102 protein-coding genes, 1 pseudogene and 1 riboswitch are annotated in these 96279 nt (G+C 71.0%); of the genes and pseudogenes, 58 read left to right on the forward strand and 45 right to left on the reverse strand.

Annotated features, from left to right (window positions below; all coding sequences use genetic code 11):
• From CLV40_RS40630 to CLV40_RS31275, 5 genes are all read right to left on the reverse strand, one after another.
• On the reverse strand, window positions 1–172 hold a 172-nt coding region (locus tag CLV40_RS40630), incomplete at its 3' end, for a transposase domain-containing protein (RefSeq protein WP_342752298.1).
• A gap of 44 nt (window positions 173–216) precedes the next feature.
• A complete protein-coding gene (locus CLV40_RS31260) occupies window positions 217–759 on the reverse strand; it encodes a hypothetical protein (protein WP_146108313.1) in 543 nt (180 codons plus the stop codon).
• A gap of 63 nt (window positions 760–822) precedes the next feature.
• The gene (locus CLV40_RS31265) at window positions 823–1662 is read right to left on the reverse strand and encodes a metal ABC transporter permease (RefSeq protein ID WP_104482614.1); all 840 of its coding nucleotides are present in this window, start codon (window positions 1660–1662) and stop codon (window positions 823–825) included.
• Window positions 1662–2504, reverse strand: coding sequence for a metal ABC transporter ATP-binding protein (locus tag CLV40_RS31270; RefSeq protein WP_104482615.1), 843 nt, complete (start codon window positions 2502–2504; stop codon window positions 1662–1664). The genes CLV40_RS31265 and CLV40_RS31270 overlap by 1 nt, the downstream gene beginning before the upstream one ends.
• On the reverse strand, window positions 2501–3475 hold the full coding sequence (locus CLV40_RS31275) for a metal ABC transporter solute-binding protein, Zn/Mn family (RefSeq protein ID WP_104482701.1): 975 nt from the start codon (window positions 3473–3475) through the stop codon (window positions 2501–2503). The genes CLV40_RS31270 and CLV40_RS31275 overlap by 4 nt, the downstream gene beginning before the upstream one ends.
• Window positions 3476–3701: 226 nt before the next feature.
• On the opposite strand from CLV40_RS31275, the gene CLV40_RS31280 reads away from it, so the two are divergent.
• Window positions 3702–4802 (forward strand): LacI family DNA-binding transcriptional regulator, encoded by a 1101-nt coding sequence (locus CLV40_RS31280; protein WP_104482616.1) that lies wholly within the window; start codon window positions 3702–3704, stop codon window positions 4800–4802.
• Here the strand turns inward: CLV40_RS31280 and CLV40_RS31285 are convergent, their stop codons facing one another.
• Window positions 4803–5504, reverse strand: a complete 702-nt coding sequence (locus CLV40_RS31285; protein WP_104482617.1) for a hypothetical protein — start codon at window positions 5502–5504, stop codon at window positions 4803–4805.
• A gap of 189 nt (window positions 5505–5693) precedes the next feature.
• On the opposite strand from CLV40_RS31285, the gene CLV40_RS31290 reads away from it, so the two are divergent.
• The 5 genes from CLV40_RS31290 (at window position 5694) to CLV40_RS31310 (ending at window position 10124) form a co-directional block, all read left to right on the forward strand.
• A complete protein-coding gene (locus tag CLV40_RS31290) occupies window positions 5694–6185 on the forward strand; it encodes a beta-class carbonic anhydrase (protein ID WP_104482618.1) in 492 nt (163 codons plus the stop codon).
• Between the two features lie 106 nt (window positions 6186–6291).
• Complete coding sequence (locus tag CLV40_RS31295; protein ID WP_104482619.1) at window positions 6292–7158, forward strand: HhH-GPD family protein; 867 nt, start codon at window positions 6292–6294, stop codon at window positions 7156–7158.
• A 57-nt stretch (window positions 7159–7215) separates the two neighbouring features.
• Entirely contained in the window at window positions 7216–8214 is a 999-nt protein-coding gene (locus CLV40_RS31300; RefSeq protein WP_104482620.1) for a peptidoglycan recognition protein family protein, read from the forward strand.
• A gap of 10 nt (window positions 8215–8224) precedes the next feature.
• Window positions 8225–8731, forward strand: coding sequence for a 2'-5' RNA ligase family protein (locus tag CLV40_RS31305; RefSeq protein ID WP_104482621.1), 507 nt, complete (start codon window positions 8225–8227; stop codon window positions 8729–8731).
• A gap of 181 nt (window positions 8732–8912) precedes the next feature.
• Window positions 8913–10124: an MFS transporter gene (locus tag CLV40_RS31310; RefSeq protein WP_104482622.1), complete on the forward strand. Its 1212-nt coding sequence runs from the start codon at window positions 8913–8915 to the stop codon at window positions 10122–10124.
• A gap of 3 nt (window positions 10125–10127) precedes the next feature.
• On the opposite strand, the gene CLV40_RS31315 is transcribed toward CLV40_RS31310, so the two are convergent.
• From CLV40_RS31315 to CLV40_RS31325, 3 genes are read right to left on the reverse strand one after another with little or no spacing between them, the layout of a single operon-like run.
• Window positions 10128–10928, reverse strand: coding sequence for an SIR2 family NAD-dependent protein deacylase (locus CLV40_RS31315; RefSeq protein ID WP_245931681.1), 801 nt, complete (start codon window positions 10926–10928; stop codon window positions 10128–10130).
• Window positions 10925–11086 carry an antibiotic biosynthesis monooxygenase family protein gene (locus CLV40_RS31320; protein WP_425428249.1) on the reverse strand — a complete coding sequence of 54 codons (162 nt, stop codon included), beginning with the start codon at window positions 11084–11086 and terminating at the stop codon, window positions 10925–10927. The genes CLV40_RS31315 and CLV40_RS31320 overlap by 4 nt, the downstream gene beginning before the upstream one ends.
• 35 nt (window positions 11087–11121) lie before the next feature.
• On the reverse strand, window positions 11122–11445 hold the full coding sequence (locus CLV40_RS31325) for an antibiotic biosynthesis monooxygenase family protein (protein ID WP_104482623.1): 324 nt from the start codon (window positions 11443–11445) through the stop codon (window positions 11122–11124).
• 129 nt (window positions 11446–11574) lie between these two features.
• Here CLV40_RS31325 and CLV40_RS31330 point away from each other — a divergent pair, with 129 nt between their 5' ends.
• Complete coding sequence (locus tag CLV40_RS31330) at window positions 11575–12426, forward strand: phosphotransferase (protein WP_104482624.1); 852 nt, start codon at window positions 11575–11577, stop codon at window positions 12424–12426.
• Window positions 12427–12434: 8 nt separating this feature from the next.
• Here the strand turns inward: CLV40_RS31330 and CLV40_RS31335 are convergent, their stop codons facing one another.
• The 3 genes from CLV40_RS31335 to CLV40_RS37535 all read right to left on the reverse strand — a co-directional run bounded on the left by CLV40_RS31335 (window position 12435) and on the right by CLV40_RS37535 (window position 14295).
• Window positions 12435–13631, reverse strand: coding sequence for a JmjC domain-containing protein (locus CLV40_RS31335; RefSeq protein ID WP_104482703.1), 1197 nt, complete (start codon window positions 13629–13631; stop codon window positions 12435–12437).
• A gap of 72 nt (window positions 13632–13703) precedes the next feature.
• Window positions 13704–13853, reverse strand: coding sequence for a hypothetical protein (locus tag CLV40_RS38480; RefSeq protein WP_181043853.1), 150 nt, complete (start codon window positions 13851–13853; stop codon window positions 13704–13706).
• A 112-nt stretch (window positions 13854–13965) separates the two neighbouring features.
• Window positions 13966–14295, reverse strand: a complete 330-nt coding sequence (locus CLV40_RS37535; protein ID WP_146108314.1) for a hypothetical protein — start codon at window positions 14293–14295, stop codon at window positions 13966–13968.
• A 514-nt stretch (window positions 14296–14809) separates the two neighbouring features.
• Here CLV40_RS37535 and CLV40_RS31340 point away from each other — a divergent pair.
• Window positions 14810–16042: a helix-turn-helix domain-containing protein gene (locus CLV40_RS31340; protein WP_104482625.1), complete on the forward strand. Its 1233-nt coding sequence runs from the start codon at window positions 14810–14812 to the stop codon at window positions 16040–16042.
• Between the two features lie 93 nt (window positions 16043–16135).
• Here CLV40_RS31340 and CLV40_RS37540 read toward each other — a convergent pair whose 3' ends face one another.
• Together CLV40_RS37540 and CLV40_RS31345 are read right to left on the reverse strand one after the other, a co-directional pair.
• Window positions 16136–16444, reverse strand: coding sequence for a hypothetical protein (locus CLV40_RS37540; RefSeq protein ID WP_146108315.1), 309 nt, complete (start codon window positions 16442–16444; stop codon window positions 16136–16138).
• 163 nt (window positions 16445–16607) lie between these two features.
• Entirely contained in the window at window positions 16608–17045 is a 438-nt protein-coding gene (locus CLV40_RS31345) for a hypothetical protein (protein ID WP_146108316.1), read from the reverse strand.
• A 461-nt stretch (window positions 17046–17506) separates the two neighbouring features.
• Here CLV40_RS31345 and CLV40_RS31350 point away from each other — a divergent pair, with 461 nt between their 5' ends.
• From CLV40_RS31350 to CLV40_RS31425, 17 genes are all read left to right on the forward strand, one after another.
• Complete coding sequence (locus tag CLV40_RS31350) at window positions 17507–17848, forward strand: hypothetical protein (RefSeq protein ID WP_104482627.1); 342 nt, start codon at window positions 17507–17509, stop codon at window positions 17846–17848.
• On the forward strand, window positions 17845–18303 hold the full coding sequence (locus CLV40_RS31355) for a hypothetical protein (RefSeq protein ID WP_104482628.1): 459 nt from the start codon (window positions 17845–17847) through the stop codon (window positions 18301–18303). The genes CLV40_RS31350 and CLV40_RS31355 overlap by 4 nt, the downstream gene beginning before the upstream one ends.
• Window positions 18300–18548 carry a hypothetical protein gene (locus CLV40_RS31360; RefSeq protein WP_104482629.1) on the forward strand — a complete coding sequence of 83 codons (249 nt, stop codon included), beginning with the start codon at window positions 18300–18302 and terminating at the stop codon, window positions 18546–18548. The genes CLV40_RS31355 and CLV40_RS31360 overlap by 4 nt, the downstream gene beginning before the upstream one ends.
• Window positions 18538–19587, forward strand: coding sequence for a hypothetical protein (locus CLV40_RS31365; RefSeq protein WP_104482630.1), 1050 nt, complete (start codon window positions 18538–18540; stop codon window positions 19585–19587). The genes CLV40_RS31360 and CLV40_RS31365 overlap by 11 nt, the downstream gene beginning before the upstream one ends.
• Entirely contained in the window at window positions 19584–20129 is a 546-nt protein-coding gene (locus CLV40_RS31370) for a zinc finger domain-containing protein (RefSeq protein ID WP_104482631.1), read from the forward strand. Before CLV40_RS31365 ends, CLV40_RS31370 begins: the two co-directional genes overlap by 4 nt.
• The gene (locus tag CLV40_RS31375; protein WP_104482632.1) at window positions 20126–20998 is read left to right on the forward strand and encodes a hypothetical protein; all 873 of its coding nucleotides are present in this window, start codon (window positions 20126–20128) and stop codon (window positions 20996–20998) included. Before CLV40_RS31370 ends, CLV40_RS31375 begins: the two co-directional genes overlap by 4 nt.
• 252 nt (window positions 20999–21250) lie before the next feature.
• Window positions 21251–21643 carry a hypothetical protein gene (locus tag CLV40_RS31380; protein ID WP_146108317.1) on the forward strand — a complete coding sequence of 131 codons (393 nt, stop codon included), beginning with the start codon at window positions 21251–21253 and terminating at the stop codon, window positions 21641–21643.
• A gap of 172 nt (window positions 21644–21815) precedes the next feature.
• Window positions 21816–22637 (forward strand): DUF2786 domain-containing protein, encoded by an 822-nt coding sequence (locus CLV40_RS31385; protein WP_104482634.1) that lies wholly within the window; start codon window positions 21816–21818, stop codon window positions 22635–22637.
• Window positions 22638–22789: 152 nt separating this feature from the next.
• Entirely contained in the window at window positions 22790–23365 is a 576-nt protein-coding gene (locus tag CLV40_RS31390; RefSeq protein WP_104482635.1) for a hypothetical protein, read from the forward strand.
• A 164-nt stretch (window positions 23366–23529) separates the two neighbouring features.
• Window positions 23530–24084, forward strand: coding sequence for a hypothetical protein (locus CLV40_RS31395; protein ID WP_104482636.1), 555 nt, complete (start codon window positions 23530–23532; stop codon window positions 24082–24084).
• A gap of 177 nt (window positions 24085–24261) precedes the next feature.
• Window positions 24262–24912 carry a hypothetical protein gene (locus tag CLV40_RS31400; RefSeq protein WP_104482637.1) on the forward strand — a complete coding sequence of 217 codons (651 nt, stop codon included), beginning with the start codon at window positions 24262–24264 and terminating at the stop codon, window positions 24910–24912.
• Between the two features lie 91 nt (window positions 24913–25003).
• Window positions 25004–25633, forward strand: coding sequence for a hypothetical protein (locus tag CLV40_RS31405; RefSeq protein ID WP_104482638.1), 630 nt, complete (start codon window positions 25004–25006; stop codon window positions 25631–25633).
• 298 nt (window positions 25634–25931) lie between these two features.
• Window positions 25932–26162, forward strand: a complete 231-nt coding sequence (locus tag CLV40_RS31410; RefSeq protein WP_245931687.1) for an HNH endonuclease — start codon at window positions 25932–25934, stop codon at window positions 26160–26162.
• 339 nt (window positions 26163–26501) lie between these two features.
• A complete protein-coding gene (locus CLV40_RS31415; RefSeq protein WP_104482640.1) occupies window positions 26502–27137 on the forward strand; it encodes a Mom family adenine methylcarbamoylation protein in 636 nt (211 codons plus the stop codon).
• A complete protein-coding gene (locus CLV40_RS38485; RefSeq protein ID WP_181043854.1) occupies window positions 27130–27300 on the forward strand; it encodes a hypothetical protein in 171 nt (56 codons plus the stop codon). The genes CLV40_RS31415 and CLV40_RS38485 overlap by 8 nt, the downstream gene beginning before the upstream one ends.
• Window positions 27300–28448: a GNAT family N-acetyltransferase gene (locus CLV40_RS31420; protein ID WP_104482641.1), complete on the forward strand. Its 1149-nt coding sequence runs from the start codon at window positions 27300–27302 to the stop codon at window positions 28446–28448. The genes CLV40_RS38485 and CLV40_RS31420 overlap by 1 nt, the downstream gene beginning before the upstream one ends.
• Before the next feature lie 12 nt (window positions 28449–28460).
• On the forward strand, window positions 28461–29156 hold the full coding sequence (locus CLV40_RS31425; RefSeq protein WP_104482642.1) for a formyltransferase family protein: 696 nt from the start codon (window positions 28461–28463) through the stop codon (window positions 29154–29156).
• Here CLV40_RS31425 and CLV40_RS31430 read toward each other — a convergent pair.
• Complete coding sequence (locus tag CLV40_RS31430) at window positions 29153–29491, reverse strand: hypothetical protein (protein WP_104482643.1); 339 nt, start codon at window positions 29489–29491, stop codon at window positions 29153–29155. The two genes, CLV40_RS31425 and CLV40_RS31430, sit on opposite strands and share 4 nt — an antisense overlap.
• Before the next feature lie 80 nt (window positions 29492–29571).
• On the opposite strand from CLV40_RS31430, the gene CLV40_RS31435 reads away from it, so the two are divergent.
• From CLV40_RS31435 to CLV40_RS31540, 23 genes are all read left to right on the forward strand, one after another.
• Window positions 29572–30027 (forward strand): phage terminase small subunit, encoded by a 456-nt coding sequence (locus CLV40_RS31435; protein ID WP_181043855.1) that lies wholly within the window; start codon window positions 29572–29574, stop codon window positions 30025–30027.
• Window positions 30017–31693 (forward strand): Terminase, encoded by a 1677-nt coding sequence (locus CLV40_RS31440; protein WP_104482645.1) that lies wholly within the window; start codon window positions 30017–30019, stop codon window positions 31691–31693. Before CLV40_RS31435 ends, CLV40_RS31440 begins: the two co-directional genes overlap by 11 nt.
• A 21-nt stretch (window positions 31694–31714) precedes the next feature.
• A complete protein-coding gene (locus CLV40_RS31445; protein WP_104482646.1) occupies window positions 31715–33082 on the forward strand; it encodes a phage portal protein in 1368 nt (455 codons plus the stop codon).
• Window positions 33079–33771 carry a VG15 protein gene (locus CLV40_RS31450; protein WP_104482647.1) on the forward strand — a complete coding sequence of 231 codons (693 nt, stop codon included), beginning with the start codon at window positions 33079–33081 and terminating at the stop codon, window positions 33769–33771. Before CLV40_RS31445 ends, CLV40_RS31450 begins: the two co-directional genes overlap by 4 nt.
• A 73-nt stretch (window positions 33772–33844) precedes the next feature.
• Entirely contained in the window at window positions 33845–34375 is a 531-nt protein-coding gene (locus CLV40_RS31455) for a hypothetical protein (RefSeq protein ID WP_104482648.1), read from the forward strand.
• Between the two features lie 45 nt (window positions 34376–34420).
• Window positions 34421–35323: a phage major capsid protein gene (locus CLV40_RS31460; RefSeq protein ID WP_281261697.1), complete on the forward strand. Its 903-nt coding sequence runs from the start codon at window positions 34421–34423 to the stop codon at window positions 35321–35323.
• A 12-nt stretch (window positions 35324–35335) separates the two neighbouring features.
• The gene (locus CLV40_RS31465) at window positions 35336–36319 is read left to right on the forward strand and encodes a glycosyltransferase family 4 protein (protein ID WP_104482650.1); all 984 of its coding nucleotides are present in this window, start codon (window positions 35336–35338) and stop codon (window positions 36317–36319) included.
• 3 nt (window positions 36320–36322) lie between these two features.
• Window positions 36323–36478 carry a DUF7302 family protein gene (locus CLV40_RS38490; RefSeq protein WP_181043856.1) on the forward strand — a complete coding sequence of 52 codons (156 nt, stop codon included), beginning with the start codon at window positions 36323–36325 and terminating at the stop codon, window positions 36476–36478.
• Window positions 36475–36870 (forward strand): Gp19/Gp15/Gp42 family protein, encoded by a 396-nt coding sequence (locus tag CLV40_RS38495; protein ID WP_181043857.1) that lies wholly within the window; start codon window positions 36475–36477, stop codon window positions 36868–36870. Before CLV40_RS38490 ends, CLV40_RS38495 begins: the two co-directional genes overlap by 4 nt.
• Before the next feature lie 7 nt (window positions 36871–36877).
• Window positions 36878–37216, forward strand: coding sequence for a hypothetical protein (locus CLV40_RS31475; RefSeq protein ID WP_104482652.1), 339 nt, complete (start codon window positions 36878–36880; stop codon window positions 37214–37216).
• Window positions 37209–37490, forward strand: a complete 282-nt coding sequence (locus CLV40_RS31480; RefSeq protein ID WP_104482653.1) for a DUF5403 family protein — start codon at window positions 37209–37211, stop codon at window positions 37488–37490. The genes CLV40_RS31475 and CLV40_RS31480 overlap by 8 nt, the downstream gene beginning before the upstream one ends.
• Before the next feature lie 54 nt (window positions 37491–37544).
• The gene (locus tag CLV40_RS31485) at window positions 37545–38621 is read left to right on the forward strand and encodes a hypothetical protein (RefSeq protein ID WP_104482654.1); all 1077 of its coding nucleotides are present in this window, start codon (window positions 37545–37547) and stop codon (window positions 38619–38621) included.
• A gap of 33 nt (window positions 38622–38654) precedes the next feature.
• A complete protein-coding gene (locus tag CLV40_RS31490; protein ID WP_104482655.1) occupies window positions 38655–39053 on the forward strand; it encodes a hypothetical protein in 399 nt (132 codons plus the stop codon).
• 92 nt (window positions 39054–39145) lie between these two features.
• Window positions 39146–39691 carry a phage tail tube protein gene (locus tag CLV40_RS31495; protein WP_104482656.1) on the forward strand — a complete coding sequence of 182 codons (546 nt, stop codon included), beginning with the start codon at window positions 39146–39148 and terminating at the stop codon, window positions 39689–39691.
• A 32-nt stretch (window positions 39692–39723) separates the two neighbouring features.
• Window positions 39724–40086 (forward strand): phage tail assembly protein, encoded by a 363-nt coding sequence (locus CLV40_RS31500; RefSeq protein WP_104482657.1) that lies wholly within the window; start codon window positions 39724–39726, stop codon window positions 40084–40086.
• Window positions 40050–40460 (forward strand): hypothetical protein, encoded by a 411-nt coding sequence (locus CLV40_RS31505; protein ID WP_104482658.1) that lies wholly within the window; start codon window positions 40050–40052, stop codon window positions 40458–40460. Before CLV40_RS31500 ends, CLV40_RS31505 begins: the two co-directional genes overlap by 37 nt.
• A 21-nt stretch (window positions 40461–40481) precedes the next feature.
• The gene (locus CLV40_RS31510; protein WP_104482659.1) at window positions 40482–42740 is read left to right on the forward strand and encodes a phage tail protein; all 2259 of its coding nucleotides are present in this window, start codon (window positions 40482–40484) and stop codon (window positions 42738–42740) included.
• 34 nt (window positions 42741–42774) lie between these two features.
• The gene (locus CLV40_RS31515) at window positions 42775–43671 is read left to right on the forward strand and encodes a phage tail family protein (protein WP_104482660.1); all 897 of its coding nucleotides are present in this window, start codon (window positions 42775–42777) and stop codon (window positions 43669–43671) included.
• A 21-nt stretch (window positions 43672–43692) separates the two neighbouring features.
• Entirely contained in the window at window positions 43693–44733 is a 1041-nt protein-coding gene (locus CLV40_RS31520) for a carbohydrate-binding protein (protein ID WP_104482661.1), read from the forward strand.
• A gap of 327 nt (window positions 44734–45060) precedes the next feature.
• Window positions 45061–45876 carry a hypothetical protein gene (locus CLV40_RS31525; RefSeq protein ID WP_104482662.1) on the forward strand — a complete coding sequence of 272 codons (816 nt, stop codon included), beginning with the start codon at window positions 45061–45063 and terminating at the stop codon, window positions 45874–45876.
• Window positions 45877–45885: 9 nt separating this feature from the next.
• A complete protein-coding gene (locus CLV40_RS31530; protein ID WP_104482663.1) occupies window positions 45886–46629 on the forward strand; it encodes a hypothetical protein in 744 nt (247 codons plus the stop codon).
• Between the two features lie 74 nt (window positions 46630–46703).
• Complete coding sequence (locus CLV40_RS31535) at window positions 46704–47666, forward strand: LysM peptidoglycan-binding domain-containing protein (RefSeq protein ID WP_104482664.1); 963 nt, start codon at window positions 46704–46706, stop codon at window positions 47664–47666.
• Between the two features lie 15 nt (window positions 47667–47681).
• Entirely contained in the window at window positions 47682–47939 is a 258-nt protein-coding gene (locus tag CLV40_RS31540) for a hypothetical protein (RefSeq protein WP_104482665.1), read from the forward strand.
• Between the two features lie 200 nt (window positions 47940–48139).
• Here CLV40_RS31540 and CLV40_RS31545 read toward each other — a convergent pair whose 3' ends face one another.
• The 3 genes and pseudogenes from CLV40_RS31545 to CLV40_RS31555 form a co-directional block, all read right to left on the reverse strand.
• The gene (locus tag CLV40_RS31545) at window positions 48140–49702 is read right to left on the reverse strand and encodes a recombinase family protein (RefSeq protein WP_104482666.1); all 1563 of its coding nucleotides are present in this window, start codon (window positions 49700–49702) and stop codon (window positions 48140–48142) included.
• An 18-nt stretch (window positions 49703–49720) separates the two neighbouring features.
• Window positions 49721–49885: pseudogene (locus CLV40_RS31550) on the reverse strand (antibiotic biosynthesis monooxygenase family protein); the annotation flags it as partial.
• 9 nt (window positions 49886–49894) lie between these two features.
• Window positions 49895–51349 (reverse strand): M1 family metallopeptidase, encoded by a 1455-nt coding sequence (locus CLV40_RS31555; protein ID WP_104482668.1) that lies wholly within the window; start codon window positions 51347–51349, stop codon window positions 49895–49897.
• Window positions 51350–51436: 87 nt separating this feature from the next.
• On the opposite strand from CLV40_RS31555, the gene CLV40_RS31560 reads away from it, so the two are divergent.
• Window positions 51437–52189: an alpha/beta fold hydrolase gene (locus tag CLV40_RS31560; protein WP_104482669.1), complete on the forward strand. Its 753-nt coding sequence runs from the start codon at window positions 51437–51439 to the stop codon at window positions 52187–52189.
• Between the two features lie 178 nt (window positions 52190–52367).
• Here CLV40_RS31560 and CLV40_RS31565 read toward each other — a convergent pair whose 3' ends face one another.
• A complete protein-coding gene (locus CLV40_RS31565) occupies window positions 52368–53375 on the reverse strand; it encodes an endonuclease/exonuclease/phosphatase family protein (protein WP_181043858.1) in 1008 nt (335 codons plus the stop codon).
• Window positions 53376–53540: 165 nt separating this feature from the next.
• On the opposite strand from CLV40_RS31565, the gene CLV40_RS31570 reads away from it, so the two are divergent.
• Entirely contained in the window at window positions 53541–54500 is a 960-nt protein-coding gene (locus CLV40_RS31570) for an ATP-binding cassette domain-containing protein (RefSeq protein ID WP_104482671.1), read from the forward strand.
• The gene (locus CLV40_RS31575) at window positions 54497–55300 is read left to right on the forward strand and encodes an ABC transporter permease (RefSeq protein ID WP_104482672.1); all 804 of its coding nucleotides are present in this window, start codon (window positions 54497–54499) and stop codon (window positions 55298–55300) included. The genes CLV40_RS31570 and CLV40_RS31575 overlap by 4 nt, the downstream gene beginning before the upstream one ends.
• A gap of 64 nt (window positions 55301–55364) precedes the next feature.
• Here the strand turns inward: CLV40_RS31575 and CLV40_RS31580 are convergent, their stop codons facing one another.
• Together CLV40_RS31580 and CLV40_RS31585 are read right to left on the reverse strand one after the other, a co-directional pair.
• Window positions 55365–58538: an AfsR/SARP family transcriptional regulator gene (locus CLV40_RS31580; protein WP_146108319.1), complete on the reverse strand. Its 3174-nt coding sequence runs from the start codon at window positions 58536–58538 to the stop codon at window positions 55365–55367.
• Between the two features lie 164 nt (window positions 58539–58702).
• Window positions 58703–61267 (reverse strand): ATP-dependent Clp protease ATP-binding subunit, encoded by a 2565-nt coding sequence (locus CLV40_RS31585; RefSeq protein ID WP_104482674.1) that lies wholly within the window; start codon window positions 61265–61267, stop codon window positions 58703–58705.
• Window positions 61268–61652: 385 nt separating this feature from the next.
• Here CLV40_RS31585 and CLV40_RS31590 point away from each other — a divergent pair, with 385 nt between their 5' ends.
• Window positions 61653–62510: a (2Fe-2S)-binding protein gene (locus CLV40_RS31590; RefSeq protein ID WP_104482675.1), complete on the forward strand. Its 858-nt coding sequence runs from the start codon at window positions 61653–61655 to the stop codon at window positions 62508–62510.
• Window positions 62511–62833: 323 nt separating this feature from the next.
• On the opposite strand, the gene CLV40_RS31595 is transcribed toward CLV40_RS31590, so the two are convergent.
• On the reverse strand, window positions 62834–63181 hold the full coding sequence (locus CLV40_RS31595) for a histone-like nucleoid-structuring protein Lsr2 (protein WP_104482676.1): 348 nt from the start codon (window positions 63179–63181) through the stop codon (window positions 62834–62836).
• A gap of 382 nt (window positions 63182–63563) precedes the next feature.
• Between CLV40_RS31595 and CLV40_RS31600 the strand changes: the two genes are divergently transcribed.
• Window positions 63564–64331 (forward strand): class I SAM-dependent methyltransferase, encoded by a 768-nt coding sequence (locus CLV40_RS31600; RefSeq protein WP_104482677.1) that lies wholly within the window; start codon window positions 63564–63566, stop codon window positions 64329–64331.
• Window positions 64332–64412: 81 nt separating this feature from the next.
• On the opposite strand, the gene CLV40_RS31605 is transcribed toward CLV40_RS31600, so the two are convergent.
• The 16 genes from CLV40_RS31605 to dacB all read right to left on the reverse strand — a co-directional run bounded on the left by CLV40_RS31605 (window position 64413) and on the right by dacB (window position 80970).
• A complete protein-coding gene (locus CLV40_RS31605) occupies window positions 64413–65189 on the reverse strand; it encodes a type III pantothenate kinase (protein WP_104482678.1) in 777 nt (258 codons plus the stop codon).
• Between the two features lie 7 nt (window positions 65190–65196).
• Complete coding sequence (panD, locus tag CLV40_RS31610; protein WP_104482679.1) at window positions 65197–65676, reverse strand: aspartate 1-decarboxylase; 480 nt, start codon at window positions 65674–65676, stop codon at window positions 65197–65199.
• Window positions 65677–65686: 10 nt separating this feature from the next.
• Entirely contained in the window at window positions 65687–66574 is an 888-nt protein-coding gene (gene panC, locus CLV40_RS31615; protein ID WP_104482680.1) for a pantoate--beta-alanine ligase, read from the reverse strand.
• Window positions 66571–67464 carry a Rossmann-like and DUF2520 domain-containing protein gene (locus CLV40_RS31620; protein WP_104482681.1) on the reverse strand — a complete coding sequence of 298 codons (894 nt, stop codon included), beginning with the start codon at window positions 67462–67464 and terminating at the stop codon, window positions 66571–66573. The genes panC and CLV40_RS31620 overlap by 4 nt, the downstream gene beginning before the upstream one ends.
• 134 nt (window positions 67465–67598) lie before the next feature.
• Entirely contained in the window at window positions 67599–68708 is a 1110-nt protein-coding gene (locus tag CLV40_RS31625; protein ID WP_104482682.1) for a PrsW family intramembrane metalloprotease, read from the reverse strand.
• 213 nt (window positions 68709–68921) lie between these two features.
• On the reverse strand, window positions 68922–71129 hold the full coding sequence (locus tag CLV40_RS31630; RefSeq protein ID WP_104482683.1) for a DUF6779 domain-containing protein: 2208 nt from the start codon (window positions 71127–71129) through the stop codon (window positions 68922–68924).
• Window positions 71130–71184: 55 nt separating this feature from the next.
• Window positions 71185–71649 carry a DUF3180 domain-containing protein gene (locus tag CLV40_RS31635; protein ID WP_104482684.1) on the reverse strand — a complete coding sequence of 155 codons (465 nt, stop codon included), beginning with the start codon at window positions 71647–71649 and terminating at the stop codon, window positions 71185–71187.
• Window positions 71646–72131, reverse strand: a complete 486-nt coding sequence (gene folK, locus CLV40_RS31640; protein ID WP_104482685.1) for a 2-amino-4-hydroxy-6-hydroxymethyldihydropteridine diphosphokinase — start codon at window positions 72129–72131, stop codon at window positions 71646–71648. The genes CLV40_RS31635 and folK overlap by 4 nt, the downstream gene beginning before the upstream one ends.
• The gene (folB, locus tag CLV40_RS31645) at window positions 72128–72493 is read right to left on the reverse strand and encodes a dihydroneopterin aldolase (RefSeq protein ID WP_104482686.1); all 366 of its coding nucleotides are present in this window, start codon (window positions 72491–72493) and stop codon (window positions 72128–72130) included. The genes folK and folB overlap by 4 nt, the downstream gene beginning before the upstream one ends.
• The gene (gene folP / locus CLV40_RS31650) at window positions 72490–73332 is read right to left on the reverse strand and encodes a dihydropteroate synthase (protein WP_245931682.1); all 843 of its coding nucleotides are present in this window, start codon (window positions 73330–73332) and stop codon (window positions 72490–72492) included. Before folP ends, folB begins: the two co-directional genes overlap by 4 nt.
• The gene (gene folE, locus CLV40_RS31655; RefSeq protein ID WP_181043859.1) at window positions 73329–73949 is read right to left on the reverse strand and encodes a GTP cyclohydrolase I FolE; all 621 of its coding nucleotides are present in this window, start codon (window positions 73947–73949) and stop codon (window positions 73329–73331) included. The genes folP and folE overlap by 4 nt, the downstream gene beginning before the upstream one ends.
• Window positions 73950–73997: 48 nt before the next feature.
• The gene (ftsH, locus tag CLV40_RS31660; protein ID WP_104482688.1) at window positions 73998–76313 is read right to left on the reverse strand and encodes an ATP-dependent zinc metalloprotease FtsH; all 2316 of its coding nucleotides are present in this window, start codon (window positions 76311–76313) and stop codon (window positions 73998–74000) included.
• 199 nt (window positions 76314–76512) lie between these two features.
• Window positions 76513–77061 (reverse strand): hypoxanthine phosphoribosyltransferase, encoded by a 549-nt coding sequence (hpt, locus tag CLV40_RS31665; protein ID WP_104482689.1) that lies wholly within the window; start codon window positions 77059–77061, stop codon window positions 76513–76515.
• 10 nt (window positions 77062–77071) lie between these two features.
• Window positions 77072–78064 (reverse strand): tRNA lysidine(34) synthetase TilS, encoded by a 993-nt coding sequence (tilS, locus tag CLV40_RS31670; protein ID WP_245931683.1) that lies wholly within the window; start codon window positions 78062–78064, stop codon window positions 77072–77074.
• Window positions 78037–79128 carry a zinc-dependent metalloprotease gene (locus CLV40_RS31675; RefSeq protein WP_245931684.1) on the reverse strand — a complete coding sequence of 364 codons (1092 nt, stop codon included), beginning with the start codon at window positions 79126–79128 and terminating at the stop codon, window positions 78037–78039. Before CLV40_RS31675 ends, tilS begins: the two co-directional genes overlap by 28 nt.
• Window positions 79129–79344: 216 nt before the next feature.
• A complete protein-coding gene (dacB, locus tag CLV40_RS31680; RefSeq protein ID WP_181043860.1) occupies window positions 79345–80970 on the reverse strand; it encodes a D-alanyl-D-alanine carboxypeptidase/D-alanyl-D-alanine endopeptidase in 1626 nt (541 codons plus the stop codon).
• A gap of 2396 nt (window positions 80971–83366) precedes the next feature.
• On the opposite strand from dacB, the gene CLV40_RS31690 reads away from it, so the two are divergent.
• Complete coding sequence (locus tag CLV40_RS31690) at window positions 83367–83864, forward strand: inorganic diphosphatase (RefSeq protein WP_104482692.1); 498 nt, start codon at window positions 83367–83369, stop codon at window positions 83862–83864.
• Between the two features lie 48 nt (window positions 83865–83912).
• Here the strand turns inward: CLV40_RS31690 and CLV40_RS31695 are convergent, their stop codons facing one another.
• The 4 genes from CLV40_RS31695 to CLV40_RS31710 form a co-directional block, all read right to left on the reverse strand.
• On the reverse strand, window positions 83913–84587 hold the full coding sequence (locus CLV40_RS31695) for an SMI1/KNR4 family protein (RefSeq protein ID WP_104482693.1): 675 nt from the start codon (window positions 84585–84587) through the stop codon (window positions 83913–83915).
• Window positions 84588–85437: 850 nt separating this feature from the next.
• On the reverse strand, window positions 85438–87087 hold the full coding sequence (locus CLV40_RS31700; protein WP_104482694.1) for an MDR family MFS transporter: 1650 nt from the start codon (window positions 87085–87087) through the stop codon (window positions 85438–85440).
• On the reverse strand, window positions 87084–87665 hold the full coding sequence (locus CLV40_RS31705; protein ID WP_245931685.1) for a MarR family winged helix-turn-helix transcriptional regulator: 582 nt from the start codon (window positions 87663–87665) through the stop codon (window positions 87084–87086). Before CLV40_RS31705 ends, CLV40_RS31700 begins: the two co-directional genes overlap by 4 nt.
• Before the next feature lie 172 nt (window positions 87666–87837).
• Window positions 87838–89091: a serine hydroxymethyltransferase gene (locus tag CLV40_RS31710; protein WP_104482695.1), complete on the reverse strand. Its 1254-nt coding sequence runs from the start codon at window positions 89089–89091 to the stop codon at window positions 87838–87840.
• 30 nt (window positions 89092–89121) lie between these two features.
• A riboswitch (ZMP/ZTP riboswitch) is annotated at window positions 89122–89211 on the reverse strand.
• 47 nt (window positions 89212–89258) lie between these two features.
• On the opposite strand from CLV40_RS31710, the gene CLV40_RS31715 reads away from it, so the two are divergent.
• Complete coding sequence (locus CLV40_RS31715) at window positions 89259–89711, forward strand: DUF4442 domain-containing protein (RefSeq protein WP_104482696.1); 453 nt, start codon at window positions 89259–89261, stop codon at window positions 89709–89711.
• A gap of 1 nt (window position 89712) precedes the next feature.
• Here CLV40_RS31715 and CLV40_RS31720 read toward each other — a convergent pair whose 3' ends face one another.
• Complete coding sequence (locus CLV40_RS31720; protein WP_104482697.1) at window positions 89713–90714, reverse strand: LysR family transcriptional regulator; 1002 nt, start codon at window positions 90712–90714, stop codon at window positions 89713–89715.
• Window positions 90715–90900: 186 nt separating this feature from the next.
• Window positions 90901–91299 carry a gamma carbonic anhydrase family protein gene (locus CLV40_RS31725; RefSeq protein ID WP_104482698.1) on the reverse strand — a complete coding sequence of 133 codons (399 nt, stop codon included), beginning with the start codon at window positions 91297–91299 and terminating at the stop codon, window positions 90901–90903.
• Between CLV40_RS31725 and CLV40_RS31730 the strand changes: the two genes are divergently transcribed.
• Window positions 91284–92270 carry a TIGR03617 family F420-dependent LLM class oxidoreductase gene (locus CLV40_RS31730; RefSeq protein ID WP_104482699.1) on the forward strand — a complete coding sequence of 329 codons (987 nt, stop codon included), beginning with the start codon at window positions 91284–91286 and terminating at the stop codon, window positions 92268–92270. The two genes, CLV40_RS31725 and CLV40_RS31730, sit on opposite strands and share 16 nt — an antisense overlap.
• Here the strand turns inward: CLV40_RS31730 and CLV40_RS39955 are convergent.
• Complete coding sequence (locus tag CLV40_RS39955; RefSeq protein WP_245931686.1) at window positions 92253–93212, reverse strand: hypothetical protein; 960 nt, start codon at window positions 93210–93212, stop codon at window positions 92253–92255. The two genes, CLV40_RS31730 and CLV40_RS39955, sit on opposite strands and share 18 nt — an antisense overlap.
• A 169-nt stretch (window positions 93213–93381) precedes the next feature.
• On the opposite strand from CLV40_RS39955, the gene CLV40_RS31740 reads away from it, so the two are divergent.
• The gene (locus CLV40_RS31740) at window positions 93382–94362 is read left to right on the forward strand and encodes a GtrA domain-containing protein (protein WP_342752321.1); all 981 of its coding nucleotides are present in this window, start codon (window positions 93382–93384) and stop codon (window positions 94360–94362) included.
• Complete coding sequence (locus CLV40_RS31745) at window positions 94359–96098, forward strand: serine/threonine-protein kinase (RefSeq protein WP_104482700.1); 1740 nt, start codon at window positions 94359–94361, stop codon at window positions 96096–96098. The genes CLV40_RS31740 and CLV40_RS31745 overlap by 4 nt, the downstream gene beginning before the upstream one ends.
• Window positions 96099–96279 lie beyond the last annotated feature (181 nt).

Consider the following 96279-nt stretch of genomic DNA (forward strand, 5'->3'; position numbering starts at 1 on the left):
TGAAATAGAAGACCAACCGAGCAGGCAATGCGCGGGTCCGCTGTTCCCGACGCCAATACTGGTCAATGACCCGATCGACCAACTCCACCGGAAACATCCGAGTCAGCACACCAACCGCAGCTCGGTCGGCCAGACCGCCGCCCTCGCGCACACCCAACCCAAGATCCACCACCGCAGGCTACAGCCCCGCCATGACCTAACCGACCGGCATTGGGGCTAGGCAGCCGCGGCCACCCACTCGATCCGCGCCGGAACGGGCACCCGGTGCGACACGGCGAGCGGGGTGAGGTGGCGCAGCGCGACCCCCGGTCTGCCACGGGAGCGGAGGAACCACGAGCCCAGGGTCAGGGTCTGGTTGTCGACTGTGGCGACAACCAAACCGGTGATCGTGAAGCGGCCGTGCGGATATCGCTGAGAAGTCGCCTTCACCAGATCACCGTGCTCAAGTGGAACGCCAGTCGCGACCTCGTCCACTTCCTCGGCCAGCACGACACCCGGCTCCAGCGCCTGGACGGATCTGTCCGGCTTGCAACCGGACTCGATGAACAGCGAGCCGACCATGAACGCGCCGACCGCGGGCGAGCGGATCGCCCAGCCATCAAACAGAAAGGGCCCGTGCCGGGGTGTTCTGAACAGCACCGTGAGCGGGTCGCCCTCGCGCAGTTCGAGCAGGGTCTTCGTCATCCCCAACACATCACGACGAGCGGGGAACGCGGGCAGAGCAACCATGGCCGTCCTCTCAAAGTGGAGTACGGCCATGGTCGGCAGCGGAACCGACAGTTCCGGCGCGAACCAGCCCCAGGGCGCCGGAGCTTCACCCGATCAGGCGCGGACTCGCCCCCGTGAGCGGGAAACCACCCAGCACACCAGGTAGATCAGGAACGAGATCGCCGTGACGAACGCCGACACCGGTGCCCCCGGCGCCAGCGACAGCACGATCCCGCCGACCGCCGACACCTCCGCGAACACCACCGCCAGGACGGTCGCCTTCAGCGGGCTCGCCGTCACCCGGCACGCCGCCGCCGCCGGGGTGACCATCAACGCCAGCACCAGCAGCGACCCCACGGTCCGCACACCCAGCGCCGTCGCCGCGCCCACCATCACCGCGAACACCAGGGCCAACGCCGTGGTCGGGACGCCCCTGGCCCGCGCCACCTCCGGGTCGACGCTGGCGAACAGCAGCGGCCGGTACAGCAGGGCCAGCAGCACCAGGACGACCACCGCGCACCCGGACAGCAGCGCGATGCCCGCGAAGTCCTGCCCCACGATCTGCCCCGTCAGCAACCCGAACTTGTTCGACGCCCGCCCCTTGTAGAGCCACAGCATCAGCACGCCGAGGCCGAGCCCGAACGCGAGCACCACGCCGATCACCGAGTCGTAGTCCGAACTCCGCCGCGACAGCAGCCCCAGCACCAGCGCCGCGACGATCGCCCCGGCCAGCGCGCCCTGGCCGACGTCCCAGCCCAGCAGCAGCGCGGCCGCGCCGCCGGTGAGGGCGAGTTCGCTGGTGCCGTGCACCGAGAACGCCATGTTGCGGCTGACGATCAGCGGCCCGAGCACCCCCGCCAGCAGGCCCAGGATCGCGGCCGCGAGCAGTGCCGTCAGGACGAACGGCAACCCCAGCAGCTTGAGGGTCAGGTCGACGTCGAACAGCTTGTCCATCAGTGGTCCGCCAGGTGGTGGTGCGGATTGTCCTCGCACAGGTCGCTCAGGTGCCCGTGCGCGCCGACCACGTGGATCTGGCCGTGCACGCGGACCACCGCGATGTCCGTGCGGTACAGCGACGACAGGGTCTCCGAGGTCATGACCTCTTCCGGTGTGCCGACGCGGAACCGGCCGTCCACGAGGTACAGGATCCGGTCCACCAGGGGCAGCACCGGGTTGATCTCGTGCGTCACGAACAGCACCGCCGCGCCGGTGGCCCTGCGGCGCTCGTCGATCAACGTGCTGACCGCGCGCTGGTGGGCCAGGTCCAGGGACAGCAGCGGTTCGTCGCACAGCAGCACCCGCGGGTCGCCGACGAGCGCCTGGGCCACCCGCAGCCGCTGCTGCTCGCCGCCGGAGAGGAGTCCCACCGGCCGGTCCGCGTACGCCGTGGCGCCCACCGCCGCCAGCGCGGTGTCCACCCGGCGGCGGCGTTCCCGCATCCCGCCGAGGCCCAGGCCCCAGCGGTGGCCGTCGAAACCGAGCCCGACGAGGTCTCGACCGCGCACGGCCACGGTCGGGTCGAGGGCGCGCTGTTGCGGGATGTACCCGACCGCGCGGTTGCCCCGCCCCGGCGGCGACCCCGCGATCCGGACGGTGCCCGAGGTCAGCTTCTGGAGTCCGAGCAGGACGCGCATCAGGCTCGTCTTGCCGGAACCGTTGGGCCCCAGCACGGCGACGAACTCCCCCGGCGCCACGTCGAGGTCCAGTCCGTCCCACAGCACCCGGTCGCCGTAGGCGAGTCGGGCCGCGGACAGCGCGACGGCGCGCGCGCCGTCCGGGAGGTTCGGGTCGGTCATGCCGCCGCCACGGCCGCCGCGAGGGCGTCGACCTGCTTGGTCATCCAGTCAACGTATCCGGTCACGCCCTGTGGCAGCGTCTCGGTCACACCAACGATCGGGATCCCCGCCGCGGCGGCCTTCTCCTTGAGCCGCATGGTCACCGGGGTCTCGGTCTGGCTGTTGTAGACGACCGCCACGACCTGCTTGCCGTCGACCAGCGCCTCGGTCTCGGCGACCGCGGCGGCCGACGGGTCCGACTCCTCCTCGATGGCCTCGGTGAACTCGTGCGGTGTGGCGTCGGTCAGCCCGGCGGTGCTCAGCAGGTACGCCGCGACCGGTTCGGTGGCCAGCACCTTCGCCCCCGGCTTGGACCGGCCGATCGCCTCCGCGCGGGCGGCCAGGTCCTCGATGGCCTTGTCGAAGGTGGCGGCGTTGACGCGGAAGGACTCCGCGTGCTCCGGCGCGACCGCGCTCAGCTCGCCGGCCAGCTTGTCGGCGACCTTGTGGACGGTGTCCAAGTCGTACCAAACGTGCTCGTTGACCTCGCCGTGCGCGTGGCCGTGCGCGTCGGCGGGCGCCGGTTCCGCGCTCGCGCCGGGGTTCGGGCTCTGCACCAGCTCGTAGGCGACGACCTTGCGGGCGTCGACCCCCTCGGCGAGCCCGGTGATGAAGTCGTCGTAGCCGCCCCCGTTGGACACGACCACCTCGGCGCCCGCGAACGCGGTGGCGTCAGCCGGTTTCGCCTCGTAACCGTGCGGGTCCGCGCCCGGGTCGCTGAGGATCGCGTTGACCACCACCGCGTCGCCGCCGATCGCCTGGGCGACGCTCGCCCACACGTTCGTGGAGGCCACGACCGGGACCTTCCCGCCGGTCGCGGCGGTCCCGCCCGCCTGTGAGTCGCCACACGCCGTGCCGGTGACGAGGGTCAGCGCGGCGAGACCGGCCACGGTGGCGACCGACCGGTGTGGACGGGACGTGCGGGAGATCATCATGCGCTCCTGTGGGTCTTGGGGGGATCCGTTCGGGAGGTGGCGGCGCCATCGCCTGCGTCGCGAGGGGTCGCGAGCCGAGAATGGAAACCGTTGTCGGTTTCAGCTTACGACACGGACGGGGGTCTCTGTAACCCAACCGAGTGAGACTGGCCACCGCACCCGCCCCGGGCGAGCGCGGTCGTCCGGGCTTCTGCAATTGGTTCTGAACCGTTACGGTCAATCCATGGCGCGGTCTACACATGTGCGACGCCCGGCAACCCTCGCGTCGCTGGCAGCGGAACTGGGGGTCTCCCGGACCACGGTCTCCAACGCCTACAACCGGCCTGACCAGCTCTCCCCCGAGCTGCGCAGGCGGGTGCTGGAGACTGCCCGGCGGCTGGGCTACCCCGGCCCCGACCCGGTGGCGCGCTCGCTGCGGACCCGCAAGGCGGGCGCGGTCGGGCTGCTGCTCACCGAGAACCTGTCGTACGCCTTCCGGGACCCGGCCGCGCTCGGTTTCCTCGAGGGGTTGGCCCTGGCCTGCGAGGGCGCGGGCCAGGGGCTGCACCTGGTCCCGGTCAACCCCGAGCGCGAGGACGTCGCCTCCGTGCACCGCGCGGGCGTGGACGGCTTCGTGGTCTATTCCGTGCCTGACGACGACCCGCACCTGGCCGCCGTGCTGTCCCGACCGGTGCCGACCGTGGTGGCCGACCAGCCCCGCGTGGACGGCGTCGACCGGGTCGGCATCGACGACCGGGGTGCGATCACCGCGCTGGCGGGCAGGCTGATCGCCCTGGGCCACCGCCGCGTCGGGGTGATCTGCATGCGCCTCGCCCGCGACCGCAACGACGGGTTCGTCACCGTCGAGCGGGCCGACAGCGCGCACTTCCACGTGCAGCGCGCCCGGCTCGCCGGCCTGGCCGACGCGTTCGGCGGGGTCGGCGTGGACTGGTCGCGGGTGCCGGTGGTGGAGCGCTTCGACCACAGCGTGGCCAGCGGCGCGTCCGCCGCCGCGCAGCTGCTCGACGCCGACCCGCACGTCACCGCCCTCGTCTGCACCTCTGACATCCTCGCGCTCGGCGCGCTCGCCGAGGCCCGGCGCCGCGGCCTGCGGGTGCCGCAGGACCTGACCGTCACCGGGTTCGACGGCATCGCCGACGCCGAGCGGGTCGGGCTGACCACCGTGCGGCAGCCGGTGCTGGAGAAGGGCCGGGCCGCCGGGAAGTTGTTACTCGCCTCGCCCGACCCGACCCGGCCGCGCGAGATCACCCTGGACACGGAGTTCGTGCCCGGCGCGACCGCCGCGCCGCCGCGCACCGCCGAGGAGCGCTGGTTCGGCCCCTGATCACGGCCGGACCGCGAACGCCACCCCTGGACCGCTCAACCCGCCCAGCCGGGGGGTGAGCACGTAGTCGCCCGCCTGCACGGTGCTGCGCTGCGTGGGGCAGCCCGGCGCGGACGTGCGACCCGCCCAGCGCACGTCGAAGACCTGCCGCTGCCCCGGCACCAGGATCGTGGGCTCGCTGCCTTCGGTGCGCACGCAGTCGTTGCTCGACCACAGCCGCGCGCCACCGCCGCTGATCACCAACTCGCGCTGGGCGCGGCCGAGGTCCCGGGTGCACGGCACCGCGCCGGTGTTGACCACGACCAACCGCAGCTGCGGGCGGACCCCCGCGCGGAACTCGACCGGCTCCATCTCGGCGGTCACCGCGACCACCTGGTCCGGGCACGGCAGGTTCGGGTCCGGTGGCGGCGGGGGCGGCGGTGCGGGTGCGGGCGGGGGCGCGCTGGACGTCGGCACCGGGCTGGTCGGCTGCGTGGGCGGCGCGGTGGACGAACTCGACGCCGTCGGGCCGGTCGACGGCGTGGGTGGCGCGCTGGAGTGCACCTGCACCGCGGCATTGCGGCCGGGCAGTCCCTCGTCGTGCCCGAGCAGCCCGGTGATGACCCAGCTCAGCACCACCACGCCGCCCACGACGGCGAGCACCGCGACGATCCGTCGACGCAGGTAGACCCCTCGGGTCAGGGGCTCGTTGGGATCGATCATCCGAGAGACGGTAACCCCGCCGTGGCGCGGAACCGGCCGTAACACGTACCCCGATCGGGCGTTCTCCAACCGTCCGGGAGTACGACGAGTGAGGTTCGTTAAAGGGCTCTTGTCTGGCAACTGGGAAGCGGGGTCCAATGGGCGGCCAGGTATGTCCGATTCCGCCAGCACAACCCGCGGAGGCCCAGGGTGACCGCCATCGATGTACTCCTCCAGCGCCACGAGGACGGCCCCGACCACGGCGCACCGGAGGTCCCAACCCCGCTGCCCAGCCTGCACCTGACCGTGGTGACCTGCATGGACGCCCGGATCAAGGTGTTCGACGTGTTCGGCCTCGTGCACGGCGAGGTGCACATCCTGCGCAACGCGGGCGGCATCGTCACCGACGACGTGATCCGGTCGCTGGCGATCAGCCAGCGCAAGCTCGGCACCCGCGAGGTGATCGTCATGCAGCACACCTCCTGCGGCATGGCCACCTTCACCGACGACGAGTTCCGCGACGACCTGGCCAAGGACACGGGGTTGAAGCCGACCTGGGCCGTGGAGGCGTTCCGCGAGGTGAAGGACAGCGTCAAGCAGTCCTTGGAGCGCGTGCGGCGCAGCCCGTTCATCCCGTACACCGACAACGTGCGCGGCTTCGTCTACGACGTGCAGACCGCAGCGCTGACCGAGGTGCACTGAGACATTTCCGCCCCCTCATCCCCACCCGGCACCGTTCCCGACCTGGCATGCGGGCCACCGTGGCGGGGTCAGCCGCGTTGACGAGAGCCGCCGCTAGACTTCTCCGGTGATCGACTCCCTGCTCGACTGGTACGCCGACCACGCCAGGGACCTGCCGTGGCGGGAACCGGAGACCACCGGGTGGGGAGTCCTGGTCAGCGAGATCATGCTCCAGCAGACCCCGGTCGCCCGGGTCGAGCCGATCTGGCGCGAGTGGATGGACCGATGGCCCGTCCCGTCCGCACTGGCCGCGGAGACCCAGGGTGAGGTCGTGCGGGCCTGGGGGAAGCTCGGCTACCCGCGCCGCGCGCTGCGGTTGCACGCCGCGGCGGCGGCGATCGCCGAGCACCACGGGGACGTGGTGCCGTCGGACATCGACACCCTGCTGGGCCTGCCCGGTATCGGCGCCTACACCGCCCGCGCGGTCGCCGCGTTCGCCTACGGGCAGCGGTGCCCGGTCGTGGACACCAACGTCCGCCGGGTCGTGGCGCGAGCCGTGCACGGCGCGGGGGACGCAGGACCGCCGTCGACAACCCGCGACCTCAACGACACCGAGGCGCTGTTGCCGCAAGACCCGGCCACCGCCGCGACGGCCTCTGCGGCGCTCATGGAGCTGGGCGCGCTGATCTGCACCGCGCGCACCCCGCGCTGCGTGGACTGCCCGGTGTTCGCCGACTGCGCGTGGCAGCACGCCGGGCGGCCCGCCTACGCGGGCCCGGCCAAACCGGTCCAGAAGTTCGCGGGCACCGACCGGCAGGTGCGCGGGCTGCTGCTCGACGTGCTGCGCGGCACCAGCGAACCCGCCCGCAAGTCCACCCTGGACCTGGTGTGGTCGGACGCGGGCCAGCGCGACCGGTGCCTGCACTCGCTGCTGACCGACGGGTTGGTCGAGCAGACGGCGGACGGTCGATTCGCGTTGCCGGGCGAGCACTGATCACCCGATCGTTGATCTGGCGTTGCCGGTCCGGCGACGGGGTGCCTACCGTCGGCCATGACCGTCTCCCGTCGAGCCCTGCTGAGGACCGGACTCGCCGTCACCGCCCTGCCCGCCCTCGGCACACCGGCGGTCGCCGAAGCGGGCGACCCGGTGATCGCCACCTGTGACGAGTGGGGCGCGCGGCAACCGTCGGAGCCCACCACGATGCTCGACCGCAGGCCGTCGTTCATCGTCGTGCACCACACCGCGGGCCCGAACACCGACGACACCTCGCGCGAGCACGCCTTCGAGCTGGCCCGCTCGATCCAGAACTTCCACATGGACGCGCGCGGCTGGATCGACAGCGGGCAGCAGCTGACCAACACGCGCGGCGGGCACGCCGTGGAGGGCCGCAGGCGCAGCGTCGAGGCGCTGATCAACGGGCACCAGCACGTGCTCGGGGCGAACGTGGCCGACCACAACAGCGAGGTCATCGGGATCGAGAACGAGGGCACGTACACCGGTGTGGACGTGCCGGTGGCGCTGTGGGACTCGCTGGTCGGACTCGTGACCCACATCGCGCGGCGGTACGAGATCCCGGCGTCGGAGATCCGGGGGCACCGGGACTTCAACGCCACCGAGTGCCCGGGGACTGTCCTCTACGGACGGTTGCCCGAGCTGCGGGACGCCGTGGGCGCGCAGCTGAGCCAACCCGTCGTCCAACCGGAAGTCCTGCCCCTGCTGGCCCCGGGCGACTCCGGCCCACTCGTGGCGGCAGCTCAGCACCTGCTCCGCGACCGCGGCTACCCGGTCGCCCCCGACGGCGTGTTCGGCGACCGCACGGCCACCGCGGCCCGCGACTTCTCCGCCGCGCTCCCCCACGACCCGTGCTACGCCTGCCGCGCCGCCGACGAGCGGCACCTCATCGGCTCCAGCACCTGGCCCGCCCTGGTTCGCCCGACTGACCCCACCGACGGCAGCGAGGCGGCCAAAGCGGCGCAGCTGCTCTCCCCGGCCCGTTCCACCCCGGGCCGGCTGGAGATCTCCGACTGGCTCCGCCTGCTCAGCCGGTAGCCTCCACCGCATGGCACACGCCGTAGTGGTCCTCTTCGACGACAAGGCCGACACGGCAGTGCGCGGGTTGTGGTCCACCCTCGCCGAAGCAGGCCTGCCACCCGCAGACCGCTTCCCCCCGCACGTCACCTTCGCGGTGGCCTCGGACATCCCGCAGAAGACCCGCGCGGCGCTGAAGTCCGACCTCCGCGTGCTGTCCATCCCCGCGCTGTGGTTGCAGTCCCTCTCCACGTTCTCCACCAGCGAGAACGTGCTCATGCTGGCGGCGGTGACCGACGGCGAGCTGCTGGCCGTGCACTCCGCGGTGCACGACGTCTTGGCGGGGAAGGTCCGCAACCCCAACAGCTATTACGTGCCGGGCTCGTGGGTGCCGCACTGCACGCTGCTCCAGCGGGCCACCGACGCGCAGATCGTCAGCGGCTTCAGCACGCTGTTCCCGGTCCGCCCGATCCAGGCCCGCGCCCGCCAGGTCGCCATCCTCGACACCGCCACCGGCGAGCTGGACCTGCTGGTCTGAAACCCGGTTGATCCTGCCGTCGGGACCTGGGCAGGGTGGGACGGTGGCATCGAGGAGGCGCACCCCGCGAGATCGCGCCGGTCTCTGGACTGAGCGGTTCACTCGGCCCCTCGGGCCGAGGGAACCGGGAGGGAAGAGATCGGCTGAAAGGCGATCTCGCCGCCCCGGCGGAGCCGGGGCCATGGATACCGCGTTCACGGCCAAGGCGACCTACGGCCAAGTCTTTGCGATCACCCAGTTCCGCGCCATCTTCGCGGGTCGGTTGCTGGGCATCGGGTCGGACACGCTGCGGTCCGTCGCGCTCGCGGTGCTGGTGTTCGACCAGACCCGCTCGCCGCTGCTGGCGGCGCTGGCGATCACGATCGGCTTCCTGCCGCAGGCCGCGGGCGGGCTGTTCCTCGCCGCGATGGCCGACCGGTTCGCGCCACGCACCCTGATCGCCGCGGGCTACGCGTTCCAGTGCGCGGTCGGACTGGTGCTCGCGTTCGCGCACCTGCCGGTCGCGGTCAGCCTGCTCCTCGTCGCGGCCGTGGCCTGCCTGACGCCGATCACCTCCGGCGCCGCTGCCCGGGTCTTGGCGGACGTGCTCACCGGCGACGCGTACGTGCTCGGGCGTTCGCTGTCCTACCTGGTCGCGGTCGGGGCGCAGATGGCGGGCATGGCGGCGGGTGGCGCGCTGGTCGCTTGGCTGGGGGTCGAGTGGACGATGTTCGTCACCGCGGTGGCGCACCTGCTCGCCGCGGTGATCTGCTACCGATACCTGGCGCGCACCGAGGCTGTCCGCGCGGACGGGCCCGCCGGGTCGATCGTGCGCAAGACCCTGCGGGGCAACGCCGAACTCGTCGCCGCCCCGGGGGTGGCCAAGCTGATCCTGGCCCAGTGCCTGCCCGCCGCCTACCTCGCTGCGGCGGGGAGCCTGCTCATCCCGTACGCCGCGCGTCGCGCGTTCGACCCGGCGGAGACCAGCGTCCTGCTGGCGACCACCTCGGCGGGCATGCTCGTCGGCGACATCGTGATCGGTCGGGCGTTCCCACCCGCCACCCGGGAACGGCTGGTCCTACCGCTGCTGCTGGTGATGGGCGCGCCGCCGATCGCGATCCTGCTGAACCCACCGCACGCGGTGGTCGTCGCGGCGTACGCGATCACCGGCTTCGGGTCGGCGTACCTGCTCGGCCTCCAGCGGCGCTACCTGGAGGCGGTTCCGGCCGACCTCCAGGGACAGGGCTTCGCGCTGCTCAACACCGCCACCATGACCATCCAGGGCGTCGGACCACTGGTCTTCGGCGGGTTCGCGGAGTTCCTCCCGATCGAGGTGGCAATCGCCCTGACCGGGGTGAGCAGCGTGCTCACCACCTGGTTCCTGCGCGGCGCGATCCGCTCACGCACCGCCTAGGCGCTAGAGCCGCGACTGGAGTTCTTCCAACGCCGCCAGCGCCCCCATCGGCAGGGAGATCCCCCGTCCGTGCCGGACCTCCGCCTCCCGGGGGTTGATCCGGATCAGCCCGCCCGAGGCGGCGCTGGCGAGTTCGGCCTGCCTGCGGACCGTCGGGACCGCCTGGCCCGCACCGATTTCCACGACCACGAGGTTCTTCCCGGCCAGCCCGCGCCGCCAGGTCGTCAGCTCGTCCAGGGCCGCCTGGCTGCGGTCCGGGACCCAGGTCCGGTCGCCGAACATCAGGATGTTGGGCCGGGCCAGCGCGCCGCACCGCGCGCACTCGGGGAGGTCTCCCCTGGCCCGCATGGTCAGCGGGTCGACCTCGACCTCCACGTCCGCCGCCCACACCGCGCTGCCGCACGGGCCCGTGCACTGGAGGTGGTGGATGGAGCCGTGCACCTCGGCGGTGTGCTCGAACCCGGCCTCCTGGAACTGTCCATCCACATTGGACGTGAAGACCCGCGCGCCCCACGACCGCAGCACCGCGAACCCCGCGTGCGGCACCGTGTCCCGGTAGAGCCGCAGCCGGTGGCCGTAGAAACCCCAGGCCAGGTCCGGGTCCTCGGCGAAGTGGACCGGGTCGGCCAGCTCCTCGAACTCGATCCCCAACCTCTCGTACGGCGGGTACGCGCGCCAGAAGCCCTCGGTACCGCGGAAGTCCGGCAGCCCCGAGTCCACCCCCATGCCCGCGCCCGCGCAGACCAGGACCGCGTCGGCCGCGCGGAGCAGCTCGGCCGCGCGGTCCAGGTCCGCCTCCGTCACGCCTTCGGGCCGGTGGACTGGACGATCTCGAACTCGAGCAGGTCGGATCCGGTGCCGACGGGCTTGGCCCGCTCGCCGGAGTGCGCCTCCTTGGCGGAGCCCGTGAGCCACGCTTGGAAGTGCTCCTCGGTCTCCCAGCAGATGTGTCCTGTAGGCAATACCTGCTGACCTGGGAAAACGGTCTGACCTGTGCTCATCCGGAAGCTTCAGAGGTCGGAAGTGTGCTCTGCACCACATCGAACTCAAGCAGTGAGGACCCGGTAGCTACCGGCCTGGATCGCTCCCCGCCGTGCGCTTCTCTGGCGGGACCGTTGGCCCACGCCTGGAAGTCCGCCTCGCTGGCCCATCGTGTGTACACGTAGTAGCGCGTCTCACCAGCCGTCGGGCGTAGCAACTCGAAGCCGAGGAATCCGGGAGCCGACTCCACCGCCCCAAGACGCTGAGCGAAGCGCTGTTCGAGTTCAGGGCCCGCGCCCTCGGGCACTTCGATGGCGTTGATCTTCACCACGGCGGTCATACCGTGAGCGTAACTTGATTGCGCGAAGCGCACGACGACGGTTGCACGGACGTCGTACCCGTTGTGATCCTATGAACGCTGATAGTGCATGATGCAGGGCGGCGCCAGTCGACCTCGAAGGGTACTCCCGTGAGCCTCGCCCAACCGACCGCCTTTGAACCCAATCCCGTGTTTGACGTGCGAGTTAACCCCCATGGGGATGTCCTAGATCGAGTCGAGCGGACGCTCGATGTCGTCCTTGACCGATCGTCGGTCGTACACGGGATCTACGGTGCAACCGAGGGGTTCCGCACGGCCGGAGAGACCTGGGTCCGCATTGAACGCCGTGGGCGCCTTCGGATCAACAGCGCCGTGTGGGTGGGCCTCGAAGCCGCCGCGACGATCTGCGGTGTGAAGAAGCCCGAGTGGTTCCAGGGTGCCACCTGGGTTGATCAAGGTCGGGATGTGGTCTGGCGCGCCGACGAGGTGGAGTTGGTGACGGCGCCAGTGGTCGGCGCTATCGAAGAAGCACGCGCGCTGCCTGACTCTTGGTGGGAAGAGCTACGGGCGTCGTTGACAGCGCTCGGCAAGCACGCCACAGAACGAGTCGGGATGAGCCAGAAGCACCTCACGCGCCGGATTACAGAGGTGTTCGGCGACGTAGACACCCACGTCGACGAATGGGCGACTTCACACACAGATGTCCACTGGGGCAACCTCACGACTGACGGTCACCTACTCGACTGGGAGGACTGGGGCGCAGGTCCGAGGGGACTCGATGCGGCTTGCCTGTGGCAGGCGTCCCTAACGGACAAAGATCTGGCGGAGCGGGTGCGGCGCGAGTTCGCAGGCGACATGAACACCCGATCCGGCAAACTCGCGCAACTGCTCCAGTGTGCCAATGCAGTCCGCGTCGCCGCCAAGCGCGGGGAGTCGACTCCGTTTTCGGAGGCCGCGCAGGCGGCGGCGGACGACCTGCTGGTCGAGCTTCGGCCGATCTGAATTCGGGTCTAGACCAGATCGCGGTATCCGCTTGCCAACTCGTCGGTGAGTTCGCCGCACAGCCCCGCGTCCAAGAACACCTCAGCTAGTTCGCTGATGTCGAGCCCAGTCATGTGGCTGGCGTCAGCGATATTGACGGGGCCACCCGACAGCAGAAGACGCGTCGCTTCCTCGGCGGGCTTGGCGAGTTCGATCTCCTTGCCAGCCGCGCGCACCACGATCCGGTCGCTGTCCACCCCGATGCTCGGTGGGAACTCGGTGACACAGACGACGTCCCGGGCGCTACCGAAGGTGCCGAATGTGCGCACGTGACGATGGGGCGGTCTGCTGGCCAAGCGGCGCCACAGGAACTCACGCGGCTCGAACTTCGCCAGCAACTCAGGGATGGCCGAGTTCAGAGTGGCGGTTTGTTTAGCCTTCTCGGCTCCGGTCCCCCACTTGTCAAGGTCGGTGCGAAAGAGCGGGTCCTCACGCGATTGGTCCGCGAGCCAGGTGAGCCAGTCGACCCCAGTGCGATTGACGAACCCAAACGTGATGTGCAGGCTGTACCCCGCTCCACGGTCGGTTCGCGTGGCCTGATGCCAGTACCCACGGGGGATGTGCATGACGTCGCCCTGCCGCATAGTGCCTGACCAGACGACCTCCTCGCTCGGCGTGCGATTTGCCTCGGCGTCGCGATACATCGGCACCTCACGGGAGGCGCCACGCACCTCCCATGACTTCTCACCGCCGAGTTGCATGATCAGAACGTCATGATCATCCCAGTGGAGATTGAATCCCGCCGCGTCGTTGGTGGTGAGGTACGTGTTCACCTGCACCAGCTCGTGTGCCCACCACTGCAAGGCACGACACGCGACCTCCATCGTCGGATCGAACGCGTCGAACGAGTCCAGCACAACAGTGCAGCCATCCTTGATCAGGCGACCGACACGGTCCATGTGCGCCATCGAGGTGCTCTGCCCGCGGCGCGTCACCGCGTCCATCAGGAAGGCATCAGGGTGCAGCTCTTTCCCTCCCTTGAACAAGCGGAGTTGCGGGACGTCCAGGCTGCGCCGCATCATTGCGTCGAGAAGTTTGGTGGGCGTCAGCAGGCGCGAACACAGCTCCGTGTCCTCAATTGCGCCGCGCGCGAACGCTCGCCCCAGCGGCTGAGGTCCGTTCCAGCCTAGGGCCTGCTCGACAGCCCTCACTAGCCGGTGATCCATGGGCATTCTCCTTCTGATAGGCAGAAGGGCGGGCCAGCACAACGCTGGGCCAGCCCGCCCCCCTGCGGTGAACTACTCCGACTCGGGCATGTTCAGACCGTCACCGCCCGCGTCGCCGTGACCGTCACCGCCCGCGTCCTTGGACGGGTCGCCCTGCGCGGCGTCAAAGCGCCCGTGCACGGCCGGCAGGTCGGCGACGTTGATCACCAAGCTCGGTTGCATATCTCTACACCTCCCTTTTTGCATTGTTGGACAGGTCTGTTGCGAAGGGCGGGAGGCTACCGCGCTCGATTAATTGTGTGAGGTTAGCGCACGACAACGGCACATGAGGTCGTCAAGCAACGCTAATACACTCCACGAAGCGCGAATCAGTTGCTTCTACACTATCGGAGTAGAAGCCCTCAATCGCCGCCACCACTCTTTCGAAGCTATCATTGAGATACCATACCGGCGGACCAGAATTGAAAGGGTCCTGACGATTGAATCGGTTGCGCAGACGAGATGCCACCGCAAGGTTGTCATTGCCGACAAATATGGAGTCAACGAAGCCGTCCCGCGTGACCTTGTAAAATGACAGGCCGCGATACCGGTTGACCACCGGAAACGGATAGACACAAAATCCGATAGCGGTCAGGCGGTCGACCAACTCACTCGCGTGGTTCATCTGTCACTTCCGTGGTTGTCGAGTGCGCGAGCTGCGTCCTTCGCTGTCAGCAGAGGGCTCCAGCGACACCCACCGGGTTCGCGCGGGCGGAGCACCCGCGCGAACCCGGCGTCGGCGGACGAGTAACACCGGGGATCAACTCGTCGCGCCGCCCACACGTGACCGGGGGGCGTCACGGCGGGAAGTTCGGAGCACGGCGCATGGTGTGCGCAAGCCAACTACGTCCTACAACTGTTGGATACCCGGCGACCAGCAGGGTTGGCCGTGCTGGCCGCCGGGGTGACTCGAAGTTGCGTCTTGCCAGACGCCCCTGTCCGGCCGAACAATCAGATCGCCAGGTGCTCGCCATGCGGTTCGGTCCTCTGACTGTCGGTGAACGTTTCGTTGCTCTCTGGTCATCATGGCAGTCACGCGTAGGGTTGAAGTGACAAAGAAGGGACAAAGTTCGGGGTAGCGCTGGCACGCACGATGAGCAGCAAGAACCGCAAGCGCAGGCGCCAGAAGGAGGCAGGCAATGAGCCATTTGGACGATCCTGGATTGGAAGACCTACCGCGTGAAGGCGTGGGCGTGGAAGTTGCAAAGAGGCGCAAAGCGCTGAACTGGACCCAGCGCAAGTTGGCGGAGGAAGCTGTTGTCTCGCTTAGCCTTGTGAAGAAAGTCGAGATCGGACAAGCACCCCCCTCGCCAGCGTTCATTGCGGCTGTATCCCGCGCCTTGGGGACTGGGGCTGCGGAGCTAATGAGCCTTCCTCGACGTCCCGAAGGTAGAACCGGATATCACTCTCACAGTGGCATCGGCCCGCTTCGTCGTGAGCTGGCGGGCTACAAACAAGACGCGGGCGATGTCAGCCAGCTAGACGCCCTCCCAATCTTGGCAGCTCGGGTGTCGCATGTTTCGAATCTCAGGCACGCCACAACATTTGATCAGTTGGGTTCTCAGCTTCCCGGCCTGCTCTACGCACTGCGTTTGAAGTGGCAGCGCAGCGAGGGTGCGGAACTTGAAAGGACGTTCGGTCTGCTAGCTGAGGCGTACTACGCCGCATCTCAATACGCATACAAACTAGGATATGTTGATCTGTCATCCCTGGCGGTTGACCGGTACGAGTGGGCCGCAGCGCAGTCAGGAGACCAACTGGCTGTGCTCGTTGGTGACTACCAGCGAGCAGGCGAACTGATCGCAACGGCGGACTGGGACGCTGCGCTTACTCTGCTTGAGACAAGCCGTGGGAACATCGAAGGCCAGCTAGGGGGTGCCGATCCAGCGATCCTCGCTGTCTGGGGCAATCTCCACCTCAAGTCCGGTCTAGCGGCTGCCCGGGCGGGCAACCAAGTGCTGGCTGACGAGCACCTCACAGAGGCGCGCGAGACGGCACAACGCATCGGTGCGGATCGAGATGACTACCGTCTGTGCTTCGGTCCGACCAACGTAGGCATCTGGAGCGTGGGGCTCGCAGTGGAGTTGTGCAACGGCGCAGAGGCGGTGCGGCGATCGGTCAACTTCCGTATTCCCGATGGCACCCCCCGGGAGCGCGCCGGGCACTACTACATCGATCTAGCCCGCGGCTTCCTCTACAACGGCGATCGGAAGAAATCACTCGCTGCTCTGGACCGTGCTCGGAAGATCTCACCCGAGCAGACTCGGCATCACCCAATGGTTCACGAGACAGTACGCACACTGTTGGGCCAGCAGGTCCGCAGTGTGGACACCGTTGCCGGGTTCGCGGCATGGGCGGGCGTTCGGCACTGACCGGTAGACGACAGGGGTACGGGACGGGAGATCTTGCCCGTACCCCTGAGTGCGCACACCTTGATCGGCGCGTATGCGCGACGACCGAAGAGGCTACTGACCCGAGCCCCCTGCGTTTTCAGTCCCCGTCACATCGGAGCACCAGGGATCAGAAATGCTCTTGGACAGCGCAGCATGGTGGAGTCGTTCGGTTCGGCGGGCGGCCTCGTCCTCGTCGTGGTCACCGTCCGCGTCCGCAAGTAGGGCGGATACACGCTTGCGGTGTAGGTCGTTGATGACTTGGTACAGCGCACCGACGGGCGCGAATGGACCCGCAAGCAGGGTGAAGCCGCCACTGGAGTTGCGGACCAGTTGTGCTGTGGTGCCTAAGTCGTCTTGGATCTCGATCAGGTCTGCCGACACGTCTGTTGTCTCCCTTGCGCACAACCCCCCAGGTTGCGCTGTGCTCCGGGTCGCTCACTGCCAGGGCCGCGGGCAGGGTGGCTCGCGGAAGCATCGAGCTTAGCGACTGGTTGCGCCGCTTCCCACACAATCTCAGGTTGTGCCGGTTGGGCGTCGGGTTGATCTACGTGTCGGGCGTGACGCTGCTCTCTTGAGCGATTGAGGCCCGGGCGCATCCGTCGTGGGCGGCCTGGTCGGCCTGGTCGGCGACCAGGGCGTCGATGAGGCGGTCGGCGATGCGTTGCCGGTCGGGGTTCAGGAGTGCGTAGCTGTCGACCAGGCGCTGTTGCTCGAGGGTGAGTACGGGGCCACCGTTCAGGGATAGGCCCGCGTCGGCGAAGAATGCTTGCGAGACCTCCCATACCGGCGCACTGAGGGCCTCGGCGAAACGTTCGATCACCTTAAACGACGGCGTGCGCCCTCGGCGTGCACTCGGCTTGAGGTGGTTGCCGAGGGCGCCAGCCGGAAGACCGGCCTCACGTTCCACCTCCGCTACTGACCTACCGTGGCGGTACCTGTCCACCAGAATCCCGACGCGTCCCTTGTCGTCGTCATCTGCCACGTCGTCCCCCTTGTTCACCGGTCAGCGGCGATCCACCGTGATCCTGACGTACCCCGTACCAGCGGCGTCAGCGTAGGGGTGCGGATCGACACTGGTGCACACCGTAGGACGACTGTCTGGCGTCCGCTTGAACAGTTGTCAATTCGGCTCTTGATCACAGCTAGTAGCTGTGGAACTACTCCGCATCTTCTCAGTGTTCGTACTTTCTTGACAGATGCACGTGCAGTGATCCACTGTGGAGATGCTCGCCGGGATGGGTTGTCAACCCTCCGGTCGGCGGGTTCGGAGCCTCTGGGGGAGGTCTGCTGTGTCCTGGCGAATACGTCGCTGTGCGCCCGCTGTGGTGACGGCTCTGCTGTCGGTGTGGCTGGCGCTGATACCTGCCGCGCCGGGCGGGTCCGCTCGGCGCGCGCGTCATCGTCCACAGACGTGGTTTTGCGCCGCTGGGAGGCGGTTTTGTCATGTCCACAACAGCTTTGGCTACGCCCGATCCCGAGTCGGGCAAGGAAGACGCGGCACTGTTGGTGTCGTTGGATCAGGTCGCGGACGAGTTCGCGCAACTGGAGCGCCTTGTGCCGCGTCTGGACAAGCTCGCTGCGCGGCAGCGGTCCCTGCAACGGGTGATCAAGGCCGTGATGGGGGACGGGGAGATCGGGACCGTGAGCGGCGTGCCCGTGGTGTCCTGGCGGAAAACACTGCGGGTCGGGGTGTCTCAGAAGCTGTTGAAGGAGAAGTATCCGCACATCGTGCCGGAAGTGCTCGACATTGCCGAAGTGCGCCGTTTCCTGGTGCTCGACCGGTGAACGCGACCGCCGCAACGCGGGAGCGCGGCGTGCGGGAGCTGGCGGGCGAGATCGCGCGGCGGGCGGTCGCGCTGACCCCGGCGGCGGGTGATCCGGTCGCGGCCGTGGCGGCGCTGCTGGTACTCGACCCGCGCAACACCGACCACGTCGAGGCGGTCGTCACGGTCATCGTGTGCGACGCGTTGGGGGACCCGTGGCGGGAGACCACCGCCAACCGGTGGCGGGCGCTGCTGCCGACCTGGATTCGGCCGCAGGTGATCGGCGCGACCGTGCAACGCCTCAGCGCGGCCGGGCTGCTGGTCACGACCGGCCGGTGGGTGCGGTCGACCGACCGGGCCGGGGGCAACGGCGGCAAGCCGCAACCGGTCTACCGACTTTCGATACCTGGGGAGGACCCGCCGCTGCCGTTGGCGCGGCTGGGTGAGGTGGGGCCGGACAGCCCCACCGGGACGTGATTTCGGCACGCAGCCACGCCGATGCCGAGCAGGCCCGCCGCTGTCTGGGCGGGGAGCTGGTCGCCGAGGAACTGACCACGACGGCCCGCGGGCTGGTCGTGGCGTGGCTGCACGCCCGTGGACTGACCGACACCGAGATCGCCGGGCGCGCGCGGATGTCGACCTACACCGCCCATCGCATCCGCTGCCGTCTGGGTCTGCGGGCGCACACCAACCGTTTGAGGAGTTCCGCACGTGGCGCGTGATCACGCCCGCATCCAGTGCGATATCTGGGACGACGACGACTTCCGTCCACTGTCGACACTGGCGAAGCTGCTGTACATCCATCTCCTGTCACAGAAGAAGTTGACCTATGCCGGGCTGCTCGACCTGGCCGCCAAGCGGTGGGCACGCGCTCATCCCGACCACGACGTGAGCGAGATCCGGGCGGCGCTGTCGGAGCTGGCCGCCGCGCGCATGATCGTCATCGACCACGACACGGAAGAGGTGTTGATCCGGACTCTGATCCGCAACGACGGCATCGCCAAGCAGCCGCAGGTGCTCGCCGCCGCGTTGCGGCAGGCGTATGCGATCGAGTCGCCGATCCTGCGGGCCGCGCTGGCGGTCGAGCTGCGTCGTCTGCCGGTGGAGGTCTGCGGGTCGCTGCCGCCGATCGTGGCGGACTCCCTGGAACGCGGGGACAGCGCGCCGCCGGTCGAGATCAAGCCCGCCCGACGCCGCCCGCCGCAGACCGCCGAATCGGCCGCCGCGCACGACCAGGTCGACCAGGACGCGACCGACACCGGGGACCCTGCGGGCAACCCTTCCGGGAAGGGTTCCGCGCGCCCTCTGGGGGTAGGGGGTGGGGGGAAGGGGGAGACCTCCCGTCTCACCTCTCGCTCTGCTTCTGGGCGCACGCGCGCGACGCGACCGGACCGCCAACTGGCCGAACGACTGGTCGCCGAGCACGTCCCGGCGCAGCCACGCCGGGTCACCGCCCGACTCAACACCGAGGCCGCCGCGCTGCTGGCCGAGGGGATCGGGCCCGATCGCGTCGGGGCGGGCCTGCGGCGCTGGTCGCAGCGCCGTGTCGGGGCGGGTCTGCTCCCGGAGCTGGTCGGCGAGGCGATGCGCACCGCCGCGCCACCCGGGGCCGCGGGCACTGCCCCGCTGCTCGCCGCGCTGGAGCTGGCGCGCCGGGTTGCGCACGAGGACCAGGACGACAGCGAGCTGGGCCGCATCCTGCGCACCGCCGACGACGACACTGCCGTGGCCGCGTTGCTGTCGCTGGGGGTCGCGGCATGACCACCGATCCCACCAGGCAGGCCGCGCCGCCCATGTCCCGCGTCGAGGTCTCCGGGCTGTTGGCGATGATGGCCGCGTTCCGGTCCCGCACGCCCAGCGACACCGAGCTGCGGTGGTGGCGCGACCAGCTCACCGGCTACAGCGCGGCGGAGTGCCAAGCCGCGATCCTGGCGCACTCCCGGACCAGCCCGGACAGCGTCACGCCCGCGCAGATCATCGGCCGCATCCGCGACGCGCGCCACCGCACCGAGACCCGGCGGCACCGCCTCGCCCGCGATCCGGCCGCCGACGCGGCCCGCAGTGCCGCCGCCGCGCGGCGCGGCATGGCCGCCGTCTACGCCGAGACCGGGTGGACCCGGCTGCCCGAACAGCAAGCGGCGTTGGCGGTGCCGTGCCCCGAGCCCGACTGCGGGGTTCCCGCCGGGGTGATGTGCGTACAGGGTGGCCGACGCGACCGGCGCGACAGCGCTACCGGCGTGCACCGATCCCGGCGCGACGCGGCCGAGGCCACCGCCGACCGGCACCAGGAGGTGACCCGGTGAGCGCCGCCGCCGAACTGGACATCTACGCCACGACCCCGTGCCTGCTGGGCTGCGTCGCGGGCGACGGGGAACCGTTCCCCGCGCAGCACGGCTACCGCACGTGCGACCCGTGCGCCGACCGCCTCCGCGCCATGCTCGGGGAGTTGGTCGAGCTCTACGCCCTGGTCGACGACGCCGTGGTCCCAGGCAGCGGCGGGTCGGCCGCGCGCGGCGCGCCGGGCCACGGCTCCCGCTCCCCGGCCCGCGACAGCGTGATCGTGCTCACCGACCCGCGCACGCACGCGGTGGACGACGGCGACCCGCACTCGGTGCTGGCGGTGCTGTCGAGCTGGGCCGACAACGTCCGCCAGGACACCGGCCAGGACCCGCGCACCGGGGCGGCCACCGTGTCCGGGGAAGTCGCCGTCCTGGTCCGCTGGCTGGACTGGGCCACCCGCCAGTACTGGATCGGGGACCTGGGCCAGGAGGTCACCGAGCTGGCGCACCAGCTCCGCACCGCGCTGGGGGTGCAGGAGCGCACCATCCCCGTCGGTCCCTGCCCGGCCCGGGTCACCGACCCGGACACCGGCCGCCCCGCCGTCTGCGGCGCGCCACTGCGGGCGCGGCTGTCGGTGGAGCGGATCAGGTGTCCCCGGTGCCGGGCGAGCTGGCCACGCGAACGCTGGGACGACCTCGGCGGCGAGCTGGGCACCCCGGTGTCGGATTTCGCGTCGCTATCGGTGTGGCTGGCCACCCCGACCGGCACGCTGCGCCGTTGGCGACATGAGGACCAGTGGCCCAACCACGGCAGCAGGAGAAGGCCGGAGTTCGCCCGCGCGGACGCGCTCGCCTCCTGGCGGCGCAGACACGCCCCGGCGGCGCCCGTGTGACGAGTTGCGGGGCCGGTGACCGCCCGAAAGCGGTTGGAACCACCGGCCCCGCTGTCCCCGTTGCACGCGGTCCCCGTCGCACTCGGCGACGAAGACCCACAGAAAGGACACGCCCAGTGTAGGCGAGCACGTCTCTGTGTCGCCAGGTGGCGTCGTGGATCACGATCGCTAGCTCCACTCCCCCAAGTACGGATAGAGTTATTGCTGTGAGGGGGACGGGATGGAACCCCACTCCTCGCGAAAGGAAACCCGTTGCGAATCAAGGAAATGGACACGATGAACTTTCCGATTCCCGTTCAGATCGGCAAATTCAGGGAGGTGACCGTGTGGGCGCTGTATCACTGGCGACACGGCGGGACGACACCCGAGCGCGCCGCCGCCGGTAGCGTCTCCACCCCCTTCATTCACGCCCTGTTCAGTGACGACCGGTGCTACTGCGGCGGTATCTGCACTCTGGTGCCCGCCGACGTCGGCCCCTGCCCCGGCCTGGAGCGGCGCGCCCTGCTGGCGCGGGACATGTTCCACGAGCTGTACTCCGACTTCAAAGTCCAGTTGGGACAGTTCACGATGCCCGGCTACCTGACCGACGGCGGACGCCGCGTGGAAGTCGTCGCCCGACTGCTCTACCTCGACCCGGAGGACTGATCCACCCGAGGCGGGAGCCCTGCGCTCCCGCCTCACCCTCCCGGAAGTGGCGTCGTGGATCACGATCGCTAGCTCCACCCCCTGTAGTCCGGATATAGTTCTTGTTGTGAGGGAACGGGATGGAACCCCGCCTCGAACGACAAACCCGTTGCACAGCAGTGAAAGGACTACCATGGCCACCACTCGCAAGACCGCCAAGGACAAGACCGCAGAGGCCAAGCCCGCGACGGCCGACAAGGCCGCCATCAAGCGCAAGGTCGCCGCGCTGCTGGCACAGGCGGAGGACAAGGGCGTCACCCCGGAGGAGGCGCAGGCGTTCGCCGCCAAGGCGGCCGAACTGCTGGCCCGCTACAGCCTGGACGCCGCCACGCTGCGAGCGGAGAAGGGGCAGAAGCCCGAGCCTGTCTCCACCTACACGTTCACCGTGAGCGGTCAGGGCTGCCACGGCAAGGCGCGCACCTCGCTCCACTGGTTCGTCGCCGAGGCGGTGGGCTGCATGGCCGTCACCAAGGGCGACGACATGACCACCAACGACCGGCTGGTGATCGCGATCGGCACCGCCTCGATGATCGACACGTTGAAGACCCTCCTGCCCTGGATCATGGCGCAGGCGGAGAACTCCGCCCGCCTGGCAACACCTCTGCACATGTCCCAGATGGACACCAGCCACCTCACCACGGCGAACCGGAACATCATCCGGCGCGACTACTTCCGCTCCTACCTCAAGGGCTACGGCCAGGGCGCGGCGGAGAAGATCCGCGCCACCCGCACCGACCTGGCCGAGGAGGTCAAGAACAGCCCCAAGGCGTTGGTCCTGGTCCGCGACGCTGACCGGATCTCCGCCGAGTTCGCCCGCCGCTTCCCCAAGACCGTCAAGGGGCGCGGCAGCAAGACCACCGCCGCCGGACACGCGGCCGGTGTCCGCGCCGGACGCGCGGCCGACACCAACCAGGGCAAGGTCAACACCACCGACCGCAAGAGGGTCGGCAAGTAGCCGCCGGGCGCCCCGGTCCCGACCGGGGCGCCCCGCCTTGGCGTCGTGGATCACCTTCCGCAATCCCTACAATCCGGATAGAGTTATTGGTGTCAGGGGACGGGATGGAACCCCGCCACCGGACACGAACCCGTTGCGACACAGGAGGAACAATGTCCACGAACAACACTCACCCCGGGCGTCACCGCCGCGCCCGAATCCAGCGGTGCCGGGCGCTGCTGGTCACCCCGGGCGGCCCGACCACGATCGACATCCACGCCGACCGCCGCGGGCTGCCCGTCCTGCTGACCGCCACGTCCGCCATGACCGGTTGGGACCTGGCCGGGGTCGCGTTCTGGGTCGACCGGGACGCCGACGTCGACACCGCGCCGCTGAACCGACCCGCGACCAACCTGTTGGACGCGTTCCTGCGCAGCATCAAGGCGGGCCGCTACCTGCCGGGCAGGAACGCGTGGGAGCGCCGCCACGCCGCCGAACTGCTCGACGGCGACCCGGAGGCCCGCCGGGTCTACGGCACGTGCGTTGTCGACGGCCTGATCCCGGAAGGCGAGCGCGACTACACCGACCCCCGGCCGATGTTCCGACCGCTGTCCCGTGAGTTCTGGACCTGGTACACCCGCGATAGTGACCCCCGCGTCACCGAACTGGGCCGCGAACTGGCGCTGCTGATCCGTGAGAGCGGGCACCGCCTCGACCGTGTCGTCGGCGTCCGGATAGTGACCGACTGACCGGCGCGGGTCCCGCTCACACGAGCGGGACCCGCCTCCGGGGCGTCGTGAATCACCTTCCACGATCACCATATTCCGGATATAGTTCTTGGTGTCGGGGGAACCGGGATGGAACCCCGCCGCCGACACCACCGTTGCGAACAGGCAGAAGGAACGAGTCCACTATGGAAACCCGAATCCGGCCGCACCACCCGGCACCCAAGCTGCACAGGATCGAGCTGTCGCCCGGCATGGTCGACACCATCAACGTCACCTTCGACACCATCTACCCCTTCACGGTGGAGCAGGGCGACGCCGCCCGCTTCATCGGTACGCACTTGGCCTACCCCAAGGCGCACCACTGGCAGCCCGTGTCCGGGGTCGCGTTCTGGACCGGCCAGCAGTCCTACCAGCGGTGGGACCTCAACCCGGTCGCCGGCGCGATCTGCGTCGAGCTGGTACGGGCCGTCGCCACCGGGCGCTACGAGGCCGGCCTGCTCGAACGAGCAGCCGCGTCGATGAACCAGGTAGCGAGTCCCGTCTTCTACGGGTCCTGCCTGATCACCGGGATGAACGAGGCGGACGAGGTGGTTCCGCTGCCCGACCGGTTCTGGTCGTGGTGGGAGCGCTTCGCTCCCGACCTGCGCCGAATCGTTCTGGCGCAACACATCGCGGACACACTCGCCCGCAAGGACGTGGCGGTCGACAACGTGACCGACGTGGTCGTCCACTCCGACTGACCGAACCGGCACCCCGGCCCGCAAGCCGGGGTGCCCCTGGGGGGCGCGCTCATCCGAGCGTCGTGGATCACCTTCCATCTTCCCTGTGAACCGGATAGAGTTATCACTGTTCGGGGGACGGGATGGGACCCCGCCCCGACACCGCAACCCGTTGCGAAACAATGGAAAGGAACACCTGTGAGTAACGAACTCTTCGCCGCCATGGCGAACCTGCTGGCCCAGGCCGCCGAGCTCGTCGACCAGCAGCCCGAGGGCGACGCGCCCGACGCGGCGAGCTGGTCGGCGGAGCGCCCGGAGGGCTCGGACATGGACGGCGGGCGGTTCTCGGCGCTGGTCATCCGTCATGATGGCGAGCTGGGCCACGTGGCCTTGACCGCCGAGACGGCAACGGAGAGGATCGCCAAGATCCTGGGTGAGCGGCAGATCACCCCGATGGACCTGGTGCAAGGCGTGGGCTTCTGGCGGGGCGGGTTCGCCGCACCGCGTACCGAAATCAACCCGCCCGCGACGCTGGCGATCACGCGCCTGGTCAAGGACGTCATCGCGGGCAACTACGCCGTGAGCGACCGGGACCTCGCCCGCGTCCAGCGGTTGAGGCGCAACAACATGTCCGACCTCACCATTCACGGCGCGTGCGTGATCACCGGCCTGAGCATCGACCTGCGGCCGGTGCCGATGCCGGAGCGTTTGCGGGAGTGGGTGGACGAACTGCTCACCGACGTCGCGTACTACCAGCTCGGTTCGCAGATCGCCGAGCAGATCAGGGCGACCGGCGTCCCGCCGCACCGCGTCACCAACGTCATGGTCAACCTCACCACCGGGGCCTGACGACCGTAACCGCTGCCCCGGCTCCCGCGTGGAGCCGGGGCAGCGGCCACAATGACACCGACCACGCGCACAGGAAGGGAGCCGATCGACCGTGATCCACGCCGGACGCACCGCCGTCGACAGCGACGCCATCGCCGCCATGCACGGTCTGTCGCCCGCCGCCGCGCACAAGCGACGGCCGTGGAACGACCCCGACCACCCCCGGCCGATCACCCGGGGACGGCCGGTGTCCGGCCGCCCCCGCCTGTGGGACGAGGCCCAGGCCAGGGCCTACGCCAACGGCGAGCCCATCCCGGCCCTGCCCACGCGGCGGGACGATCGGGACCTGCTGGATCGCGGGGAGGCCGCCGAACTGGCCGGAGTCACCCCCGACACCTGGAGCAAGTACCAGCGCACCGCTCGCACCCAGGCCCGCGAAGACACGCCGCTGGTACCCCCGGCCGATGAGATCGTGTGCGGGGCCGAACACTGGTACCGCGCCACCGTCAAGCAGTGCAAACGCGAGCGAGCCGCCCGCGCGAAAGCAGCCCGCGGCGGCCGACCGCCCGGCAGCGGCGACCGCGTCCCGCGCACGGAGATCGGCCCCGCCATCGCCGAGCTGGTGCACGCCGCACAGGCCAACGGCGAACGGGTCAACGTCGCCGAGATCGCGCGCACCCTGGGCATCGCCTACTCGACCGCCCACATCCACGTCACGCGGCTAACCGGCGAATCCCGATAGTCGGTTGCGCCTGACCAGCGGCGAACGTAGAGTGATCCACAGTGGTGGACTCTACCCCGAACGGGTGACGCTCTCCCCGTTGCCGACACCCCGCATCACTGACCGTCGTAGTCCTCGTCCCCGGTCGGTGTGCTGAGTGGCAGCCCGGCCCATCCGCAACACACCGCCCCGCTGACGGACGCGTTCACGCGCCACCGGACGGGGGCGCGTGGGTACCGGATGGGCAGGCAGCGATCGCCGCGCGCGTCTGCCTCGGGACTGGCCGCGCCGCCGCGCACTGGTGCTGGCTCGTGACCCGGTGTGCCGCCTGTGCGGCCTGTGGCCCTCCACCCAGGTCGACCACATCGCACCAGGCGACGACCACGGCCTGAACAACCTCCAAGGCGTGTGCTCCGGCTGCCACGCAGCCAAGAGCGCCAGCGAAGGCGGACGCGCCGCCGCTGCCCGCCGCTCCCGGCTCCGCCCGCCGGAGCGCCACCCGGGTGAGCTGCCCCGGCCGACAGATCGACCCGACCACGCACACGAGTAGTCGACACGTCGGCCCGGGGCGGCCCCGCCCGTGCGCCACACCCCAGGGGGCTACCCCCCGCCCCCGCCACCGCCGCGCACCGGTTGGTCATAGCGACTCGCGGTCCGTACGAAACGCCACGACCGCCCAACCCGGCGTCAACACCCCACCACACCCGCGCTCACCAGGGAGAACGCATGGCCACCGCCACGCCGCCAGCACGCGCACCCGCCCCACCGAGGGAGGTGTCCGGCGATATCGACTTCACCCCCCAGCCCGCGGCGACCCTGCCCCGGCTCGACCAGCTCTCCCCCGCCACCCACCGCCGACGCACCGCCCGCTGACCCGGCCGTCCCGCTACTGGTCGCCCCCTGCACCCGGGCCGCCGCCAACCACGCGATCATCCGCTGGCACTACAGCGCCCGAACTCCACGGGGCAAGCTCGCCTGCTTCGGCGTCTGGGAACACGGGCGGTTCGTCGGTGCGATCGTCTACGGCCGTGGCGCTTCCAACCACCTGGGCCGCCCCTACGGCCTGGACCAGGTGCAGGTGGCCGAGCTGGTGCGCGTCGCGCTCACCGACCACGCCGCCCCGGTCACCCAGATGATCGCCGCGACACTGCGCCAGCTTCGCGCCGCCTCGCCGGGACTGCGGCTGGTGGTGTCCTTCGCCGACACCACCCAGGGCCACCACGGCGGCATCTACCAGGCCGGGAACTGGATCTATTCGGGCACGACCGACCCGCAAACCCTGTCCTACATCGTCCACGGCCGCGAGATCCACGGCCGCAGCCTGCGCCACCTCGCAGCAGCCCGGGACCCGGACGAGACCGCCGAGGCGTTCGTGCGCCGCACCATCGACCCGCAGGTGCGGGCGATCAAGACGCCCACGCTTAAACACCGGTACCTCTACCCGTTGGACAAGGCGATGCGCCGCCAGCTCCGCGCCCGCGCCCGCCCCTACCCGCCGCGACTGGAGGTGAACGCCCGTGCCTGACCGCCAAGTGCCCGGGTCGGCCGACGTGCTGGCCAAGCCCGAGCACGACCAGTACCGGGAGAAGCACGGAGTCGTGGTCGTCTGCCGCGACACCCGCCACCAGGAGCAGGTCTACACCCGCCTGCGGGCGATGGGGTTGCGGTGCCGGGTGGTGAGCGTCTGATGCGGATCAGCGTGCGCCACCAGGTGCCCGTGGCCGAGTCGTTCCGGGCCGCCAAGGTGCGCGGCCTGTTCAACGCCACCGACGCCGCTGCGACCCGCTTCGAGCTGGACGTCGATCTCCCGATCGAGGACGACGCGTGGCGGATCGGGGTCGTGGTCGGACCGTCCGGGTCCGGCAAGTCCAGCATCGGCCGTGCACTCTGGGACGGCACCGCCTTCTACACCGGGGACGACTGGCCCGCCGACGCGCCGATCATCGACGCCATCGCCCCCGACGGCGACTTCGAGGCCGCCACCGCCGCGCTGAGCGCGGCCGGTCTCGGCGACGTCCCAGTGTGGCTACGCCCGTACCCGGTGTTGTCGACAGGGCAACGGTTCCGGGCGGACTTGGCGCGGATCATCGCCGAGCAGCCTGCCCGTGTGGTAGTCGATGAGTTCAGCTCCGTGATCGATCGGCAGATCGCGAAGGTCGGCGCGGGCGCGTTCGCCAAGGCGTGGCGGCGCAGCACCGGACAAGCCGTGCTGCTGACGTGTCACTACGACGTGCTCGACTGGTTGGAACCGGACTGGGTCTACGACACGGCCGCTTCCACGTTCACCAGGGGGTCGGTTCAATTCCGGCGCCCGAGGATCGACGTGGAGGTCAGGCACGGCGGCTGGAACCTATGGCCGCTTTTCCGGGCACATCACTATCTGACCCTGCCCAAGATGGTCGCCGCCAGCGCGTATGTGGGCTTTGTGGACGGTGACCCGGTCGCCCACGTAGGCATGACCACCAAGTCCCTGACCACCGGCCCGCGCGCCGAGCGCGTGGTGTCGGTCGAGGCGCGCGCGAGCCGCCTGGTCGTCATGCCCGAGTGGCAGGGCGCGGGCGTGGGCACGCGGTTCCTCAACCACGTGGCCGAGCTGCAGCGCACTGGCAACGGTGTCCTCGACAGTCGCCGGATGACGACCCTGTTCCACACCACCCACCCGCACCTGGCGGCGGCGTTGCGTCGCGACGAGCGGTGGCGGCAGATCACCGCCCGCCTCACCGGCCACAAGACCGGCAGAAGCGAGAAGTACTTTCCCGACCGTGAGAAATCGTTGCCCCGCACCGGCTACGGCGGGCACTTCCGCCCGGTGCAGGGGTTCCGCTACTACGGCTGAGGAGGTGGGGTCGTGCGGCTGTTCCTGTCCGGACAGGGCGGATTCGCGCTCGCCGTCGCCGAGGCGGTCACCGACCGCGGGCACACCCTCACCGGGGTCGCCACCCCTGCCACCCGCCGGAACCGGCCCGACGACGGCGACGGCGACCCGACGCACTGGGACCGGCTGCGCGCCTGGGCCTACCCGCGCCGTCTGCCCTGGGTCGACGCGGTGCAGCTGCGAGCCCACCACGTCCCCGACGACGTGGACGTCCTGGTGGCCGCCCACTCGCACGCGTTCATCGGACGAGCCACCCGCGCCCGCGCTCGCGTCGCCGCGATCGGCTACCACCCCAGCCTGCTACCGCTGCACCGAGGCCGCGACGCGGTGCGCTGGACCATCCGCGACCGCGACCGGGTCACCGGCGGCAGCGTCTACCACCTCACCGAGCACACCGACGCCGGACCGCTGGCCGCGCAGGAGCACGTCCTCGTTCCGCCTGGGGCCACGGCCACGACCTTGTGGCGCGAGCACCTGGCCCCGCTTGGCGTCCGGCTCATCCTGCGTGTCCTGGACGACCTCGCGGCCGGTCGCCGCGTCGAGGTCCCCCAGGACGAGGCTCGCGCCACGTGGGAGCCGTCCTGGTCGCGCCCGCCCCTGGCGAAGCCCGAGCTGCCCCAGCTCGGCGGCGGCACGGTGCAGACCCACCCGGACGCCCTGCACCGCTAGGTCGCGCGTGGCCACCGCTCCGGCGGCAGGCCCCGCCCGCGCGCGTCCACCATCAGCGGCACCATCGCCCGGTACGGCTCGTCATCGAGCTCCACCGAGTACGGCGGCGCACCCGACAGCGCCAGCACCCAGAAGTGGTCCACGTCCACGTCTTCGTTGCAGGCCCGGCAGGAGATCCGCACCACCCCCTCCGCCTCGCTGGCCTGCGCGATGTAGCCGACTCGCGCCAACGAGTGAGCACCTGCCTTGCAGGTCGCCGGAATCACCCCGATCCGCTCTCCGGCGTTGGTGTGTCGATAGTGGACAGGCCCGTCCGGCGGGCGGTCGTCGAACATGCCCGCACCCTAACCCGACCTCGAACGCATGTTCTAGTCGAGCCCGGGTGTCACCGCGTGTCCGTCGCTGTTGACGGGGGGTGCCTGTGCCGTTGTCCGGGCGCACGCCCTCGGCGAACCCCCGCAACCGCAACCCCCGCGCCTACGACTGGACCACCGTCGAGAACGCCGCCTACGAAGGCCACTCGCCGGAGCTGCCCGCGAAGGGCGGGCGGCAGCGCTGGCACCGGGAGACCCGCGCGTGGTGGGAGGCGGTGCGGGCGATGCCGCACTGTCGTCTATGGACGGACACGGACTGGCGTTTCGCGCTGGAGACCGCCGTGTTGGTCGAGGCGTTCTGGCGTGATCAGCCCTCGGTCGCCGCCGAGCTGCGGCTGCGGTCGGCCAAGCTCGGCTTGACCCATGAGGACCGGTTGAAGCTGCGCATCCGCTACGCCGACCCACAGGACGGGGACCAGGTGGCCGCACAGGCCCCGGCGGCCGTGACGCGGCTGGACGAGCGCCGCCGACGGTTGGCGGGCGACGATGCCCCGTGAGCTGGTCCACGCGCCCGGACACGACCGGGACCGGTCGCTGGGGTGGCTCGCCTCCGCGTGGATCGAGCACTGGTGCGTGCACGGCCCCGGTGACATCCAGGGCGACCCGGTCGAGCTGGACGACGAGTTCGCCGGGTTCCTGGTCGACGCCTACGCGCTCGACCGCGACGGGCGACGGCTGTACTCCCGCGCGGCGCTGGTGCGCCCCAAGGGCCGCGCGAAGTCCGAGCTTGCGGGGTTCATCGGCCTGTTCGAGGCACGCGGCCCGGCACGCTTCGCCGGGTGGGCGCGCGGCGACGAGACCTACCGGTGGCGCGACTTCGTCTACCACTACGCACCCGGCGAACCCATGGGCCGGGAGATCACCTACCCCTACATCCGTTGCCTGGCCACCGAAGAGTCCCAGACGGGCAACACCTACGACGTCATCCACCACAACCTCGAACACGGGCCGCTGGGCGAGGACCTGACCCGCGACGCGGTCGGGTTGACCCGCGTCACGCTGCCCGATGGCGGCGAGATCGTCCCGTCGACGGCCAGCTCGTCATCCAAGGACGGCGGCAAGGAAAGCCTGGCGATCTACGACGAGCCGCACCTGTACACCACGCCCGAACTGCGGCGGATGTTCCGGACGGTGGACCGCAACCTGCGCAAGCGCAAGCAGGCCGAACCGTGGGCGCTGCTGACCTCCACGATGTATCAGCCCGGCGAGGACTCCGTCCTGGAGGCGGTCGACCGCCAGGCCCAGGCCATCCGCGAGGGCCGCACCCGCGCCGCCCGGCTGCTGTGGGACCACCGCGAGGCGCCCGCCGGGGTCGACCTGTCCGATATGGACGCATTGGTCGCCGCCCTGACCGAGGTCTACGGCCCCGCGGCGTCGTGGATGGACCTGCCCGGGATCGTGCGGGACGAGTTCTGGGACCTCACCAAAGACCCGAGCGACGCCATGCGCTACTTCTTCAACCGGCGCACGGCGTCGGCTACGGCGTGGATGACCGTCTCCGAGTGGGACGCCAATGCCGCGCCGGACCTGCCGCCGTTGGCGGAGGGTGAGGAGGTCGTGTTGTTCTTCGACGGCTCCTCCGGCGACGACGCGACCGGCCTGGTCGCGGTGGCCATGGACGACGGCCGCCCCGAGCTGCTGCACCTGCAAGAGCGCCCGCCGGGCCCCGAGGGCAAGCGGTGGCGGGTGGACAAGGCCGATGCCGACCTGTCGGTGCGTCGCGCGTTCGAGCGGTTCGACGTGCTGGGGTTCTTTGCCGATGTGCGCGAGTTCGAGAGCTATGTGGACGCGTGGGCGCTGGAGTTCGGTGACGGCCTCCTGGTGGAGGCCACCACCGGCCGCCACCGCCACAGCGTCGCCTTCGACATGCGCGTGAGGGTCGCGGAGTTCACCGCCGCCGTCGAACGCGCCCGCGCCGACTTCCGCGCTGGGCAGCTACAGCACTCCGACGACCTGCGATTGCGCCGCCACGTGCTCAACGCGCGTCGCGCACCCAACCGGTACGGAACCAGCATCGCCAAGCCCACCCGCGACAGCCCGCACAAGATCGATGCCGCCGTCTGCCTCATCGGGGCACGCATGGTCCGTCGTCTGGTGCTGGCGTCGGACAAGTACAAGCGCCGCCACCGCAAGCGCGACCGCCGCGTGGTCGTCCTCCGCTGACCCTCGGGGCGGAGGTGCGCCGTGCCATCTGCCACCGACGATCTCTCCGTCCTGCACCACTTGCGCCAACGCCTTGCCGCGACCACGTCGCGCACGCGGCGGATGGACACCTACTACGACGGCGCGCAGCGGCTCGCCGCGCTCGGGCTGGGCCTTCCCCCGGAGATGCGCCGTCTGCAAGTGGTGGTCAACTGGCCGAGGCTGGTGGTCGACTCGTTGGCCGAACGCCTGGACCTGGAGGGCTTCCGGCTCGCGGGCGCGGCCGAGACCGACGAACGACTCTGGTCGTGGTGGCAGAGCAACAACCTCGATGACGAGTCCGGGCTGGCGCACTTGGAAGCGCTCATCGCCGGACGCGCGTACATCACGGTCGGCCCCGGTGACGACGGCGCGGACGCGCCGGTCATCACCCCGGAGTCGGCACGCTCCATGATCACCGACGTCGACCCGCGCACCCGCGCCGTGCGCTCCGCCCTGCGGCTCTACACCAGCGGCGGCGGCGGGGAGCTGTCGGCGACGCTGTACCTGCCCGACCGGACCGTCTACTACGAACGGAGCCGGACCGGGTGGCGGGCGGTCGACGTGATCGCGCACAAGCTCGGCCGGGTGCCGGTGGTGCCGATCGTCAACCGCGCCCGCATCGGCGACCGGGACGGCCGATCCGAGATGGCCGACGTGATCGGCCTGACCGACGCCGCGTGCCGCACCATGACCAACCTGCAAGGCGCGCAAGAACTTCTCGCCGTTCCGCAACGCTACGTACTCGGAGCCACGCGCGCGGACTTCGTCAACGAAGCGGGCGAGCCGATCCCGGCGTGGGAAGCCTACATCGGCCGGATTCTGGCTCTGGGCAACGAAGACGCCAAGGTCGGCAGCTTCGCCGCCGCCGACCTGCGGAACTTCGTCGAGGTCATCAACGCCTACGCGCGGCTCGTCTCCGCCCTGGCGGGACTGCCCCCGCACTTCCTCGGCCTGTCCACCGACAACCCCCCATCGGCGGACGCGATCCGCTCCGCCGAAACCCGGCTGGTGAAGCGAGCCGAGCGCCGCGCGCGTGCGTTCGGGTCGGCGTGGGAGGAGGCGATGCGGCTCGGGATGCTCATCGTGGACGGTTCCATCCCCGCCCACGCCGCCCGGCTGGAGAGCATCTGGCGCGACCCGGCGACCCCCACCTACGCGGCCAAGGCCGACGCGGTGGCCAAACTGGTCGCCGCCGGAATCCTGCCGGTCGCGGTCGCGTGGGAGGAACTGGGCTACAGCGCCGAGCAGCGCCGCAAGCTCGCCGCCGCGTCCGGTGACGACCCGTTGGCGCGGCTGCTGGACACCGTGGGCGCCGGTCGCCCCACCGGCCTGGAGATGCCCGCGGCCCCGGCGAGGAACGACCGGTGAACCTCGCCGAGTACCGCGCCGCCCAGGACCGCGCGACCGCCCCGGTGGTGGCCGCCACGGTGTCCGCGCTGCGCGGGCTGGCCGGTCGACCGGTCACCCCCTCCGGCTGGTCGCTGCTGTTGGGGGTGCTGTTCCCGGTCGTGGTGCAGGGCCGACGCGCAACCGGTGAGTTGGCCGCCCGCTTCTACCTCGACCAGCGCCCACCGCTGCCCCGACCCGCCCCGCCGCTGGACCCACCCCCCTACCGGCGCGACGCGCTCGAACACGCGGTCGCGCGCACCGCCCGCACCCGCATCGCCGACCAGGTCAGCACCCGGGCCGCGATCAGCGACACCACCGCAGCCGTCGCCCGCCACGTCGTGCAGGCCGGACGCGACGTGATCGTCACCGCCGCGCAGACCGACCGCCTTCGCTGGGCGCGCGTGCCCACCGGGCGCGAAACGTGTGCGTTCTGCTGGCTGCTGGCCTCACGCGGGCCGGTGTACCGCTCCGGCGACATGACCCGCTGGCACGACCGGTGTGACTGCCTGGTCATGCCGGTGTCCAACCCCGACGACTGGGAAGGCCGCGCCACCTTCCTTGCCGCGCAACGACTCTGGCGCGACTCCACCGCAGGACTGTCCGGGCGCGACGCGCTGATCGCGTTCCGCCGCGCCGTGGCGCGCACTCCCGACCCGACCGCGCCCTAGCCGATCCAACCCCCTGCACGCGCAGGCCCCCGGCGGGCCGCGTGTCCCCGACCCGCCCCAGGAGGGCCACCCCGTGACCACCACCGAACCCACCGACCCCGTCGACCCGACCCCGGACGAGAACGCCCCCGACACCGTGCCCGCGGCCCCGGCACCCGCCGGTTCGCTGGACGAGCTGCCCGACTGGGCCCGAACCGAGATCCGGCGCGCCCGCACCGACGCAGCCCGCTACCGCCGCGAACGCAACGCCGCGCAACAGGCGCTGACCACCCGCGACGCCACGGCCGCCGACGCGGACCAGTCCGCCGAGGTGCAGCGGCTGACCAGCCAGCTCGGCACCGCGCACCGCGACGCGGCGCGGCTGCGCGCGGCCATCGCCGTGGGCATCCCCGCCGACCACGTCACCGACTTCGCCGCCCGCCTGGTCGGTGACACCGATGACGAGCTCGCCGCCGACGCCGCGCGACTGCGCGAGCTGATCGGGCTTCCCGCCCCCGACCGCACCCGCCCCGACCCGACCCAGGGCGCGGGCCTGGACAACGCCACCTCCGCCGCGTCGCCCGCCGACGCGTTCGCCGCGTTCGTGCAGGACCGCCTCCACTAGACCGACTAGGAGTGAGTCACCATCGCACCCACCACTCTGGACAACCTGCCAGAGCAGGTACTACCGCCCGAGGTCACCGGACCGATCTTCGAGAAGGCGGCCGACAAGTCCGTCATCGCCCGACTCAGCGGCAACGTCCCGGTTCCCATCGGCGGCATCGCAGTGCCGGTCAACACCCAGAAGCCGGAGGTCGGCGTCGTCGGTGAGGGCCAGGAGAAGCCCGTCAGCAACGTCGGCGGCAAGTTCAAGATGTTCAAGCCGGTCAAGCTCGCCACCATTGTCGTGGTCAGCGAGGCATTCGCCCGCGCCAACGTCGGCGGCACGTACTCGCGCCTCAGTGACGACCTGGCCGACGCCGTCGCGCGCGGCGTGGACCTGCTCACCCTGCACGGACGGTCCCCGATTGACGGCACGCGCGTGCCCGACAAGGAGTACATCGACCAGACCTCCAACCGCGTCGTGCTGGGCTCCACTCCCAGGGATGAAGGCGGCATCGCCGGGGACTTCATCGCCGGGTACGAGCTGATCGTCAACGACGAGAGCAGCGACGACTTCACCGGCTTCGCCATGGACAAGCGCCTGCGACCGCGTCTGATGGGCGCGACCGATGTGCAGGGCCGACCCCTGCTCCAGACCACCGCGAACCTGGCCGATCCGCTTGACGTCGTGCTGGGTCTGCCCGCTGCCTACGCCCGCGCCGTGTCCGGGCGCGTGGGCGCGAGCCCGGACACCTCCGTGCGCGCCTACGGCGGCGACTGGACCCAGGTTCGCTACGGATTCGCCGAGGAGATGACGCTGCGCGTGTCCACCGAGGCCACGCTGATGATCGACGGCGAGGTCGTGTCGCTGTGGCAGCGCAACCTCGTGGGCCTACTCATCGAATGCTGGTTCGCCTGGGCGATCGGCGACGTCAACGCCTTCGCCGCCTACGAGATGCCCGGAAGCTGAGGGGAGCCGCCCGTGCGTGTGGTCGCGCTCATCCACTTCTACCTCCCGGCACACCGCGCGGGCTCGGAAACGATGATGCACGCCATGCTCCGCGCCCTCATCGACGCGGGGCACCAAGTCCACGTGGTCGTGACGTCCCAACCCGTGGGCGAGGACCACTACACAGTGGACGGTGTCGAGGTGCACCGGGCGGGCGCGGGTGAGCGCATCGTGCCCCGCCTGGTGGCCTCGCTGGCCCCGGACGTGCTCATCACCCACCACCAGGAAACGCCGCACGCCTCCAAGCTCGGGCGCGACCTGGGGGTGCCGGTGGTGCACGTGGTGCACAACAACATGCACCACACCACATTGTGGCTCCACAAGCGCCCGGACCTGGTCGTGTTCAACACCCACTGGATTCGCCGCTACTACGCCACCCGGCACCGGGGGCTGCGCTCGATCGTCGTGCACCCCCCGGTGTGGGGCGAGCAGCACGCCACCACCCCCGGCGACCGGGTCACCCTGGTCAACCTCAACCGCGACAAGGGCGGTCCGCACTTCTACGAGCTGGCCCGCCGAATGCCCGACGTAGGCTTCCTCGGTGTCGTCGGCGGGCACGGCGCACAGGTCATCGACCTCAGCGTGCCGAACGTGGAGATCCAGCCGCAGACAGCGGACATGCCTGGTGAGGTGTGGTCCCGGACCCGGCTGCTTCTCATGCCGTCGATCTACGAGTCGTTCGGCATGGTCGCGGTCGAGGCCGCGCACTCCGGCATTCCCACCATCGCCCACCCCACACCCGGCCTGCTCGAATCCCTGTCCTACGCGGGCACCTACGCCGACCGCGATGACCCCGACACCTGGGTCAGCACCATCCGGTCGCTGCTCGACCCCGACACCTGGCCGGTCGTGTCGGCGGTCGCGCGCCGCCGCGCCGCCGAGTTGGACCCGCGCGTCGAGCTGGCCGCATTCGTCGCCGAGCTGGAAACCCTGCACACCGACCACAAGGGACGCTGACCCATGGAGCTGATCAACACCGTGGGCACCCGCGTCCACGTCCGCGACGAGCTGGCCGCCCGACTCATCGCCGCCGGGTACCGCGAACCCACCACCCCCCCGACTCCGGCGCGGCGCACCACCACCCGCGCCAAGCGCACCCGGGGCCGCGGGCAGTGACCTACGCCGACCCCGAGGACGTCGCCAAGCGGCTGGGCCGCCCGCTCACCGACCCCGAACGGGAGCTGGCGGCCGTGCTGCTCGGCGACGCCGAGACCATGATCCGCGCGCGCCTGCGCGACCTGGACGCCCGCGTCGCCACCGGCCGCATCGCCCGCGACCTGGTCGTCATGATCGAGGCCAACGCGGTGGCTCGGGTGCTGCGCAACCCCTCCGGCTACACCTCCGAGACCGCCGGGGACTACTCCTACACCCTCGACACCCGCGCCGCCGCCGGGTACCTCACCATCCCCGACACCGACTGGCGCGACCTCGGCGTCAACCCCCGAGGCGGCGCGTTCACCATCCGCCCCGCGCTCGCCCCACCCCCGGAGCCCGACCGCTGGGGGTGAGCCGCTGGTGAGCCTGCTCGACCACGGCCCCGACCACGTCGTGATCTACCCGTCGATGTGGGCGGCCGACCAGGACGGCAACCACGCCTGGCGACCCGGGCCGACCGGGCACCAGGTCACCGCCCGGGTCCAGCCGATCAGCTCCGCCGACCTGGTCGTCAACGGCCAACAGGTCGCCACCCTGGCCCGGGTCATCACCCGCGACGCACCCGCCGGTCCCTGGGACCGGGTCGAGTGGGATGGGCGCACCTGGGACGTGATCGGCGAACCCGAGCAACGCGGCGACAGCCCCGCCACCCGCCACACCACCATCGTCATCCGCGCCCGGGGGGTGAACCGTGGCTGAGGTCGACCGCCGCGCCGACGACATCGTCGCGCACCTGCCCGAGGTCCGCGCCGCCGTGCGCGACGCGGCCGACCAGATCGCCGACCGCGCCCGCGCCACCCTGGCCGCGCACCGCCGCACCGGCACCGCCGACATCGAGGTCACCCGGGGCCGCACCGACACCACCGTGTCACTCGTGGACGAGGGCGCGCTGTCCATCGAGTACGGTCACCTCGCCCCGGACGGCACCCCGGTTCAGGGCCTGCGGGTGCTACGCGACGCCGCCGACCTATAAGAGGTGACCCAGTGCTACACAGGAGGTCACTGAGTATGCGCGAAGCGGGGAGAGATGGCCGGAGACTACGAGTGGCTTACCGCCGCAGTGACGAAGTCCAATCAGCGTTTGAAAGCTTACGGTTGGGATGACCTCGACCCTTCAACTATCACAGTTTGCCTCGAAGACTTCGAGAACGTCCCACTGGAAAAGATCCGCCTCAGTCTCACTCATTTCTTTCGACACGTCACCCAATGCGACGAGATCTACTCCCTGGCTTTCAGTCCACTAAAGGGCGAGAAGCAGGTATTTGTACTAGTGGACTTCTTGCCTGGCGGGATGGTCGAGTCGGAAGGTTTCGCGGAGTACGCTATCCCCTTCTCTGAGGATCATGCGGTTCGCACGATCGAAACGGCCTACACCCCTTTTAGTGCAATCGTTGACATGATTAGGTTGTCGGATGATTTAGGGGTCACCTGCTGGGAGTATCGAATAGAATTGGGTCACTTGGGCTCGACCGTCGGGGAGTTGGCTGCGTGCTTGAAACGGGCCATCAGCCTCATATCAATCCCCGGCGACGGCGGGTATGACGCTCCCCGGATTAGCGAGATCACTCACCATCTCAACGCGGACAATCTTGACTATCTGATCGGACTAGCCGAGAACCACTGTCTAGAGTTCAAGATGCGGGCCGACTTGAGCAGCGAAGCGGGACGTATCGAGATGGCGCAAGACGTGGCCCGATTCGCTAACGCCGAGCACTCGGCCCTCTTGATCATAGGTGTCCGAACCGAACGGCTCAACGGCGTTGATACCGCCGAGAAGCTGACGCCCGTTGATCCGAAAGTCAACTCGCCACAACGATATCGCGCGATTCTCGACGCTCGCATATACCCTCCAGTTCGGGGTTTGCAAGTAGCGCAGAAGCAAGTCGACCCTGAGCGTTGCATTGTGGTCATCACCATTCCACTACAAAGAGACCAGGACAGGCCATTCCTTGTGCACGGCGCTGTTGTGGACGGCAAGGTGGAAGGCTCGTTCTTTTCCATCGTCCGGCGACACGATGAAGCTTCGATCCCCATAACCGCTCGTGAGGTCCACGCGATGATGAGTGCGGGGTATCGCCTCCTGCGCATCGACGGGATATCCTGACGACCGCTTTGGGGGTAGAAGATTACCCGACTTTTGCCCTATGTCGACGGCCTGGTCCTGCACCTGCTGCGCGCCGCGCTCCCGACCACCGTCACCGTCGAGACCGAACTATCGGACCCCTTGCGCCGCATGCCCTACGTGTTCGCCGACGTGGTCGGCGGAGACGAACCGCTCCCGGCGCATCTGGGCCTGCCCCTGGTGGACGTCGAGTCCTACACCCGTGGCCCCAAGCGGCACGGCGCGGACCTGGCCGAGGCCGTGCGGACCGCGCTCTACACCGCCTGGGCCGACCAGGTCGTCACGCCGTTCGGACACCTGGCCTCGTTCCGCACGGTGTCCTACCCGCGTGCGCTGCGTCTGACCGGGCAGCCCGCCGAGATCCACCACTACACCGGGACATACGCACTGGGCGTTCGTCCCCCACGAGCCTAACCAGCGGCCGTACTTCCCCTGTTCGCGAGGCGACTTGCGGGAGGGGGCATGGTCGCTGACGCGGGTCGCCACACCCTTGTGGAGACCCGCACTTGGCGCTCAACGACAACGCAGTCCTCATCCCCGGTACCGGCCGGGTGTACCTCGCCGCCTCCGGGCAGGCTGCCCCACCGGACCCGCGTAACCCGCTCGATCCCTGGTCGATCATCGGCCACACCTCCCGTGAGGAGGGCTTGACCATCACCCGCGACAGCGGGGATTCCGAGGTCAAGGGCACGTGGGAGAACCCCGCTCTGCGGGAGCGGCGCGACCCCGCCACGTGGGCGATCACCTTCCAGCTCCACCAGCTCGACAACAACACCCTCGAACTGTTCTTCGGGCCCGGCGACGTCGACACCGCCGGTGTGTTCGGTGTGCAGGGTTCCGCGCCCCCGGTGGAACGCGCCCTGTTCGTCCGAATGATCGACGGTGCCGCAGAGGCGGGGTTGTACGTGCCGCGCGTGTCGATCGGGTCCGACGACGACATTTCCGTTGACGTGGAGAACTTCCTGGCGTTCCCGGTGCGCGCCCAGGTCCTCCAGGTCACCGGCTCCAACCTCATGGAGTGGTTCGCCGCCGGTCTCGGCCGCCCCGCCTGATCACTATTCCTGTCACGTAAGGAGAACACCGCATGTCCACCGTGATCGGGCTCGACCAGATCCGCGCCGAGGCGCGCGCCAGCATCCAGGACCTAACCGTGGGTCTGACGGGTGGCAAGGCCGTGTGTTTGCGCAACGCCTTGCGTATGTCCAAGAAGGACAGAGAGACGTTGACGGCGTTGGGTGAGCGGATCGCGGTCGTCGCGGAGGCGGGGGACGACGAGGACGCGCTCGTCGCCGCGCTCGCCGACGTCGTGCTCCTGGTCGCGGAGACCAAGCCCACCGCCCGCGCCCTGCTCGCCGAGATCGGCGGCGATCTGCTCACCCTGACCGGCTTGTTCCGCCGGTATCAGGAGGTGTGCCAGCTCCCGGAACCCTCGGGCTCGATCAGCTAGCCGACAAGGTCGGCGGGGCAGCCCTGTACGCCGACCTGCGGCGCTACTACGGGGTCGACCTCGCCGACCTGTGGCACGGCACCCTGACCCCGCGTCGGGTGCTGTGGCTGATCGAGCACCTTCCCGAGGACTCCGCCGCTGTCGCCGCGCTCCGCGGCGGCTCCGAACACCGGGCGTGGACCGCCACGACCCACCTGCTCGCCACCGTGGTGGACGCGGTGCAACTCGGCACCTGGACCACCGTCGCCGCGAACTCGCGCCGCCGTCCCCGCCCGCCCGCCCCGATGCCGCGCCCGACCCAGCCACGTAGACGTGCGGGTCGGGTGGTGACCGTGGCCGAGATCGCGGCCCGCCAGCAGCACCCCGGCGGCTAGCAGTCGAGGGGGTGTACCCCCTTGGCGGACCCCGGTGGCCGCGAGATCGGCCGTGTCCGTGTCCGGGTCCTGCCCGGCACCGACGCGTTCGGAAGGTCCCTGTCCCGCTACCTGGACCGGGTCGAGCGCACCAGCGTGGTGCGTATCCCCGCTGTCCTGGACGCGGCCGGGCTCGCCGCCGACGCGCGGCGGGTCGCCGACACCGCCGAGCGGGCCGCCGCCGTCACCGTCGCGGCCGAGCTGGACGACGCCACCGTCCAGACGCGCTGGCGTGAGCTGGTCGCGCGGCTGTCCGGGGACACCGTCCACCTGTCGGTGGAGGTGGACAAGCGGGCGCTGGACCAGGCCCGCGCCATCGGCGCGGCATTCGGTCGGGTGGCGGGGACCACCCTGTCCATCGGCAACGCCGCCGGTGCCGCCCAGTCGCTGATCGGGATCGCGTCCGCCGCTGTGTCGGCGTCGGGCGCGCTGCTGCTGCTCCCCGCCGCCGGGGCCGCTGCCGCCGCGACCATCGCAACCCTTGTCCTGGGATTCCAGGGTTTCGGCGACGCGCTGTCGAGCCTGGATGACCCGGCGGCGTTCGCTGACGCGCTGGCCAAGCTCGCGCCCTCGGCGCGGGAGACCGCCCAGGCGGTCAAGGACCTGCAACCCAGCTTTGCCGGGTTGCGGTTGGATGTTCAGCAGCGGCTGTTCGCCGGGATGGGCCAGGAGGTCACCCGCCTCGGTGGCTCGTATCTGCCGGTCCTGCGGTCCGGGCTCGGCGGGATCGCCTCCGAACTCAACACGGGGGCGCGCGGCTTCTCAGCGTTCCTCACCTCGTCCCAGTCCTTATCGGACACCGGGGCCATCCTGGACAACGTCCGGGATTCCCTGGCCCGGCTCAACCCCGCCGGGGTCGCGGTCGCTCAAGCGTTCCGCGACATCGCCGCCGTAGGATCGGAGTTCCTTCCGCAACTGGCGTCCAGCCTTGCCGCCTCGGCGCAGCGCTTCGCCGACTTCATCGCCCAGGCCCGCCAGAGCGGCCAGCTCAAGACCTGGATCGGGGAGGGTCTGTCGACGCTGTCGCAGATGTGGCAGCTCCTGCGCAACATCGGCTCCATCGTGCGCACCGTGTTCGGTGCGCTCAATGACGGCGGTGGTTTCCTCGCCTTCCTGGTCGACGCGACCGGTCAACTCAGCGCGTTTCTCAAGAGCGCCGAGGGGACCGAGGTCCTGTCCAAGCTCGCGGACTTCCTCGCCGCCGCAGGCGAAGCCGCCTCCGGCGTGTTCGGTGCCGCCCTGACCGAGCTGGCCCCGGCCTTGATCAACCTGCTGCCCGCCCTGTCCCAGTTCGCGACCCAGATCGGGGGCGCGCTGGTCCTGGGGCTCCAGCTCGCCGGGCCGCTGCTCGCCCAGCTCTCGTCCTTCCTGGCCCAGAACGCGGGATGGCTGGGGCCGCTGGTCATCGGGCTGGGCACCCTCGCGGCCGTCGCCGGTCCGCTGGCAAGCGCACTGTCCTTTGTGGTCACTTCGGTACGGGCGGTGACCATGGCTTTCAACCTGATGAAGGTCGCGTTCGCCACAAACCCGTTCACCGCCATCGCGTTGGCGATCGTCACCCTGGTCGTGCTGGTCGTGACCAACTGGGACGCCATCAAGGCGAAGACGATCGAGATCTGGCGCGCGGTGTCAGACTGGGTGGGCGCTCGGGTGCGGGACGTGCTCGACGTGGTCGGCTGGATCGGCCAGCTCCCGGGCCGCGTCCTGGGGTGGTTCCGTGGCGTCCGTGACGGCGCCGTCAACACCCTGGGCGACATGCTGGCCTGGCTGCGCGGCCTGCCCGGCCGCATCATCGATGCCCTGGGGGACCTGGGAAGTCTGCTGCTCCAAACCGGCCGCAACATCATCTCCGGCCTGCTCAACGGCCTACGCGAGGCCGCAAGCGCCGTGGGCCGGTTCCTGCTGAACCTGGTCAAGGACGCCGTGGGCGATGTGCTGTCGTGGCTCGGCATCGCCAGTCCGTCCCGACGAATGCACCAGATCGGCGCATTCACCGCCGAGGGGTTCGCGCGCGGCATCGCCGACGCCACACCGCTGGCCGCGCGCGCGGCCGATCGACTCGCCAACGCCGCCACGTTCGACCCCGTGCGCGCCGACTTCGACACCACCGCCGCCGGGGCAGGTGCGGGCGTCACGGTCAACCAGAGCATCACCCCGCACCCGGACCAATCGCCCTGGTCCATCGCCACCGCCGCCAACAGGCAGATCGGCTACGCACTGCGTACCGGCGGACTGCCCTAGGACGCGACGGACCAGCCGGAGGGGGTGATGCCCCGTGCCGCCCTCGGGGCTCCCCCTCCGGGTCCGCTGGACCCTTGACGGCCTGGTGTTCAACGGCCCGCCCGACGCGGCGGGCCGGGAATGGGTGATCGACCGGGTGACCGGCTGGTCCGCCTCGCCCGGTGTTCGTGACTCGCTGGCCGCGCCACGTACCGGCGACCACGGCTCATGGCCCGGCACCGTCTACCGCGAGGCGCGCACGATCCGACTTGACGGCTGGGTCTACTCGCCCACCTGGGAGGCCCGCCGCGACGCCGAACACCGCCTGGCCGCGCTGTGCGCGGAGCCCGCGGGCCGGTATCCGCTGACCTGCACCGAGGAAACCGGCGACCTGGTCGCCGAGGTCGTCCAGGAGGACCCGACCTTGGTCACCATCCGGCCCGGCGGGCTGTGGCTGGACTTCTCCCTACAGCTCGTGGCCGCCGACCCCCGCAAGTACGGCCCCGAGCAGACCGCCGCCACCCGGCTGCCCGCCCCCTCCGCGACCGGCGGGTTGGACTTCACCGCGCCCGGTCTCGGCTTCGACGGGACCGGCCTGGACTTCGGCCCCCAGGAGCACACCGGACGCCTCACCGCCACCAACACCGGCACCGCCGACACCGCGCCCGTCCTCACCCTGACCGGCCCGCTCACCCCACCGGTCATCGTCACCCGCGACCGGGCGACCGTGACGTTCCTGGACCCGATCACCGCAGACCAACGGCTGGTCATCGACACCCGGCAGCGGCTCGTCCAGCTCGACGGCGTCTCCGCCCGCGCCCGCGCCATCGTGACCGACTGGGACGCGTTCACCCTGCACCCCGGCATCCCCGGGGTCTTCGTCCTCACCCACAACGACCGCCCCAACCCCACCGCGTCACTGACCCTCGCGTGGCGGTCGGCCTGGTGGTGACCGACCACGAAGGAGCCCCGGATGCCGACCACCGTCGACGGACTCGACCCCTGGGCGGTCAACCGCCGCATCAGCGAACGAGACGCCCGCTACGCACTCGGCGCGATCCTCGCACCCGCACCCGGTCGCCTCATGGGCTGGTCCTCCGGAGTCCTGCCCACCCGCACCGACAGCGGCGTGATCGCCGACCTACGCCCGCTGCTGCGCGCCAACGACGGCCTGGGCGTCACCATCGGCGTGGGCCAATGCGTCATCGAACGCACCGGACAAGGCCCCTACATCTGCACCCTGGACGACACCGGCCGCGTCGAGCTCGACCCGGCGGACCCCTCCCTGCCTCGCGTGGACCTGATCGTGGCACGCGTCTACGACGAACGGCTCGGCGACGCCCGCAGCGCGTTCGTCATCGAACCCGTCACCGGTCAAGCCGCGCCCGAACCCGTTGCCCCGCCCTTGCCGCCCGGCGCGATCCCGCTCGCATCCTTCGCGCTCCCACCCGCGACCCGCCAACTCTCCACCTCGATGCGCACCGACCTGCGCCGCGCCGCCGGAACCCGCGGCGGGATCGGTGTCCTGCTCCCCGGCGACGCACAAACCGACCCCGGCGCCTACCCGGGCCACGCCCGCTACCGGCCCACCGGCCTGGAAACCTGGGACGGCGAACGCTGGCGAGCCGGCACACCCGGCTGGACCGGCGAAGGTAACCGCTTCACCGTGCGCACCGGCATCCGCGACAACGCCGACATCAACAGTGTCGACATCCCCGACCCAGGCTGGCCCTACCGCATCACCGCCCAGGCATCGGCCGAGATCGTCACGACCAACTGCCGTGCCGACCTGTTCCTGCGCTTGGACAGTCCCACCGGGGGCATCTTCGGCGTCGGTGTCGGCCCCACCAACAGCGGCGGATGGTTCCAGACCCAGACACGCGGCACCGGGATTCTCACCGGCCCCCACACGGTCTACCTCACCATCGCCCGCCTGTTCGGCGACGGCACATGGGCAATCACCCCCTACAACAGCCACCTGTGGGTATCGCGTGAGCCCGTCGGACCGGTCTAGGGCTCATCGTCATGGCCCCAGCAGGACAGGGGGTGCGCGTCCCTGCCCCGCCTGCTGCTTGGGCATCTCCGGACCGGCGAGATCGTCGCCGAGCTGGACGCGCCCGCCGACTACACCGATCAGCTCTCCGCCGCCGGTTCCGCGCGCACGACACTGATCTTGGACGCGGTGCCACGGGAAGTCGATATCCGTGCCGTCACCGCACCGTGGCGTCATTACCTGGCAATCGCGGACACCGAACGGGTGTTGTGGGCCGGGCCGGTCATTTCCCGTACCCGCCGCGCGGGCGTGGATGAGCTGGACGTAACCGCCGCTGGGCTATGGGCGGTGTTCGACCATCGCATCCTGGCCCGCTACGGCGACTGGGCCTTCACCGACCCGCGCGCGGACCTGGTGCTGACCTACCGGTCACTGCCCGGCGTCGCGCTCGACATCGTCCGCGCCGCGCTGACCCGCCCCTATGGAGAACTACCCCTGTTGCTGCCGAGACTGGACAACTCCGGCGACGAGGACCGCACCTACTTCGGGCACGAGCTGGCGACAGTGGGCGAACGGCTCGGCCAGCTCACACGCTCCGAGAACGGCCCCGACCTGCACTTTCTTCCCCGATACCGGGCCGACCGCGCCGGGGTCGAGTGGGTGATGCGCGTCGGCACCCCGACACTCGCCCAAAGCGGTGAGCTGTGGCACGTCGACCACGGCCGCCAGCTCGTCGCCTACGGCTGGGACGAAGACGGTTCGGCGATGGCCGACGCCGTGACCGTTCCCGGGGACGGCGTCGAGCGCGGGCGACTGATCGGCCGCGCGTCCAACGACGCGCTGCCCCGGGCCGGGTGGCCCGCCCTCGACGCCGTCATCACCAGTCATACCAGCGAGAAGCGCCCCGCCGTACTGGCCGCGCACGCCCGCGGCTACCTCGACGTCATGCGGACCGGAGTCACCCGCGACAGCGCCACCGTGCGCACCGACACCGACCCGCGCCTCGGCCGCTACCTGGTCGGCGACCACATCGTCCTGACCCCGCGCCCCGACCGGCTCACCCTCGCAGGGCAGCGGCGGCGGCGCATCACCGCCATCACCTACCGGGGCAGCTCGCCGCACACCGTGGATCTCACCCTGGCCCCGGTCCCCGCCGTCTCCTGAAAGGACACCGTGCCCGTCACCTCCAGCCCCGACGATCTCGCCCACCGCATCACCGCCCTGGAGCGACAGGTCGACGAACTCGCGCGCGGAACCCTGTCCAACGCGGTTATCTCCAGTGGCGGCATCGAGATTCGCGACCTGGGCGGGATCAAGCTCATCGACCAGGACGGGCAAGTCGTGTTCCTCGTCGGCGGCCTCGCCGGGACAATGGCCCGCCCGGACGGCACACCCCAGCCGATCACCGCGATCAGTGACGATCGCGGCCGGTGGCGCATCACCGTCATGGACGACAACCCCCAGAACAAGGGCTACCGCCAGTACGTAGCCATCTGGGACTACAGCGGCAACATCATCGTCGGCGATGACGTCGACTCCGGCGCGGGTCTGGCTCGCCCCTACATCCCGCACACCGTGGCTCGCTCCCGCTACACCGACTGGGCCGCAACAACATCCAGCGACTGGGAAGCACTCGAAACCGCGACCCTCAACCGCCAACACCCCTACCTCGACGCACACGTGCGCTGCACCAGCGACAACCCGGACACGCGCGGGGAAGTCCGTCTGCGCGATGAGGGCAGCGGGGTGATCCTCGCGTCCGCACCCGTGGGATACGTGATCGACTACCGCTTCTGGCGCCAACCCATGCCCGGCCTGCACGGCGAGAACCGCGCTGTCCACCTGGAAGCCCGGCGCACCGCTGGGACCGGTGCGATCCGCGCCACCTTTGCCTACGCCTCCGGCGTCCAGTCCTGACCCAACCCGACCCGAGCCCGTCACCACCCGGTGGCGGGCTCTTTTTGTTCGCCCACAGGAGAACCACACAGCACATGACCGACTACGGCATCGACCTTTCCCACTGGAACCGCGTCACCGATTTCGGTGCGGTACGCGGTAACGGAATCTCCTACGCATCGGTGAAGCTGACCGAGGGCGTCGACTACATCGACAACGCCTCCGTCAGCCACGTCAACGGCGCCAAGGGCGCGGGCCTGCACGTCGGCGGCTACCACTTCGCCCGCGACGTCAACATCAACGCCCAGGTCGACCACTTCGCCGGGCAGCTCCGAGCCCGCGGGCTGCTCGCCCCCGGGTCCCTGGCCCCGATGCTCGACATGGAAAACGCCGACCTCCGCGACAACGGCAACCCGTTCGTCGCCGCGTTCATCACCCGCCTGCGCGCCGTCACCGGCATCCGCAAGGTACTGGTGTACGCCAACAGCGACTGGTGGACCCACGTCCTACGGCCCGACGAATGGGCCGACGCGGACGTGTTCCTCTGGATCGCCCGCTACAACGGACAGCCAGGCTCCCCCGGCTGGTCACACCCCCGCCTGGCGCTGCACCAGCACACCAACAGCGGGGTCGTACCAGGCATCCCCGGCAAGGTCGACCGCAACGCCACCATGGCCGGGTACAGCCTCGACCACCTCACCCTCGGCGCGGCCCCCGCTCCCGCACCTGCCCCCAACCCTTCACCGAACCCGGCCCCCGCGCCGACCACCTACACCGTGCGCGAGGGCGACACCCTCTCCGCCATCGCCCAGCGCAACGGAACCACCTGGCAGGAACTCGCCCGCACCAACGGGATCAGCAACCCCGACCGGATCTTCCCCGGCCAGGTGCTCACCCTCACCACCCCGGCAGCAGGCCGCTTCCACACCGTCCGATCCGGAGACACCCTCTCCGCCATCGCCCAGCGCAACGGAACCACCTGGCGTGAACTCGCCCGCCTCAACGCCATCGCCGACCCCGACCGCATCTTCCCCGGCCAGATCATCCGCCTGCCCTGACCCGGAGGTACAGCCATGACCCAACCCCGCACGGAACGACCCCGCCCCCTCCGCACCGCCGCCCGGATCGTCGGCGGCATCACCGCCCTCATCGCCGGACTCGCCAACAGCGGCGTCATCACACCCACCCAAGGCAACGCCATCCAAGGCGTCATCACCGCCGTCCTCATCCTGCTCGGCAGCCTCGGCATCGTCGTCCTCGCCGAGCCCAAGGTGACCCCGCTATCCGACCCCCGCGACGACCAGGGCCGTCCCCTGACACCCAGCGAGTAACACCGTCGCTGTAGCCCCGCCAGACAGGAATCGGCTGGGTCGAACAGCAGACCTGTTCGACCCAGCCTTCAACCGCTACCTACAGGGAGCCCAGATGACGCCGAAAGAGTGGGGCCAGAAAGAGGCCGCGAAGTCCCCCCAGTGGGGCGCCGACATGTGGGTCCGTGCTGGTCAGATTCTCGGAGTGGAACTCAAAATCCCTACGCTGCCGCGAGACTCGGCACCTGGATCTCCTTCCGCCATCGCAGTTCCAACAGGTCAGGATTGAATCGCCCACCCTTGCCTGCGGGGTGAATGACAACAGCGTGCAGCGCGAGCCGCAAAAAAGCCCGCTTCTGCGACAGGTCCAGCGCCACATCGGGGTCATCCGCAAACCACCGTTCTCGAATGTTCGCCGTGGTCGTCAGCGCCTGCTGCCCCGAGAGTACAAACTTTCGCTGCTCTCCTCTGAGGCGGTCGATCTCGACTTCAAGAGAGCGCACGGTCTCAAAGAAGAACCCGTCCGAGATTCCTCCAGACGCGTACTGCGTCTTTAGCGCGGACAGCCGCCTATACCTGTCGTCTAGTTGTTCCTGCCCTTCCCACTCAACATCCGTGACGTCAAACGCGGTAACCTCCTCAAGTTTGGCGAGCACGGCTTCCGTGACGAACTCATCGACCGCCGGCCCTTGGCGAGCGGTCCCCGCGCACCCTCCGTTGCACCTTGGCTGACATGAATAGTTGTGCCAAGAGTGCTTGGGTACCCAGGTGATCCGGTGACGTGTAAGGCAAAGCGACCCGTCGGCCTTGGGCTTGCCGCACCGCGCTAGGCCGGTAAGCAGGTACTTGGGTTCACGCAGGCCCAACTCTCCTGCCGTCTCACCACTAGGTCCGACAACCTTTCCCCGTCGAGCCTTGAAAATCGCGTCGATCTTCTTCCATTCTGCGGGGGTGACCAGCGCATCCCACTCCCCAACGATCGGGTTGCCCTTTTCGTCACACACAAGCTGGCCGTTGATGCTGCGATACCCGCAGATCCGAGGATTCTTCAGCACAAGCGCCAAGGTCTGCTGCTTGAATTGATTGCCCTCGGTCGTAAGGATTCCCTTCCTGCGCCATTCCAAGGTGATGGAAGCTGTTGAGCGGCCAGCAATGAAGTCTTTCGCAGCCTTATTGATAGCGCGACCGTTCACCGGATGCGCCGTGATCTTATCTTCGAGCCATCCAAACCGAGGCTTGCCACGGGGGACCTTACCCTCCGCTGCGCGGCGGCGGTGGTTGTTGCGCGCTCGCTTGCGCATCCTTCTCGACTCGGCCTTGGAGATCACAGCCCCCATGAGACCCATGGTTTCCACGTCGTCCGAGTAGAGGTCTTTCTTGCCTTGTTCATCCGCATAGACGCGACCATCATCCAAGGTGAACTCTTCAACGAATCGCTCGTAATCACCCGGACGCCGGATAAGTCGGTCCTCATGAACAACGATCACGCCTCGGATCTCAACGCCTTCTGTAGTCCTGCCGCGACGGAGCGCTACTAGCATCGTCTCGAAGTCTTTGCGCACAACGTTGGGCTTGCTGGCGGATCGGTCGTTGTCCTCGTACTCGTAGACGACGATCCAACCGTACTTCCTGGCGTTCACCCTGTTGTCGCGATGCTGGTCCTTGACTCCGTGGCGGTCCTTCTCGTCATCCTTGCTGATCCGCGCGTACCCAGCGACCGGGATGAGTAACCCGGCCTTGATCATGTCCAACTCTTCGTCGGTCAGTGTGACGGTATTTCCCATAGAACACTTCTATCACCTGGTGTAGACGAAGTACCTGGTCTCGCCCCCGGTCGGGCGCAGCAGCTCGAAGCCGAGGAAGCCGGGCTCGCCCTCCACGGCACCGAGGCGCGCGGCGAAGCGCCGCTCCAGCTCTGGGCCCGCGCCCTCGGGGACCTCGATCGCGTTGATCTTCACGACAGCCATGCCGCCAGGTTACTTGCGCAGCGTGCCCGGGTAGCGGAACTGGTCGGCCGGTTTGCCCGGTTGGTGGAACCACGCGTCGAGGAACGGGGTCAGGTCCTGCTCGGCGATGCGGTTGACCATGGCCTCGAAATCCGCCCAGCCCGCGTTGCCGTCGCGGTGGGTGGCGGCCCACTCGCGCAGCAGGCGGGTGAACTTCTCCTCGCCCAGCTGCCTGCGCAGCGCGTGCACGGCCAGCTGGCCCTTGTCGTAGACGGCGGTGAACTCGTTGCCGGGTCCCATGTCGACCAGCGGGCGGTTCCAGAACGGGTCCTTGGCGCGGGTCGCGACGGCGCGGAAGCGGTCGTCGAGGTTCGTGCCGTTGTGCTCCAGCCACAGCCACTGCGCGTACGAGGCCAGGCACTCGTTGAGGCAGATGTCGGACCAGCGGGTCAGGGACACGCTGTCGCCGAACCACTGGTGGGCCTGCTCGTGCACGATGACGTCCAGCTCGGCCCACTGCGCGTAGATCGGGCGGGTCTGGGTCTCCAGGGAGAAGCCGATGCTCTCGTTGACGAAGATGCCGCCCGCCGCGCTCTGCGGGTACGGGCCGAACCAGGTCGACAGGAACGCCAGCACCTCGGGCAGCCGGGCCTCGATCTGCTTCTTGCCCTCCGCGCCCGGTGCGTAGGCGTCGACCACCGGGGTGCCGTCGGGCAGTTGGGAGCGCTCGATGGTCCACTTGTCGATGCCGACCGTGGTCAGGTACGGCGCGACGCGGGTGGGCTCCTCCCAGGTGAACGTCGTCCACCCGCCGCTCGACGACGGCGGCTGCTCGCGGCCGTTCGAGATCACGCTCCAGCCGTCCGGCACCCGGGCGGTCAGCCGGAAAGTGGCCTTGTCCAGGGGGTGATCGTTGACCGGGTACCAGGAGCTGGCCGAGTGCGGCTCCCCGGCGGCGAACGCGCCACCCGACTTGGCGATCTGCCAGCCGCTCGGGCCCAGCGCCGCGTCGCCGCGGGCCGTGGGTTCGCCCGCGTAGGTCACGCGGGTGCGGAACCGCGCGCCGGACCGCACGACCGCGGCCGGGGTGATCACCAGCTCGCGATCGCCCGTGCGGGTGAACTCCGCCGGGGCGCCGTCGACCTCCACAGCGGACACGACCAGGCCGGAGAGGTCGAGGTTGTACTGGCTCAGGTCCGCCGACGCCGTGGCCGTCACCGTCGTGTCGCCGTCGAGGTGCTTGGTGGCGGGGTCGTAGGAGATGCCGACGTCGTAGGCGAGGACGTCGTAGCCGCCGTTGCCGTCGTCCGGGTAGTACGGGTCGCCGATCCCCGCCGCGCCGGCCACCGAGATCGGCGACTGCGCCGGGGACTTCCCCGGCGACCCGCCCGGGGCCTCCTTGGGCGTCCCCGGCTCCGCGGTGTCCGTGCAGGCGGTGAACGCCAACGCGGCCACCAGCACGAGTACGACTCGGACGCGGGGCATCGCGGCACTCCAGACGGCTCGGGGGTTCGCCAGACCATCATGGCGGCTGGGCCGTACCGCCGCTGTTGGCTCGGGCAAACTCGCCCCATGCCGCACCTGACCCACTTCGGCGGGGACGGACCGCCGATCCTGCTGCTGCACGCCCTGATGGGCCGGGCGAGCACGTGGTGGCCGGTCGCCCCCTGGCTCACCGCCTACGGCCGCGCCGTCGGCTTCGACGCGCGCGGCCACGGCCGCAGCCCCCACCGCGGCGGGACCTGGCGCACCCCGGACTTCGTCGCCGACGCCGCCGCGGCGGCCCGCGGGTTCGCCGAGCCGACCGTCGTCATCGGACATTCCATGGGCGGCCTGCACGCCCTGGCCCTGGCCGCCGACCACCCGGACCTCGTGCGCGGAATCGTCATCGAGGACACGGGCGTCGACTTGCGCGGACGCACGGTCGAAGACTGGCGCGCGCTATTCGACGCGTGGCCGGTGCCATTCCCGTCACTACGACACGTGCGCGAGTTCTTCGGCCCAGCCGGGGACTACTTCGCGGAGTGCGTGGAGGAACGGGAGGACGGCTACCACTTCCTCGCGCCGCCGCAGGAGTTGTTCGGCATCGCCCAGGAGTGGGGCGAGCGGTCCTATTGGGACGTGGTGGACCGGGTGCGGTGCCCGGTCCTGGTGGTGGAAGCCGAGCACACGGTGATGCCCGCCGGGCAGCAGGCGGAGATCGCCCGGCGCACCGGCGGGACGCACGTGGTGGTCCCGGGCAGCGGCCACCTCGTGCACGAATCGGCGGAAAGCGGATATCGGGGCGCGGTGGAGGCATTCCTGTCGGCGCTGTTGGGCCGTTGACGAAAAGGCGCCGGCGGTACCGTTGCGGGTATGGACACAGCCGCCTGACAGGGACCTCCCAGGGAAGTGCTGGGCCATCCCGCGCCGATCCGGCAATTCGCCACCCGGACGAATCACACAGTGGACGGAAGTGCCGTTGCGCGCGCGGCGGAATCGGCCGCGCCGTATTGGCCGTGACCTAGTCCGGTAGGGCGACCTCGGCGAAGAGGGCGTTGTGGTCGCTGCCCGGCAGGTCGTACACGGCGGCGTTGGGGACGGCGATCCGGCGGTCCACGAGGATGTGGTCGATGGTGACCGGCGGTCCGAAGTCGCTGAGCGACGACCAGGTGGGCCGCATCCCCTCCCCCGCCTTCTCCGCCCCGTCGTCGTAGCCGCGGGCCATGAAGGACGTCAGGGCGTTGTGGTCGAGGGTCGCGTTGAAGTCGCCCGCCAGGATGCGGGGGCGGCCGTCCGAGTCCGGGTTGGGCAGGGACGCCAGTTCGCGCTGCCACGTCTTCCGGTCGGTGTCGCTGTTGACCGGCGGCACGATGTGGACCGCCACGACCTCGATGTCGACCGGCCCGGAGAGGTCCAGCACCGCCGCCGGGTTCTCCAGCACCGTGTTCTCCACCAGCACGATCTGTCGCAAAGGGACCTTCGCCAGGATCCCGCTGCCGCTCGCCCCGCCCATGGGCCGCACCACGCGGTAGGGCAGCAGTCTGTCCACTCCGGCCGCGTCGAGGGCGTCGAGGGCGGCCGGGGTCAGTTCCTGCAAGAAGAGGACCTCGGTCCGGGTGTCACGCACCAGGTTGACCAGGGTCTGCGGATCCGCCTTGCCCAGCATCAGGTTGGCGGTCAACACCCGCAGGTGCTGCCCCTGCGGCATCGGGTCGCCGTCCGGGAGGATCCGGGGCAGCAGCAGGACACCGAGGGACAACGACGCGACCAGGCCGATCAGGGTCAGGGACCGGCGGCGCAGCAGCAGGCAGACCAGGGTCACCAGCAGGCCGAAGCCCGCCGCGTACGGGGTCAGCGACAGCGCGGCCACGGTCAGGTTGTTGCCGTCGATCCCACCCAATCGGAGGACCCCGAGCGCCAGTACCGGGAGCAGCAGGAACGCCAGGAACACAGTCACGCCGCGGCGGCGCCGGGGCTTGCCCGGCTGCTCCTGCGCCTGGTCCTCGTAGGCGATCGTCGACTCAGCCACGCCGTTCGTTCCCCCGCTGGTCATCGGCCATGGTCACAGGATGCCTGACATCGCTGTCGGCCGTCGGGCAACGCCTGTCAACCGCCGTCCGGGGCTGACAGCGGGCTGTGCTGGTGCTGACAGCGCGCCGCGCGAACCTCGGTACCGAACAAGGAGGGGGCGAAGATGTCCTACGCAATCGAGGCCGAGGGGCTGGTCAAGCGCTTCGGATCCACGGTCGCCCTGAACGGGGTCGACCTCGCCGTCCCGACCGGCAAGGTGCTGGGGGTCCTCGGACCCAACGGGGCGGGCAAGACCACGGCCGTGCGGGTGCTGGCCACCCTGCTGCGCGCCGACGAGGGGTGGGCGCGCGTCGGGGGGTACGACGTGGCCACCCAGCAGAACTCCGTGCGCAGCCTGATCGGGCTCACCGGCCAGTACGCGTCGATCGACGAGGACCTGTCCGGCACCGAGAACCTGGTGCTGCTGGGCAAGCTGCTCGGCCTGTCCAAGGCGAACGCCAAGGCGCGGGCCGCCGAGCTGCTGGCGAAGTTCGAGCTGACCGACGCCGCGGGCCGGGCCATCAAGACCTACTCCGGCGGCATGCGCCGCCGCGCGGACCTCGCGGCCAGCCTGGTCGGCAGGCCCGACGTGCTGTACTTGGACGAGCCGACCACCGGCCTCGACCCGCACAGCCGCAACGAGGTGTGGTCCACGGTGCGCGGCCTGGTCGACGACGGCGTGACCGTGCTGCTGACCACCCAGTACCTCGAAGAGGCCGACCAGCTGGCCGACCTGATCACCGTGATCGACCACGGCAAGGTCATCGCCTCGGGCTCCCCGCACGAGCTCAAGCGCCGCACCGGCGGCCAGAGCCTGCAGGTCCGGCCCACCGTGGCCGCCGACACCGCCGCGGTCGCCACCATCCTGCGCGACCTGACCGGCACCGAGCCGCAGGTCGACGCGGACGCGGGCCTGCTGTCCACCGCCGTGGACAACCCGCTGCTGCTCTCCGCGCTGGTGCGCAAGCTCGACGAGGCGGGCATCACCGCCGACGAGCTCGGTCTGCGCCTGCCCAGCCTCGACGAGGTGTTCCTGTCCCTCACCGGGCGCACCACCCCGATCCCCGAAGGGAGCCCGGCATGACCGCCGCCGTCCTGCCCCGGCCAACGGCCACCGTCGGCCTTTCCGAGACCCTGCGCCACAGCTTCGCGCTCGCGGGCCGCGCGGTCACCAAGGTCCGCAAGAACCCCGAGTCGCTGCTGGACGTCACGCTCCAGCCGATCATCTTCCTGGTGCTGTTCGTCTACCTCTTCGGCGGCGCCGTCGGCGGCAGCACCGACGCCTACCTGCAGGTGCTGCTGCCCGGCCTGATGGTGCAGAACATCGTCTTCGCCAGCCTCGGCACCGGCATGGCGCTCAACACCGACATCACCAAGGGCATGTTCGACCGGTTCCGCAGCATGCCGATCGCCCGGTCGGCGCCGCTGATCGGCGCGGTGCTCGGCGACATCGTGCGGTTCGTGGTCACGCTGACCGTGCTGTTCGTGTTCGCCACGATCATGGGCTTCCGGGTGCAGACCGACCCGGGCCGCTTCCTGATCGCGGTCGTGCTGCTGATCGCCTTCGGCCTGTGCCTGTGCTGGGTGTCGGTCTGGGTGGGCATGCTGGTCAAGAGCCCGCAGGCGGTGCCCGGCACGCTGGTGGCCTTCATGTTCCCGCTGACCTTCGGCAGCAACGCCTTCGTGCCCGCCGACACCCTGCCGGGCTGGCTCAAGGCCTGGGTCGACATCAACCCGGTCACCCACCTCACCGACGCGGGCCGCGGCCTGCTGCTCGGCGGCGAGTGGGTCGGCTCCGCGGCCATCGCGTTCGCGTGGGCGATCGGCATCGCCGCGGTGTTCCTGCCGCTGGCCCTGCGCGGCTACCGCAAGCGCCTCGGCTGACCCACCTCCAGGGGGAGCCGACGGCCCCGTCCACCCGCACCGGGTGGACGGGGCCGTCGGCGTCTCAGCGCCCCAGGACCCGCTTGAGCTCCTCGAACGCGGCGGCCTGCCCCAGCGCCAAGCCGGACTCGTAGCCCGCGACCCGGCCGTCGACCCCGAGCACCTCGTCCAGTTTGGCGCGCAGCTCGGCCAGCTCCGGGCTGCCCAGGTCGGGCTCGCCGCGCACGGCGGCGGCGACCCCGAGCATCCGGGCGGCGGCGACCGCGTCGCCCCGGCCCGCCAGGACCAGCGCGGCCACCTCGCCGATGGCCCCGAAGTGCGGCATGTCCGGGATGTCGGCCAGCCCGTCGAGCGCCTCGCCCATCGCGGCGAAGGCGGCGTCGTGGTCGCCCGCCGCCTGGGCCAGCTGGGCGCGGACGGTGCCGAACATCGACTGCCAGTGCCCGTTGTGCCCGGGCGCGTCGCGCAGCCACCGGTCGGCGACGGCGAAGTGCTCGCGCGCGGCGGCCAGGTTGCCGCGCAGCCGCTCGGCGGTCGCCAGCCAGGCCAGCAGCAGCGCCTGGGTCTCCTCGCTGCCGCGCTCGCGGGCCAGCGCCAGCGCGGACTCCAGGGTCCGCACCGCCAGGTCCACGTCACCCGCGCGGCCCTGCTGGATCGCCAGCCTGCCCATCAACCCCGGCAGCTCGTCGGCCGCGCCCAGCTCCGCGACCAGCCGCACCGCCTCCTCGGTGGCCGCGACCGCGCCGGTCAGGTCGCCCCGCAGCGCCCGCCGCTCGGACACCTGGCCGATCGCCATCGCCTGGCCCCAGCGGTCGCCCAGCTCGCGGAACAGCACCAGCGCCAGCTCGGCGTCGGCCTCCGCCTCGGCCAGGTCGCCCTGGTTCTCCAGGAGGAACGCGCTGCCCAGCCGGGCCAGCCCGCGCACCCACGGGTCCGGGTGCTCGGCGCTGCGCCGCAGCCCGGCCAGCGCCTCGTCGACCGCGCCGCTGAACGCGGCCAGCATCGGCTCCAGCATCGCCATGATCGGGTAGTGCGCGATGGCGTCGGTGTCGACCAGCTCCTTGCGCACCTCCCGGATGACCTCGCGGTCCGGCAGGCCGCCCCCGGCGTGCGCGAACACGGCCAGCGCGCGCAGGGCGGCCCGGGCGTGCGCGGGGGCCGGGCCTGCGACCTCGACCACCTCGGCGATCATGTTCATGGCCTCGCGGTGGCTGCCGCTGACCATCCAGAACCAGCCGGAGCTGACCGCGAGCCGGTGCGCGACGTCCGCGTCGCGCGCGGCGATGGCGTAGCGCAGGGCGGCGAGCAGGTTCTCGTGGTCGGCCAGCAGCCGGGCCAGCCACCGCACCTGCTCCGCGCCGCGCAGGTACGGCTCGGCCTCGGCCAGCAGGTCGAGGAAGTACGCGCAGTAGCCCGCCCGCACCCGGTCGCCGTCGCCGTACTCGGTCAGCCGCTCGGCCGCGTAGGCGCGGACGGTCTCCAGCATCCGGTACCGGACCCGGCCGTCGCGGCCCTCGTCGGCCACCACGATCGACTTCTCCACCAGCGTGGCCAGCACGTAGACCACGTCCTCGGCGGGCAGCGACTCGCCGTCCTCGGCGGCCACCGCGGTGATCGCGGCCAGGTCGGCGGGGGCCGGGAACACCGACAGTCGGGTGGCCACCAGCCGCTCCGGCTTCTCCAGCAGGTCCCAGCTCCACTCGACCACCGCGCGCAGCGTGCGGTGCCGGGGCAGGGCGGTGCGGTTGCCGCCGGTGAGCAGCCGGAAGCGGTCGTCGAGCCGCTCGGCGACCTGGCCGACGGTCATCGACCGCAGCCGGGCGGCGGCCAGCTCCAGGGCCAGCGGCAGCCCGTCGAGCCTGCGGCAGATCTCGCCGACGGCACCCGCGTTGGCGGCGTCGACCTCGAAGCCGGGGCTGGCCGAGCGGGCCCGGTCGGTGAACAGCCGCACCGCGTCCGCGGCGGCGACCTCGCCCGCCTCGGCGTTCTCCGCGGGCAGGCCGAGCGGGCCCAGCGGGTAGACGACCTCGCCGGTGATGGCCAGCGGCTCGCGGCTGGTGGCCAGCACCCGCAGCCGGGGGCAGCCCGCGAGCAGCAGGTCGGCGAGCAGGGCGGCGGCGGTGATCAGGTGCTCGCAGTTGTCCAGCACCAGCACGCCGCGCTGGCCGCCCAGCACCTCCACCAGCCGGTCGACGCCGGTGCTGGGCCGCGGCCCGGTGGCGGTGTGGTTCTCCATCAGCCGGATCTCGCGGACGCCGAGCGCGGACAGCGTCGCGACCGGCACGTCCTCGGCGGAGCGCACACCGGCCAGCTCGACGAACCAGGTGACCTCGTCGAGCCCGGCCACGACCTCGCGCGACAGCCGGGTCTTGCCCGCGCCACCCGGGCCGACCAGGGTGACCAGCCGGGCCTCCCCGAGGCTGCGGGTCACCTCGCGCAGCTCGGCGTGGCGGCCGACGAAGCTGGTCAGCGCGGCGTTCACGGCCCGGCGCGGGGCCGGTGCGGGCTCGATGTCGCCGCGCAGCACGGCGAGGTGCAGGTCGCGGAGTTCGGGGGACGGCTCGACGCCGAGCTGGTCGTCGAGCACCTGGCGGACGCGCTCGTACGCGGCGAGCGCGTCGGCCTGCCTGCCCGCGAGAAACAGCGCGCGCACGAGCAGCGCGGACAGCCGCTCCCGCAGCGGGTGCTCGGCGACCAGGGTGCGCAGCTCGGGGATGACCTCGACGTGCCTGCCCGCGCGGACGTCGGACTCCAGCAGGTCCTCGACGGCGGCGGCCTTGAGCTCGGCCAGGCGGTCGATGGCGGCGGCCGCGAACGGGGCGTCCTCGGTGCCCGACAGCGGCGGCCCCTGCCAGAGCGCGAGCGCCGCGCGCAGCGTCTTGGCGGCCTCGGGGAAGCGGCCGTCCCGCAGCGCGGCGCGGCCCTCGGCGGCGAGGCGTTCGAAGCGGTGCGCGTCGACGTCGTCGGGGTCGAGGACCAGCCGGTAGCCGGCGGGGTGGGACTGGATGAGTCCATCGGTCTGCACCGCGCGGCGCAGGCGGGAGACCAGGGACTGCAACGCGTTGGTGGCGTCGGCGGGCGGCTCGGTGCCCCAGAGCCCATCGATCAGCGCGGGCGCGGGGACGACCCGGTCGGCGTGCAGGGCGAGGAGGGTGAGCAGCATGCGGAGCCGGGTGCCGCCCAGCGCGACCGCCGCCCCGGCACCGTGGTCGAGACGCAGCGGTCCGAGTATCGCCACCTGCACACGCCACAGCTTTCCAGACGTGGCTACCGGATTGGCCGCTGGCACGGGACGCGTCCGCCCGACTTGGGTAGGTGGTACCCGCTAGGGCGGATTGTTCCCGGGAAACGGAGGCGGCCTCCCCGCGAACGGGGAGGCCGCCTCCGGTGTCGTCGTACTGCTTACTCGCCCGCGGCCTCGGGGGCGTCGTTCGCGTCCGAGCCACCGGAGGCCGACAGCTCGACCGGGAGGGAGTCGGGGACGCGGGTGGGCTTGGGCTCGCCGCGGAAGACGAAGTGCGCCTTGTCCGCGCTCGCCTCCTCGCCGTCCCAACCCTCGACGTCGGTGATGATGATCTGGCCCGGCTCGATCTCGCCGAACAGGATCTTCTCCGAGAGCTGGTCCTCGATCTCGCGCTGGATCGTGCGGCGCAGCGGGCGGGCGCCCAGCACCGGGTCGAACCCGCGCTTGGCCAGCAACTTCTTGGCCTTGTCGGTCAGCTCGAGGGCCATGTCCTTGTTCTTCAGCTGCGTCTCGACGCGGGCGATCATCAGGTCCACCATCGAGATGATCTGCTGCTCGTTGAGCTGGTGGAAGACGATGATGTCGTCGATGCGGTTGAGGAACTCGGGGCGGAAGTGCTTCTTCAGCTCGTCGTTGACCTTGTTCTTCATCCGCTCGTAGTTCGAGCTGGTGTCCGAACCGCTGGTGAAGCCCAGGCCCACGGCCTTCGAGATGTCCTGGGTGCCCAGGTTCGAGGTGAAGATGATCACGGTGTTCTTGAAGTCCACCGTGCGGCCCTGGCCATCGGTCAGGCGGCCGTCCTCCAGCACCTGCAGGAGGGTGTTGTAGACCTCCTGGTGCGCCTTCTCGATCTCGTCGAAGAGCACGACCGAGAACGGCTTGCGCCGCACCTTCTCGGTCAGCTGGCCGCCCTCCTCGTAGCCCACGTACCCGGGAGGGGCGCCGAAGAGCCGCGAGGCGGTGTAGCGGTCGTGGAACTCGCCCATGTCGATCTGGATGAGGGCGTCGTCCTCGCCGAACAGGAACTGCGCCAGCGCCTTGGACAGCTCGGTCTTACCGACACCGGACGGGCCGGCGAAGATGAACGAGCCGGAGGGGCGCTTCGGGTCCTTGAGGCCCGCGCGGGTGCGGCGGATCGCCTGGGACACGGCCTTGACCGCGTCCTCCTGGCCGATGATCCGCTTGTGCAGCTCGTCCTCCATGCGCAGCAGGCGGGAGGTCTCCTCCTCGGTGAGCTTGAAGACCGGGATGCCGGTCCAGTTCGCCAGCACCTCGGCGATCTGCTCGTCGTCGACCTCGGCGATGACGTCGAGGTCGCCGTCCTTCCACTGCTTCTCCCGCTCGGCCTTCTGCGAGAGCAGCTGCTTCTCGTTGTCGCGCAGCTTGGCGGCCCGCTCGAAGTCCTGCGCGTCTATCGCGGACTCCTTCTCGCGGCGCACGTCCGCGATCTTCTCGTCGAACTCGCGCAGGTCCGGCGGCGCGGTCATCCGGCGGATGCGCATCCGCGCGCCCGCCTCGTCGATGAGGTCGATCGCCTTGTCCGGCAGGTACCGGTCGTTGATGTAGCGGTCGGCCAGGGTGGCGGCGGCGACCAGGGCGGCGTCGGTGATCGTGACGCGGTGGTGCGCCTCGTACCGGTCGCGCAGGCCCTTGAGGATCTCGATGGTGTGCTCGAGCGACGGCTCGCCCACCTGGATCGGCTGGAAGCGGCGCTCGAGCGCCGGGTCCTTCTCGACGTACTTGCGGTACTCGTCGAGGGTGGTCGCGCCGATGGTCTGCAGCTCGCCGCGGGCCAGCATCGGCTTGAGGATGGAGGCCGCGTCGATCGCGCCCTCGGCCGCGCCCGCGCCGACGAGGGTGTGGATCTCGTCGATGAACAGGATGATGTCGCCGCGGGTCTTGATCTCCTTGAGCACCTTCTTCAGGCGCTCCTCGAAGTCACCGCGGTAGCGCGAACCGGCCACCAGGGAGCCCAGGTCGAGCGTGTAGAGCTGCTTGTCCTTGAGGGTCTCGGGCACCTCGCCCTTGACGACCATCTGGGCCAGGCCCTCGACGACCGCGGTCTTGCCGACGCCGGGCTCGCCGATCAGGACCGGGTTGTTCTTGGTGCGGCGGGACAGCACCTGCATGACCCGCTCGATCTCCTTGGTCCGGCCGATGACCGGGTCCAGCTTGCCCTCGCGGGCGGACGCGGTCAGGTTGCGGCCGAACTGGTCGAGCACCAGCGAGGAGGACGGGGTGCCCTCGCCGCGCCCGCCTTCGGAGGACTCCTTGCCGGGCTGGTTGGTGTAGCCCGACAGCAGCTGGAGCACCTGCTGGCGCACGCGGTTGAGGTCGGCGCCGAGCTTGACCAGCACCTGCGCGGCCACGCCCTCGCCCTCGCGGATCAGCCCGAGCAGGATGTGCTCCGTGCCGATGTAGTTGTGGCCGAGCTGCAGCGCCTCGCGCAGCGACAGCTCCAGGACCTTCTTCGCCCTCGGGGTGAAGGGGATGTGGCCGCTCGGCGCGTGCTGGCCCTGGCCGATGATCTCCTCGACCTGCTGCCGCACGCCCTCGAGCGCGATCCCCAGCGACTCGAGCGCCTTGGCCGCGACACCCTCACCCTCGTGGATCAAGCCCAGGAGGATGTGCTCGGTGCCGATGTAGTTGTGGTTAAGCATCCTGGCCTCTTCTTGGGCCAGGACGACCACCCGCCTCGCGCGGTCGGTGAACCTCTCGAACATTCGCACTCCCTGACTGCTGCGCCGGCGGCCCTTGTCCACGTCCGTCCCGTGGAGTCAGCACCGTGGGACCACTGTAGTAGGCCCGACTCGTGCGTTCAGTGCCACTTCTCAGCCCATCCCGCCCGCGCCCGGCTGCCCAAGGCGGTCTTTCGCCCATCCCAACGTGCGACTACCCGGCCGGATTCCACAAGACACGGCATGTCCGCTGAGCGCGAACACAGCCACTCATAAGTGTGGGCTTTTCGGCCTGGACCTCACCGGCGGACGACCTGCACACTCGGTAAGGTTAGGCAAGCCTCACCACAACGGGTGGCTGCGGATGGTCGTGGAAGGAGGCCGCCGTGCGGAGCACAGTGTGCCTCCGTTCGCGGGACGGCGGGGCGGTATGACCGCCGGTTACCGCGTCGCGGCCCCGGGCACGGGCCGCCGGGGCCTCCTCGCGGATTCACTCGCCCGGGTCAACCACCGGCAGGCCCGCGCCGAACTGCGCTACGGCCTGCCCGCCGACCGCGACCGCTGGACCGGCTGCGCCGACCTGCTCGCCACGCCCGAGGAGTTCGACCGGTGGCGCGCCGGCCTGGCCGACTGGCTGGTCGACCGGTACGCCGATTCGCCCGATCGGACCACCGCGGGCTACGTGATGACCTGGTACCTCTGGGTCCCCGGCTACGTGGCCGCGACGCTGTTCCACCACGAGCGCCGGGTGCCGTCGCTGCGCCCGGCCGACCTCGCGTTCCGGTTCTCGCGGCCGCGACCGCACCCGGACGCCATCGCCGTGCTGTCCCCGCGCTTCGCCTGCCTGCCCGACGACCCGGCGGCGGGCACACCGGAGGCGACCGTGGTCGCCGACGAGCGCGCGCTGGCCGCCGTGCTGCGCGGGCGCTTCGCCGCGCACGCCGCCCGGTTCGTCGAGGCGTACCAACCCCGGGTGCGGCTGGGCAAGCGGATGCTGTGGGCCGCGGCCACCGACGTGCTGGACAGCTCCCTGTGGCAGGCGGGCCGCTACGGCGGCGACGAGGGCGCGGGCGTGCTCGACGCGGCACTCGTGCTGGGCCCGGGCAGCACACCGTTCACCTCGGCCTCGACGCTGCGGCCGGTGCCGGGCGAGCACGGCCCGACCACGTGGACCCGGCGGCGGGAGAGCTGCTGCTTCCACTACCTGCTGGCCCAGGGTCAGGGCGCCTGCGAGACCTGCCCGCGGCTGGGCCGCCGACCGGAGCACCCCGGCGCCGAGTGCCGCTGACGGCTCCCGGACCCCGGTCCGCTTGCCCGTGAAAGCCGCGCGAACTCCGCGACCGTCGGTTCCGACGGAGCGTGCCCACAAAGGAAACGGCGCCACCCGCGCCGCACCACGAATCACTGCCCGAACGCCACTCGACCCAAGATCCGGTTACCCGACGTATTGCTTCATTCACCCGGTGAAAGCATCGCGGTAGGCCAGATGTGAATAACGGGAACGCCTGACGAATTCACTCCGACACGGCCCGGATGACCCATTAACAAATGATCACCGACAACGCAAGAGGCTGCCGACCCCTCCTCCGGCAGCCCCTTAAGCGCGTCCTGTCATGCCTGCTGGTTGTAAGCGTCGAGAACCTCGGAAGGGATTCGCCCACGATCGGAGACCTTCATGCCCTGCTTGCGGGCCCACTCGCGAATCGCCTGGTTCTGCTCGCGGTCGGCGGTGGCCGTGCGGGGCGGCCTACCAGGGGTGGCCTTGCCCAACTGGCGCTTGCGCCCGCCGGAACGGCGGGCGTGCTCGACGAAGTCGGCGAAGATGTCGCGCAACTTCTCCGCATTGTCGACGGACAGATCGATCTGGTACGACGCGCCGTCGAGCCCGAACTCCACGGTCTCCCCAGCCTCGGTACCGTCAAGGTCGTCGACCAGCGACACCGTGACCTTCTGCACCATATGCGCCTCCTCCTGCGATGAATGTGCCCTGCTGCCTGCTCGGTGCCGTCCCATTGGGCTATGCGGCCACTTGGAGAAATGCCGCCGAGGGCCAGGCTAGCGCAAATCCAGGCGATTGCGTTAGTGCCCGATACCCGAACGGGTCATTCGAGCCGGGTGAGATCCCCGAGCGCGATGCCCACCCGGGTGCGCGTCATCAACGAGCCATCAATGCCCATTACCACGGGAGCCGCCGTCGGCATTCTCCGACCGGCCGTTGTACGGAAAGCGCAGTTCGCCGGGTGAAACCCCGGCGACATCCCGCCACGGGCCGCCCACCTGCGCCGATCGGTCCACCCGCCTCGCCGCAGTTCACCTTCTCCTCACCCGATACGGTTGAAACATGCAGGAACCGGAGTTGTTCGCCAGGCGGGCCCGTTCTTTCGGGAGCAACGCCGTGGCCTATGCGCGACACCGCCCGGGATACGCCGAGGACGCCGTCGAATGGGTCATCGGGGACCGGGCCCGGGTGCTGGACCTGGCGGCGGGTACCGGCAAGCTCACCGAGACCCTGCTGGCCTTCGGACTGGAGGTCAGCGCGGTGGAGCCGGACGACGGCATGCGCGCCGAGCTGTCCCGGCTGCTGCCGGACGTGGCCGCGCTGGCGGGCACCGCGGAGCAGATCCCGTTCCCGGACGCGTCCTTCGACGCGGTGGTCACCGGCCAGGCCTTCCACTGGTTCAACAACCCGGGAGCGCTCGCCGAGATCGTCCGCGTGCTGCGCCCCGGCGGGGTGTTCGGCGCGCTGTGGAACTACGACGACCAGAGCGTGGAGTGGGTGGCCGAGATGGTGCGGCTCAGCCGCACCAGCGCCAACAGCGAGCAGGACCGGCAGGTCGTGGACAACCTGGACCACGCGCACAAGCCCAGACACGAAGCACTGACCGAACCGGAGGAGCACCGCTTCCCGCACGCGCAGCGGCGCACCGTCGAGTCGATGTTGTCGACCCTGGGCACGCAGTCGAGCATGCTGGTGATCGATGGGGCCGAGCGCGCCAAGCTGGTCGACCAGCTGCGCACCTACCTGTGGTCGCGCCCGGAGACTTCGCAGGGCGAGTTCGACCGGCCCCTCGTCTGCGTCGCGGTCCGCGCTTACAAGCGCGGTGCTTGATTCCTCCCACCACCCACCCCCTCATCCCCACCCGGCACCGTTCCCGGCTCGGCGGGTAACCGCGCACCCGGGAGCGGTGCGCTAGCGGGAGTTCCGCTCGAAGACCAACCGCAGGCCGAGCAGGGTGAGGTCGGGGCGGTGGTGGTCGATGGTCTCGGCCTCGTCCACCACCAGCGGCGCCAACCCGCCGGTCGCGATGACCGTGACCTGGCCTTCGTGGCCGGCGCGGGCCAGTTCGCGGGTGATCCGCCGGACCACGCCGTCGACCTGACCGGCGAAGCCGTACATGATGCCCGACTGCAGGCACTCCACGGTGTTCTTGCCGATCACCGACCGCGGCCGCACCATCTCCACCTTGCGCAGCGCGGCGGCCCGCGCGGCCAGCGCGTCGACGGAGATCTCGATCCCCGGCATGAACACCCCGCCGAGGAACTCGCCCTTGGCGGAGATCACGTCGACGTTGGTGGACGTGCCGAAGTCGACCACCACGCAGGCCGTGCTGTGCAGGTGGTGGGCGGCCAGGGTGTTGATGATCCGGTCCGCGCCCACCTCCTTCGGGTTGTCCACCAGCAGCGGCACCCCGGTGCGCACCCCCGGTTCGACGACCACCCGGTGCACCTTGGGGTAGTAGCGCGACAGCATCGCCCGCAGTTCGCGCAGCACCGCGGGCACGGTCGAGAGCGCCGCGACCCCATCGATGGCGTCGGCGTGCGCGCCGAGCAGGCCGCGCGTGGTCAGCGCCAGTTCGTCGGCGGTGACCCGGGCGTCGGTGCGCATCCGCCAGTCGTGCCGCAGCTCGTCGCCGTCGAACAGGCCGAGGGCGATGTTGGTGTTGCCGACGTCGATGGTGAGCAGCACGGCCGGGTCAGCTCGCGCCCTCGTGCGCGAGCAGCGCGTCCAGCTTGGCCGCGTCCACCGTCTCGGCGGCGGGCTCGGCGGTGACCGCGCCGCTGAGCAGGCCCGAGTCGGCGGGCGCGTGCCCGGCGTCGGCGCCCAGGTGCGCGATCCGGTTGTCGGCGTCGACGAAGACCACCCGGGGCTGGTGCGCGGCGGCCTCGGCGGCGTCCATCAGGCCGTAGGCGATGAGGATGACGACGTCGCCGGGGTGCACCAGGTGCGCGGCGGCGCCGTTGATGCCGATCACGCCGCTGCCGCGCTCGCCCTCGATGACGTAGGTCTCCAGGCGCGCGCCGTTGGTGACGTCGACGATCGCCACCTGCTCGCCCGCCAGCAGGTCGGCGGCCTCCATCAACACCGGGTCCACGGTGACCGAGCCGACGTAGTGCAGGTCGGCCTGGGTGACGGTGGCGCGGTGGATCTTCGACTTGAGCATGGTGCGGAACAAGGCGGACTCCTTAACCGTGCTGCCCGAGCTCGGGGGTGCCGAGGAGCAGCGGGACGTTGTCGATGAGCCGGGTGGCGCCGATGTGCGCGGCCACGAGCAACCTCGCCTCGCCCCGGTCGGGGGTGGGGCCGAGGTCCGGGCCCCGCAGGGCCAGGTAGTCCACGTCGAGTTCGGGGGTGCCGTCGAGCACGTCCTGGGCGGCGGCGAGCACCGCGCCCGCGCCGCCGTGCCCCGCGTGCGCGCCCGCGGCCAGCGCAGCGGAGAGCGCGACGGCGGCGGTGCGCTGGTCGGGGTCGAGGTAGGCGTTGCGGGAGGACTTGGCGAGGCCGTCCTGCTCGCGGACCGTCGGCACCCCGACGACCTGGGTGTCCATGTCGAGGTCGCGGACCATCTTCTTGATCAGGACGAGCTGCTGGAAGTCCTTCTCGCCGAAGAGCGCGTAGTCGGGGCGGACGATGTTGAGCAGCTTGGCGACCACGGTCAGCACACCCGCGAAGTGACCGGGCCTGCTCGCGCCCTCCAACTCGTCGCCCAGCGGTCCGGGGTGGACGGTGACCTGCGAACCCGGCGGGTACAGGGCCTCGCGGTCGGGGGTGAGCACCAGCTCGACGCGCTCGGCCTCGCAGACCGCCAGGTCGGCGTCCAGCGGGCGTGGGTAGCGCTCGAAGTCCTCGCCCGGGCCGAACTGGAGCGGGTTGACGAAGATCGACGCCACCAGCACGGTGTTCGGGATCCGCCGGGCCCGGCTGAGCAGCTCGCGGTGGCCGTCGTGCAGCGCGCCCATGGTCGGCACGAAGGCGATCTTGCGGCCGGTCGCGCGCAGCGCCCGGGTGACCTTGCCCAGCTCCGCCGGGGAGGTGTGGGTGTGCAGCTTGCCGATGGTGAAGCTGGGCGTCATGGGGTCTCTCCCTCGATGGCCGCGGCCACGTCCGGGGCGCGGTCGGCGCGCAGCAGCCCGGCGTCGACCGCGCGGGTCACGGTGCGGGCGGCCAGCGCGCGGTAGGCGGGCAACTTCTCGGGGGCGTGCTCGGCGAGCACCTCGACGTGCCGGGCCACGGTGCCCGCGTCGCCGCGGGCGACGGGCCCGGTGAGCGCGCGGTCGCCGTGCCGCAGCGCGTTGTCGAGCGCGGCGGACAGCAGGGGGCCGAGCAGCCGCTGCGGGGTCGCGACGCCCGCGTCGCGCAGCAGGTCGACGCACTCGCCGACCAGCGTGACCAGGTGGTTCGCGCCGTGCGCGAGGGCGGTGTGGTAGAGCGGGCGGGCCGCGGGCGGCACCCGGACCGGCTCCGCGCCCATCTCCACGACCAGCGCCTCGGCGACGTTCCAGGCGACCTCGTCGCCGTCGGCGGCGGTGATGCCGAAGGCGCAGGCGGCGATCCGCTGGAGGTCCTCGGGGCGGCCGGTGAAGGTCATCACGGGGTGCAGCGCGAGGCCGAGCGCGCCGTGCTCGGCGGCGGGGGCCAGCACCTCGACGCCGTGCGCGCCGCAGGTGTGCACCACGATCTGGCCCGCGCGCAGCGCACCGGCGGCGGCCAGGCCGCGCACCATGCCGGGCAGCGCGTCGTCGGGTACGGCCAGCAGCACCAGGTCGGCGCGGGCGGCGACCTCGTCGGGGGGCAGCACGGCGGCGCCGGGCAGCAGTTCCTCGGCGCGGCGCAGGGACTCGCGGGAGACCGCGGACACGGCGGTGATCACGTGCCCGGCCCTGGCCAGCGCCGCGCCGAGCACGGCACCCACCCGACCGGCGGACACCACGCCGACGGACAGCCGCGCGGGCTTCGGACACATGGCGAGCAGACTCCCTAGCCTCGTTCCAGTCCCGCATCGGCGCGGGTACCGGACGACCCACCGAGGGTATCGGCAGCCGTGACAGCGCGTGCCGCACGGGTGACCAGCTTCACCGGGCGCGCTGGTCACACCGCTCAGGCGTCGCCCCTGGCCAGCTCGACCGCGCGCCTGCGGGTGCCGCGCACCAGGGTGACCAGCCGGGCTTCCCGCGCAGGCCCGGCCGGACCGGCGGTGCCCCCGGCCATGGAGTGCCAGAGGAAGGCCAGTTCGCTGACCGCGGCCTGGTACTCCCCCACGGCCTGGGCGGCCTCGGCGCCCGCATGCGCCCGGACCTGCTTGCGCCACTGCCGCCTGCCCTTGAGGCTGCCCAGCAGGTCCACTTCGGACACCACGATCCAGTTCGCGTCGACCATCGCGGGCAGCGCGTCGGCCACGATCCGCTGCTCGCGCTTGCGGTGCCAGTGCAGGAAGTACACCGCGACGCCGAAGACCGGCACCATGACGAGGAAGTAGACGGTGAGGAAGGTGTTCGCGGTACCCAGCGTCGCCGAGCCGTTCCACAGGGCGTGCAGCAGCGCGGCGGCGAGGTAGCCCGCGACGGGGGCCAGGATCCGGACCTGCGGGCTGCGGGTCCGGGCGGCCACGCCGATGCCGATCCCGATCATCGCGGTGAACAGCGGGTGGGTGAACGGCGAGAGGACCCCGCGCAGGATGAAGGCGGCCAGCACCCCGGGCGACTGGGAGTCGCCGAAGCCGTACTCGGCGAACGCGCGGCCGAAGTAGTAGATGTTCTCGGTGAAGGCGAACCCGGCCGCGACCAACCCGGCGTAGACGATCCCGTCGACCACGCCGTCGAACTCGTCCCGCAGGAACAGGAAGATCCCCAGCACGAACGCGCCCTTGAGCCCCTCCTCGAACAGCGGCGCCGACACGATCGCGCTGATCTTGTCCCCGTTCCCCTTCCCCAGCAGGAGATCCCCCACCGCCTCCGCGGTGTTGTTGATCAGCAACGCGGTGATCGCGGCGACGCAGGCACCCCACCCGAAGGCGAGCCAGAGCAGCCGCGCGGGCTCGGGTTCCCACCGGTCGACCCACAGGAAGGCGGCGACGACCGGCCCGACGGGGAGCAACGCGGCCCCCACGCCGACCAGTTCGGCGAGCAACCCCACCCGCGCCGTACTCAGGGCGAGCAACGTGAGCCCACACCCCGCCAACAGGACCAGCCCGGCCACGGGGAGCAGCACGGTCAGCCGACGCGGGGTATGCCGGTGTTGGGACAATTCAGGCACGGATAGTGATCATAGGGCTGACGGGTGACACCCGGCCCCGTGACGCGTCACCTCGTCGAGGGTCGTGGGGTTGTGCACAGGCTTGATCATCATCGGCACCCGCCGTCGGTACCCGCCGCTATCGTGGATACCGGGGGCCGGAGGCATACCGATGATCTTGCTACGCGACTAGTCGTCATCCCGACGGCGGCGGTGGCGGCGGGACTGGGTCGAGCCGCCGTGAGCGGCCAGCAGTTCGTCGACCGACTTGCCGGAAGCGTGGGACCCGGTGTCCTCGGCAGCGGGCTGCGCCTCCTCGGCACGACGCCGACGGCCACCCTCGTCCTCAGGCTTGGCCCGGCGACCGGCGCGGTTGTCCTGCGGTGCGTTGACCGGCGGGAAGGTCCCGGTGGGCGCGCGACGTCGACCGCCCTCGCTATCCACCGAATCAGGCGAGACCGGCGGAAAGCGGCCCGACGGCGCGGCGTGGGCAGACCGCGCGCCGGAGGCGTAGGCGTGCCCGGGTGCGACGGGCGGGAAGTGGCCGGACGGCGCGGCGTGCGCGGAGGCCGACCGCGCGGCGGCAGGCGGGGACTGGGGCGAGACCGGCGGGAAGTGGCCGGAGGGCGCGGCGTGGGTGCCGGTCGACTGGGTCGCGCGAGGACCCTGCTGAGCGGCGGCGGGCGCCGACGCGGGAGCGAAGTGACCCGACTGGTTCGCCGGGCGGCCACCCTCGGGTGGCAGGTGGTCGGACTGGCCCGCGCGGGACTGCTGAGCAGGCGGGAAGTGGCCGGACTGCCCACCGCGAGTCCCCTGTGGCGCGGCGGCGGGCCTGCCGGTCGGACGAGCACCGGACGGGGCCTGAGCGGAGTGGCTCTCACCCCGCGCGGGCGCGAAGTGACCGGAGCTGTCCGCCTTGCCACCCGCGCGGGCGGGGCTCTGGGCTTGGCCCGCCGCACGAGCGGCAGGCGCGAACGGCGGCTGCCCCGCCGACCGCGCACTCGACTGGTCGTCCCCGTGGCCCGCGTTCGGGAACTGGCCGGAGTGGCCCGCCTGCTGCGCTTCCGCGCGTCCCCCGGACGGGAACCGGCCGGACTGGTCCACCTGCTGACCATCCGAACGCACAGCGGCCTGGCCCGAGCGGCCCGCCTGCTGGGCGTCCGCCCGCCCCCCGGTCGGGAACTGGCCAGAGTGATCCACCCGCTGGCCATCCGGCCGGGCGGCGGCTGGAGCCTGGCCGGAGTGGCCCGCCTGCTGGGCTTCCGCGCGAGCCGCGTTCGGGAACTGACCGGACTGGTCCGCGGCGCGAGCGGCCGGGGGCTGGGCGGCCGGGGGCTGCCGGGCCGGGGCCGGGCGGGTCGCGGGACGCTGGGCGGATTGGGCTGCCTGGGCTGCCTGGGCTGCCTGGGCTGGCTGGGCTGGCTGGAGGTCGGCGGCGGTGCGCTCGGCGACGGTCGGCGGGGACTGCGGCGGCCGCTGGGCCTGGTTCCGCTGGACCGATCCCGGCGCCGCCGCGTCCGGGACGCGGCCCGGTTGGCGTGGGGCGGCGGGCTTGTCCGCGGTCGACTGGTGGTTCAGCGCGGCCGCGTGTTCCTGGGCGGACCGGGGTGCCCGTTGCGGTCCCTGGACGGGACCGGCCGCGCGGGCGGGCCGCTGCGGCGTGGACTGCGCGTCCGGCTTGCCCGCAGGCCGGGGGGCCGCCGCGAGCACGCGGGCCTTCTTGCCGTTCGACCGCCCCCGCTGGGGCGCGGGCCCCTCGCCGTCCGCCTCCCACGACGGGTGCCACTCCGGGTCGATCCGCTCGTCGTCGTCCCGCCAGCCCTCGCGGCGGACGCGCTGGATCAGCTCGGTCTCCGGGTCCCGGCCGGTGGCGGTGATGCGCCGGACCTGGGCGCCCTGCCGTGCGGGTTGGCCGATCGACCGGTCCTCGGCCAGCGCGCGCATCCTGGTGGCCTCGGCGTGCAGGGCGAAGCGCTCCACCAGCACCTCGCCCCCGAGCAGCAGCTCCAGGTTCTGCCGCAGGGAGCGCAGCTCCTCGCGCAGCTCGACCAGGTCGTCCTTGGCCGCTTCCTCGGCCTTGCGCTTGGCCTCGGCCTCCGCCTCCAGCTCGAACTCGCGCCGGGCGGTGATCTCGCGCTCCAGTTCCAACTCGTAGACCCGCTGGAGCCGGTCGGCGTCGTCGGCCCGGTCGGCGACCTGCCTGCGGTACCGGGCGGCCAGGAAGGCCCCCGCGAGCGCGGCCCACAACGCCGCGACGACTCCCAGCCGCATCCACCGCAGGGAGTCGCTCAGCACCAGCACCGCGGTCGACGCGAGGGCCAGGCCTAAAGCGGCGAACAGCAGGATGCGCGCGCTCTGCGAGCCCCGCTGCGCGGTGGAGTCGGTCCGGGCCGTCATGGGCACTACCGTACCGGGCCGTTATCTCCGCGAGATCAAACGGCGGGGATGATATTCACCTGATCGGGTCGCCGCGTCGCTCATCCGGGTCATCCGGGGTGCGGCAGCAGTGTTCCAACCACAATGCGGCACCGATCAACGCCAGCGCGCACACAACGCCCACAACCGCCACCGTGACGTCGTGCTCGGCCGCATCGACCCGGCCGCTCTGCGGCAACACGTACCCCAGCAGCCCCAGCCACGCGCCCGCCATGATCGAGCCGAGCAGCGACGACGCCTTGGCCAGCGCCACCGCCCTGGCCGCGGTCAGCGGCTGCACCGACCGCCCCTCCTCGCGCTGGATGCGGCTGCGCAGCGCGAACCCGAACAGCGCCTCGACCACGGCGAGGGCCAGCAGCGTGAGCCCCGCGAGGCGGGGCAGCGGCGGCAGCCGGTCGTAGAGCAGCTGCGCGGCGAGGTACACCGCGACGGCCACCACCAGCCCGGCGGGCACCAGGTCTCGGGCCCGGGTGAACCTCATCGCAGCTCCAGGTCGTCGCGCCTGCGCACACCGGCGGTGTCCAGCCCGGCCAGCAGGTCGACCGCGCGGCCCCGGCCCGGCACCTCCGGGTCCGGCTCGACGTCCAGCCAGGGGATCAGCACCGTAGCCCGTTCGTGGGTCCCCGGATGCGGCAATAGCAACACCGGATCGTCACTGACGACCCCATCAACGGTCACCACGTCCACGTCCAGCGTGCGCGGCCCCCAGCGCAGCTCGCGGACCCGCCCGGCCCGCTGCTCCAGTTCCTGCCCGCGCCGCAGCCAACCCCACTCGTCGGTGGCGTCGTCCGCGACGACGAGCACGGCGTTGAGGAAGTCCGGCTGGTCGGTCACCCCCCAGGCGGCCGTCTCGTACACCGGCGACACCGCGACCAGCACGTCGGCGAACCCGTCGACGGCGACGCGCAGGTTGGCCAACCGGTCACCCAGGTTGGACCCGATGGACAGCACGGCCCGGCTCATCGGCGGCGGCTCCTGCGCACGGTGACCGCCACGTCGGCGAAGGTCAGCGGGATGGGCGCGCTCGGCTTGTGCACGGTGACCTCCACCGCGTGCACCCGCGCGTCCGCCATCTCGGCGTCGGCGATCTCCGCCGCCACGGTCTCGATCAGGTCCCGCGACGGCCCGGCCACCACCGCGGCCGCGCGCTCGGCCAGCTCGCCGTAGTGCACGGTGTGCCGCAGGTCGTCGGTTGCCGCGGCTTCCCGCAGGTCGATCCACAGCGTGAGGTCGACGACGAACTCCTGGCCGTCGCGCTTCTCGTGCGCGAACACGCCGTGGTGGCCGCGCACCCGCAGCCCGGTAAGGGTGATCCGGTCGGTCATCGCTCTCCCTGCTCGCACGCCATCGCCGCCGCCACCGCCACCGCGTCGAGCGACCGGCGGACGTCGTGCACCCGGACCCCCCACGCACCCGCGCTCGCCACCAGCGTGGACACGGCGGCCGTGGCGTCCTCGCGGCCGTGCGGCGGGCGGGGCGTGCCGTCGGTGCCCGCCAGCAGCGCCCCCAGGAACCGCTTGCGGGACACCCCGATGAGCACCGGGAACCCCAGGTCCAGCAGCGCGCCGAGCTCGCGCAGCAGCGCCCAGTTGTGCGCGGCGGTCTTGGCGAAGCCGATGCCCGGGTCCAGCACGATCGCCTCCGGCGACACCCCGCCGACCAGCGCGGTGTCGACCCGGGCCAACAGCTCGGCGCGCACCTCGGCGACCACGTCGGTGTACTCGGCGAGGGTGTCCATGTCCCGGCTGTGCCCGCGCCAGTGCATCAGCACCCACGGCACCCCGGTCTCGGCGGCCACCCGCACCATGTCGGTGTCGGCCAGCCCGCCGGACACGTCGTTGATCACCTGGGCGCCCGCCGCCACCGCGGCCTCGGCCACCCTGGCCCGGGTGGTGTCGACGCTGACCACGGCACCCTCGGCGACCAGCTCGCGGATCACCGGCACCACGCGGGCGATCTCCGTGTCCGCGGCCACCCGGTCCGCCCCCGGCCGGGTCGACTCGCCGCCGACGTCGATCAGGTCGGCGCCCTGCGACCACAGCGCGATGCCGTGCTCGATGGCGTCGTCGAGGTCGAGGAAGCGGCCACCGTCGGAGAACGAGTCCGGGGTGACGTTGAGCACGCCCATGACCGCGCAGCGGCCGGGTCTCGGGATCCGCGTCACCGGCGGCGCCCGTTGATCAGCTGGAGGGCCTCGGCGCGGGTGGACGGCGAGGTCTTGTGCAGGCCGCGCAGCGCGGAGGTGGTCGTGCGCGCGCCGGGCTTGCGGATGCCGCGCATCGACATGCACAGGTGCTCGGCCTCGATGACCACCACCACCCCGCGCGGCTCCAGCTTGCGCACCAGCGCGTCCGCGATCTGCGAGGTCAGCCGCTCCTGCACCTGCGGGCGCTTGGCGTAGAGGTCGACCAGCCGGGCCAGCTTGGACAGCCCGGTCACCCGGCCCTGCTCGTTGGGGATGTAGCCGACGTGCGCGACCCCGTGGAAGGGCACCAGGTGGTGCTCGCAGGTGGAGTACATCGGGATGTCGGTGACCAGGACGAGCTCGCCGTGGCTCTCGTCGAAGGTCTTGTCGAGCACCGCGTCGGGCTCGGTGTAGAGGCCGGCGAACAGCTCGGCGTAGGCCCGGGCCACCCGGGCCGGGGTCTCCAGCAGGCCCTCGCGGTCGGGGTCCTCACCGCAGGCGAGGAGCAGCTCGCGCACGGCGCGCTCGGCCCGGTCCCGGTCGAAGGCCGAGGCCGGGACGGTGTCCGTCCCGGCCCCGTTACGGCTGGTCATCATCGGTTACCTCCGGATCGTCGCGGCCGGTTGTCGGCCGCCACCATCGCATCAGGAACCGTTCGAGCGCCCACCGGAGTCCTGATCCCGACCAGTGGAATCGTCGCGGGCCTCGTTCTGCCGCTCACCCCACGACGGCTGCCACGACTGGTGCGGCCCGTTCGAGTTGGGCCCGGTCGCCGGGGTCCACCCGGGCGGCGCGCCGTAGTGCGGCGGACCGCCCTGCCTGCCCGTGGACTGGCCGTACGGGGGCGGCTGCGGGGAACCGTAGGGCGGGGGGCTGCCGTAGGGCGGCGGGGTGCCGTTCGGGTTCGTCCCGTTGCCCTGGGGCAGTTCCGGGTTGGCCCGCGGCAGTCCGCCCGGCAGGTCGCCCGCGCCGGGGATGGCGCCGACCGGGGTCGGCACCGGCTCGCGCGGGTTGTCCTCCGGCCAGGTCTCGCCGCGCTCGATGGCCTGCTCGCGGCGGGTCTTGATCGGCGGCTTGTCCGACGGGGTGCGCTCGCCGAAGTCGTTGAACGCGGTGATCCGGGGCCGCTTCTCGACCTTGGAGAAGATCCGCTCCAGGTCCTTGCGGGTGAGCGTCTCCTTCTCCAGCAGCTCCACGACCAGGTCGTCGAGCACGTCGCGGTAGGTGTTGAGCACGTCCCACGCCTCGGTGTGCGCCGCCTCGATGAGCTTGCGCACCTCCTCGTCGATCTCGTGCGCGACCTCCAGCGAGTAGTCCGCGCCGTGGCCCATCGAGCGGCCCAGGAACGGGTCGCCCTGGTCCTGGCCGTAGCGGACCGCGCCCAGCCGGGCGCTCATGCCGTACTCGGTGACCATCGCCTTGGCGATCTTGGTGGCCTGGTCGATGTCGCTGGACGCGCCGGTGGTCGGCTCGTGGAACACCAGCTCCTCGGCCGAGCGCCCACCCAGGGCGAACACCAGCCGGGCGATCATCTCCGAGCGGGTCATCAGCTGCTTGTCGTCCTCGGGGACGACCAGCGCGTGCCCGCCGGTGCGCCCGCGCGGCAGGATGGTCAGCTTGTAGACCGGCTCCAGGTCCGGCATCGCCCACGCGGCGAGCGCGTGCCCGCCCTCGTGGTAGGCGGTGATCTTCTTCTCCTTGTCGGAGATGATCCGGCTCTTGCGCGCCGGACCGCCGATCACCCGGTCGACCGACTCCTCCAGGGCAGCCGCGGTGATCAGCGACCCGTTCTGCCGCGCGGTGAGCAGCGCCGCCTCGTTGAGCACGTTGGCCAGGTCCGCGCCGGACATGCCGACGGTGCGCTTGGCCAGGCTGTCGAGGTCGGCGTCGGGCGCCATCGGCTTGCCCTTGCCGTGCACCTGGAGGATCTTCTTGCGGCCGGTCAAGTCGGGCGCCGACACCGGGATCTGCCGGTCGAACCGGCCGGGGCGCAGCAGCGCCGGGTCCAGGATGTCGGGCCGGTTGGTGGCCGCGATCAGGATGATGCCGCCGCGCGCGTCGAAGCCGTCCATCTCGACCAGCAGCTGGTTGAGGGTCTGCTCGCGCTCGTCGTGACCGCCGCCGAGGCCCGCGCCGCGCTGGCGGCCGACCGCGTCGATCTCGTCGACGAAGATGATGCACGGCGCGTTCTGCTTGGCCTGCTCGAACAGGTCGCGCACCCGGGAGGCGCCGACGCCGACGAACATCTCCACGAAGTCCGAACCGGAGATCGAGTAGAACGGCACCCCGGCCTCACCCGCGACCGCGCGGGCCAGCAGGGTCTTTCCGGTTCCGGGCGGGCCGTAGAGCAGCACGCCCTTCGGGATCTTCGCGCCCAGCGCCTGGTAGCGGGCCGGGTTCTGCAGGAAGTCCTTGATCTCGTGCAGTTCCTCGACGGCCTCGTCGGCACCGGCCACGTCCGCGAAGGTGGTCTTCGGCATGTCCTTGGGCAACTGCTTGGCCTTGGACTTGCCGAAGTTGAGCACCCGGTTGCCGCCGCCCTGGACGTTGTTCATCATCCACATGAGCAGCAGCAACAGCAGCGCGAGCGGGATCAGGAAGATCAGGATCTGGGTCAGGAACGAGTCCTGGGTCACGCTGGTGCGGAACTCGATCCCCGGTTTCCCGATCAACGACTTGTAGATCTCGTTGGTCGAGTTCGACGGGAACTGGGTCAGGATCTGGGTGACCTGCTGCCCGTCCTGGTCGATCGGGGTGTTGAGGGTCAGCTTGAGCTGCTGTTCCTTGTCGCCCAGCTCGGCGGTCTTGACGTTGCCCGCCTCGATCTGGGCAACGGCTTTCGACGTCGGCACCGAGGCGTAGCCCCGGGTGTCGTCGAACAGCAGGCTGAAGGCGAAGTAGATCAGCAACACCGCCAGGATCCACAGCAGCGGGTTGCGAAGCAGGCGCTTGCGGTCCATTCACTTACGGCCGCGACGCGGCCTCCACCCTCCCTGACGTGCACGTGAGGGCAATGACGACCCATTACCCGGCCGGACGGCGCAGCTCCGGTCCCACCAGAGTACCGTCCGCATCGGCACCCTCACCGCACGAAGCGCGGTAGGAGTGCGCATAGGTGTCAACGCGCCCGGGCCGCCATCGGTTCCCGGTGGTTTTTCATCAGGACGTGTAGACCCTGGGGTCCAAGGTCCCGATGTAGGGCAGGTCGCGGTAGCGCTCGGCGAAGTCGAGGCCGTAGCCGACGACGAACTCGTTGGGGATCTCGAAGCCGACGTAGCGGACCGGCACGTCCACCTTCACCGCGTCCGGCTTGCGCAGCAGCGTGCACACCTCCAGCGAGCGCGGGCCGCGCGAGGCGAGGTTCTTGAGCAGCCAGGACAGCGTGAGCCCGGAGTCGATGATGTCCTCGACGATGAGCACGTCCCGGCCCGCGATGTCGCGGTCGAGGTCCTTGAGGATCCGCACGACACCGGAGGAGGAGGTCGCCGAGCCGTACGAGGTGACGGCCATGAACTCCAACTGCACCGGCACCGGCAGCGCCCGCGCCAGGTCGGTCATGAACATGACCGCGCCCTTGAGGACACCGACCAGCACGAGGTCCGCGCCGCCACCGGGGTAGTCGCCGCCGACCTGCTTGGCCAGCTCCGCGATCTTCTCGTTGATCTGGTCCTCGGTGATGAGCACGGAGGCGATGTCGCCGTCGTACACGGTTCCCCTCTCAGGTGTCCGGCCGTTCAATGTGGAGCCTGCCATGCGCGCGGCGCGCCACCAAGCCGCCCGGCAGGGCCACGCCGCGCTGCCCGTGCCAGGCGGAGATCAGCTCGTCGACCGCCCGCAGGTGGGTGTCGCTCAGTTCGGGGGCGCCGCCGTCGATGAGCCAACCGCGCAGCGCCCGCCTGCGCAGCGCGGGCGGGGCGGGCGTGAGTTCGGACACGTCCAGCGCGCCGTCGTGGCGGGCGCGGGCCAGGAGGTCGGCGGCGAGGTCGTCGAGCGCGGCGAGGTCGTCGCGGAGTTGGGCGGCCGTGCGCGCTAGCGCGCCCGCGACGCCGCCCTGCAGCACGTCCTCGAGCAGCGGGAGGACCTCGTGGCGGAGCCGGACGCGGGTGAAGCGCGGGTCGTCGTTGTGCGGGTCCTGCCAGGGTTCGACGCCGAGCGCGGCGCAGGCGTCCCGCGTGGTCGAGCGGGAGACGCCGAGCAGCGGGCGGGCCCAGGGGCGGTCGAGGGCGCGCATCCCCGCGATGGACCGCGGGCCGGACCCACGGCCCAGACCGAGCAGGACTGTCTCCGCCTGGTCGTCGCGCGTGTGACCGAGAAGGACCCAAGAGTCGCCCGCAGCCTCTCTTAGCGCTGCGTACCTCGCGCGTCGTGCGGCGGCCTCTATGCCGCCACCGCCTGCTACGTCGACCAGGAGGACTTCGACCTTGTCGAGTCCGAGGACGGCGAGGTGGTCGGCGGCGCGTAGTGCGGTCTTGGCGGATTCGGCTTGCAGGCCGTGGTCGACGATCAGTCCGTCGACCCGCAGGCCCAGCTTGTGGCCCTCGAACTCGGCGGCGGCGGCGAGCGCCAGGGAGTCCGCGCCGCCGGACACCGCGACGGCGACGCGGTCGACCGGGCGCGCCGCGGCCAGCAGGTCGCGCACGGCCACCCGGACCCTGGCCAGCGCCGGGTGCGGCCTGCCCGGGCTCAGACCGGGGAAACGCGCCGGATCCACGCCTGTGGGTCCCCCAGTTCGGACCGCAGGGGCAGGGTCTCCGGCGAGGTCCAGATCGTGTTGAAGCCGTCCATGCCGACCGCGTCGACCACGTGCGTGGTGAACTTCGCGCCGACGGCGTACTGCTTCATCTTCGCCTCGACGCCGAGCAGGCTGCGCAGGACGCGGTCGAGCAGGCCGCCGCCGCGGCGGCGCACGGTGAACCGCTCGCGGATGGTCGCCACCGTCGGCACGACCATCGGGCCGACCGCGTCCATCACATGGTCGGCGTGGCCCTCCAGCAGCGTGGACACCGCGATGAGCCGGTCGAACACGGCCCGCTGCTCGGGCGACTGGACCAGCTCCATGAGCGCCATGGGACCGGTGTTGGCCGTCGGGTCGGCGTCCGGGTCGGGGCGGCCGCGGGCGGCGCGCAGGATGTCCGGCAGCCGCGAGACGACGCCGTTGGCGCTGTCGTCCAGGCCGGTCAGGAAGGTCGCGACCTGCTGCTGGAAGTAGTCCCGTAGCCACGGCACCGCGGTGAATTGCAGGCGGTGCGTGCACTCGTGCAGGCAGACCCACATCCGGAAGTCCTCCGGCGGCACGTCCAACGCCTGCTGCGCGGCGACGATGTTGGGCGCGACCAGCAGCAGCCGACCGGTGCCCGCGCCGAACGGGTCGTACTGGCCCAGCACCCGGCTGCTCAGGTAGGCCAGCACCATCCCGGCCTGCACGCCCGCCGTCCCGGCCAGGACACCGCCGACCACCCGGCTCGGCCGCTGCGGCAGCACACCGGAGGTGAGGGTCGCGATGCTCTGCGCGGCGGCCTCGATCCAGTGCTGCCGGTCGACCACGTCGCCGTCGAGCAGCGGCAACCCGGCGCCGAGCCCGGTCAGGCGGCGCACGTGCTCCTCGGCCTCGGCGGTGATCTCCCGCAACCGGACCACCGAGTGCTCGGCGACCTCGCGGCTGACCACCGGCCCCGGCCGCACCAGTCGCCGCGCGGTCGACACCGCGAGGTCCCAGTCGACCGGCGGCGCACCCTCGGTCGAAACACCCGCCACGTCCGCACCGGTCGCGTTCACAGCGTCGACGCTACCCGTTGACCGCCCAAGAGCCCACGAGCACAGCCCCCGCCCTCCCCTTGAGGTCAAGCAGCTGCTCCAGTCCATCGGCGGCGGGGCGCCGGGAAAGAGACCGCGAAATCCTGTGGATGGGCGCGGCGGATGGGACAACTCGCGATCAAGGAAAAATCCGGGTGGTGCCCGCCCGGCCGAGGCAGGCACCACGCCGGCGCCCGCTCACCGGCAGCCGCACTGGCGCAGGGTCGCGGCGACCGCGTCGAGCGCGGGTCGGGCCTCGGCCGCGTTGGAGCCGTTGGACATCATGGCGAACACGAGCAGCCTGCCGTCCTTGGTCAGCACCACGCCCGCCAGCGAGTTCACGTTCGCCAGCGTGCCGGTCTTGGCCCGCACCCAACCCTTGCCGACCGCGTCGGCCGGGCCCTGGTAGCGGCCCGCGAGGGTGCCGCTGCCGCCCGCCACGGGCAGGCCGCCGAGCAGGGGGCGCAGCTTGGCGGTGCGCGGGTCCTTGCCGTCGGGGGCGGCGGCGACCCGCAGGATGTCGGCGAGCAGCGCGGCGCTGACCAGGTTGTCGGTGGACAGGCCGCTGCCGTCGCTGAGCCTGACCGTGGACACGTCGAACCCGTTGTCGCGCAGGATCTTGGTGGTGGCCTCGGTGGCGCCGGTGAACGACACCTCGTGGCCGGTCTCCTTGGCGACTTCGCGGGCCACGGCCTCGGCGAGCACGTTGTCCGAGTTCTGGAGCGCGTTGTCGACCAGCTCGACGATGGGCGCGGAGCGCACCTCACCCAGCACCTTGGCGTCGGGCTTGGCGGTCGTGGTGGCCTTGGCGGGCACCTTCGCACCGATCCGCTCGGCGAACTTCTCGGCCAGCGCCCGCGCCGGGTTGGCCGCGCGCGGCGACACGGCCGCGGTCGGGTCGGCCCGGCCGCCGTCAAGCATGGCGGGCACCATCGGGGCGATGTAGCCGCCCTGCACGTCGCCCGGGATCCAGCCCTTGGCCAGTGAGTCGCCCGTGTACCGGCCGACGTCGAGCAGCACGGTGTCGACCGGGCCAGCGGTCTTGACCTGGGCGACGAGGTCGTCGAGGTGCGCGGCACCGGGGTAGACGGTGTCCTTGCCCGCGGCGAACGAGGAGAGCGTGGGGTCGCCGCCGCCGACGATGATCACCGTGCCGGGCTGGTCGCCCTGCACGACCTTGGTGGTCAGCTGGTCGGAGTGCGGCAGGGCGAGCAGCGCGGCGGCCGAGGTCAGGACCTTGGTGGTGGACGCGGGCACCAGCGTGGTGTCGGCGTTCTGCGCGTAGAGGACGTCACCGGTCGTCGGGTCGATGACGGTGCCGGTCAGCGCGCCGAGGACGCTGTTGCTCGCCGGTCCGGCCAACGCGGCCTGGACCCCCGCAGCCGTGGGCGCCGGGCTGTCGGCGCCGGGCCTGCGCAGGGTCGGGGTGAACTGCACGGGCGGGCTGGGGGCGGCGATGGGGACGTCGGGTTCGGACGGCCGGAGCCCTACCTTCTCAGCGAGCCCGGGCACGAGGAACACGGCCCCGGCGGCGAGCGCGAGCAGGGCGACGACGGAGACCAGGCTGACGACCAACCCGGTCCGCTTCCGCTTGACCGCGGGCGCGGGCTCGTCCTCGACCTCCAGCGGCGCGGGCTCGCGGGAGACCGCGCCGACGCTGATGAACTGGGTCCGCTCAGCCGCCTCCTCCGGCCGCCCGCCGAGCCCCGGGCGGTTCTGGTTCGGCCCGCCACCGCGTGGGAGTTGGGCGGGTGCGAAGACCTGGGTGGCCTCGGCGCGGTCGGGTGCCTGCCCCGGCGGCCTGATCTGCTGGTTGGCCCCCACCGGGCCGCGTTGGTTACCGCCCTGCGCCTGCCGCGGTGCCCCTGGCCGCGGCTGCCCGAACTCCCCACCGGCGACCTGACCGGGCCGCTGCCCCGGCGGGAGCGGGCCCACGCCGGGCTGCGGCCGTCCCGGGATCCGATCCGGCCGCACAGCCGCCGTCTGCCCCAGGTCCGGATTGCCCCCGCCCGGCGGCTTCGGCCCGACGGGCTTGACCACCGTGGTGTCCTGCGCGGCCTCAGGCTCGCGCCGCGGCTGCGGCCTCCCCGGGGAACGATCCGGCCGCACGGCCGGCGGCTCCCCGTCGGACGGCTTCCCCGGCACGGCCCCTGGCCGCTCCGCCCGGCCAGGCCCAACGGAGCCCGCACCAGGTGACTGTCGCAGTCCCGCAAGCCCATCGGGCCGCACGGCTGCTGTCTGACCCGATTCGCCCGCACCGGCACCGGGCGCCTTGGCCTCCCGTGCGGGACCAGGCTGCTCCGCCCGACTCACACCGGGCTTCGGGCCTCCCGACGCCTCATCCGGCTGCGGCGAAGCCGCCTGCCCCGACTTCCGATCACCATCGCCCGCCGCCTGACCGACACCAGGCGCCGGGGGACCAGGCCGTTCCGCCTGACCGCCGGACTGGCGATCTTCCGGGGCTCGATCACCGCCACCCGGGACCTGACCAGCGGGCGGCTTCGCCTCTCGTGTGGCACCAGGCTGCTCCGCCCGACTCGCGCTGGACTCCCGCGACAACGACGCGGCCTGGCCCGACTCCCGCTCGCCACCATCCGCGGCCCGACCGGCATCAGGCAGCTGCGTCCCCGGCGACTTGGCCGCTCCTTGCGGAGTACCGGACCGCGGCTTCGAGGCCCGATCCAGCGGCAACGACGCAGTCCGACCCGACTCCCGCGCACCGCCGTCCACAGCCTGGCCTGCGCCCGGCAGCTGCGACCCCGCCGACTCCGTCGCCTCAGCCTCCTGAGGAGCACCGGATCGCTCAGCCTGGCTCACACCGGACTGCGCCCCGTTAGCCCCGCCCAACGGCAACGACGCCGTCCGCCCCGACTCCCGCTGGCCGGCATCAGGTGCGTGCGCCCCCGGCGGCTTGGCCGTCCCAGCCTCCCGAGGAGCACCAGCCCCCTCCAGCTGCCCCGCACCAGACTGCCGACCCGGAACCCCACCCAGCGGCAACGACGCCGTCCGGCTCGACTCCCGCCGGCCGCCATCCGCGTCAGGCGACCCCAGCGGCGTGGCCGCTGTGACCTCCCGACCAGCACCAGACCGCTCCGCCTGACCCGCGCCAGACTTCGGCCCCGACGCCCCGCCCAGCGGCAACGACGCGGTCTGGCTCGACCCCTGATCGCCGCCGTCGGTGGCTTGGCCCGCGTCAGGTGACTGCGCAGGCGACTCTCGGGTAGCACCGGACCGGGGCCCGGGAGCTCGGTCCAGCGGCAACGACGCCGTCTGGCCCGATTCCCGCTCACCACCATCCGCGGCCTGGCCGGCATCCGGCAGCCGCGGCCCCGCCGACTTGGCCGCCCCTCGGGTAGCACCCGCCTGCGGCTTCGAGGCCCGGTCCAGCGGCAACGCCGACTGACCCGACTCCCGATCACCCGCGGCCCGACCGGCATCGGGCTGCGGCGGCTCGGCCGGTTGCCCTGGCTGACCGCCGCTGGGGGCGTCGTTCTTCCCCGGCTGCGGAAGCCCCGAGTGCCCGCCCCGGGGCAACGACGCCGTCTGGTCCGAGTCCGGTGCGCCCGCACCAGTCGGCTGCCCAGGCGACTGACTTGGCGTGGGCTTGGCCGGTCGCGCGGCCTCTGGTCGTAGTGGCGCCGTCTGGCCTTCGGGTGTCGGCTCGGTGTCCGGGTGCTTCGCCTGGTCCACCGAGGCCTGGGCGGCGGGTTCGACCCGCGGCTTGGGCGTGGGCACCGTGGTGCCGCCGTCGGCGAGTGGGCGGACCGGTCGGGTGGTCTTGGTCGACGGGTCCGGGGTCGGCTCGGCGCCCGAGTCGGCGGTTTCACCCGTTCGTGCCGTGGCGTCGTCGGGCGTGTCGGGGTCGGATGGGACGTGGGTCTCGTCACGTAACACCACCGCGTCGTCGGCGGTGTTCGGGTCGGTGGTGCCGTGGTCGGCTTCGTCACCGTCGGCGGTCGGCCACGCGGCATCGTCCGAGGTGGGCCACGCTGGGGTCTCATCGGGCACGTCAGTAGGACGTTTCTGCTGGTCACCAGGTTGCCGCGCGACCGGCTCCGACCCCACGCCGCGATCTTGGTCCGGCTCCGGCACGCCGCTTCCTCCCCCTGGGCCCAAGGCGAATCTCACACCCCGTGGCCGCGGTATCGGTGCGGGCCGGGGGGACGCCGTGGTCCACACTAGAGGCGAAGCGAAGAAGGCGAAGAGGAGCGAGGAACGGCGTGGAGTTCGACGTCACGATCGAGATCCCCAAGGGGAACCGGAACAAGTACGAGGTAGACCACGAGACTGGTCGCATCAGGCTGGACCGGACCCTCTTCACCGCGACGCAGTACCCGGCCGACTACGGCTTCGTGGACAACACCCTCGGTGAGGACGGCGACCCGCTGGACGCGCTCGTCCTGGTCCAGGAGCCCACGTTCCCCGGCTGCCTGATCCGCGCCCGCGCCATCGGCATGTTCCGCATGACCGACGAGAAGGGCGGCGACGACAAGGTGCTGTGCGTCCCGTCGCACGACCCGCGCACCGAGCACCTGCGCGACATCCACCACCTGGCCGAGTTCCACCGGCTGGAGATCCAGCACTTCTTCGAGGTCTACAAGGACCTGGAGCCCGGCAAGAGCGTCGAGGGCGCCAGCTGGGTCGGCCGCACCGAGGCCGAGGCCGAGATCAAGCGCTCGTACGAGCGCGCCAAGGAAACGGGCGTCGAGCACCACTGAGCCCGCGGGTTATGAGCGCCCCGGGTCATGCCGACCCGGGGCGTTCAGTCATTCCCGGACCCAGGTGAGCGTCCCGACGGCGTCGACCTCCGGCCGGTACTCGGCGGCGCTCGCCCCCTCCAGCCGGTCGACCGCGCGCTCCAGCAGGTCGCTGAGGCTCGGCGCGACCAACTGCCGCGCCGGGTGGCGGTAGACGGCGCCGCCGCGCAGGTAGAGCACGCCCGAGTCGCTCCGCGCGAAGGGCAGGTCCCCCTGCTGCCACCCGTCCCCCCGCTCGCAGAGCTCGACGGCCGTGGTGACGATGTCGCGCGCGGACAGCGGGAGGTACGCGGGCGGCAGTGTGAAGCCGCCGGGTCGGGCGCCGTCGTGGCGGGCCAGCGCGATGGCCAGGTCGGCGGGCAGCCGGACACCGAGGTCGCGCTGCATGGTGGCCAGGTCGGCGGCGGTGGCGGACCGGTTCCACACGGTCGACGTGGCCGGGGCGTTGGTCTCCAGCCAGCGGTCCAGGCGGTCGAGGGTGGTGGCGAGCCGGGCGACCAGGGCGGGTGGCGCGGGCGAGATGGTGACCGGCCCCTCGGGTGGCACGCAGCGCGAGGCGCTCGGGGGCGGGGCGGGGGCGGACTCGGTCGGCGACGCGCGCTCCCGGTCCCGGACCACGCCGATGGCCAGGGCCGACGCGATCAGCAACCCGCCCACGGCGAAGATCGCCAGGACTACCCGCATCAACCACCTCGTAGGTACCGCGAGAGATGTGCACGGCGCCCGTGCGAGCCGTTGGTGGGCAACGGGGCCAGAGACAAGATCGCAGACCGGGCTCGTCCTGCCCAGCCCTGGGGGTAATTCCCATTCCCGGACAGGGTGTGCGCGCGTGCAGCGGGGTTCCGGCCAGCGGGGTTCTCGTGGTCTTGGACGCGGACGTTCTGACCTGGCGTGGTTGCGTTCTCTCGTGGTCCGGGACGCAGACGTTCCGACCCAGCGTGGTTGCGTTCTCTCGTGGTCCAGGCGCGAGTTTTCGAGCTGCGCTCGATGGGGTGGAGCGCGGTGGATTGAGTGGTGGGCCGGGCTGGCACACGTCGGCGGGTGGCGGGTTCGGCGGGGCGGGGCGGGGCGGGGCGGGGCGGGGCGGGGAAGGGTTGCGTGGTGACCTGGGTGGGGTGGGCGAGCGGGGCTTGGGTGGGTGGAGGCCGGGTCGGTGTAGGTCGGCGGGCAGCGGGCTCGGCCGGGCAGGGAGGGGACAGTGGCGAGGTGTTCCAGCCTGGGTGGGCGTGTATCTGCGGTAGGCCGCTCGGGAAGAGACCGCGAAATCCTGTGAGCTTATTCAGCGGCGTAGAAATATAGGCCGATGACTGCGGAGGTGGTCTCGGTAAAGGTGTTGATGGGCGTCAGTACGCCCGATTCCTTCAGGCCTGCGGATGAGTGCGGCGGATGGGGACAACTCGCGATCAAGGGAATTTTGCCGCTGGGCGAGCGGGCGAGTTCGGCCTGGGTGGGTTGTTGCGGTCCAGCAGAAGGGGAACGACGGCAGCGGCCCCGCACTCGGGAGGAGTGCGGGGCCGCTGTCGTCGAACTGGTGTCAGTGCATCGCGGCCGGGGCCGGGGCGGCTTCCGCTGCCTCGTCGGCGGCGCGCTGGATGCCGGACTTGTTGACCAGCGGGGTCTCCTTCAGGAACCAGATCAGCGCGAAGGCGACCACGGTCACGCACGCGCCCACCAGGAACACCGTGTCCAGGGAGCTGGCGAAGCCGGTCAGGATCGGCTTGGCCAGGGTCGGGTCGAGGGTGGTGAGGAACTGCGTGTTGTTCAGGTCGATCCCACCACCGTTCGACAGGCTCTCCGCGAACTGGGGGTTCTGCTGCAGCGCGGCCACGAAGGACGCGTCGCCGCGGGCGGTGGCGAAGGCGTCGCCGATGCGGTCGCCTACGACGCTGAACAGGATGGAGAGGAAGACCGCGGTGCCGACCGTGCCGCCGATGGAGCGGAAGAAGGTGGCCGACGAGGTCGCCACGCCCATGTCCTTGACCGGGACGTCGTTCTGGATGGCCAGGATCAGGGTCTGCATGCACAGGCCCAAGCCTGCACCGGCCAGCACCATGATCAGCATGGTCGCCCAGACCGGGGTGTCCACGCCGATCCGCGAGAACAGGAACATGGCCACGACCATGAGCGACAGGCCGATGATCGGGTACTTGCGGTAGCGGCCGGTGCGGGCGATCAGCTGACCGCTGCCGGTGGCCGCGACCAGGATGCCGAAGGTCATCGGCAGGGTCATCAGGCCGGACTCGGTCGGGGTCGCGCCCTTGACGATCTGCAGGTAGAGCGGCAGCGACATCATCATGCCGAACATGCCGACGCCCATCACGAAGTTGACCACGTTGGTCAGCGCGAAGGTCTGCCTGCGGAACAGCCGCATCGGCAGCAGGGCCGCGTCGCCCATCTTCTTCTCGATGAAGATGAAGGCCCCCAACCCGACCACGCCGATGGCGTACATCGCGACCGAGCTACCGGCGCCCCAGCCCCACTCGCGGCCCTGTTCGGCCACGATCAGCAGCGGCACCAGGCCGACGGTGAGCGCGATGGCGCCCCAGTAGTCCACGCGCTGCGGGACGCGGGTGTGCGGGACGTTGAGCTTCCGGGCGACCACGATCAGCGCGACGATGCCGATCGGCACGTTGAGCAGGAAGACCCAGCGCCAGCCCTCGAGGCCCGCGAAGGTGTCCAGGCCGGCGAACGCGCCGCCGACGACCGGGCCCGCCACGCTGGACAGACCCCACACGGCCATGAAGTAGCCCTGGTACTTGCTGCGCTCCCGCGGCGGCACCATGTCGGCGATGATCGCCAGCGCCAGCGACATGAGACCACCGGCGCCCAGGCCCTGCACCGCGCGGAACGCGGCCAGCTCGTACATCGAGTTCGCGATGCCCGACAGGATGGACCCGGCCAGGAAGAACGAGATCGCCGTGAGGTACATCGGCTTGCGGCCGAAGATGTCGGACAGCTTGCCGTAGAGCGGGGTGGAGATGGTGGCCGTGATCAGGTAGGCCGTGGTGGCCCAGGCCTGGATGGTCTGGCCGTGGAGCTGGTCGGCGATCGTCTTCATGGCCGAGGCCATGATCGTCTGGTCGAGCGCGGCGAGCAGCATACCGAGCATCAGCCCGGACAGGACGGTGAGGATCTGCCGGTGGCTGAGCTGCCCCGGTTGGCCCTCGATGGCCGGAGCGGTCATTGCTTTCCCCCTTCAGAACGCGCGTAAGCGGCGCATTCGGTGATCAATTGCGGCAGGTACGTGGCGTGGTCGGCGAGGAAGCGCTCAAACAGGGTGGTGAACGCGTCCAGGTCGTCCGAGTCCCAGTGGCGGACCATGCGGGACAGCGCCAGCGCCAGCCCGGCGCGCTGCCGTTCGAGCAGCGCGGTGCCCTTGTCGGTGATGGCCAGCAGGCTCGCCCTGCCGTCCTCGGGATCCGCCCGGCGCTCCACCAGGCCGTCCTTGACCAGGGCGGCGACCTGGCGGCTGACGGTGGACGGGTCGGAGTGGATGGCCTCGGCCAGCGCGCTCGCGCGACTGGGGCCGAGGACGTACAGGTTCTTCAGCAGGACGACGGCTGAGCGGTCCACCCCGACCTTGCTCATCCGCGCGGCTACCGCGGCCTGCTGCTTGCCGAAGGCGAACAGTACCGAGGCCAGCCGCTGGCCGCGATCGATTTCCGCCTGGGTCAGGTCCGGCTGGACCGACCCCGGCTCGACCGGGTCGTTCGTCCCGTCGGCGAGGCCCGACGCCGACGCGTCGATCTCTGGCGCGGACACCGTACCTCCCGAGTTGCTTGCATCATCCAAGTAGTTGGTCGATACAAGCATGCGCTTTTCGGGTGACGGATGGCAACCGATTAACCCGAGACCCCGCTCACAACGCCGGACACCCCCCGACCGGGGTCCGGTCGGGGGGTGTTCACGCTGATCAACAGCTGTTTGGGGGTCCTCACACCCAGCCGGGCATGGGGTGCGCGGCGAGCAGTTCGCGGATCTCGGCGGCGATCCGGTCCAGCTCGGCTTGATCACTGGCCGCGACGGCCTGGTCGATCCACGCCGCCAACCGGGGCATGTGCTCGACGCCGAGACCACGCGTGGTGATCGCCGCCGTGCCCAGCCGGATACCCGACGGGTCGAACGGCTTGCGGGAGTCGAAGGGCACGGAGTTGTAGTTCAGCTCGATGCCCGCGCGGTCCAGCGCCTGCGCGGCGGGCTTGCCCGCGACGGCCTTGTTCGACAGGTCGACCAGGATCAGGTGGTTGTCGGTGCCGCCGGAGACCAGGTCGAACCCGCGCTCGATCAGGGCGTCGGCCAGTGCCTTGGCGTTGGCCACCACGGCCGCCGCGTAGTCGCGGAACGCCGGCCGCGCCGCCTCGCCCAGCGCCACCGCGATGGCCGCGGTGGTGTGGTTGTGCGGGCCGCCCTGCAGGCCGGGGAACACGGCCTTGTCCAGCGCCTTGGCGTGCTTGGCGTCCGACATCAGCATGGCGCCGCGCGGGCCGCGCAGGGTCTTGTGCGTGGTCGTGGAGATGATCTGCGCGTGGCCGACCGGCGACGGGTGCGCACCGCCCGCGACCAGGCCCGCGATGTGCGCGATGTCCGCGACCAGCACCGCGTCCACCTCGGCGGCGATCTCGGCGAAGGCCGGGAAGTCGATGGTGCGCGGGATCGCGGTGCCACCGCAGAAGATCAGCTTCGGCCGCTCGGCCAGCGCCAGCTCGCGGACCTCGTCGAGGTCGACGCGGCCGGTGTCCTTGCGCACCCCGTACTGCACGGCGTCGAACCACTTGCCGGTCGCGGAGACGCCCCAGCCGTGGGTCAGGTGGCCACCGGCGGGCAGCGCCATGCCCATGACCTTGTCGCCGGGGTTGACCAGCGCCGTGTAGACCGCGAGGTTCGCCGGGGAGCCGGAGTACGGCTGCACGTTGGCGTGCTCGACGCCGAACACGGCCTTGGCGCGCTCGATGGCCAGGGTCTCGACCTGGTCGACGAACTGCTGGCCCTCGTAGTAGCGCTTGCCCGCGTAGCCCTCGGAGTACTTGTTGGTCAGCACCGTGCCCGTGGCCTCCAGCACGGCGGTGGAGACGTAGTTCTCCGAGGCGATCAACCGGATCTTCTCGTACTGGCGGCGCGCCTCCCCCTCGACCAGGTCGGCGACGGCGGGGTCGGCCGCGGCGAGGTGGGTGATGGCGGGCTGGTGCATGTGGCGTCCTTCCGCGGTTCTTGGCTTCGCCGGGGACACCCAGGCGTTCGGTGCCACTGTCCGCTGCGGCCGCTCCCCGGTGGTTGACCCCACCCGTGCACGCCAGTCACGACCAGGGAGAACCATACACTTGACCGGTTGAAGTTACTCACGAGTAATATGAGGCCATGAGCACAGACCTCGGCTGGGTCGCCGACGCGATGAAGCAGTCCGTCCCCTGGGTGCGCGCCGCCGGGGTCGAGTTCCTGGAGGTGGCCGCGGACCGGGTCGTGTGCGCGCTGCCGGACGTCGAGGACCAGCGCAACCACGTCGGCGGACCGCACGCGGCGGTGCTGTTCGGGCTCGCCGAGACCGCGTCGGGCGCGGTCGGGCTGGCGTCGTTCGCGGCGGAGATGGGCCGGGTGACGCCGCTGGTGGTGCGCTCGGAGATCCGCTACCGCAAGCTCGCGCTCGGCGCGCTGACGGCCGAGGCGGTGCTCGGGCGCAAGGCGGCGGACGTGGTCGCCGAACTCGAGTCGGGGGTGCGACCGGAGTTCCCCGTGGAGTGCGTGATCCGGGACGCGGCGGGCGTGGTCACCGCCGAGATGACGGTCGTGTGGACCCTGCGCCCGGCCCGCTGAGTCAGCTGGGGCGGGTCGGCCGGGGTAAGGCCAGGGCCGCGTCCACCTCGACGTGCGCCTCGGGGTGCTCCTTCCACCACTGCGCGTACGTCGGGTTGCGGTCGACGATCGACCGGTAGGCGTGCGCGACGCAGGCGAACACCTCGTGCCGCCGGTTGCCCAGCACGCCGTCGAGCCGGATCACCAGCACGACCGGCAACCGCAGCGGCGCGCCGCGCAGCGGGCGGATCTCGAAGCCCGGCCCCCCGAGGGACGCCGGTTGCGCGAGGCACACCCCGCCCGACGCCGCGAGCGCCATGGCGGTGCGCGCTTCCGTGACGTGGTGCGTGATCCGCGGCGTGAAGCCGACCTTCTCGCACGCCTCCCGGAACCCCAGCCGGATCGTGTCCTGGTCCGGCGGCGGGACGATCCAGTCCAGGTCGGCCAGGTCCGCCAGGTCGACCTCGTCCTGCTCGGCCAGCGGGCTGTCGGAGCTGAACGCGACGAACTGCGGCTCCTCGACGATGGTGCGCACCTCGACGTCGCGCAGCATCCGGTGCTCCATGCCCTCGAACCGCTCGAAGACGGCCAGGTCGGCCTGCTTGGCCGAGATCAGGTCGAGCAGCGCGGGCCCGGAGGAGTCGATCTCGGTGCGCAGTTCCGTGCAGCGCACCCACGCGCGCAGCTCGGTGATCAGCGCGCTGGTGAACAGCATCGGGCTCGACGCCAGCACCAGCGGCGCCTCGCCGGGGTTCTGGGTGTGCGTGCGGGCCGAGGCGAGCAGCGCGGACATGTCCTCCAGGACGACCCGGGCGGAGCGCACTACGCTGCGCCCCAGTTCGGTGGGCACGCTGCCGTTGGACGAGCGGCGGAACAGCTCGCCGCCGACCAGGCGCTCGATGGAACGCAGCTGCGCGGTCAGGGCCGGTTGGGTGACGCCGAGCCGGATGGCCGCCTTGGACACACTGCCTTCCTCCGCGATCGCGCAGATCGCCCGGAGGTGCCGGAGTTCGAGTTCGGCCATAAGGGGAATTGATACCCCGTTCGGATGAGGTCCGGCTAGGGGGACCGGGCATATTTCTCCACATCCGGTTCTCGCGCGGACTGCCCCTACCAGGATCCGCGCAGGCCCCGGGGGCACAACTCCCGGAGTCCGGCCAGAACTTCCGGTGCCCGGCACCGCCCACCCATGGCGTGCCGGGCACCGGCTTCACTGCTTTCCGGAGTCCTCGACCGGGCTGGTCCCCGCCGCGTGCCTGCGCGCCAACTCCCGGTAGATCTCCGCGTTGTGGTCGACCCAGACCTTCGGCCCGCCCGCCAGCGGCACCTGCCGCTTCGCCGGGACGCCCATCGCCACCACCTCCGGCGGGACCTCCGTGCCCGGGCCGACCATGGCCCCGGCGGCGATGAGGGTCCGCGCGCCGATCACCGCGCCGTCCTGGATGGTGGCGCCGTACCAGACCGAGGCGCCCGGACCCACGGTGACGTCACCGATCAGGGTCGCGGTGGGTGCGATCCAGGCCGTCGGGTCGCCGCGAGGGCTCTTGCCCTCGAAGGAGTACAGGGGCGTTACCCCACAGTAATGTGGGGCGCATGAGGCTGGACGCAGGCGGTTACGCCGCGACTGTGGTCGAGGCCGGTGAGCGCGTAGTGGCCGCCGAGCGCGACGGCTACGACGGTGTGTGGGTTCCCGAGACGCAGATCGACCCGTTCGTGGGGGTGGCGGTCGGCGCGGACCGCACCGAGCGGATCGAGTTGGTCACCGGGATCGCGGTGGCGTTCGCCCGCAATCCGATGACCGTCGCCGTGCAGGCCAACGACTTGCAAACGCTCTCGGGTGGGCGGTTCGTGCTCGGCCTGGGCTCCCAGGTCAAACCGCACATCACCAAGCGCTTCGGGATGCCGTGGTCGGCGCCCGCCGCGCGGATGCGGGAGTTCGTGCTGGCCGTGCGGGCCATCTGGGCGAGCTTCGAGACCGGTGCGCGGCTGCGGTTCCTGGGCGAGTTCTACCGGCACACGCTGATGACGCCGTTCTTCGACCCCGGCCCCAACCCGTTCGGCAACCCCAAGATCTACCTCGCCGCGGTGGGGCCGTTGATGACCGAGGTCGCCGGTGAAGTGGCCGACGGCGTGCTCTGCCACGGTTTCTCCACCGAGCGCTACCTGCGCGAGGTGACGCTCCCCGCGCTGGAACGCGGTAGGGCGAAAGTCGGTAAGACGCTCGACGGGTTCGACATCAGCGGTCCGGCGTTCATCGCGACCGGCGCGTCGGAGGAGGAGATGACGGCGTCGCTTGCCGAGGCGCGAAAGCAGATCGCGTTCTACGGTTCGACACCGTCTTACCGGCCCGTGCTCGACTTCCACGGCTGGGGCGCCTTGCACGACGAGTTGAACGCGTTGTCCAAGCGGGGTCGGTGGGACGAGATGTCCGCCCTTGTCGACGACGACGTCCTGCACGCGTTCGCCGTGGTCGGTGAGCCCACTGCGGCGGCGACGGAGATCCGCCGCCGCTACGGCGATGTGGTCACCCGGATGTCGGTGCCCTTACCGGTCGCGAAAGCCCTACGCGACGCGGATTAGCGCGGCACCGGCCAGGACGAAGAACACCAGCACGACCAGCGTCCCGGAGTTGCCGCTCGTCGAACTGGTGACGAGCTGGTCGACCGATCCGCTCAGCACGACCCCGCAGTCCGCGAACACCGTGTGCCTGCCCGGCTGCACCCGCTCGAACTCCACCGGCGCGGTGAACTCACCGTTGCCGTCGGACATCGACTCGCCGACCTTGTCGCCCTCGGAGGTGAGGAGAACCGTCCGATTGGGCTCACAACCGGTTCCCTTGGCGACCAAGGGGTCCCCGGGCCGGACGCTCTTGCGGTCGAGCTCCAGCCCCCCGTCGGGTTCCGGGACGTCCGTGACCGGGATCTCAGGCGTCGTGCCGGGCGGCGGGGCCGTACCGTCCGATGTGGACGTCACAGTCTGCGTAGTGGTGCCATCCGTCGAGATCGTTGGCGTTGTGGTGAATCCCGGCCGCGTTGTTATGACCGTGACCGGCGGACGGGTCGTCGAGGAGTTGCCGCCCGGTGGGATGGTCGTCACCGGGGGAACCGTCGTCACCGGCGGTGTGGTCGTAGTGACTGGCGGAACTCTCGTTGTAGTCGTAGTAGTAGTGGTGGTGGGCGGCAATATCGAGGTCACGGTGAAGCGGGTGACCGCGGACGTCTCACCGCAGGTACCCGTGATGGCGTAGGTGCCCGCTTTCGCCGTCCCGGGCGCGGTGGCGCTCACCGAACCGGTGTTGGGCGGCGGCGATCCGGGGGATGACGGGATCGAGGTCAACGCCGAGCTGAACGTGATGATCTTGCAGCCGGTGTTCGGCCGCAGGGTCCACCCGATGGCGAAGGTGGTGCCCGCGGGACCGGCCGCGGGCTTGATCGTCAGGTTGAACGTCACCGCGGCCGGTGCCGCGCCCGCCTGCGAGACGGGGGCCACGGCGAGGAAAACCGCCAGACCCGCAACGGCCAAGCCGGTTAAGCGTCCTCCACTGCGCACGACCGACACTCCTGTCCGTATCCCTGATCCGGCGGAACGCCCCGGACGAGGCCCCGGCCCGTTGTAGCATTCCGCCTCGATCGGGCCCGCCTCAACTCCGGAGTCCTCCATGGGACGTCTTATCGCGGCGACGGTTGCCCTCGTGACGGCCGCGCTGGTGCTCGGCGCGACCCCAGCGGTCGCGCAAGAGGTGGGCGACTCGCTCAGGGTGACGGTCACTCTGGACGGTCAGGACATCACCGACCGCACCGTCACCCTCGACCCCGGGAAACCGGCCGAGCTGTCCGTGACGGCCGAGAACCGGGGCCCGACGGCCCAGAAGGTCCGGCTGATCCGGATCTCCGGTGTGGCCCTGGCCCTGACGTTCTTCGCCTACGACACCAACCTGCCCTTCGAGGTCCCGTCCGGCGGGCGCGTGGTGCGCACGTTCCCACTCGACGTGCGCGACCTCGACGGTCAGGCCACCGGCCTGCTGCCGACCTCGGTGGAACTGCTCGCCGAGGACCGCACCGTGCTCGGCGGCGTGGACACGATCGCCGACGTGCGCGGCACCGTCTGGTCGGTGTACGGCCTGTTCGGCCTGCTGATGCTGGCGCTGACCGCGGCGATCTGGGCCACCGTGCTGTTCGCCCTCGCGCGGCACCGGCTGTCCCCCAACCGGTTCCGCCGCGCGCTGCGGTTCCTGCCCGCGGGCCTGGGCACCGGGCTGGTCGCGGTGGTGACGCTGTCGGTACTCCGTTTGGTGCCACCCGTGGCGCTGGTGGAGATCCCGATCGTGCTGGGCGCCGCGGCGATCGCCATGGTGCTCGGCTTCCTGACCCCGCACCCGGTGCCGCCACTGCCCACACCGGACGCCCCGCTCGACGGTCCGACGGTCGGCATGACGGCCCGCTACACCGGCGCGCAGCCGCCGGTGGTGGCCCAGCCGGAGTACGGCACGCAGGTCACGCCCGCCGCGCCGACATCGATTCACCAGCAGGCGGGTCTGCTCGACGAGTTCATCAAGGACGACCACGCGGGCGCCACCCAGGCACTGCCCGTACCGCCGACCGACGCGACCCAGGCGCTGCCCGCGCCCGGCGCCGCCAAGCCCGATCCGGACACCCCGAGGTGGCCTGAATGACCGCACCCGCCGGGCTCACCGCGGCGCTGCCGCAGTACGCCATCGGCCAGAAGATCGGCTCCGGCGGCATGGGGGTGGTCTACGAGGGCGTGCACCGGTCGCTCGGCAGGCACGTGGCGATCAAGCAGCTGCCATCCGACGTGGTCGGCGACGTCGAGGTCAACGCCCGGTTCGACCGCGAGGCCCGGGTGCTGGCCAGCCTCGACCACCCGCACATCGTGCCGGTCTACGACTACGTGCAGACCGGCCACGACAACCTGCTGGTGATGGAGAAGCTCGACGGCGGCACGGTCTACGACCGCTTCCGCGGCCCCGGCCTGACCGGTGAGCAGACCTGCGCGATCGCCCTGGCCATGCTCGGCGGTCTGCACGCCGCGCACGCCGCCGGGGTGCTGCACCTGGACATCAAGCCGAAGAACCTGCTGTTCACCTCGGCCGGGCTGCTCAAGGTGGCCGACTTCGGCATCGCCCAGGTGGTCAGCGAGGGCGCGACCTTGATGACCCACGCGGGCGAGGTGCTGGGCACCCCGGCCTACATCGCCCCCGAGCAGGCGATGGGCAACGCGCTCACCCCCGCCGCGGACATCTACTCGGCGGGCACGGTGCTGTACGAGCTGCTGTGCGGCGAGCTGCCGTACGACCGCACGCGCGGCGCGGTGAGCATGATGCGGCAGCGCATCTTCAACGACCCGCGACCGCTACCGCGCGTGCCGGACCCGCTGTCCACAGTGGTCATGCGGAGCCTGGCCCGCGACCCGCAGCACCGCTACCGCGACGCCGAGGCGTTCGCCATCGACCTGAGCGCGGCGGCGACGGCGGTGTTCGGCCAGGGGTGGCTGGAGCGCTCGGCGGTGCCGGTGCACCTGGCGCCGCGGGTGAGCGGCGCGATCTCGCAGCAGCTGACCCGTCAGCCGGACCTGCCGACGGTGGTCACGCCGCCGATCCGGGCGACCGCCCAGGACTCGACCCGCACCCTGGACCCGGGCGACTTCCGCGGCAAGCAGCTGCGGCCCGCGCGTGAGCTGATCCAGCAGCCGACCGGCCCCTCGCCGCTGTGGCCCGCGCTCGCGGCGGCGGTGGCCCTGGTCGCGATGGTCGTGGTGCCGTTCCTCGCGCCCAAGGCGCAGGACCACCCGAGCAGCCCGATCACGATCCAGGGCAAGGCCTTGAGCGGTCCCGTCGAGGTGGACCTGACCAAGGAGTTCACCGTCGAGGGGACGATCGAGCGACCCGGGACCGTCAAGTTCGACCTGAACGCCGCGGGCATCCCCTTCGGCAGCTCGATCATGCAGAACGTCCGCCCCGCGGCCGACCGGACCTTCCGGGCCGAGATCACCCCGGACCCGCTGATGCGGTGGCTGGCGGGCGGCGCGGCGACCGGGTCGATCACGGTCGGCGACCAACCCCCGGTGGAGTTCACCCTGGCGTCGTCGGTGCACCCGATGGCCACGGCGATGGGCACCGGCAGCCTCCTGCTGGCCCTGTTCGCCGTGGCCTACGTCGAGTCCCTGATGCGCGCGCTGCGGCGCGGCTACCGCAGGCCCGCCGCGCCGGTCGCGGCGCTGCTGCTGGGTGCCCTGTTCGGCGGTGCGCTGTGGCTGTTCACCTGCGCCCTGTCCAGCCGCGAACCGGCGGCGGGCTACGGCGTCGGCGCGGCGATCGCGGGTGGCCTGGCGGCCGCGGGCTTCGTGCTCGCGACCGCGTGGGCGGCCCGTCGACGGGTCCTGGCGGCCTAGGCGCAATGCCGGTCGGTTAGGTGGTTTCGGCTGGTCGGCGGCGGTGTCGGGTCTTGCTGGGCGGGGTGAGGGTGATGTTCGAGTGAGGTGGTCGGCTGTTTCGGAGTTGTTGTCGGTGTCGTGCGCGTTTGACCGGGAAGTTGCTCATTTTCCGTTTGATCACCCGCGGGTAGCTCCGGTG

The sequence above is a fragment of the Actinokineospora auranticolor genome, assembly GCF_002934265.1.
Classification (GTDB): domain Bacteria; phylum Actinomycetota; class Actinomycetes; order Mycobacteriales; family Pseudonocardiaceae; genus Actinokineospora; species Actinokineospora auranticolor.

Bases quoted from the DNA above. Each gene is read 5' to 3' on its own strand.
- CLV40_RS38490 (WP_181043856.1), top strand. From the start codon at position 36,323: ATGGAGCTGATCAACACCGTGGGCACCCGCGTCCACGTCCGCGACGAG.
- CLV40_RS31730 (WP_104482699.1), top strand. From the start codon at position 91,284: ATGAGGCTGGACGCAGGCGGTTACGCCGCGACTGTGGTCGAGGCCGGT.
- CLV40_RS38480 (WP_181043853.1), bottom strand. From the start codon at position 13,853: ATGCAACCGAGCTTGGTGATCAACGTCGCCGACCTGCCGGCCGTGCAC.
- CLV40_RS31700 (WP_104482694.1), bottom strand. From the start codon at position 87,087: ATGACCGCTCCGGCCATCGAGGGCCAACCGGGGCAGCTCAGCCACCGG.
- CLV40_RS31545 (WP_104482666.1), bottom strand. From the start codon at position 49,702: ATGGGAAATACCGTCACACTGACCGACGAAGAGTTGGACATGATCAAG.
- CLV40_RS31585 (WP_104482674.1), bottom strand. From the start codon at position 61,267: ATGTTCGAGAGGTTCACCGACCGCGCGAGGCGGGTGGTCGTCCTGGCC.
- CLV40_RS31275 (WP_104482701.1), bottom strand. From the start codon at position 3,475: ATGATCTCCCGCACGTCCCGTCCACACCGGTCGGTCGCCACCGTGGCC.
- CLV40_RS31500 (WP_104482657.1), top strand. From the start codon at position 39,724: ATGTCCACCGTGATCGGGCTCGACCAGATCCGCGCCGAGGCGCGCGCC.
- CLV40_RS31745 (WP_104482700.1), top strand. From the start codon at position 94,359: ATGACCGCACCCGCCGGGCTCACCGCGGCGCTGCCGCAGTACGCCATC.
- CLV40_RS31335 (WP_104482703.1), bottom strand. From the start codon at position 13,631: ATGGATCACCGGCTAGTGAGGGCTGTCGAGCAGGCCCTAGGCTGGAAC.
- folK (WP_104482685.1), bottom strand. From the start codon at position 72,131: ATGAGCCGGGCCGTGCTGTCCATCGGGTCCAACCTGGGTGACCGGTTG.
- CLV40_RS31695 (WP_104482693.1), bottom strand. From the start codon at position 84,587: ATGCGGGTAGTCCTGGCGATCTTCGCCGTGGGCGGGTTGCTGATCGCG.
- CLV40_RS31600 (WP_104482677.1), top strand. From the start codon at position 63,564: ATGCAGGAACCGGAGTTGTTCGCCAGGCGGGCCCGTTCTTTCGGGAGC.
- CLV40_RS31630 (WP_104482683.1), bottom strand. From the start codon at position 71,129: ATGACGGCCCGGACCGACTCCACCGCGCAGCGGGGCTCGCAGAGCGCG.
- CLV40_RS31570 (WP_104482671.1), top strand. From the start codon at position 53,541: ATGTCCTACGCAATCGAGGCCGAGGGGCTGGTCAAGCGCTTCGGATCC.
- CLV40_RS31305 (WP_104482621.1), top strand. From the start codon at position 8,225: ATGGCACACGCCGTAGTGGTCCTCTTCGACGACAAGGCCGACACGGCA.
- CLV40_RS31340 (WP_104482625.1), top strand. From the start codon at position 14,810: ATGAGCCATTTGGACGATCCTGGATTGGAAGACCTACCGCGTGAAGGC.
- CLV40_RS31420 (WP_104482641.1), top strand. From the start codon at position 27,300: ATGCGGATCAGCGTGCGCCACCAGGTGCCCGTGGCCGAGTCGTTCCGG.
- CLV40_RS31270 (WP_104482615.1), bottom strand. From the start codon at position 2,504: ATGACCGACCCGAACCTCCCGGACGGCGCGCGCGCCGTCGCGCTGTCC.
- CLV40_RS31285 (WP_104482617.1), bottom strand. From the start codon at position 5,504: ATGATCGATCCCAACGAGCCCCTGACCCGAGGGGTCTACCTGCGTCGA.
- CLV40_RS31560 (WP_104482669.1), top strand. From the start codon at position 51,437: ATGCCGCACCTGACCCACTTCGGCGGGGACGGACCGCCGATCCTGCTG.
- folE (WP_181043859.1), bottom strand. From the start codon at position 73,949: ATGATGACCAGCCGTAACGGGGCCGGGACGGACACCGTCCCGGCCTCG.
- CLV40_RS31370 (WP_104482631.1), top strand. From the start codon at position 19,584: ATGACCACCGATCCCACCAGGCAGGCCGCGCCGCCCATGTCCCGCGTC.
- CLV40_RS31385 (WP_104482634.1), top strand. From the start codon at position 21,816: ATGGCCACCACTCGCAAGACCGCCAAGGACAAGACCGCAGAGGCCAAG.
- CLV40_RS31715 (WP_104482696.1), top strand. From the start codon at position 89,259: ATGAGCACAGACCTCGGCTGGGTCGCCGACGCGATGAAGCAGTCCGTC.
- panC (WP_104482680.1), bottom strand. From the start codon at position 66,574: ATGACGCCCAGCTTCACCATCGGCAAGCTGCACACCCACACCTCCCCG.
- CLV40_RS31395 (WP_104482636.1), top strand. From the start codon at position 23,530: ATGGAAACCCGAATCCGGCCGCACCACCCGGCACCCAAGCTGCACAGG.
- CLV40_RS31635 (WP_104482684.1), bottom strand. From the start codon at position 71,649: ATGAGGTTCACCCGGGCCCGAGACCTGGTGCCCGCCGGGCTGGTGGTG.
- CLV40_RS31325 (WP_104482623.1), bottom strand. From the start codon at position 11,445: ATGACCGCCGTGGTGAAGATCAACGCCATCGAAGTGCCCGAGGGCGCG.
- CLV40_RS31590 (WP_104482675.1), top strand. From the start codon at position 61,653: ATGACCGCCGGTTACCGCGTCGCGGCCCCGGGCACGGGCCGCCGGGGC.
- folB (WP_104482686.1), bottom strand. From the start codon at position 72,493: ATGACCGACCGGATCACCCTTACCGGGCTGCGGGTGCGCGGCCACCAC.
- CLV40_RS31485 (WP_104482654.1), top strand. From the start codon at position 37,545: ATGGCCGGAGACTACGAGTGGCTTACCGCCGCAGTGACGAAGTCCAAT.
- CLV40_RS31440 (WP_104482645.1), top strand. From the start codon at position 30,017: ATGCCCCGTGAGCTGGTCCACGCGCCCGGACACGACCGGGACCGGTCG.
- CLV40_RS31280 (WP_104482616.1), top strand. From the start codon at position 3,702: ATGGCGCGGTCTACACATGTGCGACGCCCGGCAACCCTCGCGTCGCTG.
- CLV40_RS31720 (WP_104482697.1), bottom strand. From the start codon at position 90,714: ATGGCCGAACTCGAACTCCGGCACCTCCGGGCGATCTGCGCGATCGCG.
- CLV40_RS31350 (WP_104482627.1), top strand. From the start codon at position 17,507: ATGTCCACAACAGCTTTGGCTACGCCCGATCCCGAGTCGGGCAAGGAA.
- CLV40_RS31265 (WP_104482614.1), bottom strand. From the start codon at position 1,662: ATGGACAAGCTGTTCGACGTCGACCTGACCCTCAAGCTGCTGGGGTTG.
- CLV40_RS31390 (WP_104482635.1), top strand. From the start codon at position 22,790: ATGTCCACGAACAACACTCACCCCGGGCGTCACCGCCGCGCCCGAATC.
- CLV40_RS31535 (WP_104482664.1), top strand. From the start codon at position 46,704: ATGACCGACTACGGCATCGACCTTTCCCACTGGAACCGCGTCACCGAT.
- CLV40_RS31430 (WP_104482643.1), bottom strand. From the start codon at position 29,491: ATGTTCGACGACCGCCCGCCGGACGGGCCTGTCCACTATCGACACACC.
- CLV40_RS31540 (WP_104482665.1), top strand. From the start codon at position 47,682: ATGACCCAACCCCGCACGGAACGACCCCGCCCCCTCCGCACCGCCGCC.
- CLV40_RS31575 (WP_104482672.1), top strand. From the start codon at position 54,497: ATGACCGCCGCCGTCCTGCCCCGGCCAACGGCCACCGTCGGCCTTTCC.
- CLV40_RS31300 (WP_104482620.1), top strand. From the start codon at position 7,216: ATGACCGTCTCCCGTCGAGCCCTGCTGAGGACCGGACTCGCCGTCACC.
- CLV40_RS31260 (WP_146108313.1), bottom strand. From the start codon at position 759: ATGGCCGTACTCCACTTTGAGAGGACGGCCATGGTTGCTCTGCCCGCG.
- CLV40_RS31710 (WP_104482695.1), bottom strand. From the start codon at position 89,091: ATGCACCAGCCCGCCATCACCCACCTCGCCGCGGCCGACCCCGCCGTC.
- ftsH (WP_104482688.1), bottom strand. From the start codon at position 76,313: ATGGACCGCAAGCGCCTGCTTCGCAACCCGCTGCTGTGGATCCTGGCG.
- CLV40_RS31520 (WP_104482661.1), top strand. From the start codon at position 43,693: ATGCCGACCACCGTCGACGGACTCGACCCCTGGGCGGTCAACCGCCGC.
- CLV40_RS31555 (WP_104482668.1), bottom strand. From the start codon at position 51,349: ATGCCCCGCGTCCGAGTCGTACTCGTGCTGGTGGCCGCGTTGGCGTTC.
- CLV40_RS31310 (WP_104482622.1), top strand. From the start codon at position 8,913: ATGGATACCGCGTTCACGGCCAAGGCGACCTACGGCCAAGTCTTTGCG.
- CLV40_RS31595 (WP_104482676.1), bottom strand. From the start codon at position 63,181: ATGGTGCAGAAGGTCACGGTGTCGCTGGTCGACGACCTTGACGGTACC.
- CLV40_RS31620 (WP_104482681.1), bottom strand. From the start codon at position 67,464: ATGTGTCCGAAGCCCGCGCGGCTGTCCGTCGGCGTGGTGTCCGCCGGT.
- CLV40_RS37535 (WP_146108314.1), bottom strand. From the start codon at position 14,295: ATGAACCACGCGAGTGAGTTGGTCGACCGCCTGACCGCTATCGGATTT.